99 protein-coding genes and 1 pseudogene (1 of these 100 running past the window's edge) are annotated in these 115,343 nt (G+C 62.3%); 61 read left to right on the top strand and 39 right to left on the bottom strand.

Features of this window, described 5'->3' with window-relative positions:
- Positions 1–799, top strand: partial view of a DMT family transporter gene (locus Q1W70_RS03395; RefSeq protein ID WP_185818693.1) — the 3' portion only. Its footprint begins 65 nt before the window's first position; 799 of the gene's 864 nt are visible here — the last part of the coding sequence; the start codon falls outside the window, past its left edge; its stop codon occupies positions 797–799.
- A gap of 24 nt (positions 800–823) precedes the next feature.
- Here the strand turns inward: Q1W70_RS03395 and Q1W70_RS03390 are convergent, their stop codons facing one another.
- Entirely contained in the window at positions 824–1,720 is an 897-nt protein-coding gene (locus Q1W70_RS03390; RefSeq protein WP_166592120.1) for a DMT family transporter, read from the bottom strand.
- A gap of 130 nt (positions 1,721–1,850) precedes the next feature.
- Here Q1W70_RS03390 and aceK point away from each other — a divergent pair, with 130 nt between their 5' ends.
- The 5 genes from aceK to Q1W70_RS03365 all read left to right on the top strand — a co-directional run bounded on the left by aceK (position 1,851) and on the right by Q1W70_RS03365 (position 11,901).
- Positions 1,851–3,572 carry a bifunctional isocitrate dehydrogenase kinase/phosphatase gene (gene aceK, locus Q1W70_RS03385; protein WP_166592119.1) on the top strand — a complete coding sequence of 574 codons (1,722 nt, stop codon included), beginning with the start codon at positions 1,851–1,853 and terminating at the stop codon, positions 3,570–3,572.
- Between the two features lie 143 nt (positions 3,573–3,715).
- Positions 3,716–7,627, top strand: coding sequence for an ATP-dependent RNA helicase HrpA (gene hrpA / locus Q1W70_RS03380; protein ID WP_166592118.1), 3,912 nt, complete (start codon positions 3,716–3,718; stop codon positions 7,625–7,627).
- Between the two features lie 265 nt (positions 7,628–7,892).
- Positions 7,893–9,014 carry a beta-ketoacyl-ACP synthase III gene (locus tag Q1W70_RS03375; RefSeq protein ID WP_166592117.1) on the top strand — a complete coding sequence of 374 codons (1,122 nt, stop codon included), beginning with the start codon at positions 7,893–7,895 and terminating at the stop codon, positions 9,012–9,014.
- A gap of 272 nt (positions 9,015–9,286) precedes the next feature.
- On the top strand, positions 9,287–10,630 hold the full coding sequence (locus Q1W70_RS03370; RefSeq protein ID WP_166592116.1) for an OprO/OprP family phosphate-selective porin: 1,344 nt from the start codon (positions 9,287–9,289) through the stop codon (positions 10,628–10,630).
- Between the two features lie 146 nt (positions 10,631–10,776).
- Positions 10,777–11,901: a GNAT family N-acetyltransferase gene (locus Q1W70_RS03365; RefSeq protein ID WP_166592115.1), complete on the top strand. Its 1,125-nt coding sequence runs from the start codon at positions 10,777–10,779 to the stop codon at positions 11,899–11,901.
- 19 nt (positions 11,902–11,920) lie between these two features.
- On the opposite strand, the gene aqpZ is transcribed toward Q1W70_RS03365, so the two are convergent.
- From aqpZ to Q1W70_RS03340, 5 genes are all read right to left on the bottom strand, one after another.
- The gene (gene aqpZ, locus Q1W70_RS03360) at positions 11,921–12,619 is read right to left on the bottom strand and encodes an aquaporin Z (RefSeq protein ID WP_265537300.1); all 699 of its coding nucleotides are present in this window, start codon (positions 12,617–12,619) and stop codon (positions 11,921–11,923) included.
- 279 nt (positions 12,620–12,898) lie between these two features.
- Complete coding sequence (locus Q1W70_RS03355) at positions 12,899–14,731, bottom strand: ABC transporter ATP-binding protein (protein WP_302098633.1); 1,833 nt, start codon at positions 14,729–14,731, stop codon at positions 12,899–12,901.
- Positions 14,732–14,818: 87 nt separating this feature from the next.
- Positions 14,819–15,382, bottom strand: a complete 564-nt coding sequence (locus Q1W70_RS03350; RefSeq protein WP_166592113.1) for a peptidylprolyl isomerase — start codon at positions 15,380–15,382, stop codon at positions 14,819–14,821.
- Positions 15,383–15,385: 3 nt separating this feature from the next.
- Positions 15,386–16,189: an alpha/beta fold hydrolase gene (locus Q1W70_RS03345; RefSeq protein ID WP_182343828.1), complete on the bottom strand. Its 804-nt coding sequence runs from the start codon at positions 16,187–16,189 to the stop codon at positions 15,386–15,388.
- A 14-nt stretch (positions 16,190–16,203) separates the two neighbouring features.
- Positions 16,204–17,127, bottom strand: coding sequence for a PA3225 family LysR-type transcriptional regulator (locus tag Q1W70_RS03340; protein ID WP_166592111.1), 924 nt, complete (start codon positions 17,125–17,127; stop codon positions 16,204–16,206).
- 49 nt (positions 17,128–17,176) lie between these two features.
- Between Q1W70_RS03340 and Q1W70_RS03335 the strand changes: the two genes are divergently transcribed.
- The 3 genes from Q1W70_RS03335 (at position 17,177) to Q1W70_RS03325 (ending at position 19,388) form a co-directional block, all read left to right on the top strand.
- Entirely contained in the window at positions 17,177–17,491 is a 315-nt protein-coding gene (locus Q1W70_RS03335) for a 3-phosphoglycerate kinase (protein WP_166592110.1), read from the top strand.
- Positions 17,492–17,641: 150 nt separating this feature from the next.
- The gene (locus tag Q1W70_RS03330; protein ID WP_166592109.1) at positions 17,642–18,241 is read left to right on the top strand and encodes an FMN-dependent NADH-azoreductase; all 600 of its coding nucleotides are present in this window, start codon (positions 17,642–17,644) and stop codon (positions 18,239–18,241) included.
- 280 nt (positions 18,242–18,521) lie between these two features.
- Positions 18,522–19,388 carry a carboxylate/amino acid/amine transporter gene (locus tag Q1W70_RS03325; protein ID WP_302098632.1) on the top strand — a complete coding sequence of 289 codons (867 nt, stop codon included), beginning with the start codon at positions 18,522–18,524 and terminating at the stop codon, positions 19,386–19,388.
- Between the two features lie 9 nt (positions 19,389–19,397).
- Here Q1W70_RS03325 and Q1W70_RS03320 read toward each other — a convergent pair whose 3' ends face one another.
- The gene (locus tag Q1W70_RS03320) at positions 19,398–20,696 is read right to left on the bottom strand and encodes a mechanosensitive ion channel family protein (protein WP_166590555.1); all 1,299 of its coding nucleotides are present in this window, start codon (positions 20,694–20,696) and stop codon (positions 19,398–19,400) included.
- A gap of 194 nt (positions 20,697–20,890) precedes the next feature.
- On the opposite strand from Q1W70_RS03320, the gene Q1W70_RS03315 reads away from it, so the two are divergent.
- The gene (locus Q1W70_RS03315) at positions 20,891–22,237 is read left to right on the top strand and encodes a DEAD/DEAH box helicase (protein WP_095080400.1); all 1,347 of its coding nucleotides are present in this window, start codon (positions 20,891–20,893) and stop codon (positions 22,235–22,237) included.
- Between the two features lie 71 nt (positions 22,238–22,308).
- Here the strand turns inward: Q1W70_RS03315 and Q1W70_RS03310 are convergent, their stop codons facing one another.
- The gene (locus Q1W70_RS03310) at positions 22,309–22,584 is read right to left on the bottom strand and encodes a hypothetical protein (protein WP_185818696.1); all 276 of its coding nucleotides are present in this window, start codon (positions 22,582–22,584) and stop codon (positions 22,309–22,311) included.
- Positions 22,585–22,657: 73 nt separating this feature from the next.
- A complete protein-coding gene (locus Q1W70_RS03305; RefSeq protein ID WP_265537302.1) occupies positions 22,658–23,389 on the bottom strand; it encodes a DUF899 domain-containing protein in 732 nt (243 codons plus the stop codon).
- A gap of 201 nt (positions 23,390–23,590) precedes the next feature.
- Between Q1W70_RS03305 and Q1W70_RS03300 the strand changes: the two genes are divergently transcribed.
- The gene (locus tag Q1W70_RS03300) at positions 23,591–23,983 is read left to right on the top strand and encodes a transcriptional regulator (protein ID WP_166590552.1); all 393 of its coding nucleotides are present in this window, start codon (positions 23,591–23,593) and stop codon (positions 23,981–23,983) included.
- Positions 23,984–24,012: 29 nt separating this feature from the next.
- On the opposite strand, the gene Q1W70_RS03295 is transcribed toward Q1W70_RS03300, so the two are convergent.
- The 3 genes from Q1W70_RS03295 to Q1W70_RS03285 all read right to left on the bottom strand — a co-directional run bounded on the left by Q1W70_RS03295 (position 24,013) and on the right by Q1W70_RS03285 (position 25,932).
- A complete protein-coding gene (locus Q1W70_RS03295) occupies positions 24,013–24,870 on the bottom strand; it encodes a DUF6279 family lipoprotein (RefSeq protein ID WP_166590551.1) in 858 nt (285 codons plus the stop codon).
- A 66-nt stretch (positions 24,871–24,936) separates the two neighbouring features.
- Positions 24,937–25,653 (bottom strand): TorF family putative porin, encoded by a 717-nt coding sequence (locus Q1W70_RS03290; protein ID WP_302098631.1) that lies wholly within the window; start codon positions 25,651–25,653, stop codon positions 24,937–24,939.
- Between the two features lie 90 nt (positions 25,654–25,743).
- Positions 25,744–25,932 (bottom strand): PFL_1563 family small protein, encoded by a 189-nt coding sequence (locus Q1W70_RS03285; protein WP_030131898.1) that lies wholly within the window; start codon positions 25,930–25,932, stop codon positions 25,744–25,746.
- A gap of 351 nt (positions 25,933–26,283) precedes the next feature.
- Here Q1W70_RS03285 and Q1W70_RS03280 point away from each other — a divergent pair, with 351 nt between their 5' ends.
- From Q1W70_RS03280 to Q1W70_RS03270, 3 genes are all read left to right on the top strand, one after another.
- Complete coding sequence (locus tag Q1W70_RS03280) at positions 26,284–27,120, top strand: CvfB family protein (RefSeq protein ID WP_095170932.1); 837 nt, start codon at positions 26,284–26,286, stop codon at positions 27,118–27,120.
- 193 nt (positions 27,121–27,313) lie between these two features.
- Positions 27,314–28,246, top strand: a complete 933-nt coding sequence (locus Q1W70_RS03275) for a DMT family transporter (protein WP_166590549.1) — start codon at positions 27,314–27,316, stop codon at positions 28,244–28,246.
- A 203-nt stretch (positions 28,247–28,449) separates the two neighbouring features.
- The gene (locus Q1W70_RS03270) at positions 28,450–28,578 is read left to right on the top strand and encodes a PA1414 family protein (protein WP_256562504.1); all 129 of its coding nucleotides are present in this window, start codon (positions 28,450–28,452) and stop codon (positions 28,576–28,578) included.
- Between the two features lie 238 nt (positions 28,579–28,816).
- On the opposite strand, the gene Q1W70_RS03265 is transcribed toward Q1W70_RS03270, so the two are convergent.
- Together Q1W70_RS03265 and speB are read right to left on the bottom strand one after the other, a co-directional pair.
- Positions 28,817–30,196, bottom strand: a complete 1,380-nt coding sequence (locus Q1W70_RS03265; RefSeq protein ID WP_166590548.1) for a sodium:solute symporter family protein — start codon at positions 30,194–30,196, stop codon at positions 28,817–28,819.
- 297 nt (positions 30,197–30,493) lie between these two features.
- Positions 30,494–31,444, bottom strand: coding sequence for an agmatinase (gene speB, locus Q1W70_RS03260; RefSeq protein WP_166590547.1), 951 nt, complete (start codon positions 31,442–31,444; stop codon positions 30,494–30,496).
- 357 nt (positions 31,445–31,801) lie between these two features.
- Between speB and Q1W70_RS03255 the strand changes: the two genes are divergently transcribed.
- Together Q1W70_RS03255 and Q1W70_RS03250 are read left to right on the top strand one after the other, a co-directional pair.
- Entirely contained in the window at positions 31,802–32,695 is an 894-nt protein-coding gene (locus tag Q1W70_RS03255) for a LysR family transcriptional regulator (protein WP_166590546.1), read from the top strand.
- Between the two features lie 13 nt (positions 32,696–32,708).
- Positions 32,709–33,305: a tRNA-uridine aminocarboxypropyltransferase gene (locus tag Q1W70_RS03250; RefSeq protein ID WP_166590545.1), complete on the top strand. Its 597-nt coding sequence runs from the start codon at positions 32,709–32,711 to the stop codon at positions 33,303–33,305.
- A gap of 81 nt (positions 33,306–33,386) precedes the next feature.
- On the opposite strand, the gene Q1W70_RS03245 is transcribed toward Q1W70_RS03250, so the two are convergent.
- The 3 genes from Q1W70_RS03245 to Q1W70_RS03235 are packed head-to-tail and all read right to left on the bottom strand — an operon-like array spanning position 33,387 to position 38,288.
- Entirely contained in the window at positions 33,387–34,742 is a 1,356-nt protein-coding gene (locus Q1W70_RS03245) for an HlyD family type I secretion periplasmic adaptor subunit (RefSeq protein WP_166590544.1), read from the bottom strand.
- 9 nt (positions 34,743–34,751) lie between these two features.
- Positions 34,752–36,911: a type I secretion system permease/ATPase gene (locus Q1W70_RS03240; RefSeq protein WP_166590543.1), complete on the bottom strand. Its 2,160-nt coding sequence runs from the start codon at positions 36,909–36,911 to the stop codon at positions 34,752–34,754.
- An 18-nt stretch (positions 36,912–36,929) separates the two neighbouring features.
- Positions 36,930–38,288, bottom strand: a complete 1,359-nt coding sequence (locus tag Q1W70_RS03235; protein ID WP_166590542.1) for a TolC family outer membrane protein — start codon at positions 38,286–38,288, stop codon at positions 36,930–36,932.
- A gap of 580 nt (positions 38,289–38,868) precedes the next feature.
- Between Q1W70_RS03235 and Q1W70_RS03230 the strand changes: the two genes are divergently transcribed.
- Positions 38,869–47,439 carry a retention module-containing protein gene (locus Q1W70_RS03230; RefSeq protein WP_302098630.1) on the top strand — a complete coding sequence of 2,857 codons (8,571 nt, stop codon included), beginning with the start codon at positions 38,869–38,871 and terminating at the stop codon, positions 47,437–47,439.
- Between the two features lie 48 nt (positions 47,440–47,487).
- On the opposite strand, the gene lapD is transcribed toward Q1W70_RS03230, so the two are convergent.
- The 4 genes from lapD to Q1W70_RS03210 are packed head-to-tail and all read right to left on the bottom strand — an operon-like array spanning position 47,488 to position 51,214.
- Positions 47,488–49,428, bottom strand: coding sequence for a cyclic di-GMP receptor LapD (gene lapD, locus Q1W70_RS03225; RefSeq protein ID WP_302098629.1), 1,941 nt, complete (start codon positions 49,426–49,428; stop codon positions 47,488–47,490).
- Positions 49,429–49,454: 26 nt separating this feature from the next.
- A complete protein-coding gene (gene lapG / locus Q1W70_RS03220) occupies positions 49,455–50,162 on the bottom strand; it encodes a cysteine protease LapG (protein WP_166590539.1) in 708 nt (235 codons plus the stop codon).
- Between the two features lie 58 nt (positions 50,163–50,220).
- Entirely contained in the window at positions 50,221–50,586 is a 366-nt protein-coding gene (locus tag Q1W70_RS03215; protein WP_166590559.1) for a YbaN family protein, read from the bottom strand.
- Positions 50,587–50,626: 40 nt separating this feature from the next.
- Entirely contained in the window at positions 50,627–51,214 is a 588-nt protein-coding gene (locus Q1W70_RS03210) for a UPF0149 family protein (RefSeq protein WP_166590538.1), read from the bottom strand.
- A gap of 301 nt (positions 51,215–51,515) precedes the next feature.
- Here Q1W70_RS03210 and recQ point away from each other — a divergent pair.
- Positions 51,516–53,643: pseudogene (recQ, locus tag Q1W70_RS03205) on the top strand (DNA helicase RecQ).
- A 118-nt stretch (positions 53,644–53,761) separates the two neighbouring features.
- Positions 53,762–54,196, top strand: coding sequence for a MarR family transcriptional regulator (locus tag Q1W70_RS03200; protein WP_166590536.1), 435 nt, complete (start codon positions 53,762–53,764; stop codon positions 54,194–54,196).
- A 22-nt stretch (positions 54,197–54,218) separates the two neighbouring features.
- Here Q1W70_RS03200 and Q1W70_RS03195 read toward each other — a convergent pair whose 3' ends face one another.
- Positions 54,219–56,408 carry a patatin-like phospholipase family protein gene (locus Q1W70_RS03195; RefSeq protein ID WP_166590535.1) on the bottom strand — a complete coding sequence of 730 codons (2,190 nt, stop codon included), beginning with the start codon at positions 56,406–56,408 and terminating at the stop codon, positions 54,219–54,221.
- Between the two features lie 70 nt (positions 56,409–56,478).
- On the opposite strand from Q1W70_RS03195, the gene Q1W70_RS03190 reads away from it, so the two are divergent.
- Positions 56,479–56,763, top strand: coding sequence for an Rdx family protein (locus Q1W70_RS03190; protein ID WP_166590534.1), 285 nt, complete (start codon positions 56,479–56,481; stop codon positions 56,761–56,763).
- A 9-nt stretch (positions 56,764–56,772) separates the two neighbouring features.
- On the opposite strand, the gene Q1W70_RS03185 is transcribed toward Q1W70_RS03190, so the two are convergent.
- Positions 56,773–57,666: a DMT family transporter gene (locus Q1W70_RS03185; RefSeq protein WP_302098628.1), complete on the bottom strand. Its 894-nt coding sequence runs from the start codon at positions 57,664–57,666 to the stop codon at positions 56,773–56,775.
- A gap of 92 nt (positions 57,667–57,758) precedes the next feature.
- Complete coding sequence (locus Q1W70_RS03180; protein ID WP_166590532.1) at positions 57,759–58,517, bottom strand: helix-turn-helix transcriptional regulator; 759 nt, start codon at positions 58,515–58,517, stop codon at positions 57,759–57,761.
- A 134-nt stretch (positions 58,518–58,651) separates the two neighbouring features.
- Here Q1W70_RS03180 and Q1W70_RS03175 point away from each other — a divergent pair, with 134 nt between their 5' ends.
- A complete protein-coding gene (locus Q1W70_RS03175) occupies positions 58,652–59,467 on the top strand; it encodes a UDP-2,3-diacylglucosamine diphosphatase (protein WP_166590531.1) in 816 nt (271 codons plus the stop codon).
- Between the two features lie 131 nt (positions 59,468–59,598).
- Here the strand turns inward: Q1W70_RS03175 and Q1W70_RS03170 are convergent, their stop codons facing one another.
- Both Q1W70_RS03170 and Q1W70_RS03165 read right to left on the bottom strand, forming a co-directional pair.
- Positions 59,599–60,174 (bottom strand): HD domain-containing protein, encoded by a 576-nt coding sequence (locus Q1W70_RS03170; RefSeq protein ID WP_166590530.1) that lies wholly within the window; start codon positions 60,172–60,174, stop codon positions 59,599–59,601.
- Between the two features lie 98 nt (positions 60,175–60,272).
- Positions 60,273–60,584 (bottom strand): Mpo1-like protein, encoded by a 312-nt coding sequence (locus Q1W70_RS03165; protein ID WP_166590529.1) that lies wholly within the window; start codon positions 60,582–60,584, stop codon positions 60,273–60,275.
- Between the two features lie 161 nt (positions 60,585–60,745).
- Here Q1W70_RS03165 and Q1W70_RS03160 point away from each other — a divergent pair, with 161 nt between their 5' ends.
- On the top strand, positions 60,746–61,807 hold the full coding sequence (locus Q1W70_RS03160; RefSeq protein ID WP_166590528.1) for an AraC family transcriptional regulator: 1,062 nt from the start codon (positions 60,746–60,748) through the stop codon (positions 61,805–61,807).
- Here the strand turns inward: Q1W70_RS03160 and Q1W70_RS03155 are convergent.
- Positions 61,764–63,218 carry a TrkH family potassium uptake protein gene (locus tag Q1W70_RS03155; RefSeq protein ID WP_182343848.1) on the bottom strand — a complete coding sequence of 485 codons (1,455 nt, stop codon included), beginning with the start codon at positions 63,216–63,218 and terminating at the stop codon, positions 61,764–61,766. The genes Q1W70_RS03160 and Q1W70_RS03155 overlap by 44 nt on opposite strands.
- Before the next feature lie 119 nt (positions 63,219–63,337).
- Between Q1W70_RS03155 and Q1W70_RS03150 the strand changes: the two genes are divergently transcribed.
- Positions 63,338–63,904 (top strand): NAD(P)H nitroreductase, encoded by a 567-nt coding sequence (locus tag Q1W70_RS03150; RefSeq protein ID WP_185819218.1) that lies wholly within the window; start codon positions 63,338–63,340, stop codon positions 63,902–63,904.
- 683 nt (positions 63,905–64,587) lie between these two features.
- Here the strand turns inward: Q1W70_RS03150 and Q1W70_RS03145 are convergent.
- The 6 genes from Q1W70_RS03145 to Q1W70_RS03120 all read right to left on the bottom strand — a co-directional run bounded on the left by Q1W70_RS03145 (position 64,588) and on the right by Q1W70_RS03120 (position 69,891).
- Complete coding sequence (locus tag Q1W70_RS03145; RefSeq protein WP_302098627.1) at positions 64,588–65,763, bottom strand: integrase core domain-containing protein; 1,176 nt, start codon at positions 65,761–65,763, stop codon at positions 64,588–64,590.
- Positions 65,764–66,103: 340 nt separating this feature from the next.
- Complete coding sequence (locus Q1W70_RS03140) at positions 66,104–67,441, bottom strand: sensor histidine kinase (protein ID WP_166590525.1); 1,338 nt, start codon at positions 67,439–67,441, stop codon at positions 66,104–66,106.
- Positions 67,442–67,508: 67 nt separating this feature from the next.
- Positions 67,509–67,952 (bottom strand): LTXXQ domain protein, encoded by a 444-nt coding sequence (locus Q1W70_RS03135; RefSeq protein ID WP_166590524.1) that lies wholly within the window; start codon positions 67,950–67,952, stop codon positions 67,509–67,511.
- A 141-nt stretch (positions 67,953–68,093) separates the two neighbouring features.
- Positions 68,094–68,771: a response regulator transcription factor gene (locus tag Q1W70_RS03130; RefSeq protein ID WP_166590523.1), complete on the bottom strand. Its 678-nt coding sequence runs from the start codon at positions 68,769–68,771 to the stop codon at positions 68,094–68,096.
- A 222-nt stretch (positions 68,772–68,993) separates the two neighbouring features.
- Positions 68,994–69,293, bottom strand: coding sequence for a YciI family protein (locus Q1W70_RS03125; RefSeq protein WP_159994346.1), 300 nt, complete (start codon positions 69,291–69,293; stop codon positions 68,994–68,996).
- Between the two features lies 1 nt (position 69,294).
- The gene (locus Q1W70_RS03120; protein ID WP_095170019.1) at positions 69,295–69,891 is read right to left on the bottom strand and encodes a septation protein A; all 597 of its coding nucleotides are present in this window, start codon (positions 69,889–69,891) and stop codon (positions 69,295–69,297) included.
- An 86-nt stretch (positions 69,892–69,977) separates the two neighbouring features.
- Here Q1W70_RS03120 and Q1W70_RS03115 point away from each other — a divergent pair, with 86 nt between their 5' ends.
- From Q1W70_RS03115 to arfB, 7 genes are all read left to right on the top strand, one after another.
- Complete coding sequence (locus Q1W70_RS03115) at positions 69,978–70,841, top strand: PHP domain-containing protein (protein WP_166590522.1); 864 nt, start codon at positions 69,978–69,980, stop codon at positions 70,839–70,841.
- Positions 70,842–70,854: 13 nt separating this feature from the next.
- Positions 70,855–71,484: an L-threonylcarbamoyladenylate synthase gene (locus Q1W70_RS03110; protein WP_166590521.1), complete on the top strand. Its 630-nt coding sequence runs from the start codon at positions 70,855–70,857 to the stop codon at positions 71,482–71,484.
- Positions 71,485–72,303: a segregation and condensation protein A gene (locus Q1W70_RS03105; protein WP_095170017.1), complete on the top strand. Its 819-nt coding sequence runs from the start codon at positions 71,485–71,487 to the stop codon at positions 72,301–72,303. It abuts the gene before it with no gap.
- Positions 72,304–72,315: 12 nt separating this feature from the next.
- The gene (gene scpB, locus Q1W70_RS03100) at positions 72,316–73,275 is read left to right on the top strand and encodes an SMC-Scp complex subunit ScpB (protein WP_166590520.1); all 960 of its coding nucleotides are present in this window, start codon (positions 72,316–72,318) and stop codon (positions 73,273–73,275) included.
- Between the two features lie 168 nt (positions 73,276–73,443).
- Positions 73,444–74,679: a 23S rRNA pseudouridine(2605) synthase RluB gene (gene rluB, locus Q1W70_RS03095; RefSeq protein WP_182343854.1), complete on the top strand. Its 1,236-nt coding sequence runs from the start codon at positions 73,444–73,446 to the stop codon at positions 74,677–74,679.
- Positions 74,680–75,444: 765 nt separating this feature from the next.
- Positions 75,445–76,863 carry an amino acid permease gene (locus Q1W70_RS03090; protein WP_166590518.1) on the top strand — a complete coding sequence of 473 codons (1,419 nt, stop codon included), beginning with the start codon at positions 75,445–75,447 and terminating at the stop codon, positions 76,861–76,863.
- 203 nt (positions 76,864–77,066) lie between these two features.
- A complete protein-coding gene (gene arfB / locus Q1W70_RS03085; RefSeq protein ID WP_095170013.1) occupies positions 77,067–77,480 on the top strand; it encodes an alternative ribosome rescue aminoacyl-tRNA hydrolase ArfB in 414 nt (137 codons plus the stop codon).
- Here arfB and Q1W70_RS03080 read toward each other — a convergent pair.
- The 6 genes from Q1W70_RS03080 to phhA form a co-directional block, all read right to left on the bottom strand.
- Positions 77,477–78,667, bottom strand: coding sequence for an MFS transporter (locus tag Q1W70_RS03080; RefSeq protein WP_302098626.1), 1,191 nt, complete (start codon positions 78,665–78,667; stop codon positions 77,477–77,479). The two genes, arfB and Q1W70_RS03080, sit on opposite strands and share 4 nt — an antisense overlap.
- Positions 78,668–78,768: 101 nt before the next feature.
- A complete protein-coding gene (locus Q1W70_RS03075; protein ID WP_095170011.1) occupies positions 78,769–78,951 on the bottom strand; it encodes a hypothetical protein in 183 nt (60 codons plus the stop codon).
- A 74-nt stretch (positions 78,952–79,025) separates the two neighbouring features.
- Positions 79,026–79,157 carry a hypothetical protein gene (locus Q1W70_RS03070; RefSeq protein ID WP_256585517.1) on the bottom strand — a complete coding sequence of 44 codons (132 nt, stop codon included), beginning with the start codon at positions 79,155–79,157 and terminating at the stop codon, positions 79,026–79,028.
- A 191-nt stretch (positions 79,158–79,348) separates the two neighbouring features.
- Positions 79,349–80,545: an amino acid aminotransferase gene (locus Q1W70_RS03065; RefSeq protein WP_166590516.1), complete on the bottom strand. Its 1,197-nt coding sequence runs from the start codon at positions 80,543–80,545 to the stop codon at positions 79,349–79,351.
- Positions 80,545–80,901, bottom strand: a complete 357-nt coding sequence (locus tag Q1W70_RS03060) for a 4a-hydroxytetrahydrobiopterin dehydratase (protein ID WP_095080175.1) — start codon at positions 80,899–80,901, stop codon at positions 80,545–80,547. Before Q1W70_RS03060 ends, Q1W70_RS03065 begins: the two co-directional genes overlap by 1 nt.
- A 69-nt stretch (positions 80,902–80,970) precedes the next feature.
- Positions 80,971–81,762 (bottom strand): phenylalanine 4-monooxygenase, encoded by a 792-nt coding sequence (gene phhA, locus Q1W70_RS03055; protein ID WP_166590515.1) that lies wholly within the window; start codon positions 81,760–81,762, stop codon positions 80,971–80,973.
- A 279-nt stretch (positions 81,763–82,041) separates the two neighbouring features.
- Between phhA and Q1W70_RS03050 the strand changes: the two genes are divergently transcribed.
- From Q1W70_RS03050 to Q1W70_RS02900, 31 genes are all read left to right on the top strand, one after another.
- Entirely contained in the window at positions 82,042–83,601 is a 1,560-nt protein-coding gene (locus Q1W70_RS03050; RefSeq protein WP_182343860.1) for a sigma-54-dependent transcriptional regulator, read from the top strand.
- A gap of 168 nt (positions 83,602–83,769) precedes the next feature.
- Complete coding sequence (locus Q1W70_RS03045) at positions 83,770–83,937, top strand: periplasmic nitrate reductase, NapE protein (protein ID WP_166590513.1); 168 nt, start codon at positions 83,770–83,772, stop codon at positions 83,935–83,937.
- Positions 83,938–83,977: 40 nt separating this feature from the next.
- Positions 83,978–84,244 carry a chaperone NapD gene (locus Q1W70_RS03040; RefSeq protein WP_166590512.1) on the top strand — a complete coding sequence of 89 codons (267 nt, stop codon included), beginning with the start codon at positions 83,978–83,980 and terminating at the stop codon, positions 84,242–84,244.
- Positions 84,235–86,739: a nitrate reductase catalytic subunit NapA gene (napA, locus tag Q1W70_RS03035; protein WP_302098625.1), complete on the top strand. Its 2,505-nt coding sequence runs from the start codon at positions 84,235–84,237 to the stop codon at positions 86,737–86,739. Before Q1W70_RS03040 ends, napA begins: the two co-directional genes overlap by 10 nt.
- 11 nt (positions 86,740–86,750) lie before the next feature.
- Positions 86,751–87,242 carry a nitrate reductase cytochrome c-type subunit gene (locus Q1W70_RS03030; RefSeq protein WP_166590510.1) on the top strand — a complete coding sequence of 164 codons (492 nt, stop codon included), beginning with the start codon at positions 86,751–86,753 and terminating at the stop codon, positions 87,240–87,242.
- 9 nt (positions 87,243–87,251) lie between these two features.
- Positions 87,252–87,848 carry a cytochrome c3 family protein gene (locus Q1W70_RS03025; protein WP_166590509.1) on the top strand — a complete coding sequence of 199 codons (597 nt, stop codon included), beginning with the start codon at positions 87,252–87,254 and terminating at the stop codon, positions 87,846–87,848.
- 203 nt (positions 87,849–88,051) lie between these two features.
- Positions 88,052–88,792, top strand: coding sequence for a flagellar basal body rod protein FlgF (locus Q1W70_RS03020; RefSeq protein ID WP_166590508.1), 741 nt, complete (start codon positions 88,052–88,054; stop codon positions 88,790–88,792).
- 45 nt (positions 88,793–88,837) lie between these two features.
- Complete coding sequence (gene flgG / locus Q1W70_RS03015) at positions 88,838–89,623, top strand: flagellar basal-body rod protein FlgG (RefSeq protein WP_027620992.1); 786 nt, start codon at positions 88,838–88,840, stop codon at positions 89,621–89,623.
- 52 nt (positions 89,624–89,675) lie between these two features.
- Complete coding sequence (gene flgH, locus Q1W70_RS03010) at positions 89,676–90,371, top strand: flagellar basal body L-ring protein FlgH (protein ID WP_166590507.1); 696 nt, start codon at positions 89,676–89,678, stop codon at positions 90,369–90,371.
- Between the two features lie 15 nt (positions 90,372–90,386).
- Positions 90,387–91,496 carry a flagellar basal body P-ring protein FlgI gene (locus Q1W70_RS03005; protein WP_302098624.1) on the top strand — a complete coding sequence of 370 codons (1,110 nt, stop codon included), beginning with the start codon at positions 90,387–90,389 and terminating at the stop codon, positions 91,494–91,496.
- Positions 91,497–91,506: 10 nt separating this feature from the next.
- On the top strand, positions 91,507–92,790 hold the full coding sequence (gene flgJ / locus Q1W70_RS03000; RefSeq protein ID WP_166590505.1) for a flagellar assembly peptidoglycan hydrolase FlgJ: 1,284 nt from the start codon (positions 91,507–91,509) through the stop codon (positions 92,788–92,790).
- Between the two features lie 10 nt (positions 92,791–92,800).
- A complete protein-coding gene (gene flgK / locus Q1W70_RS02995; protein WP_302098623.1) occupies positions 92,801–94,843 on the top strand; it encodes a flagellar hook-associated protein FlgK in 2,043 nt (680 codons plus the stop codon).
- 14 nt (positions 94,844–94,857) lie between these two features.
- Positions 94,858–96,435, top strand: coding sequence for a flagellar hook-associated protein 3 (locus Q1W70_RS02990; RefSeq protein WP_265537316.1), 1,578 nt, complete (start codon positions 94,858–94,860; stop codon positions 96,433–96,435).
- Between the two features lie 365 nt (positions 96,436–96,800).
- The gene (locus Q1W70_RS02985; protein ID WP_095169996.1) at positions 96,801–97,727 is read left to right on the top strand and encodes a ketoacyl-ACP synthase III; all 927 of its coding nucleotides are present in this window, start codon (positions 96,801–96,803) and stop codon (positions 97,725–97,727) included.
- Between the two features lie 285 nt (positions 97,728–98,012).
- On the top strand, positions 98,013–99,740 hold the full coding sequence (locus Q1W70_RS02980) for a flagellin N-terminal helical domain-containing protein (protein WP_302098622.1): 1,728 nt from the start codon (positions 98,013–98,015) through the stop codon (positions 99,738–99,740).
- 73 nt (positions 99,741–99,813) lie between these two features.
- Positions 99,814–100,158 (top strand): flagellar protein FlaG, encoded by a 345-nt coding sequence (locus Q1W70_RS02975; protein ID WP_302098621.1) that lies wholly within the window; start codon positions 99,814–99,816, stop codon positions 100,156–100,158.
- An 82-nt stretch (positions 100,159–100,240) separates the two neighbouring features.
- Positions 100,241–101,605 carry a flagellar filament capping protein FliD gene (gene fliD / locus Q1W70_RS02970; protein ID WP_302098620.1) on the top strand — a complete coding sequence of 455 codons (1,365 nt, stop codon included), beginning with the start codon at positions 100,241–100,243 and terminating at the stop codon, positions 101,603–101,605.
- A gap of 118 nt (positions 101,606–101,723) precedes the next feature.
- A complete protein-coding gene (fliS, locus tag Q1W70_RS02965) occupies positions 101,724–102,125 on the top strand; it encodes a flagellar export chaperone FliS (RefSeq protein ID WP_302098619.1) in 402 nt (133 codons plus the stop codon).
- A 24-nt stretch (positions 102,126–102,149) separates the two neighbouring features.
- Entirely contained in the window at positions 102,150–102,446 is a 297-nt protein-coding gene (fliT, locus tag Q1W70_RS02960; protein ID WP_166590498.1) for a flagellar protein FliT, read from the top strand.
- A gap of 178 nt (positions 102,447–102,624) precedes the next feature.
- A complete protein-coding gene (locus Q1W70_RS02955; RefSeq protein WP_166590497.1) occupies positions 102,625–104,100 on the top strand; it encodes a sigma-54 dependent transcriptional regulator in 1,476 nt (491 codons plus the stop codon).
- Positions 104,101–104,210: 110 nt separating this feature from the next.
- A complete protein-coding gene (locus Q1W70_RS02950) occupies positions 104,211–105,410 on the top strand; it encodes a sensor histidine kinase (protein WP_371927846.1) in 1,200 nt (399 codons plus the stop codon).
- Positions 105,411–105,415: 5 nt separating this feature from the next.
- Entirely contained in the window at positions 105,416–106,816 is a 1,401-nt protein-coding gene (locus Q1W70_RS02945) for a sigma-54-dependent transcriptional regulator (protein ID WP_166590496.1), read from the top strand.
- Between the two features lie 215 nt (positions 106,817–107,031).
- On the top strand, positions 107,032–107,358 hold the full coding sequence (gene fliE, locus Q1W70_RS02940; RefSeq protein WP_166590495.1) for a flagellar hook-basal body complex protein FliE: 327 nt from the start codon (positions 107,032–107,034) through the stop codon (positions 107,356–107,358).
- A gap of 14 nt (positions 107,359–107,372) precedes the next feature.
- A complete protein-coding gene (gene fliF / locus Q1W70_RS02935; protein ID WP_166590494.1) occupies positions 107,373–109,160 on the top strand; it encodes a flagellar basal-body MS-ring/collar protein FliF in 1,788 nt (595 codons plus the stop codon).
- Positions 109,153–110,172, top strand: coding sequence for a flagellar motor switch protein FliG (fliG, locus tag Q1W70_RS02930; RefSeq protein WP_095169985.1), 1,020 nt, complete (start codon positions 109,153–109,155; stop codon positions 110,170–110,172). Before fliF ends, fliG begins: the two co-directional genes overlap by 8 nt.
- A 4-nt stretch (positions 110,173–110,176) precedes the next feature.
- Positions 110,177–110,959, top strand: a complete 783-nt coding sequence (gene fliH / locus Q1W70_RS02925; RefSeq protein ID WP_166590493.1) for a flagellar assembly protein FliH — start codon at positions 110,177–110,179, stop codon at positions 110,957–110,959.
- Positions 110,949–112,307: a flagellar protein export ATPase FliI gene (gene fliI / locus Q1W70_RS02920; RefSeq protein ID WP_095169983.1), complete on the top strand. Its 1,359-nt coding sequence runs from the start codon at positions 110,949–110,951 to the stop codon at positions 112,305–112,307. Before fliH ends, fliI begins: the two co-directional genes overlap by 11 nt.
- A 6-nt stretch (positions 112,308–112,313) precedes the next feature.
- Entirely contained in the window at positions 112,314–112,766 is a 453-nt protein-coding gene (fliJ, locus tag Q1W70_RS02915; RefSeq protein WP_166590492.1) for a flagellar export protein FliJ, read from the top strand.
- 87 nt (positions 112,767–112,853) lie between these two features.
- On the top strand, positions 112,854–113,162 hold the full coding sequence (locus Q1W70_RS02910) for an STAS domain-containing protein (RefSeq protein ID WP_166590491.1): 309 nt from the start codon (positions 112,854–112,856) through the stop codon (positions 113,160–113,162).
- A 5-nt stretch (positions 113,163–113,167) separates the two neighbouring features.
- Complete coding sequence (locus tag Q1W70_RS02905) at positions 113,168–114,874, top strand: ATP-binding SpoIIE family protein phosphatase (protein WP_166590557.1); 1,707 nt, start codon at positions 113,168–113,170, stop codon at positions 114,872–114,874.
- A 31-nt stretch (positions 114,875–114,905) separates the two neighbouring features.
- Positions 114,906–115,274, top strand: coding sequence for an Hpt domain-containing protein (locus tag Q1W70_RS02900; RefSeq protein ID WP_166590490.1), 369 nt, complete (start codon positions 114,906–114,908; stop codon positions 115,272–115,274).
- The last annotated feature ends 69 nt before the right edge of the window (positions 115,275–115,343 follow it).

Raw genomic sequence — 115,343 nt, 5'->3', positions numbered from 1 at the left:
GAGTAGCGGGGCGATTTTCTCCAAGTGGGGGTTGGCCCATGCCTCGCCCTTTGCGTTTCTCCTGATCCGCTTTGCCATTGCCTTGTGCGGGCTGGTGCTGTTGGTGCCGCTGCTCAAGCTCAAGCTGCCCCGAGGGCGCAAGGCGACCTGGTATGCCGCGGCCACCGGGCTGGTGCTGTTGGGGGCCTATCAGATTTTTTATCTGCTGGCCCTGGACCTGAAGGTCACCCCAGGGGTGATGGCAACGATCATGGGGGTGCAGCCGATCCTCACCGTGGTCCTGATGGAACGCCAGCGTAGTAGGCGCCGGATGTTCGGCCTGGCGCTGGGCCTGGCGGGGCTGATCATGGTGGTGTACCAGGGGATTGGCCTGGCCGGGATGTCACTGACCGGGATGTTTTTTGGCCTGCTGGCGCTGGTGAGCATGACGGTCGGCTCCATCATGCAAAAGCACATCACCCAGGACCCGCTCGGCACGCTGCCGGTGCAGTACCTGGCGGGACTGTTGTTGTGTGCGCTGTTCGTGCCCTTCCAACCGTTCCACTTCGAGCACAGCAGCGGGTTCTTTGTGCCGGTGCTGTGGATGGGGCTGGTGGTGTCGGTACTGGCGACCCTGTTGCTGTACCGCCTGATTGCCCGGGGCAACCTGGTCAACGTCACCAGCCTGTTTTACCTGGTACCGGCGGTGACGGCGGTGATGGATTACCTGATTTTTGGTAATCGACTGGCGATGCTGAGCCTGCTGGGCATGGCGTTGATCATCGTGGGCCTGGTGTTTGTGTTTCGCCAGTCGAGGTAATGCCTGAGTGCCAGGTGCGGCGATTCACGGACGAATCGCCCGCCTGGCCGGGCGCAGCACCATCCACAACGCCGCCGTGATCAGCAAGCCGCCATACAGGTGCGCCATCGACAGCGGTTCGTCGAGAAACAGCGCGCCCCAGAGCACGCCGAACGGCGGGATCATGAAGGTCACGGTCATTGATTTGACCGGGCCAATGGACGTCAGCAGGCGGAAGTACAGGATGTAGGCGAAGGCCGTGCAACCCAGGCCCAGGCCCAGCAACGACAACCAGACACTCCAGCCGCCCCAGCTCACGGGCGGCTGACTGATTACGCTGTAGCCAAACAACGGCAGCAGGAACAGGGTGGCGCCGAGCATGCTGCCCAGGGCCGAGAGACGGCTGTCGAGGCCGCCTTGCTGGTCGAGCCAGCGCCGTGCGAGGAACCCGGCAAAGCCATAACAGGTGGTCGCCACCAGGCAGGCGAGGGCGCCCATCAGCAGTTCCAGGTCAAAGGCCACGGGGCCGGCACGGGTCAGGATCGCCACGCCAAACAAGCCCAGGGCCACCCCGGCCATCTTCGACAGGCTCAGGCGTTCGCTGAAAAACAGGCCGCCGATCAGCACCCCCATCAACGGCGTGGTGGCGTTGAAAATCGCCGAGTAGCCGGCAGGCAGCACTTGGGCGGCCACCGAATACATGGTCGCCGGGATGCCTGAGTTGATCACCCCCAGCAGTAATACGGTCTTGAACTTGCCGCGAAAATCCCAGTGGGTGCGCATCAGCGCCAGGATCAGCAGCAAGCCGGCGGCGGCAATCGACACCCGGAAAAAGGCCGTGGGCACAGTGCCGATGACCGGGGCGATGATGCGCATGAACAGAAAGCTCGCACCCCAAATGGCAGCCAGGGCCAACAAACGCAGAATATCGACGGGGTTCACAGCTCGTTCCTTCATTAATCAGCGCGCCAGTGTCGCTGCGCGCCGGGGGCAAGGCAATGGTTGCGTTGCCTGACAATTGGCCTCTAAGCTCAGGCTCCAACGATAAGCACCATCTCGCAGAGGTCTTCACATGCCGCAGCCATGGCCCGCCGCCGATATCGCCCAGATGATCCTCGACGGCTTTGACGATTACCGCGAGCATTTTCGCCAGATCACCGATGGCGCCCGGGCGCGTTTCGAGCAGGCGGCATGGCAGGAGGCGCAGGTCGCTTCGGCGGCACGGATCAACCTCTACGAAGAAAAGGTCAATGAAGTGGTGGGGCGCCTGCACGCGACCTTTGCCGCTGATACCTTGCTCGAAGTCAGTTGCTGGCCGCTGGTCAAGAGCGCCTACATCAGCCTGATCGACTTGCGGTTCGACGATGAACTGTCCGAGACCTGGTACAACTCGACCTTCTGCGGGCTGTTCAGCCACGACCTGATCAGCGACGGCAGCATGTTTATCCACACCACCCGCCCAAGCCTGCGTCGGGCCCGGGCGGCGCAAACCCGCACCTACAAGCCCCAGGGGCAGTTGTCGGGAATGCTGGCGAGCATCTTCAGCGACTACCGCTTCAGCGAAGACTACGCCGACCTCGACGGTGACCTGCGTCGGCTCGAAGCACAGTTGCGCGAGAACCTGCCCGACTGGGTGTGCAAGGACCCCAACCTTGCGGTCGAGCTGTTTTCCTCGGTGCTGTACCGCAACAAGGGGGCCTACCTGGTGGGGCGCATCTACACCGCCGATGAGCAATGGCCGCTGGTGATCCCGTTGCTGCATCGCGAGGGCCGGGGGATCCAGATCGATGCCTTGATCACCGACGAAGCCGACGTGTCGATCATCTTCTCCTTTACCCGCTCCTACTTCATGGTCGACGTGCCGGTGCCGGCGGAGTTCATCGGCTTTCTCAAGCGCATCCTGCCGGGCAAGCACATCGCCGAGCTGTACACCTCGATCGGCTTCTACAAACACGGCAAGTCCGAGTTCTACCGGGCGCTGATCAACCACCTGGCCAACACCGATGACCAGTTCATCATGGCTCCCGGGGTGCGCGGGATGGTGATGAGCGTATTCACCCTGCCCGGGTTCAACACCGTGTTCAAGATCATCAAGGACCGCTTCTCGCCGTCAAAAAACGTCGACCGGGCCACGGTGATCGAAAAGTACCGGCTGGTGAAAAGTGTCGACCGGGTCGGGCGCATGGCCGATACCCAGGAATTCGCCGACTTCCGTTTTCCGTTGAGCAAGTTTGATCCGGCGTGCCTGGAAGAGTTGCTCGAGGTCGCGGCCTCGACCGTGGCCGTGGAAGGCGACACGGTACTGATCCGCCACTGCTGGACCGAGCGGCGCATGACGCCATTGAACCTGTACCTGGAAAACGCCAACCCCGCCCAGGTGCGCGAAGCGCTGGAAGACTACGGGCTGGCGATCAAGCAACTGGCGGCGGCGAACATCTTCCCCGGGGACATGCTGCTGAAGAACTTCGGCGTCACCCGCCACGGCCGTGTGGTGTTCTATGACTACGACGAAATCTGCTTCCTGACCGAAGCCAACTTCCGCCATATCCCGCAGCCGCGCACCCCGGAAGACGAAATGGCCTCCGAGCCCTGGTACTCCATCGGCCCGCTGGACGTGTTCCCCGAAGAATTCCCGCCGTTCCTGTTCGCTGACGCGGGGCAACGCAAGCTGTTCGACCAACTGCACGGCGAGTTGTACAACGCCGATTACTGGAAAAGCCTGCAAGAGGCGATTCGCGCGGGCAAGGTGATCGATGTGTTTCCGTATCGGCGCAAGGGGTTGGATAACGAGTAGCGCCTACCGACGCCTTCGCGGGCGGCGCTCCGCTTGCCCGCGAAAAGGCCGCACAGGGTGGGGTCATGCACCGCACCATCATTTATCCCGCCAAATCTGCGACAATCGCCCCCCTGCGCCACTAGACGACTTTTGCGTACCTGATGACTGACGAATCGCCTTCCATCGACAAACTGTTGAACAACCTCGATCACGCCATGCTCGCCGACCGCCACCGGCTGCGGCGCCAATTGCTCGAGCTGCGCAAGAAACCCGACGAGGCCAAGTTGGCCCAGTGGGTCACGCGCCTGCAAGCGTCCTGCGACCAGGTGCTGGCGCGGCGTGCCAGCCTGCCGGTGATTCGTTACGACGACAGTTTGCCGATTGCCGCCAAGCGCGACGAAATCAAGGAAGCGCTGCTAAAGCACCAGGTGTTGATCATCGCCGGGGAAACCGGCTCGGGTAAAACCACCCAGTTGCCGAAGATCTGCCTGGAAATCGGCCGCGGCCAGCACGGGCTGATCGGGCACACCCAGCCACGGCGGATTGCCGCGCGCAGCGTCGCCAGCCGGGTCGCCGAGGAACTGGCCACGCCGCTGGGGGCGCTGGTCGGCTATCAGGTGCGGTTCGAGGATCAGAGCGACTCCAATACCCTGATCAAGCTGATGACCGACGGCATCCTGCTGGCGGAAACCCAGAACGACCGCTACCTCGAGCGCTACGACACGATCATCGTCGACGAAGCCCACGAACGCAGCCTGAACATCGATTTCCTGCTCGGTTACCTGAAAACCCTGCTGCCGCGCCGTCCCGACCTCAAAGTCATCATCACCTCGGCGACCATCGACCTGGAGCGCTTCTCCAAGCACTTCGACGACGCGCCGATTGTCGAAGTCTCGGGGCGTACCTTCCCGGTGGACACCTGGTACCGGCCGCTGACGCTTGAGCAGGACGAGGAAGGCAACCGGGTCGAAGACGACCTGACGGTGGACCAGGCGATCCTCGCCACCCTCGATGAAATCGCCGCCCATGAACGCAGCGAGCGCCGCAGCCCAGGTGACGTGCTGGTGTTCCTGCCGGGCGAGCGGGAGATTCGCGACGCCGCCGACATGTTGCGCAAGGCCCAGCTCAAGCACACCGAAATCCTGCCGCTGTATGCTCGCCTGTCACCGGCCGAGCAGCAGCGGATCTTCCAGTCGCACCCGGGGCGGCGCGTGGTCCTGGCGACCAACGTCGCGGAAACCTCGTTGACGGTGCCGGGGATTCGCTACGTGATTGACAGCGGCACCGCGCGCATCAGTCGCTACAGCTACCGGGCCAAGGTCCAGCGCCTGCCGATCGAGGCCATCTCCCAGGCCAGCGCCAACCAGCGTAAAGGGCGCTGCGGCCGGGTCGAGCCGGGCATCTGCATTCGTCTGTACAGTGAAGAAGACTTTATCGGCCGGCCGGAATTTACCGACCCGGAAATCCTGCGCACCAACCTGGCGGCGGTGATCCTGCAGATGCTCCATCTGCGCCTGGGCGAGATCACCGACTTCCCGTTTATCGAACCGCCGGATGGCAAGGCCATCAGCGATGGCTTCAACCTGCTGCAGGAACTCTCGGCAGTAGACCGCAACAGTCAGCTGACGCCGCTGGGCCGGCAACTGGCGCGCCTGCCGGTAGACCCGCGCATGGGCCGCATGCTGCTGGAGGCGGCCCGGTTGGGCAGCCTCCAGGAAGTGTTGATCGTCGCCAGTGCCATGTCGATCCAGGACCCGCGCGAGCGGCCGCCGGAGCGTCAGCAGGCCGCCGATCAGGCCCACGCGCAATGGAAGGACGTCGACTCGGACTTCGCCGGGCTGGTCAATCTGTGGCGCGGCTTTGAAGAGCAGCGCCAGGCGCTGACTGCCAGCCCCTTGCGCAACTGGTGTCGCAAGAATTTCCTGAACTACCTGCGCCTGCGCGAATGGCGTGACTCTCATCGCCAGTTGAGCCTGATCTGCCGCGACATGCAGCTGTCGCTCAACAAGGAACCGGCGGATTACCCCAGGTTGCACAAAGCGGTGTTGTCCGGCTTGCTCAGCCAGATTGGCCAGAAAACCGAGGACGGCGACTACCTCGGTGCCCGCCAGCGGCGGTTCTGGATTCACCCCTCATCGGGCCTGGGCAAGAAGCGCCCGCAATGGCTGATGACCGCCGAGCTGGTGGAGACCACCAAGCTCTACGCGCGCATGGTGGCCAAGATCGATGCCGACTGGATCGAACCGCTGGCCGGGCACCTGATCAAGAAGAACCACTTCGAACCCCATTGGGAGAAGAAGCGTGGGCAGGTGGTGGCGTACGAGCAGATCACCTTGTTCGGGCTGATTATCGTCGGTCGCCGTCCGGTGCATTACGGGCCGATCGATCCACTGGTATCGCGCGAGCTGTTCATCCGCGAAGCCCTGGTGCGTGGCGAGATCCAGTCCAAGGCCAAGTGCCTCACCGCTAACGCGCAACTGCTCGAACAGCTCGATGAGCTGGAAGCCAAGGCACGCCGGCGCGACATCCTGGCGGACGAAGAAACCCTGTTCGCCTTCTACGACGCGCGCTTGCCGGCAGAGATTCACCAGACCGCGACCTTCGACAGCTGGTACCGGGTCAACAGCCAGAAAGACCCGCAGCTGTTGATCATGCGCGAGGAAGATGTGCTGGCGCGCGAGGCCAACGAAATCACCGCGGCGCATTACCCGGACACCCTGCGCCTGGGCGACCTGACCCTGCCGTTGAGTTATCACTTCGAACCCAACCATCCGCGTGATGGCGTGACCCTGCGCGTACCGGCCCCGCTGTTGCCGATGTTGCCCCCGGAGCGCCTGGAGTGGCTGGTGCCGGGGGTGATCGAGGCCAAGTGCATTGCCCTGGTGCGCAACCTGCCCAAGGCCTTGCGCAAGAACTTTGTACCGGTGCCGGACTTCGTCAAGGCAGCCTTGCAACGCATCACCTTTGGCGACGGCTCGTTGCCCCAGGCCCTGGGTCGGGAGTTGTTGCGCATGACCGGTGCCCGGGTCAGCGACGAGGCCTGGGCCGAAGCCGCGCAGCAGGTGGAAAGCCACTTGCGGATGAACCTGGAAATTGTCGACGGCCAGGGCAAGTTCCTCGGCGAAGGCCGCGACCTGGCCGAACTGACGGCCCGGTTTGCCGAAGCCAGCCAGGCGGCCCTGGCGGTGCCACAGACTGCGAAAAGCCAACAGCCGGTGGAGGCCAAGGTTTTCGCCGCCGTGGCCCAGCAGACCCAACAGAAGATCGCCGGGCTGTCGATGACGGTCTACCCGGCCTTGGTGGAAGAGGCGGGCACGGTCAAGGAGGGGCGTTTCTCGACCCCGGCCGAGGCCGAGTTCCAGCACCGCCGTGCCTTGCAGCGCTTGCTGATGCAGCAACTGGCGGAGCCGGCGAAGTTCCTGAGGGGCAAATTGCCGGGGCTCACCGAACTGGGCTTGATGTACCGCGAACTGGGGCGGATCGACGCGCTGGTGGAAGACATCCTGCTGGCGAGCCTGGACAGCTGCATTCTCGACGGTGAACCGAGCCTGCCCCGCGACGGTGCCGGGCTGGCGGCGCTGGCCGAACGCAAGCGCGGCGGCTGGACCGAGCATGCCGAACGCCTGGCGAAGCTGACGCTGGAGATTCTCAAGCTCTGGCACGGCCTGCAAAAACGCTTCAAGGGCAAGATCGACCTGGCACAAGCGGTGGCCTTGAATGACATCAAGCAACAGTTGAGTCACCTGGTGTACCCAGGGTTTGTCCGCGAAACCCCGATGGTGTGGCTCAAGGAGCTGCCGCGCTACCTCAAGGCCGTCGAACAGCGCTTCGAGAAACTCGGCGCACAGGTTCAGAAGGACCGGGTCTGGAGCGGCGAATTGTCGGCGCTCTGGGCGCAATACCAGGCCCGCGCCAGCAAACATGCCCAGGAAGGCAAGCGCGATCCGCAACTGGAGCTGTACCGCTGGTGGCTGGAAGAGTACCGGGTGTCGTTGTTTGCCCAGCAACTGGGGACCAAGGTGCCGATCTCCGACAAGCGCCTGAACAAGCAGTGGACCCAGGTCGAACCGTAGACCCCAGGCTTGTGCAAAAAACTGTGGGAGCGAGGTTGCTGTGGTGCCTGTTGTAGGGGCGTTATCCAGCAAAAATGGGCCAAAACCCTGGGTTTATGGCAAACTTCGCCGCTATAAACATCGGCCCCGCGGTTTTGAGCCTTCGCGCTGCGGGCAGGTCGAATAAAGCGATGCCAGGTTTGCGTCCCCCGGATGGGAATAGACCCTTTATGTATTGGTACGTCGGTGCCAATGCTTTCTGCCTGAACAGATTAGAGAAACGAGCATGCATAACGTCGTCATCAGCGGCACCGGCCTGTACACCCCGGCCAACAGCATCTCCAACGAAGAGCTGGTGCAGTCTTTCAATACTTACGTCGCCCAGTTCAATGCCGACAACGCCCAGGCCATCGAGCGTGGCGAAGTCGAGGCGCTGACCGAGTCCAGCGCTGCCTTTATCGAAAAAGCTTCCGGGATCAAGAGCCGCTTTGTCATGGACAAGGAAGGCATTCTCGACCCCGCGCGCATGGCACCACGCCTGCCTGAGCGCTCCAACGACGAATGGTCGGTGCTCTGCCAGATGGCCATCGGCGCTGCCGAACAAGCCCTGCAGCGTGCCGGCAAGACCGCCGCGGACATCGACGGGGTGATCGTCGCCTGCTCCAACCTGCAGCGCGCCTACCCGGCCATCGCCATCGAAGTCCAGGAAGCCCTCGGCATCCAGGGGTTCGGTTTTGACATGAACGTGGCCTGCTCCTCGGCCACCTTTGGCATCCAGGCTGCCGCCAACAGTGTGCAACTGGGCCAGGCCCGGGCCATCCTGATGGTCAACCCGGAAGTCTGCACCGGTCACCTGAACTTCCGTGACCGCGACAGCCACTTCATCTTCGGCGATGCCGCGACGGCGGTGATCATCGAGCGTGCTGACCTGGCGACCTCCCCGTACCAGTTCGACGTGGTCAGCACCAAGCTGTTGACCAAGTTCTCCAACAACATCCGCAACAATTTCGGTTTTCTCAACCGCGCCGCGGAAGAGGGCATCGGTGCCCGCGACAAGCTGTTCGTCCAGGAAGGCCGCAAGGTGTTCCGTGACGTGTGCCCGATGGTCGCGGAACTGGTGGGCACTCACCTGCAGGAGAACAGCCTGAACGTCAGCGACGTCAAGCGTTTCTGGCTGCACCAGGCCAACCTCAGCATGAACCACCTGATCGTCAAGAAACTGCTGGGCCGTGAAGCCACGGAAGAAGAGGCACCGGTGATCCTCGACACCTATGCCAACACCAGTTCGGCCGGTTCGGTGATTGCTTTTCACAAGCATCAGGATGATCTGCCTGCCGGCTCCCTGGCGGTGCTCAGCTCCTTCGGCGCCGGTTACTCGATTGGCAGCGTGATCCTGCGCAAACGCTGATCCTGCGTTAGCAAAACACCCCTCACAGCCTGCGGTTGCGCCGCAGGCTGTCGCTTTTCCTCCCTCGTAATCCCTCTATCTCGCGGCTTTCAGCCCGCTCGACGATGCGTAGCAGATTTATTTCGATTCGAAGTAAAAAAGTTCCGTTGTCATCAAATCTTTATCTAATGGCAACTTGCCTGCAATACGCCCTCGCCAAGATTCCCTCCCAACACAAGCGGGCCTGAACCGCGTGTTTCCAGCTTTAGACCACCAATTAGGGGAACTCTTCGATGATCCGTAAGCACTTCGCCGGTTTTGCTGCCAGCGCACTGGCCATGGCAGTGACCGCCCAGGCTTTCGCTGGCACCGTCACCTCTGACGGCGCTGATATCGTAGTCAAGACCAAGGGCGGCCTCGAGGTCGCAACCACCGATAAAGAATTCAGCTTCAAACTGGGTGGCCGCCTGCAAGCGGACTACAGCCAGTTCGACGGCATCTACACCAAAAATGGTGACACGGCGGATGCGGCCTACTTCCGTCGCGCCTTCCTGGAGCTGTCCGGTGTGCTCTACACCGATTGGGCCTACACCATCAGCTACGACTTCTCCCATAACGCCGGCGACTCCGACAACGGTTACTTCGACGAAGCGTCCCTGGCCTACAACGGCTTCAAGCCGGTGTCGATCAAGGTCGGCCGCTTTGACCCGGACTTCGGCCTGGAAAAAGCCACCAGCTCCAAGTGGGTTACCGCGCCAGAGCGCAACATGGCCTATGACATGGTCGACTGGGCCAACGGTCACCAGAATGGCCTGGGCCTGCAAGCCTCCAGCACCTTTGCCGAGTCGTTCTACGCCTCCGCCGGCGTGTTCAGCAAGGACACCGACGACACCGATGGCAACAGCGTCAAGCAGGTCAACGGGCGCTTCGTCTTCGCCCCAATGCACGAAGCCGGCAATGTCCTGCACTTCGGTCTGAACCTGGCATCCCGCGATGTCTCGGATACAGCCTTCGACTCCCGTTATCGCACCCGGATGGGCATGCGTGGCGTGGAAACCCTGGGCGGCAACGATGCGGGCAGCAACGGCAACCGTCCGGTGCTGGGTGGCAGTTCCTCTTCGCCAGCCGGTTCCTTCGACCGTGACGACGCATTGGGCCTGGAAGCCGCGTTCGCCATGGGCCCAGCCTCGATCCAGGGTGAATACATCACCCGCAAGACCAAGGCTGACAGCAGCGCTTATGAAGACATCAAGGGCCACGGCTTCTACGTACAGGGCGCCTACACCCTGACGGGCGAGTCCCGCGGCTATAAAGTCGGCAAGTTCGACGCGATCAAGCCGGCCAACAAGTCGGTGGGTGCCTGGGAAGTGTTCTATCGCTACGACAGCCTGACCGTCGAAGACGACAACATCACCACCGCCACCCTGACCCGTGACGTCGGCGATGCCGAAGCCAAGGTGCACACCCTGGGCGTCAACTGGTACGCCAACGAAGCGGTGAAAATCTCCGCGGCCTACCTCAACGCCAAGACCGAGAAGGTCACCAACGCCACTGCAGCCAGCGGTTCGACCCCGGCACAACGCACTGGCGATGACAGCGGCGACGGTTTTGTAGTCCGCGCGCAATACGTGTTCTAAATCGCAATACCCGCAGCATGAGCTCTACTTCATCCGTTAAAGCTCCTTTCGTTTCACCCCGCCTCGGCGGGGTTTTTTTTATTCCGGCAAGCCTCGGGGATGGGCGATACTCGGCAGGTCTTGAGGTCGTGCCTGTGGGGAACAGAATGCCGTTACATGTTTTGGACAGTCTGTCCGCCATTGCGCCGCCAGAGTGGGACGCGCTAGTGCCTGACACTCAGCCGTTCCTGCGCCATGCTTTTCTCAGCAGCCTGGAAGACAGTGGCAGCCTCGGCCCGCACTCGGGCTGGCAGCCGGAACACCTGTTGCACATCGAAGACGGTCGCCTGCTGGCGGCGTTGCCCAGTTACCGCAAATGGCATTCCTATGGCGAGTACGTGTTCGACCATGCCTGGGCCGATGCCTGTGAGCGTGCGGGAATCACCTATTACCCCAAACTGTTGAGCGCCGTGCCGTTCAGTCCGGTCAGCGGTCCGCGTTTGCTCGTGGCCGATGGGCAGGACGGTGTTGAGTTGCTCAAGAGCTTGCCGGGCTATCTGGAGATCGAAGAACTCTCCAGCGCCCATATCAATTTCACCGATGCCTTTACCGACGCCGCCCTGGCCCAGCAGCCGGGCTGGTTGCAGCGCGTTGGCTGTCAGTATCACTGGCAGAACCGCGGTTACCGGGACTTCCAGGATTTTCTCGATGTGCTCAGTTCGCGCAAGCGCAAGCAGATGCGCAAGGAGCGCGAGCAGGTGGCGGGGCAGGGCATCGAGTTTGAATGGCTGGAGGGTCAGCAACTGGACCAGGCACAGTGGGATTTTGTCTATGCCTGCTACGCCAATACCTACGCGGTGCGCCGGCAGTCACCCTACCTGACCCGGGCGTTTTTCAGCCTGCTGGCCGAGCGTATGCCGCAAGCGATTCGTGTGGTGTTGGCCAAGCAAGGTTCGCGGCCGGTGGCCATGGCGTTCAGCCTGGTGGGCGGCGATCGTTTTTATGGCCGCTATTGGGGCTGCCTGGCGGAGTTCGACCGTTTGCACTTCGAGACCTGCTTCTATCAGGGCATGGACTATGCGATTGCCAACGGTTTCCAGCGCTTTGATGCCGGTGCCCAGGGCGAACACAAGCTGATTCGTGGTTTTGAACCGGTGATCACCCACTCCTGGCATTACTTGCGTCACCCTGGGCTCAAGTCCGCGGTGCAGGACTTCCTGGCGCGCGAGCGCGTCGGGGTCCTGGGGTATGCCGAGGAAGCGAAGAGCGCCTTGCCTTATCGACAAGGCTGATCTTCGCGCCGCACGCCGCTCAGTTGTCTTCTTTGCCCAGCCAGCGATAGACCACGCCGCCAATCACCGCGCCCAGCAGCGGCGCCAGCCAGAACAGCCACAGTTGCTGGATCGCCCAGCCGCCGACAATCAGCGCTGGTCCGGTGCTGCGTGCCGGGTTGACTGAGGTGTTGGTGACCGGGATCGAGATCAGGTGAATCAGGGTCAGTGCCAGGCCGATGGCGATCGGGGCAAAGCCTGCGGGGGCACGTTTGTCGGTGGCACCGAGGATGATCAGGATGAACATCGCGGTCATCACCAGTTCCGTGACAAACCCTGCGGCCATCGAGTAGCCGCCGGGGGAGTGCTCACCGTAACCGTTGGAAGCCAGGCCGCTGGCCAGCTCGAAGCCGGGTTTGCCACTGGCGATGAAGTAGAGCAGGGCCGCGGCGATGATGCCGCCGAGCACCTGGGCGATGACGTAGGCCGGCAGTTCCTTGGCCGGGAAGCGCCCGCCGACCACCAGCCCGAGGGATACCGCCGGGTTGAGGTGGCAACCGGAGATGTGGCCGATGGCGAAGGCCATGGTCAGCACCGTCAGGCCAAACGCCAGGGCCACCCCCAGCAGGCCGATGCCCACCTCGGGAAAACCCGCCGCCAGCACCGCACTGCCGCAACCGCCCAACACCAGCCAGAACGTACCTACCAACTCTGTAGCCGATCTTTTTAACAGAGACATGAGAGTGTGCCCTTTCGAGTTAACGCTGCCGTGTGCCTCTGCAGATGGACTACAGAACCATCTCCAGAACCTTTGCTGAGTGAAGCAGGATTTTTCTGGAATGCCAGTTCGGGGAGCGTCAGAGGCCCTGAGCGAGGGGCTCTGGGGGCTCGTGGGGGCATATCGAGCAGCCTTTGTGGGAGCGAGCCTGCTCGCGAAAAGCCAGAGAGCACGACGGGGTGTCAGGCCACGGGCGTCATCATTGATGACCATCGCGAGCAGACTCCGCTCGCTACGATTTCAATCGATGCCGACAAACCCTCCGGTCTGGTGCTGCCAAAGCCGTGCATACAAGCCGCCGTGGGCGAGCAGTTCGGCGTGGCTGCCGCTTTCGGCGATCTGGCCGTTTTCCAGGACCACCAGGCGGTCCATGCGGGCGATGGTGGAGAGGCGGTGGGCGATGGCGATCACGGTCTTGCCCTGCATCAGGGTTTCCAGGCTTTCCTGGATCGCGGCTTCGACTTCCGAGTCCAGGGCTGAGGTCGCTTCGTCCATGATCAGGATCGGGGCGTCCTTGAGCAGCACCCGGGCGATGGCGATCCGCTGGCGCTGGCCGCCGGACAGTTTCACCCCGCGTTCACCGACGTGGGCATCGAAGCCGGTGCGCCCTTCGGCGTCGGACAGCAGCGGGATGAATTCATCGGCCCGGGCCTTGTGCGCCGCTTCCCAGAGTTCGGCGTCGGTGGCGTCGGGTTTGCCGTAGAGCAGGTTGTCGCGGATCGAGCGGTGCAGCAGCGAGGTGTCCTGGGTGATCATGCCAATGCGCTCGCGCAGGCTTTCCTGGGCGACGTGGGCGATGTTCTGGCCGTCGATCAGGATCTGTCCGCCCTGCACGTCGTACAGGCGCAGCAGCAGGTTGACCAGGGTCGATTTACCCGCGCCCGAAGGGCCGATCAGGCCGATCTTCTCACCGGGCTTGATGACCAGGTTGAGGTCGCTGATGATTCCGCTTTTTTTGCCGTAGTGGAACGCCACATGCTCGAAGCGCACTTCGCCACGCGTCACTTCCAGGCGGGGCGCCGGTTCGCGGTCGGTCACGCTGATTGGCTGGGCGATGGTCTGCAGGCCGTCCTGGACCATGCCGATGTTTTCGAAAATGCCGTTGACCACCCACATGATCCAGCCCGACATGTTGACGATGCGGATCACCAGGCCGGTGGCCAGGGCAATCGCTCCCACCGAGATCAGCGACTGGGTCCACAGCCACAACGCCAGGCCGGTGGTGCCGACGATCAACAGGCCGTTCATGGTGGTGATGACGACGTCCATGCTGGTGACCACACGGCCGGCCAACTGGGATTTTTCGGTCTGTTCCGCGATGGCCTCGCGGGCGTACTGCTGTTCGAAGTTGGTGTGGGCAAACAGCTTGAGGGTGGTGATGTTGGTGTAGCCGTCGACGATCCGCCCCATGAGTTTGGAGCGGGCATCGGACGACACCACCGAGCGCTCCTTGACCCTGGGGACGAAGTAACAGAGCGCGGCGATGTAGGCGGCGATCCAGGTCAGCAACGGGATCATCAGGCGCCAGTCGGCCTCGGCGAACAGCACCAGCGAGCTGATGGCATAGATCAGCACATGCCACAGCGCATCCACGGCCTGCACTGCAGAGTCGCGCAATGAGTTGCCGGTTTGCATGATGCGCTGGGCGATGCGTCCGGCGAAGTCGTTCTGGAAAAAATTCAGGCTCTGCTTGAGCACGTAGCTGTGGTTCTGCCAGCGGATCATGCTGGTCATGCCGGGGCTCAGGGTCTGGTGCACCAGCAGGTCGTGCAGGCCGACAAACACCGGCCGCAGAATCAGGGCCACCACGGCCATCCAGGCCAGCTCGGCACCGTGCACCTTGAAAAAGTCGGCATTCGGCGTGCCCTGGGCGAGGTCGATGATCCGGCTCAGGTAGCTGAACAGCGCCACCTCGACCAACGCGGCAAACAGGCCCACCACCAGCAACGCGACGAAGCTGGGCCAGACTTGGCGCAGGTAATAGGTATAGAAGGGCAGCACCCGGTCGGGCGGGGCCGCTGTCGGGGCTTCACGGAAGATGTCGATGAGTTTTTCGAAGCGGCGATAGAGCATCAGTCAAACGCCCGCGTGCGGGCTCTCCTGTTTTGATGCGAGCGGCGCGATCAACCATCCGCTGCCGCTCGGGACGCCCTGTACAGCTTAGTCGATGCGCTTGGCCGACTTGATCAGCACCGGGTCGATCGGCACGTTCTGCATGCCTTGTTTGGTGGTGGTTTGCGAGTTGACGATGATGTCGACGACGTCCATGCCCTTGACCACTTTGGCGAAGACCGCGTAGCCGGCATCGCGGCCCGGGTTGAGGAAGTCGTTGTCGGCAACGTTGATGAAAAACTGGCTGGTGGCCGAGTTCGGATTGGACGTGCGGGCCATCGACAGGGTGCCACGTACGTTGTGCAGGCCGTTGCTGGCTTCGTTCTTGATCGGTGCCTTGGTGTCTTTCTGCGCCATCTGTTGGGTGAAACCACCGCCCTGGACCATGAAGCCCGGGATCACCCGGTGGAAAATGGTGTTGTTGTAGAAGCCGCTGTCGACGTACTCAAGGAAGTTCTTGGTACTGATCGGTGCCTTGACCGGGTCCAGTTCGATTTCGATCTGGCCGTTGGTGGTCTCCAGCAGTACGTGGGGAGCCTTGGTCGCTTCGGCGGCCATCAGGTTGGCGGCGAACAGTACGGTGCCGGCCACGAGGGCGATTTTTTTCAGCATGGGTCAGTGATCCTGGATAGTGGTGTCGACTGTGGTTAAAAACTCAAGCAGGGTTTGGTTGAAGCGGTGTGGCTGGTCCAGCGGGGTGGCGTGGCGGGAATCGTCGATCACCACCAGGCGCGCATCGGGCAGCAGTTTGACATAGGCCGCCTTGAGTGCCACCGGGGTGTAGTCGCGGTCGGCGCTGATGACCAGGGTTGGACAGGTCACTCGGGACAGTCGTTCCTCGACCCCCCAGCCAACAATGGCATTGAAGCTGGCGAGATAAGCACGTTTGTCGTTTTTTGCCCAGCGCTCGGCCATCTTTTGCCGCAGCCCGGCCTGGTCCGGCTTGGGGAACAGCTTGGCACCCAGGGCTTTGCCAATGGTGCCCAGGCTCAGCACGTGCATCAGGCTCCAGCGCTTGAACCATTGCCAATAATCATCGGCGCTGCGTAGCTTGACCTGGGGGGCGCTGTTGACGATGCACAGGCTCTTGAGCAGCGCCGGTTGATCCACTGCCAGCTGAAAGCCGATCATCCCGCCCATGGACAACCCCACCAGGTGGGCCGGGCCAAGGTTGAGGTGCTCGATCAAGGCCACCAGGTCGGCGCTGAAGCCGGCAATGCTGTAGCGCTCGCGGGGCTTGTCGGAACGGCCATGGCCGCGCACGTCGGGGACGATCACTCGGTAATGTGCCGCGAGCTGGGGAATCTGCTGCTCCCAGTCCAGGGTGCTCGAGCCCAGTCCGTGCACCAGCAGCAACGGTGTGCCGTGGCCATACTCCTCGTAGTGCAGGGTGCAACCTTCATGCTCGAAATAGGCCATGGCGCAACTCCTTGTCAGGCTTGTTCTGGGGCGGCGAACGGGGCATCCAGCGGCGCGGTGTCGAAGGTGCGCAGCAGTTCGATGAGGATCTGCGTGGCCGGGCCCAAGGGTTTGTCCTTGTTCGAATAGAGATAGAAGCTAGGGTTGCGGCTGCCACCCTGGTCCAACGGTAGCAGCTTGAGCACGCCTTCCTTGAGTTCACGCTCGATCAGGTGCCGGGGCAGCCAGGCAAAACCCAGGCCGCTGCTGACGAAGGTCGCGGCGGTGGCCAGGCTGCCGACGGTCCAGCGCTGCTCGGCACCCAACCAGCCGACGTCGCGCGGTTGCTGCCGGCCGGAGTCGCGGATCACCACTTGCAACTGGCTTTCCAGGTCCTGGAAGTTCAACTCGCGGTTGAGCCGGTGCAAGGAGTGCTCGGGGTGGGCCACGGCGACAAATTCGACATCACTGAGCTCCGCCCCAAGGTAGCCGGGAATGCTGAACCCACAGATGGCCAGGTCGGCCACGCCTTCGAGCAGCACCTCCTCGACCCCGGACAGTACTTCTTCGCGCAGGCGCACGCGGCAACCCCGGCTTTGCGGCATGAACGCGGTGAGCGCGCGGACCAGCCGGGCACTGGGGTAGGCGGCGTCGACCACCAACCGCACCTCAGCCTCCCAGCCTTGCTCCATGTGGTGGGCCAGGTCTTCCAGTTGGCTGGCCTGTTTGACCAGTTGCCGCGAGCGCCGCAGCAGCACGCCACCGGCCTCGGTCAGCACGGCCTTGCGCCCGTCGATGCGCAGCAGCGGCACGCCGAGCTGGTCCTGCATGCGCGCCACGGTATAGCTGACGGACGATTGCGAGCGGTGCAGCACTTCGGCCGCCTGGGCGAATCCGCCGTGGTCGACCACGGCCTGCAGCGTGCGCCATTGATCAAGGGTCACGCGGGGCGCTTTCATGATGGGCTCCTCTTGTCCTAAGCTGGCGCCTTCCATTGGAGGCTGCCGAATGAAAAAAATCTGTTGTGTGCTGCTGGCGATGTTGCCGTTGAGTGCGTTTGCCTATCCCATCGATGTCGAGAAACAACTCAATGGCCTGAAGATTGACTACACCACCTACGCCACTGACTACGACATGGGCTCCATCACCCTGAACAACTACGGCGATAAAGCCGCCGACTGCAAGGTGATCTTTCGCAACGGTCCGGAGTCTCCGCGCACCCGCCGGGTCAGTATCGAGCCGGGGCGCAGCGCCGAGCTGTCGGCCAAGTTCAGCCGCAAGATCATCAAGCTCTACCTCACGGTAACTTGCACCCCGAAATGATCGGCTGCGGGACGAGGCGGTTGGGCATGCTTCGCTTATAAACGAATTTATTGATGGGTTGTAGCAGTTATTTGCGCTTTTTCATCGATATGACTCTGTTTACTCTCCACTCCATCGACTTACAGCATTCACCGATGGAGGCTACATCCCATGTCCCGCGTTCTGATCATCGAAAGCAGTGCCCGCCAGCAAGACTCGGTATCCCGTCAACTGACCCAGACCTTTATCGAGCAGTGGCAGGCCGCACATCCGGCCGACTCGATCAGCGTCCGCGACCTGGCGAGCCAGCCGGTCCCGCACCTGGATGGCAATCTGCTGGGTGGCTGGATGAAGCCCGCCGAGCAGCGCACTGACATCGAACAGGCTTCGCTGGAACGTTCCAACCTGCTGACCGACGAACTGCTGGCCGCCGATGTCCTGGTGCTGGCCGCGCCGATGTACAACTTCACGATCCCCAGCACCCTCAAGGCCTGGCTCGATCACGTGCTGCGCGCCGGGGTCACCTTCAAGTACACCGCAACCGGCCCGCAAGGCTTGCTCAGCGGCAAGCGCGCCTATGTGCTGACCGCTCGCGGCGGGATCTACGCCGGCAGCAGCAGCGATCACCAGGAACCCTACCTGCGCCAGGTCATGGCGTTCATCGGTATTCACGATGTCACCTTCATCCATGCCGAAGGCATGAACCTGGGTGGCGACTTCCAGGCCAAGGGCCTGGACCAGGCCAACGCCAAACTGGCTAAGGTCGCTTGATATGTTAATCGCCAGATAATCGCTGGGTGGTCTAGTGAGCTGGCGTACCCCTTCAAGGTTGCATGCGTATCGAACCTCCCTTTGCACTTGTTGCTCCTGAGTGCTCCCGCCCGATTGCACGCTTTAGCGAGATCGGGCTTTTTTTTGCCCGCCATTTGCCCGCTGGCCAGTGTGTAGCGGTTGTGGGGGGCTGCTGGTTCCACAAAATTTGTGTTGGTTGGGTGTTCGCGATCAGCCCTAAAAACCGCTATCGTCGCCGCCATTGAAAAATGAGGCGAGCATGGGCTATCTACTTTTTGTCACGCTGATCCAGGCGTTTTCCTTCAGCCTGATCGGCGAATACCTGGCCGGTCATGTCGACAGCTACTTTGCGGTGCTGGTGCGGGTGGTCCTGGCCGGGCTGGTGTTCATTCCGCTGACCCGCTGGCGCTCGGTAGAACCGGCGTTCATGCGCGGGATGCTGGTGATCGGCGCCTTGCAGTTCGGCGTGACCTACGTCTGCCTGTACCTGAGCTTTCGTGTGCTGACGGTGCCGGAAGTGCTGCTGTTCACCGTCCTCACCCCCCTGCACGTGACCTTGATCGAAGACGCGCTGAATCGCCGCTTCAACCCCTGGGCACTGGTGGCAGCGCTGGTGGCGGTGCTGGGTGCCGCCGTGATCCGCTACGACCGCATCAGCCCGGACTTCCTCATGGGCTTCTTGCTGCTGCAACTGGCCAACTTCACCTTCGCCGCGGGGCAGGTGATGTACAAGCACCTGGTGGCGAGGTACCCCAGCGACCTGCCGCACTACCGACGGTTTGGCTACTTCTACCTGGGGGCCTTGCTGGTGGTGTTGCCGGCGTTCCTGTTGTTCGGCAAAAGCAACTTCCTGCCCGAAGCCCCGCTGCAATGGGCGGTGCTGCTGTTTCTTGGCCTGGTGTCCACGGCGCTGGGCCTGTACTGGTGGAACAAGGGCGCCTGCCTGGTCAACGGCGGGACCCTGGCGGTCATGAACAACCTGCACGTGCCGGTGGGCTTGCTGCTCAACCTGCTGATCTGGAACCAGCATGAAGAACTGGGGCGGCTGCTGTTGGGCGGCCTGGTGATCGTGGCGGCGGTGTGGATCAGCCGGTTGGGCATTCGCCCACCGGCCACCACCACCTGAGGTTGGGCATTACCCCCGCTGTTGTTCCAGCGGCGCGATGTGACTGGCCCCCAGCACCGCCGGCAGGATCCCGGCCCGCAGGTCGTTGCCGCTGGGTTGCTGGTACAGGCTCAGGCCAAAATCCGGCAGCACTGCCAGCAGGTAGTCGAAGATGTCGCCCTGGATGCGCTCGTAATCGGCCCAGGCGGTGGTGCTGGTAAAGCAATAGATTTCCAGCGGCACGCCTTGGGCAGTGGTCTGCATCTGGCGGACCATGCAGGTCATGTTCGGCTGGATATGCGCATGGCTCTTCAGGTAGGCCAGCGCGTAGGCGCGGAAGGTGCCGATGTTGGTCATCCGCCGGCGGTTGGCTGACATCACCGCGACGTTGCCCTGGGCCTCGTTCCAGGCCTTGAGTTCGGCCTGCTTGCGCGTCATGTAGTCGGTGAGCAGGTGGATATTGCTCAAGCGCTGCTCTTCGTCATCGGTGATGAAACGCACGCCGCTGGCATCGATGAACAGGCTGCGCTTGATCCTACGCCCGCCGGCGGCCTGCATGCCGCGCCAGTTCTTGAATGACTCGGACATCAGGCGCCAGGTCGGGATCGAGACGATGGTCTTGTCGAAGTTCTGCACCTTGACCGTGTGCAGGGTGATGTCCACCACATCGCCATCGGCCCCCACCTGAGGCATTTCAATCCAGTCGCCGACCCGCAGCATGTCGTTGCTGGTCAGTTGCACGCTGGCGACGAACGACAGCAGGGTGTCCTTGTAGACCAACAAAATCACCGCCGACATGGCGCCCAGGCCCGACAGCAGCAGCAATGGCGAGCGGTCGATCAGGGTCGCGACGATGATGATCGCGCCGAAGATGAACAGCACCATTTTCGCCAGTTGCACATAGCCTTTGATCGAGCGGGTCCGGGCGTGTTCGGTGCGCGCGTAGATGTCCAGCAGGGCATTGAGCAGGGCGCTGATGGCCAGCACCAGGAACAGGATGGTGAACGCCAGGGCCACGTTGTCGAGAAAATTGCGGGTGATCTTGTTCAGTTCAGGAATCAGGTTGAGGCCGAACTGAACCACCAGTGACGGCGTCATCTGGGCCAGGCGGTGGAACACCTTGTTGTTGAGCAAGTCATTGAGCCAATGCATGGCCGGTTGCCGACCGAGCAATTTGACGGCGTGCAGGATCAGGTAGCGCGCCACTCGTCCGACGACCAGCGCTACCGCCAGCAATATCAGCAACGCCAGGGCGGAGTACACGCGCGGGTGTTGCTCCAGCGCGGTCCAGAGTTCTTGGGTATTGAGCCAGAGCTGTGTGAGATCCATAAGCTAAAACGATTCTTCTGTAGGACAGGACGGGGCCGATTAGAGCATTTAAGCGGTGTCGGGTTTGGTTTTGCGACAAAACAGCTAACAAAATACCCACTGTTTGCGACCGTTTGCATAAAGAAACTCGGCCTGAGCGCTCGAAACCGGTACCCTATGCAGCTGTTTTTTTGCATTTCTTCGAGGTAGCACCCGTGTTTTCCCAATTCGCCCTGCACGAACGCCTGCTCAAAGCCGTGGCCGAGCTTAAATTTGTCGAGCCAACGCCTGTGCAGGCAGCGGCTATCCCGCTCGCGCTGCAAGGGCGTGACCTGCGGGTGACGGCGCAAACCGGTAGCGGCAAGACCGCTGCATTTGTCCTGCCGATCCTCAACCGCTTGATCGGCCCGGCGAAAGTCCGTGTCAGCATCAAGACCCTGATCCTGCTGCCGACCCGTGAGCTGGCCCAGCAGACCCTCAAAGAAGTGGAACGCTTTTCGCAGTTCACCTTCATCAAGTCTGGCCTGATCACCGGCGGTGAGGACTTCAAGGTCCAGGCCGCCATGTTGCGCAAGGTGCCGGACATCCTGATCGGTACGCCAGGGCGGATGATCGAGCAACTGAACGCCGGCAACCTCGACTTGAAAGAAGTTGAAGTGCTGGTGCTCGACGAAGCCGACCGCATGCTCGACATGGGCTTTTCCGAAGACGTCCAGCGCCTGGTCGACGAGTGCACCAACCGTCAGCAGACCATGCTGTTCTCGGCCACCACCGGCGGTTCGGGCCTGCGCGAGATGATCGCCAAGGTGCTGAACAACCCTGAGCACCTGCAGCTCAATGCGGTCAGCCAGTTGAACGCCACCACCCGTCAGCAGATCATCACCGCTGACCACAACCAGCACAAAGAGCAGATCGTCAACTGGCTGCTGGCTAACGAGACCTATCAGAAGGCCATCGTCTTCACCAACACCCGGGCCATGGCCGACCGTATTTACGGCCGCCTGGTGGCGCAGGAGTACAAGGCGTTTGTCTTGCACGGTGAGAAAGACCAGAAGGACCGCAAGCTGGCGATCGACCGTCTGAAGCAGGGCGGGGTGAAGATCCTGGTGGCCACCGACGTAGCCGCTCGCGGCCTGGACGTGGATGGCCTGGACCTGGTGATCAACTTCGACATGCCACGCAGCGGCGACGAGTACGTGCACCGTATCGGCCGTACCGGGCGTGCCGGTAACGATGGCCTGGCGATCTCGCTGATCTGCCACGGCGACTGGAACCTGATGTCGAGCATCGAGCGCTACCTCAAGCAGAGCTTCGAGCGCCGCACCATCAAGGAAGTCAAAGGCACCTACGGCGGACCGAAAAAGGTCAAGGCTTCGGGCAAGGCCGTTGGCGTGAAGAAGAAAAAGACCGACGCCAAGGGTGACAAGAAGAAGTCAGCCGCCAAGGCGCCGACCAAGCGCAAGATCGCCAACCGGCCGAAGACCGACGCCCTGTCGCTGGTCAGCAAGGACGGCATGGCCCCGCTCAAGCGCCGCAAGCCGGAAGCGCCAGCGGCGGAATAACGCGCTGCGCTGATCGCCAAAACCCGGACCTGGTCCGGGTTTTTTTTGCACTGTCGCAACGGCTTGCGGGATCAACCGTCGACCTTTTTCTCTGCCGTATCCAGCTCCTTGAGCCGCTGGTCAATCAACTGGCACTTGTCCGGCAGGTCCGCGGCGGCGGTGCCCAGGTCCATTTTCTGTAACTCGTCGTTGATCTCCTTGGCCTTGGTCGGGTTCTGCTCGGTGAGCGTGGCCACTCGCTGGGCCAGTTGCTCTCGTTTGGCCGTGGCTTCTTCAGGCGTGCAGGCCCAGGCGGGCAGGGCGCTGCACAGTGTGGCGATCAAGGTCATTTTCAGCAGGCGGTTCATGGCAGTGGCCTCTGGTTGCCGTTATACGGTTACCCGGTTGAGGGCCTGCGCCAGGGAAAAGTTCAGCCTGTTGTCATGAGTGGCAACAGCTGGTGCCAGCTTTCTCCTCATAGCGATCGTGATGGCGCACCCAATCCATGATCGGGTCCTCATTGCGTCCCTTGGGCGTCAGGTCCAGGTAGTTGTAGGCGCCTACCAATAAGTCCAGGCCACGGGCGTAGGTGGAGTAGGTGTGGAAAATCTCACCGGCTTGATTGCGATAAAACACGCTTAGGCCGGGGAGTTCTTCTTCGGCGCTGTCGGACTTTTCGTAGTTGTAGGTTGCGGTGCCGGTCGCTAGTTCCTCCGCGCGGGCCGAGACGCCGAAGTCGTAGTTAAAATCGCAACCTTCTGATGACAGCCAGTCGAACTTCCAGCCCATGCGCCGCTTGAAGGCTTGGAACTGTGCCAGCGGCGCGTGGGACACCGCCACCAGGGCCACGTCATGGTGGGCCAGGTGTTGGTTGGCGCCGCCGATGTGGTCCGCAAGGAAGGAGCAGCCCGGGCAACCTTCGTCCCAGCCGTCGCCGAACATGAAGTGGTAGATGACCAGTTGGCTGCGACCGCCAAACAGGTCGGCCAGGCTCAGTTCGCCGGTTGCGCCCTGGAAGCGATAACCCTTGTCGATTTTCACCCAGGGCAGGGCGCGTCGCTCGGCGCTGAGCTTGTCCCGTTCGCGGGTGAAGGCCTTTTCGTGGGCCAGGTGCTGGCGGCGGGCGGCCAGCCATTGCTCCCGGTTCACCACCGGGTGATCGTGAATGTGCATGCTGTGTTCTCCTGCCTGCTGGGGCGAAAGTCGATCCGCGCTGCGCGGTTGCACCGTCCTGCATCATCTAGTCGTCTGGTCGCGGGCGATTCGACATACCGTCGGTCGGGAGTGGCAAAAAACTCGGCTGAACGGCTACCGATCGCACCGGTCACAACCTATGCAGACCCTCTCACTGGTAGTTTTGGAGGTTGAATCAGGATGACGACTTACAACTGGGACTTGATCGAACGGCTGTTGCACGAAGCGCAGAACAGCGCTGGCCACAGCTTTACCCCGCGCCCCTACGCCGAACAGCACGCCGTGGCCAAGGCCGCCGAAGGTGAGTCGACCGGCAATCTGGACGAGTTGAAGGTCACGGCCACCGAGTATGAAAAGCTGCTGCTGGACCGTGGCTTCATCGAATCGCGCCCCGAGGATCAGGGGGGCAATGGTGAGAACTTCATCCTGACGCCCCGCGGTTCGAGCTTGCTGAGCCTGCTCGACAGCAGCATCCCGGGCAACGATCACCCTCGACAGGTGTTGGATGAGCAGGCCGATGCACTGGATCCGGCGACCTTTGATGAGGTGGCCGGTAAAGCGCAGATCGCCTGACGAGCCGTTGGCGCAGGGGCAACCCTACCTCAGGTCCTTAGACACTTCAGGGCCTGGAGGTTGCTGCGCAGCTTGTCGATCTTCTGCACCAGACGCTGACGCTGATTGGCGCTGCTCTGGTCCATCAGGTCGACAAGCAGGCTGCGGGCCTGGGCTTCGGTGTCGCTGAAGGCCTGGCGGTAAGCGGGGGTCCACAGGCTTTCGCGGTCCACCAGCAGGGCTTCGATCCGCGGGGCAAAATCTGTGCTCTGGCGTTGCGCCATGGCAGCGCTGAATTGCGCCTGCCAATGGGCGCGGTTGGCGATCCATTGCTGGTTCTGCTCGCCGAGCGCGGTGGACCAGGCCGTCACGCGTTCTTTCTGTGCTGGATTGAGGGGCCCCAGCCAGTCGCTCAGGCGCTTGTCCATGCGTTCGCCGCGTTGGCGGATCTGCTGGGCCAGTGGTGGTTTGAGGTATTTGTCCCGGTGTTCGCGCAAGTCTTTGGCGAAGACCTGGTTCATCCCCTTGACCTGTTGATCACTCATGCCCTGCAACAGCTCAACGGCCGAGGGGGTGATTTGCCGGGCGGTCTGGGCGATGGCCTGCCTGGCCTCCAGGGTGCGACGTTGCAAGGCATCTTCGCTGACCTCATTACTGGCGATCATCTGCTGCAGCCCACTCAACCAATCGAGGTAACCCGGCAATTGGGTCGAGCAGTGCCAGCTCAGGTGTTGCTTGAGGCGTTCGTCGAGCCAGTCCTTCTGCTGGCTGTTCATGTCCAGGTAGTCGTCGAGCGTCCAGGGAATCAGCATGTCGAGGTTGCGATAGGCCAGGTCTACGCGGTTGCAGGCCGTCAGTGCCAGGCACAGGCTCAGGAGCAGACTCAGGTGGTGCAACCAGCGCGTCATGGGCCAATCCTTGCGAAGGTGTTGTCCTGGTATCTGAACGCACAAACCGGGCGGCAGTTCAGCTCATCAATAGAACGAGCGTTCGGCCTTGAAGGTCAGCAGGCCGTCGCATTGGCTGTTGTGCCCGGAATAGGCGCTGCACGCGCTGCCATTGAGGTTTGAATCACTGTAGATCAGGTTCAGGTCGATGCCCAACCACGGCCGCGACAGCTTGACCGACCAGTCGTTGAAGGTGGAGATGTAAGCGCCATCGGCGATCGACACCGGGCTGTTGAGCCGGTGGCTGGTGTACTTGAGGCTGAGCCCGATGCCGAAGGGTTCGTTACCGCTGAGGTTGGCAAACAGTGTGCTGTTGCGCCGGTCGGGGTCGTTGCTGAAGGCCGCGCCGAAGCGGCTGCCGAGCAGGGTCAGGCCACCGAAAAACTCCTGGCTGTCGAGGGTGTCCAGTTGCGGGTAGCTGTAGTGGATCATGCCCACTTCATAACCCAGGGTCTGGTCGAAGGGTTGCTTGAAGCCCAGGTAGGAGTCGACTTCCAGGTTGCTGCTCGGCGACAGGCCCATGCTCGGTGTCCATTGGCCGACATACCAGCCACTGTCGTGGCTCAGGTCCAGGCCGCCATGGAAGGACCCGCTGCTGGACGGCTTGACCAGGCCCTGGGCCATGCTGCGGCTCGGGCTGGTACCCAGCTTGAGGTCGTAGTCTCCGAGTTCGCGCTGGAATATCTGCGCGTCGGCGCGCATGCAAGCCAGCAGGCTGATCAGGAAAATCGTCGGTTTGAACATAGGGGGGAGGTTACGGGTACTGCGGGGAGTGTTCCAGTCCTAGCGCTTCGATATCCAAAGCGCTTAGGGACCAGGGTGACGCGCGGGGTATTATTTTTTGCCCAGGGTGATCTGCTTGGACGGGCCGAACGTCTGGCCGCTGACGCCTTTGGCAATTTGCTGGATCTCGCCACCGGACTTGAGGAAGGCAGCAATCTGGTCGTTGATCGATTCGCTGGTTTCAACGGCTGGAGCTGGCTTTGCTTTGCTGTTGGATGCTTTTACGCGCATGGCGGCCATTAACCTGTAGAAAATTAACTTGGCCAGGCATCGTACAGGAAATACTTGACAATTGCTTGGTAAATATCCTCTGGAATAACCAGGGCGCACGCTCGGTGAATACAAAGTTGCAGTTGTGAATATTCCCCTAAGTCACTGTTTTAAATAACAACCTGAGTGATCAAGAGCGCCCGCCTGACCGTTTGTCGACCGTGACGGAGGCCTAACCGGCCTGACGAGCGGGGCCGAACGGTCCGCTCAACCCCAGGAAAATCGCACCTTGCAGCGGAAATTTCACAGCCGGTCCTGCGGCCACCCAACGGCGACGGCAAAAACGGGTAGAATGCCGCCCACGCAATGAGGGTATTGGAAATGGCTTTAGTCGGGCGCTACAACAGTTTGCAAGTGGTTAAACACACTAACTTCGGTTTATATCTGGACGGCGGCGCGGATGGCGAAATCCTGTTGCCCAATCGTTATATTCCAAAAGATATTCCCAGCGAAGATGAAGACTGGCTCAACGTATTTGTTTATCTGGACAGCGATGACAAACTCATTGCCACCACAGAAAAACCGAAAGTTCAGGTCGGTGAATTTGCCAGTCTGAAAGTGGTTGAGGTCAACAGCATCGGCGTGTTTCTCGACTGGGGCCTGCCCAAGGACCTGTTGCTGCCGTATTCCGAAGAAAAACGCCAGATGACCGCCGGTGAGTACTGCGTGGTGCATGTCTACCTCGACAAGCACACCCGTCGTATCACCGCGACCGCGCGCCTGGATCGCTACCTGGACAAAACCCCGGCCAACTACACGCCCGGCCAGGAAGTTGATCTGTTGGTGGCCGAGGCGACCGACATGGGCTTCAAGGCGATCATCAACAACAAGCACTGGGGCCTGATCCACAAGAACGAAATCTTCAAGTTCATGCGCGCCGGCAAGGAAGAGAAGGGTTTCATCAAGGAAGTGCGGGCCGATGGCAAGATCAGCCTGAGCCTGCAGCCGGTCGGTGAAGAGGCTGCCACCAGCCTGAACTCGAAGATCCTCGCCAAGTTGCGTGACAACAACGGCACCTTGCCGGTCAGCGACAAGAGCGACCCGGCACTGATCAGCAGCCTGTTCGGTGTCAGCAAGGGCAACTTCAAGAAGGCGATCGGCGCGCTCTACAAGAACGGCCAGATTGTCATTCACCCGGACCGTATTGAACTGAGCTGACCCTCAAACCGGGTGATGGCTTGATGATCTAGGAGCGAGCTTGCTCGCGATGAACTCAAATATTGCGCGTAGTTTCAGGAAGTATTGCGTATTCGTTGACGATCATCGCGAGCAGGCTCGCTCCCACATGTGTCCATCAATTCATTGGATATCGAGTAACCGTCATGTCCTCGACCCTGTGTGAGATTGCCTGATGATTGCCACTCGGCGCAGCGTCGATGGCTTTGCCCTGCAAGTGATGTTTGGCCTGTGCCTGGTGTGGGGCATCCAGCAGGTGATGATCAAGTGGGCGGCCGCGGATATCGCGCCAGTGATGCAGGCGGCCGGTCGCTCGGGGATCTCGGCGCTGCTGGTGGGGTTGCTGATCTGCTGGAAAGGCGGCTGGGATCAGGTCAGTGCGACCTGGCGCGGCGGCTTGCTGGCCGGCAGCCTGTTCGGCCTGGAGTTCCTGTTCATCTCCGAAGGCCTGCAACTGACCACCGCCGCCCACATGTCGGTGTTCCTCTACACCGCGCCGATCTTTACCGCGCTGGGCGTGCACTGGCTGTTGCCCAGCGAGCGCCTGCGGGCGGTGCAATGGCTGGGGATCCTGCTGGCCTTCATCGGGATCGGCGTGGCGTTTGCCGGGGGCGTGTCCTGGGACAACCTGGACCGGCGCATGCTGCTGGGCGATGCGCTCGGTGTATTGGCCGGCGCCGCCTGGGGCGCGACCACGGTGGTGGTGCGGGCTTCTCGCCTGTCGGAAGCGCCGGTGACCCTGACCCTGTTCTATCAATTGATCGTCGGTTTCTTCGGCCTGCTGCTGATCGCCGTGCTCAGTGGCCAGGTGACCCACGTCAGCCTGACGGGTGTGGCAATCACCAGCGTGCTGTTCCAGGGGCTGGTGGTGTCTTTCTGCAGTTACCTGATCTGGTTCTGGTTGTTGCGCCGCTACCTGGCGGCCAATCTGGCGGTGTTTTCGTTCATGACGCCGTTGTTCGGCGTCACGTTCGGCGTGCTGTTGCTCGGCGAACAACTGACCCTCAACTTTGTCATCGGCGCGGTGCTGGTGTTGCTGGGCATCACCTTTGTCAGCGCCGAACAATGGGTTCGTAGGCGTTTGCGCAAAGCCCTTGGGCAAGACTGAGCCGGCGTCCCCCGCAGCGCGACTGCCTGGCTGGCAGATGCAGTGGGGGCTAAGGTGCAAAGGCGGGCGATGGGGTTGATTTGGATCAATTCGGTAACAGATCTTTGCGAACTGAGACGAGCATTGCGTAGGAGTTCGGACTACTATCTGTATGAAGCGTCTACAGAACCCGGTCGCTCGGCATTACCCTGAAGGGGGGCACCATGAAAGAGAAATTGCAAAACTGGCTCCATGACCTCGGTGTCGCGCTAGGTTTGATCGAACCACCTCTGCAACCCGTGCCTATTCGCACTGACGACGAACAACGCCGTCGCCAACCGCGCCGCCGGTAAAGCGCATGTTGTAGCAGCTGCCGCAGGCTGCATTCGCCTGCGTCGCTGGTGCAAGCTGTCCGCCGCAGATCCCGCGTCTGCGGCCCCATCCCCTGCACGCACGCCGGCAGCTGATTACAAACTCCTCTCCCGATACCCGCTACCTCTCTCGACAACACTTTCCTCCAGACGAAAAAAAACGGATGCAGCGACCGACGCTGCACCCGCCGAAGAAAGGTGTACGGCGTCTGACCTGAGGTCAGATCGCGTTGGCCAGGGTGGCCGGGCGACGGGACGCCAGGCTGACCACCACGAAGCTCACCAGGCCGACCGCCAGGCTGTAGTAGATCGGCGTGTTGGCATCCAGGCCATCCTTGAACATGAACACCAGGGCAGTGACGAAGCCCAAGCCCATGCTGGCGATGGCGCCGGCGGTGGTAGCGCGTTTCCAGAAAATCGCCCCGATCAGCGGGACCAGCATGCCGCCCACCAGCAGGTTGTAGGCCAGGGTCAGGGCGCTGATCACGTCATTCACCACCAGGGCGATGCCCAGGACGGCAATCCCGGTCAGCGCCGTGAACAGGCGGTTCATCTTCAGGCTCGACTGTTTGCCACCACGCAATTTCGGCAGCAGGTCCTCGGTCAGGGTCGTGGCGGCGGCAAGCAGGCCGGCGCTGGCGGTGGACATCATGGCGGCCAGGGCTGCGGCAATCACCAGGCCACGGATACCGTCAGGCAGCGACAGTTTGACGATGGCGGCGAAGGCGTTGTTGACGTTGTCCAGGTCCGGAATCAGTACGTGTGCCGCCATGCCGATCAGGGCGCAGGCCAGGCCGTAGAGGATGCAGTAGAACCCGGCCAGGGTCCCGGCGTATTGGGCGACTTTGGCGGTGCGCACGGTGAACACGCGCTGCCAGATGTCCTGACCGATCAGGATGCCGAAGAAGTAGATCATGAAGTAGGTGATGATCGTGTCCCAGCCGATGGTCGTGAAGCTGAAGTTCGACGCCGGCAGTTTCATCACCAGCTCGTCCCAGCCGCCGACGCGGTACAGGCAGATCGGCAACAGGATGAACATCAGGCCCACGGTCTTGATGATGAACTGGACGATGTCGGTCAGGGTCAGCGACCACATGCCGCCGATGGCCGAGTAGACCACCACCACACCACCGCCGAGCAGCACCGAAACCCAGAACGGCAGGTCGAACAGCACTTGCAGCACGGTGCCGATCGCCAGGATCGAGGTCACGCCGATCATCAGTGCGTACGCCAGCATGATCACCGCGCTCGCGGTGCGGGCCATCGGGTTGTAGCGTTTTTCCAGGACCTGGGTAACGGTATAGATCTTCAGCTTGAGCAGCGGCTTGGCGAGGAACAGGTTCAGCGCCACGATCCCGCAGCCCAGTGCCGCGCACAGCCAGAAGCCGGAGATGCCGTGCACATAACCCAGGCGCACGGTGCCCACGGTGGACGCGCCGCCCAGGACGGTGGCAGCCATGGTGCCCATGTACAGGCTCGGACCGAGGTTGCGGCCGGCGACCAGGAAGTCCTCGTTGGTCTTGGCTTTGCGCATGCCGTAGTAGCCCAGTATCAGCATCGCGGCGGCGTAGATGAGTACGACGAATAAATCTAAAGCCATGATGGCGTGTCTCCGATTGTCTTTTTTATGGTGAGGCAAAAATCAATGTGTTGGCGCAAGGCTGTGCGTGAGTCAGGCGATTTGCTGCATGACCGGTGTACCCCGCATCGCCATGCCCTTGCGGCATGGCGGATAAATCTTCATGGCAGGCCAGCCAATGGCCTTCTGGTTAACGCGTCGCTCCCGGCGCCCCTGTCCCACCGCAGCTGATAGGCCGCGCGAGCGGTTCAGGCAAAGGCTGCCACCGGGTCGGCGGCAGCCTTGAAAGCCTGATCCCGTGGGGGCTTGGTCCGATCCTCAGCGATGGGCCACGCCCGGCAGTACGCAGAGCATTTCGTACAGCAGGTTGGCGCCCAGCAGCGAGGTATTGCCGGTGGTGTCGTACGGCGGCGAGACTTCTACCAGATCGCAGCCGATCAGGTCGAGGCCCTGGCAGCCGCGGACGATTTCAATCGCCTGGATGGTGGTCAGGCCACCGATTTCCGGGGTGCCGGTACCAGGGGCCCAGGCCGGATCGATGCCGTCGATGTCGAAGCTCAGGTACACCGGACCACCGCCAACCTTTTCCCGGACTTCGGCCATCAGCGGCGCCAGGGACTGGTGCCAGCACTCTTCGGCCTGGACCACACGGAACCCCTGTTTGCGGCTCCAGTTGAAGTCTTCCGCGGTATAGCCCTGGGCGCGCAGGCCGATCTGCACCACACGGTCGCAGTCCAGCAGGCCTTCTTCGACGGCGCGACGGAAGGTGGTGCCGTGGGCGATCTTCTCGCCGAACATGTGATCGTTGACATCGGCGTGGGCGTCGATGTGCACCAGGCCGACCTTGCCGTGCTTCTTGTGGATGGCCCGCAGGATCGGCAGGGTGATGGTGTGGTCGCCACCGAGGGTCAGCGGGATCACGTCGTGTTCGAGGATCTCGTCGTAGGACTCTTCGATGATGCGCACGGCATCCAGCAGGTTGAAGGTGTTGATTGCCACGTCGCCGATGTCGGCGACCGACAGCGAGTCGAACGGTGCGGCACCGGTGGCCATGTTGTACGGGCGGATCATCACCGATTCGGCGCGGATTTCCCGTGGCCCGAAGCGGGTGCCGGCGCGCAGCGAGGTGCCGATGTCCAGCGGGATGCCAATGAAGGCAGCGTCCAGGCCGGCAGCGGATTGCAAGTGGGGGAGTCGCATCATGGTGGCGATGCCGCCGAAGCGCGGCATTTCGTTGCCGCCCAGTGGTTGGTGAAGAATTTTGTCCACGGGTATGGCCTCATCGTCTTTGTTTTATTTATGGGGTTACCCAGCGCATCGGGAATGCACGGGCACCTGTTGGGCGGATTCTGCGAAATGGAGTGGCGCAGAAGAATCGCTACCGGCAAATACTTAGTTCAGATTTTTCTAAACTAATGCTGACGGGGGCGATAGACTTCGCGCCTAACGCAAACTGAAATATCTCGTAGCAGCTGCCGAGCCCTCGAGGCTGCGTTCGGCTGCGAAGCAGTCGAGCATGGGATATTTCATTCTTCAGGATAAAACGGTCGCCTGGATGGCGGCCGCTTCGCAGCCGAACGCAGGCTGCTACAGGGACTGTGTCGCGACGTCACTCGGAGCTCCCCCATGGCCAACGCTTTACCCGACCTGAAACTACTGCGCATCTTCGTCAGCGTGGTCCGTCACCAGGGGTTCGCCAATGCCCAGCACGAGCTCAACCTGTCGACCTCGGCCATCAGCACTTACATGAGCCAGCTCGAAGCCGGGTTGGGCCTGGTGCTCTGCCATCGCGGCCGGGGCGGGTTCAGCCTGACCAGCAAGGGCGAACTGTTTCACCAGGAGACCCTGCGCCTGCTCGGCGAGCTCGAAGGCTTCGAGCAATACGCCGCCGCGCTCAAGGGCGAGTTGCGCGGTACGCTCAACCTGGGGGTGATCGACTCCACGGTCAGCGACAAGGCCTTGCCGTTCGCCGAAGCCATCGGTGCCTACACGCTGGAGCACCCGGCGGTGCATCTGCACCTGTCGGTAATGAGCCCCTACGAACTGCAACTGGGGGTGCAGGACAACCGCCTGGACCTGGCCATCGGGGCGTTCTCGACGCGCATGAGCGGCCTGGTCTACATGCCGCTCTATCGTGAGCAGCACTGGCTGTATTGCAGCAATCGCCACCCGTTGTTCACCGAGCGGCGTATCCCCGAGCAGTTGATTACCCAGCAACGCATGGTCGGACGTGGCTACTGGAGCCAGGCCGAACTGGCCCGCCACGGCTTCAAGCACAGCGCCGCGACCGTGGACAGTATGGAGGCGCAGTTGATTCTGGTGCTGTCCGGCGCCTACATCGGCTACCTGCCGGAGCACTACGCCCAGGCCTGGGCCGACAAGGGCGATCTGCGGGTGCTGCTGCCGGCCACCTTCGGCTACCAGGCGCCGTTCTCGATGATCGTGCGCCGTGGCCGCAGCCGCGAGCCCTTGATCCAGACCTTCCGTGACTTGCTCAAAGCCCAACTCAACCAGGCCTGATCGGGAGACGTTCATGTCCAGAAGCCAATGCCCGCGCTGCCTGCGTCCGGCCACCCACTGCTTGTGCCCGCTGATCCCCAGCCTCGACAGCCGCACCCGGGTGCTGCTGTTGCAGCATCCCAGCGAGGTCAACCACGCCTTGAATACCGCGCGGTTGGCGGCGTTGGGCTTGAACAACGCGCAGTTGGTGGTCGGCGAAGTGTTCGAGGATTTACCCGAGTTGCTTAATCAGCCGGGCTATTGTGCGCGCCTGTTGTTTCCGGCGGACGACGCGCAGCCGCTGCAGGCCTATGCGCCTTTGCAGCAGCCAATGTTGCTGGTGGTGCCGGATGGCACCTGGCGCAAGGCGCGCAAAATGCTCCACCTCAATCCGCTGCTGGCGGCCTTGCCGCGCGTGACCCTGGCCGAGGGTGGGGTGTCCCGTTATCGCCTGCGCAAAGCCCCGGGGCCGGGGGCCTTGTCGACAGTGGAGGCGATTGTCCAGGCGTTGCAGGTGCTGGAGGCCCCGACTTCGTTCGAGCCGCTGCTAAAACCCTTCGACGCGTTGATCGAGGGGCAGATTGCGGCGATGGGGCAGGCCGTTTACCAGAGGAATCATGGTTCGAGGTAGAGGGCGTTTTAAGGGTCGCTTAGGGCTACCGACATCGCGAGCAGGCTCGCTTCCACAAAGGATTGGCGACCAGCGGCGCATTCAGCGTTCGCGCATCGCCTCGGTGCGGGCTTTGAGCACCGGTTTGAGCAGGTAGTCCAGCACGCTCTTCTCGCCGGTAATGATGTCCACGGTTGCCACCATCCCCGGGATGATCAGCAGCGGCTTGACGTCGCCCCCCAGGTGGTTTTTGTCGGTGCGTACCTGGATCAGGTAGAAGCTGTTGCCCTTGTCGTCGGTGATGGTGTCGGCGCCGATCAGTTCGAGCTTGGCGCTCAGGCCGCCGTAGATGGTGTAGTCATAGGCGCTGAACTTGACCATGGCTTTCTGTCCCGGATGCAGGAAGGCCACGTCTTGCGGACGGACCTTGGCCTCGATCAGCAGGTTGTCTTCCAGGGGCACGATTTCCAGCATGTCGCTGCCGGGCTGGACCACGCCGCCGATGGTGTTGACCTTGAGCACCTTGATGATCCCGTGCACCGGCGAGACCACGGTGGTGCGCGTGACCCGATCGTCGATGGCGATGCTGGTGGCGGTGATTTTCGACAGCTCGGTGCGCTTCTCGTTGAGCTCCTTGGCCGCGTCCGACCGAAAGCTCTGCACCGATTCGTCGAGCTTGCTCTTGATCTCGTCGATGGCTGACTCGGCGCGGGGAATGGCCAGGGTGGTGGCATTCAGCGAGCCACGAACTTCCACTGCGCTGCGTTTGAGCCGCAGGATCTCCACCGGCGACACCGCGCCGGTGCCCACCAGCGGCGCGGACATATTCATTTCCTGGTTGAGCAGTGCCAGGCTTGAGCTGTATTGCCCCTGTTTCGAGCGAAACTCCGCCAGTTCCTGGGTCTTTTGCCGAAGTTGTTCGCTGAGGGTCCGTTGTTCGCTGGCCAGACGACGTTGCCGTTGTTCGAACAGCGAGCGCTCGTCTTCGGCGACTTGGGGAGCCTTGGCGATCACCTCGTCGGAAAGTTTGAACGGCCGTCCCTCGGCTTCGGCGGACAGGCGCTCGACCTGGGCGGTCAAGGCATACCGATCGGCTTCGCTTTCGCCCTTGTTCGACAGGAATCGCGTGTCATCGAGGCGCAGCAAGGTGTCGCCCTTGTTCACCATCTGGCCTTCGCGCACAAAGATTTCGGTGACGATCCCGCCTTCGAGGTTCTGGATCACCTGCACTTTGCTTGAGGGAATCGCCTTGCCTTCGCCCATGGTGACTTCCTGCAACACGGCGAACTTGGCCCAGACCACGGCACTGATGATCAGCGCGGCGGCGAGCCACACGGTGACCCGCGACCAGCGCGGCGAATCCTGCAGCGAGGCGCTGGCGGTTTCCGGCATGAACTCGTTTTCGGCGCTTTTACCGAAGCTGCCAAAGTAGCCGCGATTACCTGTAGGCCCGGACATGTGCCTCTCCTAGACGGCCGCAGAGCCGACACGGCCCTTGCGCAGTGCATCGATAACCGCTTCTTTCGGACCGTCGGCGACGATGCGCCCGTTGTCCAGCACCAGCAGCCGGTCCACCAGGCTGAGCATCGAGGTGCGATGGGTGACCAGCAGCAAGGTTTTGCCCAGGACCTGGGCCTGCAGTTTCTGGCGCAGGACGTCTTCGCTGCTGTTGTCCATGGCACTGGTGGGTTCGTCGAGCACCAGGATCGGCGGGTCGAGCAGCAGGGCCCGGGCCAGCAGCACCGCCTGGCGTTGGCCGCCGGACAGCAGTTGGCCGCGTTCACCCACGGGGCGGTCAAAACCCTGGGGGTGCTGGCGGGCCAGCTCGGTGACGCCGGTCAGTTCGGCGACCTCGAGCATGCGCGCATCGCTGATGTAGCGTGCGCCGAGGGTCAGGTTGTCGCGCAGGCTGCCGGCCAGCAGCGGCAGGTCGTGTGCGACATAGCCGATCTGCTGGCGCAGGTCGGCGACATCCAGTTGCCGCAGGTCCAGGCCATCGAGCAGCAACTGGCCTTCGTCCGGGGCATAAAAGCCCATCACCAGGCGCGCCAGGGTGCTTTTGCCCGATCCGCTGCGGCCGATGATGCCGATTCGCTCGCCAGGCTTGAGGCTGAAACTGACCGTGGCCAGCGCCGGGGCGCTTTGTCCCTGGTAGTGGAAGGTCACGCCGCTGACGTCCAGCGCCCCTTGCAGTTGCGTACGCTCCAGGGGCCGCTGCCCGGCGTCGCGTTCCTGGGGCAGGGACATCAGGGCATCGGTGCTTTTCATCGTCAGTTGAGCTTGCTGGTAGCGGGTGATCAACCCGGCAATCTGTCCCAGCGGCGCCAGCACTCGGCTGCCGAGCATGTAGGTCGCCACCAGTGCGCCGACGCTGAGGTTGCCGGCGATGATGCTGTAGACCCCGGCGACGATGGTCGCCATGCCGGCGAATTGCTGGATGAACAGGGTGCCGTTGGTGGCCAGCGCCGCGAGGTTGCGCGCGTGGCTGTCGAGGCGGGTCAGGGCGCCGTGGGTGCTTTCCCAGCGGTGCTGGCGCTCGCTCTCGGCGCTACAGGCCTTGAGGGTTTCCAGGCCGCCGAGGGTTTCGATCAGCAGCGCCTGGCGTTCGGCGCCCAGGGCCAGGCTCTTGTGCACGGTGTCGCGCAGGCGGGACTGGATCAGCAGGGCGAAGAGGATGGTGATGGGGAAGGCGAGCATGGGGATCACTACCAGCCAGCCACCGAGCAGGCCGATCACCACCAGCATCAGTACGGCGAACGGCAGGTCGATCAGGCTGGTGAGGGTCACCGCCGTGAGAAATTCACGCAGGCCCTGGAAGTCGTGGATGCTCTGGGCAAAGCCGCCGATGGTCGCCGGCCGGGCTTTCATCGCCATGCCGGTGATGCGCTCGAACAGGGTCGCGGACAGGATCACGTCGGTCTTGCGCCCTGCGGTATCGAGCAGGTGCGCGCGCACCAGCCGCAGCACCAGTTCGAAACCGGTGCCGATCAGCAGGCCGATGGCCAACACCCACAGGGTCGAGGTGGCCTGGTTCGGCACCACCCGGTCGTAGGTCTGCATGACGAACAACGGCACCATCAAGCCCAGCAGGTTGATCAGGAAGCTCGCCAGGATCGCATCGCTGTACAGCCAGCGGGACAGCTTGAGGGTGTCGCGAAACCAGGCGTCGACCCGTGGCACCAGGGGTGAACGCAGCTCTTCGAGTTCATGCCGGGGGCGCGCGAACAGCGCCTGGCCACTGTAGGCTTCGGCCAGTTCTTCGCGGCTGACCCATTGCTCGCCACCTTCGGCCTCGCTGGGCAGGATCAGTGCCTGGCCATCCTCGCCCCAGCGGCGCAGGACCGCGCAGCGGCGGTCCTTGAGAATCAGCAGCACTGGCAGGTTGAGCGCCGACAACGACCCCAGTTCACGGCGCAGCAGGCGCGCTTGCAGGCTGGCCCGGGCGGCGGCGCGAGGCAGCAGGTCGAGGCTCAGGCGTTGCTTGTCCAGCGGCAATCCGGCGCTCAGGCTGGCCCTGCTGACATTGCAGCCGTGCAGCTTGCAGAGGATCAGCAAGCCATCGAGCAGCGGATCATCAAAGCTCAGGCGTGGGTCGGCGCCGGTGTTGCCGGGTTGCATGCTGGTCAATTCGGGTACCCCGGTTCGCTAGCGCATCTCTGGCAGACGGGCCTGGCTTTTCACTTCGCTTTGCGCAATCGCTTCGGCCGGCACCACCACCTTGGCTTTGCTCAACAGTTCGCCCATGTTCGCCAGGATCCGGTACATGGAGAACTCCTCGGTGTAGCGCACTTCGGTGTAGCGGCGATTGGCGTTGTACAACTCGTTTTCGCTGTCCAGCAGGTCGAGCAGGGTGCGCTGGCCGAGGCCGAACTGATCCTGGTAGGCGGCGCGCACGCGCAGGGTGGTGTCGGCGTATTCGCGGGCGGTGGGGGTTTGTTTCTTGGCGTTGACCATGGCGTTCCAGGCCAGGGTGATGTTCTCGTTGAGCATGCGCAGGGCGTTGTTGCGGATGTCCATGGCCTGGTTGATCTTGTGCGCATCCGATTGCAGGCGGGCCTTGTCGCTGCCGCCGCGGAACAGGTTGTAATTCATGATCACGCCCACGCGCCACTCGTTGTCGTGGCCCTGGTCACCCTGGATATTGTTGTTGGCACCCACCGCCGCCTCTGCGTCGAAGCGCGGGTAGAACGGCGACTTGGCGACTTCGTACTGGCTCTCGGCGGAGTTCACGTCGGCCTGGGCGGATTTGAGGTAGGGGTTGTTTTCCATCATTGCCTGACGGGCATCCGGCAGGCTCTGCGGGACCTCGCCACGAATCGAGGGCAGGCTTTCCAGCTCGTCGGGCATGCGGCCCACGGCGCTGAAGAAGTTGGCTTCGGCATCGGCGAGATCGACCTGGGCGGTGTCCAGGTTGTTTTCCGCCAGGGCGCGACGCGCCTTGGATTGATCGAGGTCGGCATTGCTACCGACGCCGCGCTCGGTGCGCAGGCCGATCTGGTCGTTGACCCGCAAGTGCGCCTGCAGGTTATTGGTGGCCAGGGTCACCAGTTCCCGACGCTTGAGCACTTCCAGGTACACCTCGATGGTGCGCAGGGCCAGGCTCTCGGCGGTGCCGCGGGTGTAGTAGGCCCGGGAGTTGACGATGGCCTGGGTGCGTCCGACTTCGTTGGCGGTGTTGAACCCGTCAAACAACATTTGCCGCAGGCGCAGCTCCGACTGGGTGTACCAATCGGTCTCTGTGTTGTGATTGCCCTGGGCGCGGGTGTTGGTGTTGTCGCTGTAGCCCCGGCCATAACCGGCGTTCAGGTCGAGGGAAGGATAAAAACCGCCCTTGGCGACTTTTACGTCCTCATCCGCAGACAGGCGATTGTTCTCACTGGCGTGCAGCTCCGGGTGGTTGTCCAGGGTGCTTTGAATCGCCTCGGTCAGCGACATGGCCTGGGCCTGTTGTGCGCAGGCCATGGCGATGAGAATCGCACTGCAGATCGGGGTAAATACGCGCATGGGGTGCCTCTCCCTGTGACTGATGGTGCTTGGCTGTCGCCAATAATTTGGCGTTTTTTTCGCTGAAAACCGTATCAGGCTTGTAACAACAGAGCTAAGAACATCCTAGGCAGAAGCTAAGAAGGATTTCTCATAACGCCTATGCCGAAAAAAACTTATGCGCCTCCAAAAAACCGGCACATTGTTCCCTGCACAGGCCTTGTATTTATGAGCTCTAGGGAGCTTGGCGAGGCTGGGAAAGGTTCCAACACTTTTGCAACATAGGGTGGAGAAGCGCTGGAGGGGATGGAGGCTGAACGGTTTTCGGGCGACAAAATATTGTCACATTACCTGGAGTTCATCGTCAGCCACCCTCGTAGAACGGCTAGGCGGCGCTGAGTGAATGATTTCATTCAGTTTTGTTCCGCAATCACCAGCCCGCCTGCGTAGGCACGCGAGGCGAGATCAACGTCAGGCAAGGGCTTGCACCTTGAAGTGCAAGTGCTGCCGGGCAGAAGGTCCGTCCGTACCCCGGCAAGGCCCTGCATGCTTTCTCTGCACAACCCAGATGCCGATGGACGTCGGCTGCGGAGGAAGTCTCATGGCAACGCTCATCGCAATCGTCAGCAAGGTCGTAGGTCAGGTGTTCGCTGTGGCGGGTGATGGAACCCGACGCGCCCTGGTCGAAGGGGATCGGCTGTTTGCCGGTGAACAACTGGTCACCGGGGCCGAGGGCGCGGTGGCGGCGCACCTGCAGAACGGTCAGGAGCTGACACTGGGACGCGGCAGCAGCTTGCACCTGAGCGCGCAACTGCTGGCCAACCAACCGGCGCATGTCGACTCCACCGAAGCGCTGACGCCCAGCCAGGCGCAATTGAGCGATGTCGAGCAAGTGCAGCAGGCCATTGCTGCCGGTGCCGACCCGACCCAGGTCGCTGAAGCCACCGCCGCCGGGCCGGGCAGCACAGGGGCCCCCGGGACTGCCGGCGGCGGTCACTCGTTTGTCCTGCTCGAAGAAGTGGCGGGGCGGGTCGACCCGGTCATCGGTTTCCCGACAGCCGGTTTCAACGGCATTCCCGAATTTGTCCCGGAACGCCTGGCGGGTTCGCCTGAGGACGGTGGCGATGACACGGGCACGGGTCCGTCGGTCAACCCGCTGGCCCCCGTCACGCCCATCAATCCCGAATTGCCGGTGACCCCGGAACTGCCGGTGAACCACCCGGTCACCTTGTCCGGCCTGTCGGTGGCGGGCGGTGAGTTGACCCTGTATGAGGCCAACCTGGCCAAGGGCTCGGCCAGCAACCCGGGGGCCTTGACCCAGAACGGGACCTTCAGCATTTCCGCGCCGGATGGCTTGCAAAGCCTGAGCATTGGTGGCGTCAGCATCATCAGTGGCGGCGTGGCGGTGAGTTTCCCACAGACGATCACCTCGGCCCTGGGCAATACCCTGACCATCATCGGCTATGACCCGGCAACCGGCGTGGTCAGCTACAGCTACACCCTGGTGGGGAATGAAACCCACTCGGCCGGGGATGGCAGCAACAACCTCAGTGAGCATTTCACCGTGGTCGCCAGCGACGTCAATGGTGATACGGCCAGCAATACCCTGGACATCAACATCACCGACGATGTGCCCCACGCGTTCGACGACGGCAATGGCGTTGCCGCATCCGAAACGCATTCGATCCTGTCCGGCAATGTGCTGGACAACGACGTGCAGGGTGCCGACCGGGTCGTTACCGGGCCGATCACTCCCGGGACCTTCACCGGTACTTACGGCACTCTGGTGCTGGCCGCCGACGGCAGCTACACCTACACCCTGCACAGCAGCGATCCGGCGTTTCTCGCGCTCAAGGACGACGTCACCGAGACCTTCACCTACACCCTGACCGACGCTGACGGCGACAGCAGCAGCGCCAACCTGGTGCTCAACGTCCACAACAACGACGATCCAGTGCTGATCGACGGCCTCAAGGTCCAGGGCGGGGAATTGACCGTTTACGAACGAGCCCTCAGCGACGGCTCGACCCCAGGCACCCCGGCACTGACCCAAAGCGGCACCTTCACCGTCACCGCACTGGATGGCGTGCAGACCCTGACCGTGGGCGGGATCAATGTGGTGACTGCTGGCGTCACCGCCGGCTTCCCGCAAACCTTCACCACCGCGCTGGGCAACACCCTGACCATCACCGGCTACGATGCGGCGAGCGGCGTGGTGAGCTACAGCTACACCCTCAACGACAACGAGGCTCATCCCACCGCCAACGGCATCAACAGCCTCAGCGAGTCGTTCAGCGTCACGGTCACCGACAGCAATGGCACCACCGCCAGCGACTCGCTGGACGTCAACATCGTTGACGACGTGCCGCAGGCCAAGGACGACGGCAACGCCGTGACCGCCACTGAGTTGCACACCGTCCTCACCGGCAATGTGCTCGACAACGACGTGCAGGGTGCCGACCGGGTGATCAGCGGGCCGGTGACGGCCGGGACACTGGCGGGTGCTTATGGCCAACTGGTGCTGGCGGCGGACGGTTCCTATACCTACACCGTCGACCCGACCAACCCCGCCTTCCTGGCACTCAAGGCCGATGCCCACGAAACCTTCACCTACACCCTCACCGACGCCGATGGCGATACCAGCACCGCGACCTTGACCCTGACCGTGCACAACAACGACGATCCAGTGCTGATCGACGGCCTCAAGGTCCAAGGCGGTGAACTGACCGTTTACGAACGAGCCCTCAGCGACGGCTCGACCCCGGGCACCCCGGCATTGACCCAAAGCGGCACTTTCACCGTCACCGCGCTGGATGGGGTGCAGACCCTGACCGTGGGCGGGATCAACGTGGTGACCGCTGGCGTCACCGCCGGCTTCCCGCAAACTTTTACCACTGCGCTGGGCAACACCCTGACCATCACCGGCTACGACGCGGCGAGTGGCGTGGTGAGCTACAGCTACACCCTCAACGACAACGAGGCTCATCCCACCGCCAACGGCATCAACAGCCTCAGCGAGTCGTTCAGCGTCACGGTCACCGACAGCAACGGCACCACCGCCAGCGACTCGCTGGACGTCAACATCGTCGACGACGTGCCGCAGGCCAAGGACGACGGCAACGCCGTGACCGCCACTGAGTTGCACACCGTCCTCACCGGCAATGTGCTGGACAACGACGTGCAAGGCGCCGACCGGGTGATCAGCGGGCCGGTGACGGCCGGCACACTGGCGGGTGCTTATGGCCAACTGGTGCTGGCGGCGGACGGTTCCTATACCTACACCGTCGACCCGACCAACCCCGCCTTCCTGGCACTCAAGGCCGATGCCCAAGAAACCTTCACCTACACCCTGACCGATGCGGATGGCGACACCAGCACCGCAACCCTGACCCTGACCGTGCACAACAACGACGATCCAGTGCTGATCGACGGCCTCAAGGTCCAAGGCGGTGAACTGACGGTCTACGAACGAGCCCTCAGCGACGGCTCGACCCCAGGCACCCCGGCACTGACCCAAAGCGGCACCTTCACCGTCACCGCACTGGATGGGGTGCAGACCCTGACGGTGGGCGGAATCAACGTGGTGACCGCGGGCGTCACCGCCGGCTTCCCACAAACCTTCACCACTGCGCTGGGCAACACCCTGACCATCACCGGCTACGATGCGGCGAGCGGCGTGGTGAGCTACAGCTACACCCTCAACGACAACGAAGCCCATCCCACCGCCAACGGCATCAACAGCCTCAGCGAGTCGTTCAGCGTCACGGTCACCGACAGCAACGGCACCACCGCCAGCGACTCGCTGGACGTCAACATCGTCGACGACGTGCCGCAAGCCAAGGACGACGGCAACGCCGTGACCGCCACTGAACTGCACACCGTCCTCACCGGCAATGTGCTCGACAACGACGTGCAGGGTGCCGACCGGGTGATCAGCGGGCCGGTGACGGCCGGGACACTGGCGGGTGCTTATGGCCAACTGGTGCTGGCGGCGGACGGTTCCTATACCTACACCGTCGACCCGACCAACCCGGCTTTCCTGGCACTCAAGGCCGATGCCCACGAAACCTTCACCTACACCCTCACCGATGCGGATGGCGACACCAGCACCGCGACCCTGACCCTGACCGTGCACAACAACGACGATCCAGTACTGATCGACGGCCTAAACGTCTGCGGCGGTGAGCTCACGGTCTATGAACGAGCCCTCAGCGACGGCTCGACCCCAGGCACCCCGGCACTGACCCAAAGCGGCACCTTCACCGTCACCGCACTGGATGGGGTGCAGACCCTGACGGTGGGCGGAATCAACGTGGTGACCGCGGGCGTCACCGCCGGCTTCCCACAAACCTTCACCACTGCGCTGGGCAACACCCTGACCATCACCGGCTACGATGCGGCGACTGGGGTGGTGAGTTACAGCTACACCCTCAACGACAACGAAGCCCATCCCACCGCCAACGGCATCAACAGCCTCAGCGAGTCGTTCAGCGTCACGGTCACCGACAGCAACGGCACCACCGCCAGCGACTCGCTGGACGTCAACATCGTCGACGACGTGCCGCAGGCCAAGGACGACGGCAACGCCGTGACCGCCACTGAACTGCACACCGTCCTCACCGGCAATGTGCTCGACAACGACGTGCAGGGTGCCGACCGAGTGATCAGCGGGCCGGTGACGGCCGGGACACTGGCGGGTGCTTATGGCCAACTGGTTCTGGCGGCGGACGGTTCCTATACCTACACCGTCGACCCGACCAACCCCGCCTTCCTGGCGCTCAAGGCCGATGCCAACGAAACCTTCACCTACACCCTGACCGATGCGGATGGCGACACCAGCACCGCAACCCTGACCCTGACCGTGCACAACAACGACGATCCAGTACTGATCGACGGCCTAAACGTCTGCGGCGGTGAGCTCACGGTCTATGAACGAGCCCTCAGCGACGGCTCGACCCCAGGCACCCCGGCACTGACCCAAAGCGGCACCTTCACCGTCACCGCACTGGATGGGGTGCAGACCCTGACGGTGGGCGGAATCAACGTGGTGACCGCGGGCGTCACCGCCGGCTTCCCACAAACCTTCACCACTGCGCTGGGCAACACCCTGACCATCACCGGCTACGATGCGGCGACTGGGGTGGTGAGTTACAGCTACACCCTCAACGACAACGAAGCCCATCCCACCGCCAACGGCATCAACAGCCTCAGCGAGTCGTTCAGCGTCACGGTCACCGACAGCAACGGCACCACCGCCAGCGACTCGCTGGACGTCAACATCGTCGACGACGTGCCGCAGGCCAAGGACGACGGCAACGCCGTGACCGCCACTGAACTGCACACCGTCCTCACCGGCAATGTGCTGGACAACGACGTGCAGGGTGCCGACCGGGTGATCAGCGGGCCGGTGACGGCCGGGACACTGGCGGGTGCTTATGGCCAACTGGTGCTGGCGGCGGACGGTTCCTATACCTACACCGTCGACCCGACCAACCCCGCCTTCCTGGCGCTCAAGGCCGATGCCAACGAAACCTTCACCTACACCCTGACCGATGCGGATGGCGACACCAGCACCGCAACCCTGACCCTGACCGTGCACAACAACGACGATCCAGTACTGATCGACGGCCTAAACGTCTGCGGCGGTGAGCTCACGGTCTATGAACGAGCCCTCAGCGACGGCTCGACCCCAGGCACCCCGGCACTGACCCAAAGCGGCACCTTCACCGTCACCGCACTGGATGGGGTGCAGACCCTGACAGTAGGCGGGATCAACGTGGTGACCGCGGGCGTCACCGCCGGCTTCCCGCAAACCTTCACCACCGCACTGGGCAACACCCTGACCATCACCGGCTACGACGCGGCGAGCGGGGTGGTGAGTTACAGCTACACCCTCAACGACAACGAGGACCACCCGACGGCCAACGGTGCCAACAGCCTCAGCGAACACTTCACGGTGACCGTGACCGACAGCAATGGCACCACCGCCAGCGATACGCTGGATGTGAACATCGTCGATGACCTGCCAACCGCCAGCCCCGATAGCGCCACGGTGGGCGAGGGCGCGACAGTGAATATTTCGGTGCTCGGCAACGACGTCAATGGCGCCGACGGGGCGGCCACGGGCGGCGCAGTGGTCGGCGTGCGGGCAGGGGGCAATACGGCGACCTCGGCCCTCGGCGGCCTGGGCGATCAGATCCAGGGCACCTACGGCTACCTGACGCTGGATGCCGCCGGCAATGCGGTCTACCACAGCACCGCCAACGGGGTCAGCCCACCCGGGGCAACGGACGTGTTTACCTACACCATCCGCGATGGCGATGGCGACGAAAGCACCACCACCATCACCATCAATGTCACCGACAGCGGGCTGATCGCTTGCGTCGACGCCTGCCTGACGGTCTACGAAAAAGCCCTGGACCTCAGCCAGGATGGCCAGGACCTGGCCCCCGGCCTGGTCATCGGCAGCGACCCGACGTCCACCGGCGAAACCGCCCACGGTTCATTGGTCGGTTCGGTCAGCGGCGGTAGCGGGGCGCTCACTTACACTTTGGTGGGCAGCGCCACCGGCACCTACGGGCAAATCCTGCTCAACCCCGATGGCACCTACACGTACACCCTGACCTCGGCACCGAAAACCGCAGGGGGCAACGACGGGCCGAACATCCTCACCGAGAGCTTCACCTACAAGGTCACCGACGCCCTGGGCAATACCGCCACCAGCAGCGTGGTGGTCAACATCGTCGATGACGTACCCCGGGCCCAGCATTCCGAGCGTTCAGTCACCGCGGTGGGGATCGACTCCAACCTGCTGCTGGTGATCGATGTGTCCGGCAGCATGGCCGACCACTCCGGTGTTTCGGGGCTGTCGCGCATGGACCTGGCCAAGCAGGCCATCAGCGCCTTGCTCGACAAGTACGATGCCATGGGTGACGTGAAAGTGCAGATCGTCACCTTCAGCAGCAGTGCTACCGAGCAGACTTCGATCTGGGTCGACGTGACCACCGCCAAGTGGATCATTTCCACCCTGTATGCCGACGGCGGGACCAACTACGACGACGCCCTGGCTGCGGCCAAGCAGGCGTTCATGACCGAAGGCAAACTGGCGGGGGCACAAAACGTCGGCTACTTCTTCTCCGACGGTAAACCCAATGATGGCTGGGAAACCGGCCCGTCGGACGAGGCGGCCTGGAAGGCGTTCCTCGAGGCCAACGGGATCAAGAACTATGCGATCGGCCTGGGCGACGGCGTCAGCAGTGGCAACCTCAACCCGCTGGCGTATGACGGCAGCAATCATGTCAACACCAATGCGCAAGTGGTCACTGACCTCAACCAGCTCAACGCGGTGCTGTCCGGCACCGTGGGGGGCGCGCCGATCAGCGGGTTGCTGATGGGCGAGGGCGGTAGTTTTGGTGCCGATGGCGGCTTTATCAAAACCATTATCATCGAGGGCACCACCTACAGCTTCGATCCCAACGGCGACAACCACAAGGGCGCGCTGACGGTGCTCGAAGGCTTCAACCGCGGCACCTTCAACACCCTGGACAACAGCCTGACCATTGCCACCACCAAGGGCGGCACCCTGGTGATCAACCTCGACACGGGCGAGTTCACCTACACCTCGCAGACCACCACCTCGGTGGTGCTCACCGAGCAGATCGCCTTTACCGCCAGTGACTACGAAGGTGACCTGGCCAGCCGCACCCTGACCATCAACATCCTGCCGAACGCAGCGCCGGTGGCGGTGGACGACCAGGTGATCACCAACGTTCTGTCGAAACACATTGCGGTCCCGGCCGAAGGCTTGCTGGCCAATGACACGGACGCCAATGGCGACCACCTGAGCGCCACGCCCACCACGTTCAATACGGGCTGGATTGCCAAGGGCGAGGACTTTATCGGCAGTGGCGCGATCAACTTCTCCGGCACCCAGAACAACTTCGGCAACCGTAACCTGGCGGATGTGCGCAGTGCCTTTGCGGCGGACACCGCCGCCATGACCGCGCTGCTGGTGATCAGCGGTTACCTGGGCCGGGTCACCAACGCCAATGCCAACGATGAGGACTTCATCACCGTCACCCTGAAAAAAGGCGAGACCCTCAACCTGGACCACAACCTTGCCGCCGGCCACATCAGCCTCGAGTACTCACTCAACGGTGGCGGGTTCCTGGGCATCGACAATCACAGCACCCTCAGCGCCGCCGAGGATGGCACCTACCGCATTCACGTGAGCAACCTCAGCAATAGCAGCGGCAGCCAAGTCAATGCCGCGGAAAACTACCAGTTGAACCTGACGGTCAACTACGCCGGCGCCCATGAAAGTTCGCCGGACTTTGTCGGCAGCTACACCGCCAGCGACAACCACGGTGGCAGTGACTCGGCCGCCGTCAGCATCACCTACCAGGCAGGGCATACCCTGACCGGGACCGCGGGCGACGACGTGCTGTTGGCCGGTGGCGGTGACAACCTGCTCAATGCCGGCGACGGCAACGATGTGCTCACCGCCGGCAACGGCAATAACCAGTTGCATGGCGGGGCCGGCAACGACCTGTTGTTCAGTGGCCTGGGCAGCGACCTGCTGGATGGCGGTGATGGCATCGACACCGCCAGCTACGCCCATGCCAACGCCGGGGTGGTGGTCAACCTCGGTTTGCTCGGGGCGCAGAACACGGGGGGCGCGGGCATGGATACCCTGACGGGGATCGAGAACCTGATTGGCTCGACGTTCGACGACACCCTGATCGGCAACAACAACGCCAATACCCTGACTGGCGGCCTGGGCAACAACACCCTGACCGGCGGCGGTGGGGCCGACACCTTCCAGTGGCTACACGGCAACAGTGGGCACGACCTGGTCACCGACTTCACCCCCGGCACCGACAAGCTCGACCTGTCGCAACTGCTGCAGGGTGAAGCTGCCACCGCGTCTTCGCTGGATGACTACCTGCACTTCAGCGTCACCGGCAGCGGTGCGTCACTGCTCACCAGCATCGACGTCAAGGCCACGATCGGTGCGCCTTCGACCCAGACCATCGACCTGGCCGGGGTCAACCTGGCCGAGCATTACGGCGTCACGCCGGGGGCCGGTGGGGTGATTGCCAGTGGGCATGATACGGCGACCATCATCAACGGCATGCTCAACGATCATTCGTTGAAGGTCGATACGGTCTGAGCGCAAGCGAGGGTCCGGGAGTGAGCGCTCCTGGACCCCAGGTCTGCTTCACAACGGCTGTGGGTGCCCGATCAATCGGCCCATCGCGCCGAACAGCCCAAGCTCGTTGAGCACGTGCAGTTCGCCTTGGGTCTCGACTCGTTCGGCGATCAGCGGCAGGTCGATGCTGTGGGTGGCGCGGTAGATGGCTTCGATGAACAGGCGCTTGTCGTTTTGCTCATCGATGGCGCGGATGTAGCTGCCGTCGATCTTCAGGTAGGCCAGGCCCAGTTGAGTCAGGTTGCCGATCTGGCTGAAGCTGCCTCCGAAGTGTTGCAGGCCGATGCGATAGCCCGTGTCGCGCAGGCTCAGGCACAACTGGCGCAGGGCGTCGGGCGGTGGCAGTTGGTGTTCGTCGATTTCCAGGGTCAGCAACGGCGCCAGTTCTGGCAAGGCATTGAGGGTGTCCTGGATGATGCGCAGCTGAGCGGGATCGCGCAGGGTGCTGCCGGACAGGCTCAGGGCCAGCGGCTGGCGATGTTCGGCGAGGTGCTCGAGGGTGTGTTCGAGCATAGCCAGGTCAAAGCGCGCCGCCCAGCCCAGGCGTTCGATCCAGGGCAGGAAGTGCCCGGCGGCAATGGCTTCGCCTTGCGGGTCGAGCAGGCGTGCGAGGACTTTGTGGTGCAACACCTGGCGGGTGTCGGCGCATTGCACCACCGGTTGAAAGTACAGCTGCAGCTTGCCATGGCTCAGGGCGTCGTCGATCCAGCTGCGCCAATCATGCTGGGTCTGGTTCTGCGGGGCCGTGGACTGGGCCAGGTACACCCAGGGCCGCTCCGGTTGCAGTTGGGCCTGGGTCAGCGCCTGATCAAGGCGCATCAGCACGCTGCTGGAAGGCTCGCCGGGGACAAAGGGCACCACGCCCAGGTGCGCGACGGGCATGCAGTCGCTGGCACCCGTAAGGCGCAGGTTTTCCAGGGTGGCACTGATTTCCCCGGCCAGGCGTGTTGCTTCCTGGCTGTCCAGGCCTGGGGTCAGCAGGCTGAATTCGCCGCCACGGTTGCGCGCGGCCAGCCAGGTCCGGCGTTCGGGTGACTGGGTCAGGCGTTTGAGCAGTTGACCGATGGCTGTGATCAGCGCATCGGTGTGCTGGCCGCCCAGGCGTTGGTTGAGACCGGCCAGGTCATTGATCCGGAACATCAGCAGGTGACCGGCGGTGTTTTGCTCGGTGACCAGCAGGCGCTCGGCCAGTTGTTCGTCGAGCAAGCGTCGGTTGGCCAGCCCTGTGAGGTTGTCCTGATAGGACTCGGCGCGCAGTTTTTCACTGCGCGCGGCTTCTTCGGCAAACAGGCCCTTGAGTTTCTCGACCATCTGGTTCATCGCCAGCATGACGCGCTTGAGCTCCGGGGTCCTGGGCAGTCTGGACGTGCTGAGGAATTCCCGGTTGCTGATGGCCTGTGCCTGGGTCACCAGGGTGTCGAGCGGACGCAGTTGGCGGCGCAGCATCCAACCGCCGAACACGGCACTGAGCAAGCCGCACAACAGCAACCAGAGCAGGCTGCCGAGGCTGCTGTCCCAGAGTTTGGCCAGGGCAAACTGCGGGTTGCTCTGCACTTCGACCCGGGCCACCTGTTCCCAGCCGCGCATGATCAGCGCGTCACCGCCCTGGGGGCGCAGGTCGACCAGCCTGACGAACCAGTGGGGCACCCCTTGCGCTGTGGCCGCCGTGGTGCGCTCGACAAGCAGCTGTTCGTCCTCGATGTTGACGACCCGGATGCTGGCGAAGTAGCCGCTGTCAAAAATCGAGCTGACCATCAGTTCGATCATCGCCGGGTCGTCCACCTGGCTGGTCAGCGATAGCCCGAGCGCCGTGGCGGCGTCCTGGGCGTGGGAGCGCAATTGACCGAGCATCTGCTCGCGCGAGCTCTCCAGGCTGACAAAAAAACTGCCGCTGAAGGCCACCAGCAAGAATAGGCAGATGGCCAGGAACAACTGTTTGAGTAGCGACATAGGGCGCTCCTTGTTGATCGGCGGTGTCAGCCGTCGCCCACGGCAAAACCTTCGGCCTGCATCTTCTGCAGCACATCCTGCCAGCGTGACAGGCGCTTGGCGTCGCCTTTGCGTTTACCGCCGTCCGCCCCCGGCATGTACAGGCCTTCGGCATTGAAGGCGTACACCGGCAGCAGGTCCTTGCGGTTCGAGGCGGGGCGGATGTCGCTGATCAGGTTGTCCAGCACCAGCGGATCGGCGCTGGGGGTGGCGTAGTAGGTCAGCACCATGTGCGCCTGATTGCGGGTCAGGGCCTTGACGTAGGTAATGCGCAGTTTTTCACTGGGCACACCGAGGTTGCGCAGGCTGAAATACTTGGCCAGGGCGTAGTCTTCGCAGTCGCCGGCACCCTTGACCAGGGATTCGACGGGGGTTGCCCAATAGTCGGTCTGGCGCCAGATGCGAGTGTCGTCGCGAAAGCTCAATTGCTGGTTGAAGAAGCGATTGACGGCGGTCAGTTGCTCGCGTTCGGGTTGTCTGGTTTCGCCTTGCAGCATCTGGTTCCATGCCTCGATCCGCCCCTGGGCGCTGCCCAGGGGGCCGTAGCGTTGCTCGGCCGTTTGCAGGATCTGGGCGAAATTCCAGTTCGCCCGGACGTTGCCTGGCCCCACCAGCCAAAAAACGCTCAACAGCAGCCATCCGCCGAGCCAAAGTCGGAGCGTTGACCATCCTGGGCGACGCCGACTGCAGGACATGTCTGGCTGCTCAAATGCAGATGGGTGAAGTCTAGGCGAAATTTTCCGAGGGGCCGGCTCAGGTTTTGTGCAGGGTTTTCTGGCGCAGGATGTACACCGTCACCACCACCGCGCTGGTCAGCATGAAGCCGCGGGCCCAGGGCAGGGGGACCAGGTAGCACGAGAGGCCGATGCTCAGCCACATCAGGCCAATGGCGTAGACCTTGCCCTTGAGGGGAATGCCGTTGCCGTCCAGATAGTCGCGAATCCAGGGGCCGAGGCGTGGGTGCTGCACCAGCCATTGGTAGAAGCGTGGCGAGCTGCGGGCAAAACAGGCGGCCGCCAGGAGCAGGAACGGGGTGGTGGGCAGGACGGGCAGGAAGATGCCGATCACTCCCAACGCTACGCTCAACCAGCCGATGGCCAGGAGTACGTAGCGCAGCATCAGGGAGCGGTTGCCTATGGGATCAGCCACAGGCAGGGACTCAGTGGTGACGAGGCTTGAGGATCGCCGGTTTTTCGTCGGGGGCGTTGCACAGCAGGTACAGCGCGGTCAGGGCTTCCGGGATCTGTACGATCATGTCGTCCATCAGGTTGGCGTCGGCGGCGATGTCGGAGAACTCCGGCTGCTCGTCGAACAGACCCGAACCGACCATGATCGGCAGGAGCATTTCGCTGACTTCGTCTTCGGCGGTTTCGAACCAGGCTTCTTCGCGCAGGAACACCCCTTCCATGAAACCGATGCACCAGCCGCGCAGGTCGGAGTCGTCCGGCTCTTCGCCGAGGTCGAGGTCGCACGGCAGCTCGAATTCCTCATCGGAGGCCAGTTGGCGAGCGATGTGGGCCTTGAGGGCCAGCAGGGTTGCTTCGATTTCTTCGCGCTGGGCGTCGCTGCTGTAGTGCGGTTCTTCCGCAAACAGGGCGTCGATCCACTCGCGGTCCGGCACGGTTTCCGAACAGATCGACAGGGCGGTCAGATAGCCATGGGCGGCCACGTAGTCCAGCGCCTCGTCATGCAGCTCGTCGGCGTCGAGGAAGGCTTGCAGGCGGGTTAGTTGCTCAGCGAAGGACATTGGGGGGGCTACCTTGGGAATATACGATGAACAATTCTAGGCGTTCTTGAGCGCTCAGGCCAGCCGCGCAGCGGATTTGCCCACAATCGGCAGCTGCTGCATATGGATACGGGGCGATCGAAGGCGGCTATTCGTCAGTGGTGTCCATTGCCGGGCAGGGCTCGGGTATACTCGCGCGTTTTGCATGCCCTGCAGCTGCCCGCGCACTGCGGACAAATCCGCTAACGGATCTGTCCGTGAACTACTCGGTGTTTTGATCCAGCCTGCATCCAGGGATATTCAGCACCCATCGGAGTTTTCCATGCTCGAACAGGCTCAACGCGTCCTCAAGGACATCTTCGGCTACGACAGTTTCCGTGGCCGTCAGGGTGCCATTATTGAGCGCGTGGCCAGCGGCGGCGACGCCCTGGTCCTGATGCCTACGGGGGGCGGCAAGTCCTTGTGTTTCCAGGTTCCCGCCCTGTTGCGCGAAGGGCTGGCGGTGGTGGTTTCGCCGTTGATCGCCCTGATGGACGATCAGGTCGCTACCCTGGAAGAGCTGGGGGTGGCCGCAGCGTCACTCAATTCCACCTTGAGTGCCGAGCAGCAGCGTGATCTGGCGGCGCGAATCAAGCGTGGTGAAGTGAAAATGCTGTACCTGGCGCCAGAACGCCTGGTCCAGCCGCGCATGTTGGCCTTCCTGCAGAGCCTGGAAATTGCCCTGTTTGCCATCGACGAAGCCCACTGTGTGTCGCAATGGGGTCACGACTTCCGCCGCGAATACCTGCAACTGGGCCAGTTGGCGGAGCTGTTCCCCAACGTCCCGCGTATCGCCCTGACGGCCACCGCCGACAAGCGGACCCGCGAAGAAATCGTCGATCGCCTGCATTTGCAGGACGCCGAACGATTCCTGTCGAGCTTCGACCGGCCGAACATTTTCTACCGCATCGTCCCCAAGGAGCAGCCGCGCAAGCAGTTGCTGGCGTTCCTCGCCGAACGCCGCAGCGATGCCGGCATCGTCTACTGCCTGTCGCGCAAGAAAGTCGACGAAGTGGCGGTGTTCCTCAGCGAGCAGGGCTTCCCGGCACTGCCGTACCACGCCGGCCTGCCCAACGAAACCCGAGCCCATAACCAGAAACGCTTCCTCAACGAGGAAGGCCTGATCATGGTCGCGACCGTGGCGTTCGGCATGGGCATCGACAAGCCCAACGTGCGGTTCGTCGCGCACCTGGACTTGCCCAAGTCCCTCGAGGCGTACTACCAGGAAACCGGGCGTGGCGGCCGGGATGGCCTGCCGGCAGATGCCTGGATGGCCTACGGCCTGCAGGACGTGGTGATGCTCAAGCAGATGCTGCAGAACTCCGAGGGCGACGAGCGTCACAAGCGCCTGGAGCAGCACAAGCTCGATGCCATGCTGTCGCTGTGTGAAGAAACCCGCTGCCGCCGGCAGACCCTGCTGGCCTATTTCGACGAAGACATGCCGCAACCCTGCGGCCACTGCGACAACTGCGTCGACGGCGTGCAGACCTGGGACGCCACCGAACCGGCGCGCCAGGCGCTGTCGGCCATCTACCGCACCGGCCAGCGTTATGGCGTCGGCCATCTGGTGGAAGTGCTGCTGGGCAAGGACAACGAGAAGGTCCGCGCCGCCGGGCATCAGCACCTGTCGGTGTTTGGTGTCGGCAAGGGGCGGGCGGAAGGCGAATGGCGCTCATTGTTCCGCCAGTTGGTGGCCCGTGGCCTGGCCGACATTGACCTTGAAGGCTACGGCGGCCTGCGCCTGAGCGACAGTTGCCGACCGCTGCTCAAGGGCGAAGTGACCCTGGAACTGCGCCGCGACCTGAAACCCCAGACCACCGCCAAGAGCAGCACCAGCCAGGCCAGCCAACTGGTCCGCGGCGAAGAGCGCGAGCAATGGGAAGCCCTGCGTGCCCTGCGGCGCAAACTCGCCGAAGAGCATGGCGTGCCGCCCTATGTCATTTTCCCCGACTCGACCCTGCTGGAAATGCTTCGCAGCCAGCCCGGCACCCTGGCGGAAATGGCCCGGGTCAGCGGGGTCGGTGCCCGCAAGCTCGAGCGTTATGGCGAGGCGTTCCTCGAAGTGCTGGGCGGCCAGGCCGAGGCGCCGAAAGTGGTGGCCGACCTGCGCCACGAGTCTGATCACCCTGGCACGCGCGGGCATGACCCCGCTGCAGATTGCCGGCCAACTGCAGTGCTCGGAGAAAAACGTCTATACTCTGCTGGCAGAAGCCATTGGCAAACAGCAGTTGTCCCTGGAGCAGGCGCTGGATCTGCCCGAAGACCTGTTGGGCGAAGTCCAGGACGCGTTCCTCGACGGCGAGGGCGAATTGCCGCCAGTGGCAGAGATCGCACCATTGTTTGCCGGTCGTGTGCCCGAAGGCGTCCTGTACTGCGTCCGCGCGGCCTTGCAGTCAGAGTTCGAGATCTGAGCAGCACTCCGCAAGATGTAACGATTCAGTACATAGTCACCCTTGCTTCGTAACAAGGGTCATGCTTAGCTGACTAATAATTAGTTTCACTCTATTTCAGTCTAATCATGAGTTCTTTATGTCGTTAACCGAACAACACCGTTTTGGCATGCAGTTGGCGCAAATGTCTCGTGGCTGGCGCGCCGAACTGGATCGCCGCCTTGCCGGGCTTGGTCTGTCCCAGGCGCGCTGGTTGGTGCTGCTGCACCTGGCCCGTTTCGAGGAAGCTCCGACCCAGCGGGAACTGGCGCAAAGCGTGGGTGTTGAAGGTCCCACCCTGGCCCGGCTGCTCGACAGTCTGGAAAGCCAGGGGCTGGTGCAACGCCAGGCCGTGGTGGAAGACCGCCGGGCGAAAAAAATCGTCCTGTGTGACACGGCCCGCCCGCTGATCGAACAAATCGAAACCATCGCCAACGCACTGCGCCAGGAGCTGTTCGAAGGCGTGGACGAAGCCGATCTGGCGGTGTGCATGCGCGTCCACGGGCATATCCTGGCAAATCTGGAAAAACCCTGAGGCCCAGGGCATCCGCACCTGATTAGAACGTCTGCCCCAGGTTCATGTAGATCGCCTGTTCGTCATCGTCGTTGAACCCGTAGCTGAAGTTCAGCGGCCCCAGTGGCGTATCAAAACCCAGGAATATGCTGACGGCGTTGATGTAGCCGCTGTCGAACTCGTTGTCGTTGTTCCACGCCCGGCCGCGTTCCAGCGAGCCGCCGGCGTACAGCGGGAAGTCCAGTGGCAGGTAGGCGCGCGGGGTCAGGCGCCGGTAATAGACGGCTCGGGCCAGGCTGACGTTCTGGCCGGAGATCGAGTCCTCGCGAAAGCCCGAGAGTTGTCGTGCGCCACCCAGCAGGAAGCTGGAGGTCACCACATTGGCCTGGTCCAGGGTGCGTCCGTAGCGACCGCCGAGGATGTAGGTGTCCGGGCCGAAGCTCAAGGCCTTGTCCAGTTTGAACTCCCACTGGCGATAGCGCTGGTCCGACCCCAATTCCGGCTCGAACTCACGGAATGACAGGCCGATGTCTTCACCCGCGTGGGGGAAGTAGACGTTATCCAGTGAGTCGAACGAGTACTTGAGCTCATAGAACCCTTCATTGAAGCTTTCGCTGGGCAGGTTCTGGTCGCCGATGCGCACGTCCGCCTTGCCCCAGGCTTCGCCGACCCCCAGGCGGATTTCGCCACTGTTGCCGATCTGCCTTCCCACGTTCAGGCCAAAGCCGTAGCGCTCCAGGCGATACTCGGCGACCGGGTCGTTGTCGAGGATGGCATCGACGTTCTGCGACTCGATCGCCGCATAAGGCGCAATGAAGTAGCGCGAGCCGACGTCCAGGGGCTGGTAGAACTCGCTGTACAGTTCTTGCTGGTCGCCGATCTGCACCCGGGTCAGCCACTCGGCGCCGAGGCGGTTGATGCCGTTCATGCGGTAACTGGCGCCGATGTTGAAGGCGCTGTCGCCTTCCATGTCGTCGGACAGGTTCAGCCCCAGGCGCAGGTAGTCGGTGCCGGTGCGCTTGCCCCGCGCCCGGATCACCAGGGTGTTGTCCGCGCCCTTGTGGACCACCCGGTACTGCACCTGCTCGAAGTAGTCCAGGCCATACAGGGTGCCCATGTCGGTCTGCAGCCGACCCATGTCCAGCGGTTCGCCGATGTGCTGACGGATGTAATAGCGGATCACGTCGTCGCCAACTTTCGAATCGTTCTCGACCTTGATCGCGGTGATGATCGGAGTGCGCTGGCCGGGCGCGCGGGCGGCCGTCAGTTCGGCATCCACGGGCTCGGCGGGGCGCAGGCGGCCCAGGCGGGCATCGAGGATACGCGTGGCGCGGTACCCGGCGTCGATCATTTCCTGGGCCTTGCCGAAGTCGGTCACGCCGAAGCTGGCCAGGGCCGGCTGGACCAGCACGTCATCGGGGTGCAGGGTGGCCAGTTGTTCTTCGGAGTTGCTGCGGGTCATCAGGGTGATCGACTGGTTCAGCACATCGACCACGGTCGTCAGTTGTTTACGAGTGCGCAGGGGCGTGCCGATGTCGACCACGATGGCGATGTCCACGCCCATCTCGCGGGCCACGTCCAGCGGGATATTATCGGTCATGCCGCCGTCCACCAGCAGCCGGCCGTCCAGTTCGACCGGGGCGAACACCGCCGGGATCGACATGCTGGCGCGGATCACCTGAGGCAAGTGGCCCTTGCGAAACACCACCTTTTCACCACTGGCGATGTCGGTGGCCACGGCGCGGAACGGGATCGGCAGCTTGTCGAAGTCCCGGGTATCACTGGCGTGGGCCAGCAGGCTTTCCAGCAGCAGTGCCAGGTTCTGCCCCTGGATGACCCCCAGGGGCAGGCCGAGGCTGCCGTCGTCGCGAAAACTCAGTTTCTGCTTGACCAGGAAATCACGGTCGTCCTGTTTGCGTCGAAACGGCACGTCGGCCCGCGGCGGGGCGTCGGACAACGCCTGTTGCCAGTCGATCCCCAGGGCCAGTTTCTCCAGCTCGTCGACCTTGTACCCCGAGGCGTACAGCCCGCCGATCACCGCGCCCATGCTGGTGCCGGCGATGGCATCGATCTGAATGCCTTGTTCTTCCAGCGCCTTGAGCACACCAATGTGCGCCAACCCGCGGGCAGCGCCGCCGGACAGTACCAGGCCGATTTTCGGTCGTGGGCTTTCAGCCGCCACGACACACAAAGGCAGTAAACACAGGAGCAGGCAGGACAGCAGGCGGCGCATCGGGTATCTCGGGTGAGCGGTAAAGGCGGCTATTATAGCGACGCCATCGAACTCAGGAGTCTTGCACACCATGTCTGCCCGTAAACCGGAAGTGGTCATCACCTATTGCACGCAATGCCAATGGCTGCTGCGCGCCGCCTGGCTGGCCCAGGAACTGCTCAGCACCTTCAGTGACGAGCTGGGCAAAGTGTCGTTGGTGCCCGGCACCGGCGGGGTGTTTCAGATTACCTGTGACGACGTGCAGATCTGGGAGCGCAAGGCTGACGGCGGTTTCCCCGAAGCCAAGGTGCTCAAGCAGCGGCTGCGCGACCAGATCGATCCGCAGCGCGACCTGGGCCACAACGACCGCCCTTGATCGTGACCCTCACTGGGCACTCGCCGCCTGGCAGGGCTTGGGCTCGGTGCTGCGGCTGCCCAGGAGGCTGGAGGCGACGATGGCGACAATGATCAGCGCGCCTCCCAGCAGCATGCGCAGGCTGGGGTTTTCGTTGAACAGCAGCCAGGCCACGCTGATCCCGTAGACCGGTTCCAGGGCAAACACCACCGCCGCCGTGCGCGCCTTGATCACCGCCAGGCTGGCGACGAACAGGCTATGGGCCAGGCCCGTGCAGAACACCCCGAGCAGGCCGATCCACAGCCAGTCCAGGGCACGCACCTCACTCAGTCCCGGCGCGGCCTCCGGCAACAGGCACAACGCGACCACCACGTTCTGGCACAGGGCCGCCTGTACCGGCGGGACGCGTCCGGCGCTGGCGCGGTTGGTCAGCGACAGCAAGGAAAACAACAGGCCGGACGCCATGGACCAGAGCAGTCCGCTGGTGGCTTGGCTGGCCAGGTCGAAATCCGGGGTGACCAACACCAGGCCGATGCTCACCAGCAGCACCAGGAAAATTTCGTTGAGACGAATCCGCTCGCGGAAAATCAGCCCTTCGAGGATCACGGTGAACGCCGGGAAGCTGGCAAAACCCAAGGTGGCAATCGCCACGCCGGCAACTTTGACCGCAATGAAAAAGCTCACCCAGTGCCCGGCCAGCAACAGGCCGCTGAGTAGCAGGCGGCGCAGGTCCCGGGCCTGCAGCGGGCGCCAGCCGGTGCTGCTGGCGAAGCGGGCGAAAAATGCCAGGGCGAGCACGGCAAAGGTCGCGCGGCCGAAGACGATGATGGCGGGGGAGGCGGCGGCGAGTTTGCCGAGGACACCGGTCAGGCCAAACATCAGTGCACCGATGTGCAGGGCGCCAAGGGCGGAACGGGGAGTCATTTCAATCCTTAAACAGAAGAACGCAGTCGCACTATTGAAGCGTGCCAGGCGCGGGTCTGTCTGTCGCCAGACTCGCGTTTTCTAGCGCCAGCCTAGCGTTCGTTCACCGCGCGTCGCAGCGCGCCGGGGGAGGCGCCGAATTCGCGCAGCACCGCAGCGGCGAACGCGCTTTGCGAGGCATAGCCGACCCGGCAGGCCACCTCACCGATGGGCAGCGCGGTTTCGCGCAGCAACTTCACCGCGCTATGCAGGCGCCGGCTGCGGATATAGTCCATTGGGGTCTGCCCGCACTCGGCGACGAACCGGGCATGCAGGCGGGCGCTGGACAACCCCGCGACGCGGGCCAGATCAGCGACTTGCAGCGGGTAGGCGGCGTACTGGTCGATGTGCGCATTGAGGGCTGCGTAGGGCAAGCGTTTACCGGCAACCTGGCGTGGCGCGGCGCTGTTGAGACTGGCCAGCAGCAAGACCGCGCCCTGCTGGGCAATCAACGGATCCTGCACCGGACTGCTGGCCAGCCAGTTCACCAGTTGACTCTGCCCGGCGTTCAACGGCAGCCGACCTGGGGTGTCGAGCAGGCGCCGACTGGCCTCGGCGTGCTCGCCCAGCGATTGCGCCAGCCATTGCTCGCTCGGCACATCGAGCACCAGGCAGCGGCTGCCTTTCGGGCTGCCACAGGCATGATGGGCACCTTGGGGGATCACCACAAAACTCTGCTGCATCACTTGGCTGCCCTGGCCGCCGACTTCGAAATCCAGCGCTCCCGACAGGCCGAACACCAGTTGCGCGTGGTCGTGGCTGTGGACGATCAGGTCGTGGCTGTATTGGCGTAGCGTGAGGATCGGTCTCATCGCGGTCTCCTGGGCAGAGCCGCAGTCTACACCGGCTCGGCCTCGATCCGGGCTGTCATCGGATTGCCGTATTTGTGTCATGGGCCATTAATCGCTGCGGCGCAAGCTTGCGAAAACTCTCGCAGAGGTTGCCCATGACCCGTGCCGAACTCGCCAAGCCCAGCCGTAAACAACGCGTGCGCACCTTATGGATTTCCGATGTGCACCTGGGCACCCGGGATTGTCAGGCCGAGCATCTGTCGCAGTTTCTCAAGGGGTATCACGCCGACAAGGTGTATCTGGTCGGCGATATCATCGATGGCTGGAAGCTGCGCAGCGGCATGTACTGGCCCCAGGCGCACACCAACGTGATCCGCCGCCTGCTGACCATGAGCAAGCGCGGCACCGAGGTGATCTATGTCACCGGCAACCACGACGAATTCCTGCGGCGCTACTCTCGGTTGATCCTGGGCAATATCCAGTTGGTGGACGAGGCCATCCACGTCACGGCTGATGGGCGGCACCTGTTGGTGATCCATGGCGATCAGTTCGACGTGATCACCCGTTACCACCGTTGGCTGGCGTTCCTCGGAGACTGGGCCTACGAACTCACCCTGACCCTCAACCGCTGGCTCAACCACTGGCGCGCCCGGTATGGCTACGGGTACTGGTCGTTGTCGGCGTACCTCAAGCACAAGGTCAAGACGGCGGTCAGCTTCATCAGCGACTTTGAACAGGCGATCGCCCACGAATGCGTCAAGCGCGGGCTGCACGGGGTGGTGTGCGGGCATATCCACCATGCCGAAATCCGCAAGGTGGGCGAGGTGGATTACCTCAACTGCGGTGATTGGGTCGAGTCCTGCACCGCGCTGATCGAACACTGGGATGGCACCATCGAACTGTACCGCCTGGCCGACGCCCAGGCGCGCGAGGCACAACTCAATGCCGTCAAGGTTGCCGAACCGGCCTGAGCCCGCTCGTTGACTGTAAACAACCCAGCCACTGTGGCAACGGGCCTGACCGCGATGGGCTCGGCACATTCACCACCGAGGGGGCCTGACACACCGCTATCGTCGGAACGCCGCCCGGAGCAAGCCCGCGCCTACACCATCGCCGCGCTGTAGATGGAGTTTTTCGGCCGTGCGAACAGGCGCTCCAGCATCGGCTCGAAGAAGTTCAGGGGCAGGGTGTCATAGCCGGGGTCAAACGCCGCGGCGTCGTACTTGGCGCAGAACTCGATGGTCTGGCGGTACTGCGGGTGTTCGCTGAATTGCTCGCGCAGGTGCCGGTCCATGCCCAGGTGATGGAAGAAGTAATAGCCCTGGAAGATCCCGTGCTGTTCCACCATCCACAGGTTCTGGGCACTGACAAAGGGCTTGAGGATAGCGGCGGCAATGTCCGGGTGGTTGTAGCTGCCAAGGGTGTCGCCAATGTCGTGCAACAACGCGCACACCACGTACTCCTCGTCCCGCCCGTCACGCCAGGCCCGGCTGGCGGTTTGCAGGGAGTGGGTCAAGCGGTCCACGGGAAAGCCGCCAAAATCACCCTCGAGCAATTTCAGGTGCGCCACGATCCGGCCTGGCAACTGCTTGGCGTAGGCGCTGAAGTCGGCCGCGATGATGTTCCAGTCTTCCTGCGTACCGTCTTTCATGTGGGTGAAACGGGCGTGGGCATTCATCGGCTATCCTCTTGTGCTCTTGGCGCGATGAGTCTGAGTGTAAGGCCTGGCTGCGGGCGCACAGTGGCCGCGCAGGACGGCTTGATGGCCCGGTGAGCCTAGAACGGCACCTTGCCGACGATCATGTCGCGGTACATGACAAAATCGCCGAGCAGGCTGTAAAGCGGGTGCTGGAAGGTGGCCGGCCGGTTCTTCTCATAGAAGAAATGGCCCGCCCAGGCAAAGCTGTAGCCCGCCAGGGGCAGGGCCAGCAATAACAGGAAAGTGCCCTTGGCAATGGCCAGGGCAAAAATGAATATCACCAGCGTGGTCCCGATAAAGTGCAGTCGTCGGCAAGTGCTGTTGCTGTGCTCGTCGAGGTAATAGGGGTAAAACTCGGCGAAGCTATTGAATCGTCTGACGTTTTCCACGACTGCAATCTCTGTGAAGGACGGTTTGGCCAAGCGGATGTGCAACGGGCAGCTTATTTGAGTCTAGAGTGATCATTGGCAACGGCCAGTGACAATAGGCGCCACTTTACTATCCTTGGGAAATCGGCTGTGAAACGCGACTTATCAAGTAAGAAAACGCCATGAGCGAACGAACGACTTCTGCCAGCTGGGCGATGGGGATTGTCAAGGCACTGGAAATGGACGGTCTGGATTGTCGGGCCCTGTTCCAACAGTTGGGGCTGGACTTTGCAGCGCTGGACGATCCCGACGCGCGTTTTCCACAGGACTCCATGACCCGGCTCTGGCAGCTGGCGGTCGAGCTGTCGGGCAATCCGGCGATTGGCCTGAACATGGGCAAGGTGGTGCGCCCGGCGTCCTTTCATGTCGCCGGCTATGCATTGATGTCCAGCCAGACCCTGGCCGAGGGGTTTCAGCGCCTGGTGCGTTATCAGCGGATCATTGCCGAAAGCGCCGACCTGAGCTTTCGCCTGTTACCCGAAGGTTATGCGCTGATTCTGACGGTACATGGCGACCATCTGCCGCCGACCCGGCAAAGCGCCGAAGCCTCGCTGGCCTGTGCCCTGGGCCTGTGCGGCTGGCTGACCGGACGCACCCTGCAACCGCGCAAGGTGTTGTTCCAGGGTGCGCTGCCGCTCAATCTTGCGCCTTACAAGGAAGCCTTTCATGCCCCGCTGGAGTTTGATGCGCCCTACGATGCGTTGATCTTCGAACGGGCGGACATGGAGGCGCCGCTGCCCACCGCCAATGAGGCCATGGCGTTGCTGCATGACCGGTTTGCCGGTGAATACCTGGCGCGTTTTTCCGAAAGCCGGGTGACCCACAAGGCCCGCCAGGTGCTCTGTCGCCTGTTGCCCCAGGGCGAACCCAAGCGCGACACCGTGGCGCAAACCCTGCATCTGTCCCAGCGCACCTTGCAGCGACGCCTGCAGGAAGAGGGCACGAGCTTTCAAACGTTGCTCGACGACACCCGCCGCGAATTGGCCGAGCAGTACCTGGCGCAACCGAGCATGACCTTGCTGGAAATTGCCTACCTGCTGGGGTTTGCCGACCCGAGCAACTTCTTCCGTGCTTTCCGCCGCTGGTTCGACAGCACACCCGGTGAGTACCGGCTGCGCCTGGTCGACTCGCCCAACGCCCTCAGTGACGCCAGAACGCCGGAATACACAGCACAAACACGGTGATGATCTCCAGCCGCCCAAGCAGCATGCCCACCGAGAGAATCCACTTGGCGGCGTCGGGCAGGGTGGCGAAGTTGCCGGCCGGGCCAATGGTTTCGCCCAGGCCTGGGCCGACTCCGGAAACAGTGCTGGCGGCGCCGGTCAGGGCGGTCATCCAGTCGACGCCGAGCAGCGACAGCAGCAGGGCAATGACGCAGATGGTGATGGCGAAAAAGAACGAGAAGGTCAGGATCGAACGCACGATCTCTTCGTCGAGACGGTGACCGTTGTACTTCTGTTTGATCACCGCGCGCGGGTGAATCAATTGGTTAAGGTTGGCCTTGAGCAGGATATAGGCGACCTGGAAGCGAAAGATCTTGATCCCGCCGGCGGTTGAACCCGAGCAGCCGCCGACAAAACCCAGGTAGAAGAACAGCATCAGCGAGAAGTTGCCCCACAGGCTGTAGTCCCCCAGCGCAAAGCCGGTGGTAGTGACCACGGACGTGACGTTCAGCGCCACGTGACGCAAGGCGTCGAGCCAGTGCAGGTTGGTGGTCCACCAATACCAGGTCCCCAGTACCAGCCACGTGACCAGCAACATGCCCAGCAGCCCCTGGACCTGTTGGTCCTTGATCAGCGCCCGGCGATTGCCGCGCAAGGTCGCCACATACAGGGCAAACGGCAGGCTGCCGAGAATCATGACCACCACCGCGACCCAGTGCACCGCCGGTGCGGTCCATTTCGCCAGGGACTGGTCGGAGGTGGAGAAACCACCGGTGGAAATCGCCGACATCGCGTGGTTGATTGCATCGAACGGCGTCATGCCAGCCCACCAGAACGCCAGGCTACCGAGGATGGTGATGCCGACATAGGCCGCCACGATCAGTCGCGCCACCATGTGCGAGCGCGGCATGACCTTTTCCGAGCGGTCCGAGGACTCGGTCTGAAACAGCCGCATGCCACCAATGCGCAGCAGTGGCAGAATCGCCACCGCCATGCCGATAAAGCCGATCCCGCCGAGCCAGTGCAACAGCGAGCGCCACATCAGGATGCCCGGAGACATGGTGTCCAGGCCACTGAGCACGGTGGCGCCGGTGGCGGTGATGCCGGACATGCTTTCGAAAAACGAATCGGTGTAGCTGATGTGCTGGGTCAACAGGAACGGCAGCGCCGCAAAGATGCATACCACCACCCAGCTGGAGACGGTCAGCAAGTACATGTCGCGCGGGCGCAAGTGCACATGCTCGGGACGTCCGGGGATGACCAGGGCCAGGCCGGCAAGAAAGGTGATCATGCTCGACCACAGGAACGAGGGCAGGTCGCTGGTGCGTTCGTAAATCACCAGCGTCGCCATCGGCACAACCATGCTGATAGACAGAGTGATCAGGAAGATGCCGATGATGAAACCAATGATCCGTAAGGTCGGCAACGCCATGAAGTCCGCTCGGGCTGATGTGGGAGGGCGCCATTCTACCTGCGGGGCGGGGCATGTAAACCGGCATCCGGTGGGCAGTTACCGCTAGAATAGCCAAACTTTTTTTCAGGAGGTGGCCGATGCAGGCTCTCGACGCTTTGCTCAACCGTGTTTCCGTTCCGCGTTTGCTTGATCCGGCACCGACTGCCGAGCAACGCGAAGTGTTGTTTGGCGCCGCCATGCGCGCGCCGGATCACGGGCATCTGCAGCCGTGGCGTTTCTTGACGGTCGAAGGTGAGGCGCGCGAGCAATTGGGCGAGATCCTGGCCCAGGCCGCGCTGTTGCAGGACGCCGAGGCCCCGCAAGCGGTGGTGGACAAGGCCCGCAACGGACCCCTGCGCGCGCCGCTGGTGGTCGTGGTGGTCGCGCGCTTGCAGGATCACCTCAAGTATCCAAAATCCGAACAGTTGCTGGCAGCGGGCTGCGCGGCCCACGGGATTTTGCTGGCGGCCTATGCCCAGGGAATCGGCGCGGTATGGCGCACCGGCGAGCTGGCGTATTCGGCGCACGTGGCCAAGGGCCTGGGCCTGGGCGAGGGGGAACAGGTGATTGCCTTCCTGTACCTGGGCACCCCGCAGAAAGAACCCCGGGTTGCCGAGAAGGTCGACCTGACGCAGTTTGTCAGCGCCTGGTCGGCCCAGGGCTGAACAACGCCGCTAGCCAAGCCCCTGTGGGAGCGGGCAGTCGGGGTGTTGGATTAGGCCGAGTACATATCCATTTTTGCGGTAACGGCCTCCTATGGTTCCGCTTTTACAGCGGCTCACTTTTGGAGGAGCCCAAAAGTAAGCAAAAGGCTCTTGCCCCACCACTCGGCACCTCGCTTAGGCTCGGTGTGCCCTCACGCAGGCTTGAATCCGTGGGCCGCCGCCACGCGCCATCCATGGCGCGGGGCGGCTAACCCGGCGTCCTGCCGGGTTACCCACGGCTTCAAGCCTGCGTTCGGCCAGCGTGGTTAACGGGGCCCCAGGATCAAAAGCCAGAGCCAAAGCCAAAGCGAAAGCGAAAGCAAAAGCCAGATCAAAAGATTGCTGACTTCGTCAGCGTCTTAGGAAGTAGAAGCCACACCGCACATGCCCTAGCGATCAGGTCGGCTCTAAGGCCGCCTCGCTTTGTTTTTGATCCTGGGCGCCCCGTTAACCACGCTGGCCGGAGTCCGATATTGATTTGGGGGGTAAACCGGCAGGACGCCGGTTTAGCCGCACTGGGCCAGGGATGGCCCATTGCGGCGGCCCCCCAAATCAATGTCGGAGTACGGGCATGCCGAGCCTAAGCGAGGCACCGAGTGGTGGGGTATGTACGGGACAACCACATGGGTTACAAAAAAGTACCTTTACATAGGTAACACTTTTATCGACACGTACCCGTTCTTTGCCTCTCTAGCATAGACCCGGCCTAGGATTACCGGACCGAATATCACCTCCCACACATCATCACTGATCATCTCCATTCCAATGGTCTGATGCTTAAGCACATTGGCTATATAAATCCGCAGACCTGCTCGATTAATGATTCCATTACTATCAGCCAGGTAACACTCCACGTGGCTCGCATACCCCATTTCAGGCAACTTTTCCGGGTAAGTCCGAGTCGAGGGTGAATAGCAGGAAGCAGGCGTTTTCTGGTCAAGCGCCTCGTGCCCCCGCTCATAATTGTAGTGCTGCACAAAGCGGTCAAACTGTCTCTGCTGAGCCTCCCAAGGAATGGCAGGCGGTTGAGGCAAGGTACTTTTCAGCGTTCGGTGCATGCGTTCGTGACGCCCATTCTGGTCCGGACGGCCAGGCTCAATTCGCTCAGGAATAATCCCTAGTCGCAGCCACCATATCGACAGCTGCGACAGCCCGGTACGGCCGGTACTGGCAAATGGCACACCATTGTCAGTCCGAATACGCTCCGGCAACCCGTACTCGCGAAAAACTCGCTCAAAGGTCTGTTGGGTCTCCTTCAGATTGGTACTGGACATACTCTGGCAGGCCAGTAGAAAACGGCTGGCGTGATCCATGATCGTCAGTGGATAGCACCAAACTCCGGCGCCCGTCAGAAACTGGCCCTTGTAGTCCGCGCTAAAGAGCTGATTAGGTATTTCTGCCTTGCTCAAAGGTTTGGGATAGACCGCGACACGCCGTCGTACACACTGCGGCGTAATTAAGTCGGCTGCTTTAAGGATGTTGTAGATGGTCGTTTTTGACGGCGGATCCTGATCGGGAAAGCGCTTGAGCAAGTCATTTTGGATCTTCTTAGGCCCTGGAGTTGTTTCTCCGATAGACCGAAGCTCGATGATTGCCTGCCTAACAGCGACAGGCACCACGTAGCTCTGGTTGTGCCGGCAACGGCTGCGTTCCTCAAGCCCACTAGGCCCTTCAGCTTTGTATCGCTCGACCCATTTATAGCCAGTCTTTCGACTGATCTCGTAGTCACTGCACAGCTTGCTGAAGGTGTGTTTGTCCGCCAGATAAGCAGCGATGAACATCACTTTTCGATCCATAGGTTTCAGCTCTCTCCAGGGCATGGTCAGATCCTCACGAAATCGACCATGCCAGTTAATAACTGTTACCTATGTGCGTGAACTGATTTGTAACCCATGTGGGTGAGTCATACCGGGTAAGAGCGTTTTGCTTACTTTTGCGCTTCTCAAAAGTGAGCCGCCGTCAGGCGGAACCATAGGAGGCCGTTACCGAAGAAATGGATATGTACTCGGTCTAATCCAACACCCCAGAGGCCCAGAGGTCACGACCCAAGCAGGTTCTCTCTCCACAGGTGCAACGTCGCACCACAGTTGTGTAGATACCTATGACCATCGCTGGCGAGCCAAAAGCGGGCGTCAGCTCCCCAAAAAGGCGGAGCCGGGCTCAGGTGCTGGCTCCCGGCTCCAGTGGCAACTCCAGGCTGGCGATGAATCCACCTTCCGGGTGATTGGCCAGGGTCAGGCTGCCGCCGTGGCGTTCGGCGGCGCGGCGGGCGATGGCCAGGCCCAGGCCATGGCCGGGGGCGGTCTGGCCGGGGGCACGGTAAAAGGGTTCACCCAACTGCGCCAGATGCTCGGCGTCGACCCCGGGGCCGTGGTCGCGCACGCTGAGCACAATACGTTCACCCTGGTGCCGGGCCAGGACTTCGATCGGCCGTCCGCTCGGGTTGAAGCGCTGGGCGTTACGCAACAGGTTGTCCAGGGCACGCTCAATCATGGTCGGCCAGCCCTTGAGCTGCAGGTTCGGTTCGGCTTCGACCCTGATCTGCTGGTCCGGCGAGGCGAGTTGGGCATCGCGCTGCGCGCTGCCCAGCAGCAGGTTGAGGTCCACCGCCTCGGCACTGGCGTTATCGGCATCGACCCGCGCCAATACCAGGATTTCACTGATCAAGGCCTCCAGGCGGTCGCATTCGCGGGTCAGGCGGGGCCAGAGTTTTTCCCGTTCTTCGGGGCCTGCCCGCTCGGCCAGGGCCAGGGCGATGCGCAAGCGTGCCAGGGGTGAGCGCAGTTCGTGGGACACGTCACGCAGCAATTGCCGCTGGCTGCCGATCAGGCTCTGCAGCCGTGCGCCCATGCGGTTGAAGTCGTTGGCCAGCACCCCGAACTCGTCGCGTCGGTTGGCCAGGCGCGCCAGGCTGTTCTGTTGGTACGTGGTCTGGCCCAGGTCATGCACCGCGCCGCGCAAGCGGCTCAGGGGGCGGGTGATGGACAGCGTCACCAGCAGGCTGAACAGGGTCAGCACCACCAGCGCAATACCCAGCGCGCTCAGGGGCCAAAGCAGGCTTTCGCGGTGCCAGCTGTCGAGCTCCGGGTGGGGGATGCGGTAGATCAGCAGGTAGGTTTCACCGGTTTTTGGGCTGGTGTACTCGGCGGTCAGGCGCCGCCAGGGCAGGTGCCGGTCGTTACTGTCGTTCTGCCGGGCCTCGAACGCCGCCGCGCGACGCGGGAAGGTTCCGCGCACCACCGGGTCCCCGCTTTCGTTGAGCACCTGGACGTCGATGTGATAGCGCCGTTTACGTTTTTCCAGCAGCGTTTGCGCGGCGTCCTCGCCGTTTTCCTCGTACAGCTGGGTCCACTGCTGCGCCAGAGTATTGAGGCCCGGATGCCGACTGAGAATCCAGGCGTCCTGGTTCAGCATGTGCCCAAGCAGTATCGACAGCCCTGCAACCAGGGCGATGGCCAACCAGAAACTGGCGAGAATGCGCCAGAACAATGAACGCACGGGAAACCCTCAAACAAGGAAAGCCCAATGGCGGGGACCATTGGGCTGGGGGAGGAGCGCTAGAGCATTATTGCGCTTTTTGCGGTTGTTGCGCTTTCCATGCCTTGAACTCGGCCCATTCAGCCTTGCGTTCGGCCTGTTTTTTCTGGATGGCGTCGAACTTCTGCTGCTGGTCAGGCTTGAGCAGCGCACGGACCTCGGCTTCGGCTTTCTGGTGACGGGCGGCCATTTCGTCTTTCATGGCTTTCTGGTCGGCTGGCGACAGCTTTTCCAGGTACTTATCGACGAGCTGCTTACGCTCGTGCATCTGCTCGCCCATGATCTTGCGGATCTGCTCGCGTTGTTCGCGGCTCAGGTCCAGCTGGCTGTAAGGGCCCTTGCCGTGATCGTGCATCTGAGCGCCATGGCGTGGGCCGTCCATCGGGCCCATCGGCCCCTGGCCTTCTGGCATGGCCATGGCAACGGTGGGCAGGGCGGCAGCGAACAGCAGAGCGATAAGAGTCTTGCGCATGGTGTATCTCCTTGTCTCGTTCCCGGTGTGTTCCGGATGAGTGCAGATTACGCAGATCAAGGTCAGCGGCGGTCAGCGAAGCGTAAAGCTTGGGTAAAGACGGTCGCACGCGCTCCTGACATTGGCGCCGGCCGTGTGCACTCAGAGGCTGTAGTAGTAACCCCGGCTGCGCAGGGCCACGATGCGCGGGCGGCCATCAGGGTGGGGGCCGATCTTCTTGCGCAGGTTGCTGACGTGCATGTCCAGGCTGCGGTCGTAGAGGGTCAGCTTGCGGCCCAAGGCGATCTGCGCCAGTTCCTGCTTGTCCAGCGGCTCGCCAGGCTGCTTGAGCAGGGCTTCGAGCAGGCGGCTTTCGGAGACGGTCAAGGTGTATTCCTGCTGGTCAATGTTGACCACGCCCCGCGCGGGGCTGAAGCACAGGTCGCCGAGTTCCACCTGGCTGGACACGGCCGCCGGGTGACTGCGGCGCAGTACGGCGCGTAGGCGGGCGGTCAGTTCCCGGGGATCGCAGGGCTTGGCCAGGTAGTCGTCGGCCCCCAGCTCCAGGCCGAGGATCCGGTCCAGCGGTTCGCCGCGGGCCGACAGCATCAGCACCGGCAGTTCGGGATGGTCGCTGCGCAGTTGCTTGAGCAGCTCCAGGCCACTGCCGTCGGGCAGCATCACGTCCAGCACCACGGCCGCCGGCGCGGACTCGGCCAGGGCGCGGCGGGCGCTCAGGCCGTCGTGGCAGGCGCGCACTACAAAGCCTTCCTGGCTCAGCCAGCTACCGAGAAGCTCACACAGCTCCTGGTCATCATCAATCAGTAACAGCTCGCTCATGACTTACTCAATTTAGCCATTGTCGATGTGGGGGGTGTCCATCCCTGGCAACGATATCGCAATGCAGGGCCGGGCGCGCGACTGGCATGCCACGACGAACCCGTGCGGCTGAGTGGTCAGCGCGGCAGGGGCGGGTGAAAAACCTGAGACGGGTGGGTTGAAGCAACGATCGCGAGCACTATGGAGTGCGCGATGAACACAAGGTTCACCGCGCCGCCAGGCTTAAGGCAGGACTTGCTTGAACGGCTTGACCAGGACGTTGGCGTAGACACCGGCGTCGATGTACGGGTCGGCATCGGCCCAGGCCTGGGCAGCTTCGAGGGAGGCGAATTCGGCGACGATCAGGCTGCCGGTGAAACCTGCGGCGCCCGGGTCATTGCTGTCCACTGCCGGGTGCGGACCGGCCAGGACCACGCGGCCTTCGGCCTTGAGCTGTTGCAGGCGCTCAAGGTGCGCAGGGCGGGCGGCCAGGCGAGCTTCCAGGGAGTTGGCGACGTCTGTGGCAATAATTGCGTAAAGCATGTCAGTCCTCGGTTTTTGGCGTAGTGGGATCGGCGTCGTGCAGGTGGCGGGACAGGTAGATACCCTGGGCCACCAGGAACAGCAGGGTCATGCCCAGGCTGCCGAAGACCTTGAAGTCGACCCAGATGCTCTGGAAGGTAAACGCGACGAACAGGTTAGCGGCCCCGCAAAACAGGAAGAAGCCAATCCAGGCGATGTTCAGGCGGGTCCATACCGCATCCGGCAGGGTCAGCGCGTGACCCATGATGCGCTTGATCAGCAGTTGCTCGCCGATGAAGTGACTGCCGATAAACCCCAGGGCGAACAGCCAGTTGACCACCGGCGCCTTCCACTTGAGGAAGGTTTCGCTGTGGAAGGCCAGGGTCAGGCTACCGAACACCAGGCAGGCGACGAGGGTCAGCCATTGGCTTTTTTCCAGTTTGCGCTGGGTGATGAACAAGGTGCCATAGACCACCAGGGAGCTGACGATGAGCATCGCGGTGGCGCTATAAATACCGCCTACAGTCAATGGATAGCCGGCGATGTCGACGACCCGGGGGTCGATTTTGAAGACGATGAAAAACAGCAGGAGCGGGATGAAGTCGATGAATTGTTTCACAGTGGCAGCCAGAAGCAGGATGTGGCGGCATAATAACAAACATATTGGGTCGCGATAGCGCCAGCTGATTTGAGGTTACACATCCTGTGAATGTTGATTTGCACTGCCATAGCACGGCCTCCGATGGCGCCCTGGCGCCTGCGGTACTGGTGGCGCGGGCGTTTGAGAAAGGCGTGCGAGTCCTGGCCCTGACCGACCACGACACCCTCGAAGGTCTCGATGAGGCCCGCGTCGCCGCGCAGGCCCTGGGCATGCAGTTGGTCAACGGTGTCGAGTTGTCCTGCACCTGGGGGGGCGCCACCATTCACGTGCTGGGCTACGGCTTCGACGTCAACGCCCCGGCGCTGGTCGAGGCGATCGCCCGGTTGCATGACGGGCGCTGGCTGCGCTCGGAAGAAATCAGCCGCAAGCTGGAGCTCAAGGGCATGCCCGGGGCGCTGGAAGGCGCGCGGGCGATCCAGCAGGAACTCGGCGACAGCGGCAACGCCCCGGCCCGCCCGCACTTCGCCGACTATCTGGTGCGCGCCGGCTACGTCAAGGACCGCGCCGAAGCGTTCCGCAAATGGCTGGGCGCCGGCAAGCTGGGGGACGTCAAACAGCACTGGCCGACCCTCGAGGAAACCGTCGCCACCCTACGCGCCGCCGGTGCCTGGGTCAGCCTGGCCCATCCGTGGCACTACGATTTCACTCGCAGCAAACGCCGGCGCCTGATTGGCGACTATATTCAAGCAGGTGGTCACGCTATCGAAGTGGTCAACGGGCATCAACCGGCCGAGCAGGTCGGCAGCCTGGCCATTCTGGCGCGTGAGTTCGGTCTGCTGGTCAGTGCCGGCAGTGATTTCCATGGCCCCGGAGGTTGGTCCGAGATCGGCGAGTACCGCCCGCTTCCGGAGGATCTGCCACCGCTTTGGTGTCGATTCAAACATGACCCAATTATTGCCGCCGTCTGAACAGGTAGAAAATGTGAGTCAATTTTTCCAGATTCATCCGGAAAACCCACAAGCGCGCCTGATTAAACAGGCTGTCGAAATCATCCGCGCCGGCGGGGTGGTGATCTATCCCACCGACTCGTCCTACGCCATTGGTTGCCAGATCGGTGACAAGAATGCCGTAGAGCGCGTGCGACGCTTGCGGCAGTTGGACGAAAAGCACAACTTTGCGCTGATTTGCAGCGACCTGTCGCAATTGGGGGTGTTCGCCAAGATCGACACCGGCACCTTCCGCATCCTCAAGGCCCACCTGCCGGGCCCGTACACCTTCATTCTCAACGCCACCCGCGAGGTGCCGCGCCTGCTGCTGCACCCGAAAAAACGCACCATCGGCCTGCGGGTGCCGAGTCATCCGATCGCCCTGGCCCTGCTCGAACAACTGGGCGAGCCGCTGATGAGCGTGACCCTGATCATGCCCGGTGACACGGATCCCTTGAGCGATCCCTACGAAATGCGCCAGTTGCTCGAACATCAGGTCGACCTGATCATCGACGGCGGTTTTGGCGGCATCAAGGCCTCCACGGTGATCAACCTGGCCGACGGCGAGCCAGAAGTGATCCGCGTCGGCTGCGGCGACCCGGCCCCGTTCATGGCCGAGGCCTGAATGTCGGTGGTGGAAACCGTCGACAGCCAGGCGGGCGCGCAGCAGGAACTGCCGTTTGCCATGGTCTACGGCCAGGCGGTCATGGAAATGCCGCAGGACCTGTACATTCCCCCGGACGCCCTCGAGGTTTTTCTCGAGGCCTTCGAAGGTCCGCTCGACCTGTTGCTGTACCTGATCCGCAAACAGAACATCAACATCCTCGACATTCCGGTGGCGGAAATTACCCGGCAGTACATGGGGTACGTCGAGTTGATGCAGTCGGTGCGCCTGGAGTTGGCCGCCGAGTACCTGGTGATGGCGGCGATGCTGGCCGAGATCAAGTCGCGCATGCTGCTCCCGCGTTCGGCAGAGATCGAAGCGGAAGAAGACGATCCGCGCGCCGAACTGATCCGTCGCCTGCAGGAATACGAACGCTTCAAGGCCGCGGCCGAAGGCATCGATGGCCTGAGTCGGGTCGGCCGTGACGTGGTGGTGCCCAAGCTGGACGCCCCCGAGGCGCGGGCGCGCAAGCTGTTGCCGGAAGTCCGGCTCAGCGAGTTGCTGCTGTCCATGGCCGAGGTTTTGCGCCGTGGCGACATGTTTGAAAGCCATCAGGTCAGCCGCGAGGCATTGTCGACCCGCGAGCGCATGAGTGATGTGCTGGAGCGGCTCAAGGGTGGCGGTTTTGTGCCCTTTGTCGAGCTGTTCACCGCAGAAGAAGGACGCCTGGGTGTGGTCGTGACCTTTATGGCGATCCTCGAACTGGTCAAGGAATCCCTGGTCGAGCTGGTGCAGAATGAGCCCTTTGCGGCTATCCATGTGCGGGCGCGAGCCGAATAACGAGCAAAATCCATGAATCTGAGTGAACCCCGCGAGCTGGCGCCACTGCTTGAAGCCTTTCTGTTGGCCTCGGGAAAACCGCAATCGATGGAGCGCCTGTTCGAGCTCTTCGAGGAGGGCGAGCGTCCGGAGCCGCCGGTCTTCAAGAAAGCCCTGGCGATCCTGGAAAAATCCTGCGAGGGCCGGGCCTTTGAGTTGAAGGAAGTCGCCTCGGGCTACCGCCTGCAAATTCGCGAAAAGTTCTCGCCCTGGGTCGGACGCCTGTGGGAAGAACGCCCGCAGCGCTACTCGCGGGCCATGCTGGAGACCATGGCGCTGATTGCCTATCGCCAGCCGATCACCCGTGGCGAGATCGAGGACGTGCGGGGTGTGGCGGTCAACAGCAACATCGTCAAGACCCTGCTGGAGCGCGAGTGGATCAGGATCGTCGGCTACCGCGAAGTCCCGGGGCGACCGGCGATGTTCGCCACCACCAAGGCCTTCCTCGACCACTTCAACCTGCAGAACCTAGACGACCTGCCGCCGCTGGCCGAGCTGCGCGAGCTGGAGCCTGAGCCGATGCTCGAGTTCGACGACGCCCCGGTTCCGCCCAGCCTGCAAGCGCTGGCCGACGCCAGTGCCGAGCCGGAAGAGCCGAAGGACGAAACCAGCTTCCATAGCCTGTTGCTGGAGCTGGACTCGATGGAGGAGGGGATCAAGACCGACTTCGACGACCTGCTGCGCGATGGCGAGCCCGGCGAGCAACCGGAGACGGACGAGGCAGTGCCTGAAGTCGAGGTCGAGGCTCAAGCCGAGCCAGAACCAGAACCAGAACCAGAACCCGACATTTTGGGGGTCGCCCAGGCCCGGGAAAAACTCCTGGCCGCGGTCGCCGCCCTGGAGCCGCCGCCACCCCAGTTGAGCGACGAGGAAGCCGAAGCCCTGGCGCTGGCCCAGGCCATCGAAGCCGAACGCCGTCAGTTCGACGACTGACACCGATCGGCGGAAAAAACCGATAGTCGACCGTTTATCAGCTAGTCTCTGATGCGCGAGCCGCGCCATGAGCGTATGATTCGCGACCCTTTGGCGATCCCTTCGCCAAACGACCCGCTTTTACGACTTCAGGCCACGCCTGAACAGACCACACCGGGAGGTGCCCAGATGAGTATCAACGACCAGAAAGACGACCAGGAAATCGGCCCAGCAGGCGAAAAACTGCAGAAAGTCCTCGCCCGTATCGGCGTCGGCTCGCGCCGTGACGTAGAAGCCTGGATCAGCCACGGCCGAATCAAGGTCAATGGCAAAGACGCCACGCTCGGTCAGCGTGTCGACATGCACGACGCCATCACCATCGATGGCAAGGTGATCAAGCGTGAAGAAGCGGCCGAATCGGTCCGCCGCGTGATCATGTACAACAAGCCCGACGGCGAAATCTGCACCCGTGTCGATCCGGAAGGCCGCCCGACCGTGTTCGACAAGATGCCGCGTCCCAAAGAAGGACGCTGGATCAACATCGGCCGCCTGGACATCAACACCACTGGCCTGCTGATGTTCACCACCGACGGTGAACTGGCCAACCGCCTGATGCACCCTTCCTACGAAATGGACCGTGAGTACGCGGTACGTGTGCGTGGCGAAGTCGACGACGAGATGATCGAGCGCCTGAAGGCGGGCGTGGTCCTCGAAGACGGCCCGGCCAAGTTCACCGACATCAAGCAGGCGCCCGGTGGTGAAGGTTTCAACCATTGGTATCACTGCGTGGTGATGGAAGGTCGCAACCGCGAAGTGCGTCGCCTGTGGGAATCCCAGGGCCTGGTGGTCAGCCGTCTGAAGCGCGTGCGTTTCGGTCCGGTGTTCCTCAACTCCGACCTGCCGATGGGCCGCTGGCGCGAAATGAGCCAGTACGAAGTCGACATTCTGAGTGCCGAGGTTGGCCTGACGCCGGTCGCGATGCCGCAGATGAATGCCAAGAGCAAAGACAAGCTTGACCGCATGCAGCGTAAATCGTCGCGCCCAATGGGCAAGACCGAGCGTGTACGCACCTTGCGTCCAGCCGCCGGTGCCCCGGCTACCACGCCGCGTCCAGCACGTGAGCCGCATATCGAAGGCGAGCGTCCGAGCCGCAAGCCGGCAGCCCGTCAGGACGGCGAGCGCGGTCCGCGTTCGCCACGTCCGGCCAACGGTCGCACTGAGCGCGGCGAAGGCCGTGGCGCTCCGGCAGGTCGTGGTACGCCAGTGGCAGACCGTCCGGCCGACACCAACCGCCCGGCCAAGCCTGCGCCGAAAAAGCGTCCAGGCATCGTCCTGGTCGACCGTGACGCGCCATCGGGCAAGCGTCGCGGCGCACCGGCCGGTTCCGGTCAGCGTCCTGGCTTTGGCCGTCGCAAGCCGGAGTGAGTTTGAAGCAGCGCTGAGCTTCAAGCGCTAAGCCGCACGTGAAAACGCCAACCTTCGGGTTGGCGTTTTTTTTGCCCGCTTGAAACTGCTGTGCTGTGGGGGGAGGGTCCCGGCTGGAAAATCGGCGTTACGGCATGTAACGAAAACCTGACGAAAACCCCGGATTACCCTTGTGGAATCGTCCCACCCGCAATGCTGTAAGGAAAATGTTCCGAAAACGCTCGCCACAACTGTCTTCCAAGGCTCTGGCCCGCTTGTTTCGCGGGTCATTGCGCGGTGTCATGCGCCCCATGCCTGTCGTGCAGGTGCATAACAAGAAGGAGGCGCAATGTACGCCGTGAGTCATCTTCATCTCTCTTCGAGGGGCGATTTTTCCGTCACCCCCGCCACGGACCCGCAAAGGTCTGAACCTATTTTTGCAGCCGCCCGCGATCTTCGAGGCGGACACAGGCAATCCCGGCCAACGACACGCTGAACCAGCGAGGTCTGGCAGCAGGGGGTTAGCGGTGTACAATGCGCCGCGTTTTACCTGTGACCCTCTGCGTAACCACGCGATTCTCAAGGCTACCCGCCTTGTTCACTCCGCCGCGTCACGAGCGTGTCGGGTTCGATTTCGTCACAGATAAAAACAAACAGGTGACGCATGACCGTTGTAAATACGCTGAACTCCTGGTGCTTGCGCTGGGGTTTGATCGGCGCTGCCGGATCCTGATCCGGACGGCAACGTCTTAACGAACATCATCAAACCTTGCGTGAGACCCTTTCATGAGTGGACAAACCTCGCATTCAGGCGAGCTGAAACGCGGCCTGAAAAATCGCCATATTCAACTGATCGCCCTCGGTGGCGCGATTGGTACCGGATTGTTCCTGGGCTCTGCCGGCGTACTGAAGTCGGCCGGTCCGTCGATGATCCTCGGCTACGCCATCTGCGGCTTCATTGCCTTCATGATCATGCGCCAACTGGGCGAGATGATCGTCGAAGAGCCGGTAGCCGGTTCCTTCAGTCACTTCGCGCACAAATACTGGGGCGGGTTCGCTGGCTTCCTGTCGGGTTGGAACTGCTGGATCCTGTACATCCTGGTGGGCATGTCGGAACTGACCGCAGTCGGTAAATACGTGCACTACTGGTGGCCGGAGATCCCGACCTGGGCCTCGGCGGCGGTATTCTTCCTGATGATCAACGCGATCAACCTGGCCAACGTCAAAGTCTTTGGCGAGGCCGAGTTCTGGTTTGCGATCATCAAGGTGGTGGCGATTGTCGGCATGATTGCCCTGGGCAGCTACCTGCTGGTCAGCGGCAACGGCGGCCCGCAAGCCTCGGTGAGCAACCTGTGGGAACACGGTGGTTTCTTCCCCAACGGCGTCAGCGGCCTGGTGATGGCGATGGCGATCATCATGTTCTCCTTTGGCGGCCTGGAAATGCTCGGTTTCACCGCCGCAGAAGCCGACCAGCCAAAAACCGTGATCCCCAAGGCCATCAACCAGGTGATCTACCGGATCCTGATTTTCTACATCGGCGCCCTGGTGATCCTGTTGTCGTTGACCCCATGGGACAGTCTGCTGAGCACCCTGAACGCTTCGGGCGACTCCTACAGCGGTAGCCCGTTCGTCCAGGTGTTCTCGATGCTGGGCAGCAACACCGCCGCGCACATCCTCAACTTCGTGGTCCTGACCGCGGCCTTGTCGGTGTACAACAGCGGTACCTACTGCAACAGCCGCATGCTGCTGGGCATGGCCGAGCAGGGTGATGCGCCCAAAGGCCTGGCCAAGATCGACAAGCGCGGCGTGCCGGTACGCTCGATCCTCGCGTCGGCCGCAGTGACCCTGGTGGCGGTGCTGCTCAACTACCTGATCCCGCAACACGCGCTGGAACTGCTGATGTCGTTGGTGGTTGCCACGCTGGTGATCAACTGGGCGATGATCAGCTTCTCGCACTTCAAATTCCGCCAGCACATGAACCGCACCCGCCAGACGCCGCTGTTCAAGGCCTTGTGGTACCCCTACGGGAACTACGTTTGCCTGGCGTTCGTGGTGTTTATCCTTGGCATCATGTTGATGATCCCGGGCATTCAGATCTCGGTGTTTGCGATTCCAGTGTGGATCCTGTTCATGTGGGTCTGCTATGGCATCAAGAACAAGCGCAGTGCGCAACAGGCTTTGAATGGGGTGCCTGCTGTTAAGTGAGTAGGTCGTGCTGTTGCAGCGAACCCGGCCCTGTGCCGGGTTTGTTGTTTCTGGGGGGTAGATCCGTTGCTGCGGTTGAGGCTGGTATGGGGTCCGCCGTCAGGCCGCAATCGTCAGCGGCCGCTACCGCAGAAACGGATATGCCCCCAATCAAGCGCGCACAATCGCGTATCCTGACCCCCCCCGATTACGGACCGCTTTCCATGCTGGTGATTTCCAACAACGTGCATCTGCCGGATGCCGAGATCGAGTTGACGGCCATTCGCGCGCAAGGCGCCGGTGGGCAGAACGTCAACAAGGTCTCCAGTGCCGTGCACCTGCGTTTCGACATTCCGGCCTCGTCCTTGCCCGAGTTCTACAAGGAGCGCCTGCTCGCGCTGCGCGACAGCCGGATCACCAGCGATGGCGTGATCATCATCAAGGCCCAGCAATACCGCACCCAGGAACAGAATCGGGCGGATGCCCTGGAGCGATTGACCGAGTTGATCCTGGCCGCCACCAAGGTCGAAAAGAAGCGCCGCCCGACCAAGCCGACCCTGGGCTCGAAAAAGCGCCGGTTGGAGTCCAAGACCAAGCGGGGTTCGATCAAGGCCGGGCGTGGCAAGGTGGATTTCTAGCGGTTTTCCCGCAGCCTCGGCGCCTGGCGGTAGAGGTAGACGCTCAGTGCCAGGCCGCTGAGGGCCGCGAGGGCGGCGAACAGGAAGATCGAGGCGAAGCCGAAGCCTGCGGCGATTGCGCCGGCCAAGGGGCCGGTAATGCCCAGGGACAAGTCGATGAACAGCGAGTAGGCGCCGACGGCCGCGCCACGGCTGGAGGCGGGCACCAGGTTGACCGCTTCCACGCCCAGGGCGGGGAACACCAGCGAAAAACCGAACCCGCTCAACGCCGCCCCGGCCAATGCCCAGTTCGCGTCCGGAGCCAGCCACAACAGCAGCAGGCCAAGGGTTTCCACCGACAGGCAGGCAATCGCCACCCGAAAACCGCCCAGGCGGTTGATCAGGTTGCCGAACAGCAGGCGCGCGCCAATGAAGCTGGCGCCGAACAGGCTCAGGCACAGCACGGCGTTATCCCAGTGCTGCGTGGCGTAGTACAGGGTGATGAAGGTGGCGATGGTGCCAAACCCGATGGACCCCAGCGCCAGCCCGCAACCGTGTGGCAGCACCCGTCCCAGCACATGCAGGAAGGGCAGGCGTTCGCCGGCGACGATCGGCGCAGCGGTTTTTGGCCAGGCCAGCAGCAGGCCGACCAGCGCCAGTAAAATGATGCTGATGCCCATGCTCCATAGCCCGAACTGGCGCACCAGCAGGACGCCCAGCGGGGCACCCACCGCCAGCGCGCCGTAGCTGGCGATGCCGTTCCAGGAAATCACCTTGGCAGTGTTCGACGCGCCGACTCGACCGATGCCCCAGCCGATCGAGCCCGACCCCACCAGGCTTTCCGCGCTGCCCAGGACCAGGCGACCGATCAACAGGCTGATCAGGCTCACCATCGGCAGGCTCTGGGTCCACGCCGAGAGCAGCATGAACACACCGCTCAGGCCGCAGCCGGCCAGGCCGTACATCACCGCCAGCTTGCTGCCCTTGTTGTCGATGATGCGTCCGGCATAGGGGCGGCTGAGCAGGGTGGCGAGGTATTGCACGCTGATCACCAGGCCCGCGATCACCGCGCCAAACCCCAGGTCGCTGTGCACATAGCCGGGCAATACGGCCAGGGGGATGCCGATGTTCAGGTAGCCGATGAAGGTAAATAGGACGATGGAAACGACTTGCAGCGTGACCGCCATGGGGCGCTGGGGATCTGGCATGGGGAGAGTCCACGGGACAGCGGGATAGATAGGCTGCTTATGATACCGGTGGTTGGCGCTGTGGAGGGGGAGAATTTGCCGGGTTGGGCGGCGGTGCTCGATCAGGTTTTGCTGGGCGCGACCAATTGGGTGGTGACCAGGGCGGCGAGGGCGTTTTCCTGGCTGCCGAAACGGTCCAGGAGCAGGGCTTGCTTCTCGGGCGTCAGGCGGTTCCAGACGTCGATCATCTGTTGCGCGGCATCGATCAGCACGCTGGCCTGGGATTCGTCGAAGGTGTCGGTCATGGCGGGGGGCTCAGGTTTCAGGCTGTGTGGAAAGCGCATCAGTCAGCGCTTTCCACACGGTCTGGGTAGTGCGCTTAGTCTTCGCTGTCGGCCTTGCGGCTACCAGTGGCTTCTTTCGGCTCGGGCTGTTGGGCACCGGCTTGTTGCGGGGTTGTCTGCTCAGTTTCGTGCAGGCTTGGGAAGGGGAGATTCGGAATCTCGTGCATGTTGCTTGCTCCTCGCAAAGTCTGTTTGTAAATCGCTGTGTAGAACCACGCTTTCAAAAAGCCTTGGCAGGATACAGCAGGAGAAATGACAAATAGACTTTTATCTCGGATTTCTGCGACAGATGGCCGCACTGTAGCTGCACAACCCCATCGCAACTGCTACGGGCTTGTGCAGCTACACGAGGTAGCGTTTAGTCACGGCAGATGTCAGCGATCGCCTCGGCCAGCAGGTCGAGGCGCGTGGCGTCGATCCCGGCCACGTTGGCGCGTCCCGAGCTGACCATGTACACGCTGTGTTGCTCGCGCAGCTTTTTCACCTGCTCTGGCGTCAAGCCCGTGTAGGAAAACATCCCGCGCTGCACACCAATGTGGGCGAAACGCTCGCGCAGACCGTGGGGTTCCAGCGCTTCCACCAGGCCCGAACGCAGTTGGGCGATACGCTGGCGCATGGCTTCCACTTCGTCGGCCCAGCGCTGTTTCAGCTGCGGGTCGCCGAGGATGGTCGCCACCACGGCCGCACCGTGATCCGGTGGCGTCGACCACAGGTTACGGGCGATGTGGGCCAGTTGGCTGCGGACATCGGTCAGCTTCTCGGCATCCTTGGCGCAGACAATCAGCGCCCCGGTGCGATCGCGGTACAGGCCGAAGTTCTTCGAGCAGGAACTGGTGATCAACAGCTCAGGCAGCTCCTGGGCGAACAAGCGCACGGCCCAGGCGTCCTGCTCCAGGCCATCGCCAAAGCCCTGGTAGGCGAAGTCGATCAGCGGCAACAGTTCGCGGCTGCGCACCACGTCCAGCACCCGGCGCCAGTCATCCTGGGACAGGTCGAAACCGGTCGGGTTATGGCAGCAGGCGTGCAGCAACACCACGTCGCCCTTGGGGATCTGGTTCAGGGTGGCCAGCATGGCCTCGACGTCCAGGCGGTTGTCACTGCCCACGTAGGGGTAGTGGCTGACCTTGAGGCCGGCGGTGGCGTAGATGGTTTCGTGGATCGGCCAGGTCGGGTTGCTCAACCAGATGCCGCGCCCGGGCAGGCAATGTGCGATGAAATCGGCACTCAGGCGCAAGGCCCCGGTGCCACCCGGAGTCTGGGTAGCGCCGGCCCGCTGCTCGGCGATCAGCGCCGAATCGGCGCCCAGCACCAGCTCGTTGATCACCTTGCCGAACGCCGGGTCACCATGACCACCGATGTAGGTCTTGGTGCCCTGGCCGTCCACCAGGCGCTGTTCGGCGAGTTTCACCGACTGCGGGATGGGCGTCAGGCCCTGGGCGTCTTTATAGACACCCACGCCGAGGTCGAATTTGCGCGGATTGGGGTCCTGCGCATAGGCCTCCATCAGGCCGAGGATCGGGTCGCCGGGCACCCGGCCGATGGCGTCGAAAAACATTACTTGCGGCCCTCGGCGTCCTTGGCCACTTCGTCAGTGCGCGCGGCCATGATGAAGTCGTTGCGGTGCAGGCCCTTGATCGAGTGGCTCCACCAGGTCACGGTGACTTTGCCCCACTCGGTGAGCAGGCCTGGGTGGTGACCTTCGGCCTCGGAGATTTCACCCATGGTGTTGGTGAACGCCAGGGCGAACTTGAAGTTCTTGAACAGGAAAACTTTTTCCAGCTGCATGACGCCGTCGCGAACTTCGATGTTCCAGTCAGGGATCTGCTTGATCAATACCGGCAATTCTTCGTCGCTGACTTGTGGAGCATCGGCGCGGCAGGCTTCGCAATGGGCTTGGTTGAGAGCGGTCATGGGGGGTTCCTGATTTCGATTCTTGTTAGACGTTACTATTTTTTGTGAGGCGCCGCGACTGCGGCGTCCTCAGGCTGCCTTGGGTTTTGGCGGAAATTTCGGCGCGTGCAGACCCAGCTGCATGCCCTGGTGGACCATGCCCATGATGTCTTCGTGGGCCAGGTCGAACAGGCGCTTGAGGTTGGGCAGGACAAAGTACAGCGGTTGCAGGATATCGATGCGGTATGGCGTGCGCATTGCTTCCAGCGGATCGAAGGCCTGGTGCTCGGGCTCGCCGGACAGGCTGTACACGGTTTCCTTAGGCGAGGAGAGAATGCCGCCGCCGTAGATGCGCTGGCCTTCAGGGGTGTCGACCAGGCCGAACTCGATGGTCATCCAGTACAGGCGCGCCAGGTACACCCGTTCTTCCTTGGTTGCCTGCAGGCCGAGCTTGCCGTAGGTGTGGGTGAATTCGGCGAACCAGGGGTTGGTCAGCAGCGGGCAGTGGCCGAAGATCTCGTGGAAAATGTCCGGCTCTTGCAGGTAATCCAGTTCTTCGCGGGTACGAATAAAGGTCGCGACAGGAAACTGCTTGCTGGCCAGCAATTCGAAAAAGGTCTGGAACGGAATCAGTGCCGGAACCCGGGCAACTTGCCAGCCGGTGGTTTCGCCCAGGACTTTGTTGATTTCGTCGAGCTGGGGAATGCGGTCATGGGGCAGGCCGAGCTTGTCGATACCTTCCATGTACTCCGGGCACGCACGGCCCTCGAGCACTTTCAGCTGGCGAGTGATCAGCGTGTTCCACACCGCGTGTTCTTCAGCGGTGTAGTGGATAAACCCTTGCGCATCGGGCTCGCGGGCCACGTATTGCGTCTGCTTCATGCTGCTCTCCTGCAAAGGGATACGTTCTTGTTATGTCTTGCCTATGGACCTAGAAATACCCCGAAGCGTGCGCCCGTGCAGCAGGGTCCTGGACGAGCGGGTAGGAAAAATCGCTGCTTTTCGTAAAGTTTTCGTTACGCGAGACCGCCTATGGCGCGCCTATTGCGATTTCCCGGTTTGAAAAGCCCTGAAGCTGTCACATAATCTTGACGACTAACTTTGGGTGGCGGCAGAAAAATCCTCGCCACCCGCTGTCCATCTCCTTGTCCGGGCCTTTTTATGCGTATCAAAGTCCATTGCCAGAACCGCATCGGCATCCTGCGCGACATCCTCAACCTGCTGGTGGAGTACGGGATCAACGTCGCTCGCGGGGAGGTCGGCGGGGAGCACGGCAACGCGATCTACCTGCATTGCCCGAACCTGATCAATATCCAGTTCCAGGCGCTGCGGGCGAAGTTCGAGGCGATTGCCGGGGTATTCGGAGTCAAGCGGGTAGGGCTGATGCCCAGCGAACGTCGGCACATGGAGCTCAATGCCTTGCTGGGGGCACTGGAGTTCCCGGTGCTGTCGATCGACATGGGCGGCTCGATCGTCGCGGCCAACCGTGCGGCGGCGCAATTGCTCGGGGTGCGGGTCGACGAAGTGCCGGGGATCCCACTGTCACGCTACGCCGAGGATTTCGACCTGCCGGAACTGGTGCGCGCCAACAAGTCGCGGATCAACGGCCTGCGGGTCAAGGTCAAGGGCGACGTATTCCTGGCCGATATCGCCCCCCTGCAGTCGGAGCATGACGACAGCGAGGCCATGGCCGGCGCGGTGCTGACCCTGCACCGGGCGGACCGGGTCGGTGAGCGCATCTACAACGTGCGCAAGCAGGAGTTGCGCGGCTTCGACAGCATTTTCCAAAGCTCCAAAGTGATGGCCGCGGTGGTCCGGGAGGCGCGACGCATGGCGCCCCTGGATGCGCCGCTGTTGATCGAGGGCGAGACCGGCACCGGCAAGGAACTGCTGGCGCGCGCCTGCCACCTGGCCAGCCCGCGTGGTCAGTCGCCGTTGATGGCGCTGAACTGCGCCGGGCTGCCGGAGTCGATGGCCGAGACTGAGTTGTTCGGCTACGGCCCCGGCGCGTTCGAAGGCGCACGGGCCGAAGGCAAGCTCGGGCTGCTGGAGCTGACCGCAGGCGGTACGCTGTTTCTCGATGGCGTCGGCGAAATGAGCCCACGCTTGCAGGTGAAATTGCTGCGGTTCCTGCAAGACGGTTGCTTCCGCCGCGTGGGCAGCGATGAAGAGGTCTACCTGGATGTGCGGGTCATCTGTGCGACTCAGGTCGACCTCTCCGAACTGTGCGCCAGCGGTGAGTTCCGCCAGGACCTGTACCACCGTTTGAATGTCCTGTCGCTGCACATCCCACCGTTGCGCGAATGCCTCGACGGCCTGACACCGCTGGTGGAACACTTCCTCGACCAGGCCAGCCGGCAAATCGGTTGCCCTTTGCCGAAACTGGCGCCCGCTGCCATGGACCGGCTCAGTCACTACCACTGGCCGGGCAATGTCCGGCAATTGGAGAACGTGCTGTTCCAGGCGGTGTCGCTGTGCGAAGGCGGCACGGTCAAGGCCGAGCACATTCGCCTGCCGGACTACGGTGTGCGCCAGCCGCTGGGGGATTTTTCCCTGGATGGCGGACTGGATGACATTGTCGGGCGTTTTGAAAAAGCCGTGCTGGAGCGTTTGTATTCCGAACATTCCAGCAGTCGATTGCTCGGTAAACGCCTGGGGGTTTCCCACACCACTATTGCCAACAAGTTGCGCGAGTATGAAATCGGCAAACTTGAGCGCTAACTAAGTCGCCCTTGCATGCGCGGGCCTTAGTGGGCGAGGTGCCGCGCGATTAATGTTCATCATTGTTGAATGCGGGTTAATCCTGTTTGAACTTCCGCTGATCTGAATCATGGAAATTAGCAGGGCGGGCATCTAGTCTCAGTTCACTTTCTGGCAGGAGCCCTGGCCATGACGACGGTTGATGAGTCCGCTCTACGTGCGCGCAAGGAAAGGCGGCTGTTGCTGTTCCTGGTTGTGTTTCTTTTTCCCCTGCTGTCGGTGGTGATAGTGGGCGGCTACGGCTTTTTCGTCTGGTTCCTGCAAATGCTCCTCGGTCCTCCCGGGGCACCGCACTGATTGCTTGTCCACGTGCGTTTACAGGCAAGGAGTGTTGGCCATGGAACAAAAACTACACATCGCCAGTTTGATCGTGCAGGCCCGTGTCGAGATGTTCAGCGCGGTGAAGGCCAACTTGCGCCTGCTCCAGGGCGTTGAACTGCACCAGGAAAGCCCCGAGGGCAAAGTGGTGGTGGTCCTGGAAATGCACGGCGAGCCGCAGATTCTCCAGCGCATTGAACAGATTGGCCGCCTGCCCGGCGTGCTCAACGCCTCCCTGGTTTACCACGAGATCCTCGATCCGAGCGGAGAACACCCATGCCCATGACCCGTCGTGAATTCGTCAAGGCCCAGGCGGCCGGGATTGCCGCGGCGGCTGCCGGGCTGCCGGTGTTCACCTCGGCCAGCAACCTGATCACCGAGCAGGACATGGTCGCCCTGACCTGGAACAAGGCGCCGTGCCGGTTTTGCGGCACCGGTTGCAGCGTGATGGTGGCGACCAAGGACAACCGGGTGGTGGCGACCCACGGCGACGTCAAAGCCGAGGTCAACCGTGGCCTGAACTGCGTCAAGGGCTACTTCCTGTCCAAGATCATGTACGGCGTGGACCGCCTGACCCAGCCGCTGTTGCGCATGACCAACGGGCAATACGACAAGCAGGGTGAGTTCCAGCCGGTGTCCTGGGAACAGGCGTTTGATGTCATGGAGTTGAAGTTCAAGGAGGCGCTGAAAAACAAAGGCGCAGAGTCGATCGCCATGTTCGGCTCCGGACAATGGACCGTGTGGGAAGGCTACGCCGCCAACAAGTTGATGAAGGCCGGATTCCGCAGCAACAACCTCGACCCCAATGCCCGGCATTGCATGGCCTCGGCGGTCATGGGGTTCATGCGCACCTTCGGCATCGATGAGCCCATGGGCTGCTATGACGACATCGAGGTCACTGACGCGTTTGTGTTGTGGGGCTCGAACATGGCGGAGATGCACCCGATTCTCTGGAGTCGGGTCACGGACCGGCGCTTGAGCCAGCCCGAGGTCAAGGTGGTGGTGCTGTCGACCTTCGAGCACCGCAGCTTCGAGTTGGCCGATATTTCCATGGTGTTCAAGCCGCAGACGGACTTGTTGATCCTCAACTACATCGCCAACTACATCATTGAAAGCGGCTCGGTGAACAAGGAATTTGTCAGCCGGCACACCCGCTTCGCCAAGGGGGTCGATGACATCGGCTACGGCCTGCGCAGCGATCATCCGCTGGAACAACAGGCCAAAAATGCCGACAAGGCGAACACCTGGACCGACATCGACTTCGAGCAGTTTGCCGCCTTCGTCAAACCCTACACCCTGGAGCGCACCGCCAAGGAGACCGGGGTTCCGGCCGAGCGGCTCAAGGCGCTGGCGCAGTTGTATGCCGACCCGAAACGCAAGGTGGTGTCTTTCTGGACCATGGGCTTCAACCAGCACACACGCGGGGTGTGGGCCAACAACCTGATCTACAACATCCATTTGCTGACCGGCAAGATCAGCGAGCCGGGCAACAGCCCGTTCTCCCTGACCGGCCAGCCTTCGGCCTGTGGCACGGCGCGGGAAGTGGGGACCTTTTCCCACCGCCTGCCGGCAGACATGCTGGTCACCAACCCGGCACACCGCGCCACCGCCGAGAAAATCTGGAAACTGCCGGCCGGTACCATCAATCCCAAGGTGGGTTTCCACGCAGTGCAACAGAGCCGCATGCTCAAGGACAGCGTGGTCAACGTGTACTGGACCATGGCCAGCAACAACATGCAGGCCGGGCCCAACATCATGCAGGAAGTCTTGCCGGGCTGGCGTAACCCGCAGAACTTCGTGATCGTTTCCGACGTGTACCCCACGGTCTCCGCGCAGGCCGCCGACCTGATCCTGCCCACCGCCATGTGGGTGGAAAAGGAGGGGGCCTACGGCAATGCCGAGCGGCGTACCCAGTTCTGGCATCAACTGGTATCCGCCCCGGGGGAGGCCAAGTCCGATCTCTGGCAATTGGTGGAATTCTCCAAGCGCTTCACCACCGATGAGGTCTGGTCCGCGCAGTTGCTGGACAGTGCTCCAGAGTACAAAGGCAAGACCCTGTACGAGGTGCTGTTCAAGAACGGCAACGTCGACCAGTTCCCGATCGAGCAGATGGACTCGGCCTTTCAAAACGACGAAGCCAAGGATTTCGGGTTCTACCTGCAAAAAGGCCTGTTCGAAGAGTACGCCCAGTTCGGCCGGGGCCACGGTCATGACCTGGCGCCGTTCGATCGTTATCACACCGAACGCGGCCTGCGCTGGCCGGTGGTGGACGGCAAGGAAACCCGCTGGCGCTTCCGCGAGGGCCATGATCCCTACGTGGAGAAGGGCAGTGGCGTGCAGTTCTATGGCTACCCCGACAAGAAGGCGATCATCTTCGCGCTGCCCTACGAGCCGCCGGCGGAATCCCCTGACCAGGAGTTCCCGTTCTGGCTGAGCACCGGGCGGGTGCTCGAGCACTGGCACACCGGAACCATGACCCAGCGCGTCGAAGAACTCTACAAGGCGGTGCCCGATGCCCTGGTGTTCATGCACCCGGCCGATGCCAAGGCGCTCAATGCCAGGCGAGGCAGTGAGGTCAAGGTGATCAGCCGACGCGGGGAAATGCGTGCGCGCATCGAAACCCGTGGGCGCAACAAGCCACCCCAGGGACTGGTGTTCGTGCCGTTCTTCGACGCCAACCGTTTGATCAACAAGGTCACCCTCGATGCGACGGACCCGATCTCCAAGCAGACGGACTATAAAAAGTGCGCGGTCAGGATCGAGCTGATCAAGACTGCCTGAGGAGAGCTTTGATGACTGCTCGTACGCTGTCCTTGCTGGTTGCACTGCTGCTGGGCGTGTCCGCGGCCTACGCCACGGAGCCTGGGTATCCACTGGATGCGCCAGCCCCCGATGGCAGGCGTGCCGGCGGTACCCTGACCCAGGAGCTGCCGGCTCCGCCCATCGCCGAGGAGGAGAACAAGGACCTCAAGCGTGAGCGCAATTACCCCGAACAGCCGCCGACCATTCCCCACAGCATTCGCGGTTATCACATCGACAAGAACAGCAACAAATGCCTGTCCTGCCACAGTCGGGCCAACAGCGCGCTGACCCAGGCGCCGATGATCAGCATCACCCACTACATGGACCGCGACGGCCAGGCGCTGGCTGCCGTTTCGCCGCGGCGCTACTTCTGCAACCAGTGCCACGTGCCGCAGCAAGACGTGAAGCCGTTGATCAACAACAGCTTCAAGAACATTGACCAGGTGCTGCAAGACGAAATCAACCGCAAGCAGAAACCCTGAGGAGTGGTCATGAAGTCATTGTGGGTACTGTTCAAAGACTACTGGCAGATCCTGCGTCGCCCCAGCGTTCACTACAGCCTGGGGTTCCTGACACTCGGCGGGTTTATTGCCGGGGTGATTTTCTGGGGCGGATTCAACACCGCGCTGGAGGCGACCAATACCGAGAAGTTCTGCATCTCCTGCCATGAAATGCGCGACAACGTGTTTGTCGAGCTGCAGGAAACCATTCACTACACCAACCGCTCAGGGGTGCGCGCCACCTGTCCCGACTGCCACGTACCGCACGAGTGGACCCACAAGATCGCGCGCAAGATGCAGGCGTCAAAAGAGGTCTGGGGCAAGGTGTTCGGCACCATCAACACCCGCGAGAAGTTTCTCGGCATGCGCCGCGAACTGGCCGAGCACGAGTGGGCCCGCCTCAAGGCCAACGACTCTCGCGAGTGCCGCAATTGTCACAACTTCGAGTTCATGGATTTCACCCGCCAGGGCAAGCGCGCCGCCAACATGCACTCCACGTCCCTGGCCAGCGGCGAGGCGACCTGCATCGACTGCCACAAAGGCATCGCCCACAAGCTGCCCGACATGAGCGGCGTCAAGGGTTGGTAGCCCTCCTGTCCGGCGCATTGCCGTAAAGCGGCATAAGCGCGCCGGTTTTTCGTCTCTGCCGTCTGCCATCTTCTTCCTCTGGATCGACCCAAGTCCTGTGTTTAAAGGACCTGGGGCCTCTGCGCGCAAGTTGGTCTGCAAATTGCTAAAGCCTTGCCAGTACAGCAGTGGGCGGCAAACGTCCGGCATGCAGAGGAAAGACTGTGGACAAGTACCTTTATGTGGCCATGACCGGCGCCAGCCAGAACGCGCTGGCGCAAAAGGCCCATGCCAACAACCTGGCCAACATCTCCACCAACGGTTTCCAGAAAGACCTGGAGCAGGCGCGGTCGATGCCGGTGTTTGGCGACAGCTTTCCGGCGCGGGCCTTTGCCCTGTCCGAACGTCCGGCCACCGACTTCAGTCCGGGCTCGCTGGTGGAAACCGGGCGTGACCTCGACGTGGCGGTCAGCGGCAACGGCTGGATTGCCGTGCAGAACCCCGACGGCAACGAAAGTTATGTGCGCACCGGCAGCCTGAATGTCGATGCCCTGGGTGTGCTGCGTGCCGGCAACGGCATGCCGGTGATGGGCAATGGCGGGCCGATTGCCGTGCCGCCCGAGCAGAAGATCGAAGTCGGCCAGGACGGCACCATCAGTATCCGCGCCATGGGTGAAGGCCCGCGCGTGATGGCCGAAGTCGACCGCATCAAGCTGGTCAACCCGGACCTGAAGAACATGACCAAGGGCCTCGACGGTTCGATCCACACCAAGGACGGCCAGCCCGCGCCGGCCGATGCCAACGTGCAGCTGGTGTCGGGTTTCCTGGAGTCGAGCAACGTCAACGCGGTGGAAGAAATGACCTCGGTGCTGGCCCTGGCCAAGCAGTTTGAGCTGCACGTCAAAATGATGAACACCGCCAAAGAAGACGACCAGGCCATGGCTCGGGTCTTGCAGATCAGCTAATTATCAGAACGTCGCGCCGTAAAACAGGCGCACGAGGAGAATCGAATGCTTCCGGCTCTATGGGTTGCCAAAACAGGCCTGTCCGCCCAGGACACCAACCTGACGACCATTTCCAACAACCTGGCCAACGTCTCGACCACGGGCTTCAAGCGTGACCGTGCCGAGTTCCAGGACCTGCTGTACCAGATCAAGCGCCAGCCGGGTGCCCAGTCGACCCAGGACAGCGAACTGCCGTCGGGCCTGCAATTGGGTACCGGTGTGCGCATCGTCGGCACCCAGAAAAACTTCACCGCCGGCAGCCTGCAAACCACCGAGCAGCCGCTGGACATGGCCATCGACGGTCGTGGCTTTTTCCAGGTCCTGCAGCCGGACGGGACGACCTCCTACACCCGTGACGGGACCTTTCACCTGGACTCCAACGGCCAGATCGTGACCGCCAGCGGCTATGCCCTGGAGCCGGCCATTGTCATCCCCGCCGAAGCCCAGACCTTCACCGTGGGCCGCGACGGCACCGTGTCGATCACCATCGCCGGCAACCCGGCCGCCCAGGTGATCGGCAACCTGCAAACCGCCGACTTCATCAACCCGGCCGGCCTGCAGGCCACCGGCAACAACCTGTTCCTGGAAACTGCCGCCAGCGGTGCGCCACAGATCGGCACCCCAGGCCTGAACGGTTTTGGTACCACCCTGCAAAGCACCCTGGAAACCTCCAACGTCAGCACCGTGGAAGAGATGGTCAACATGATCACCACGCAACGTGCCTACGAGATGAACTCCAAAGTCATCTCCACCGCCGACCAGATGCTTTCGTTCGTCACGCAGAATCTGTAATCAAGTCTATGGGGCGGCCTGAGGCCGCCTGCAACACCGTGAGGTTAGGGTCATGAATCGCTTTGTATCTGTTCTCGCATTGAGTGGGATCGCCGTGCTCGCGGGCTGCGTCGGGCCGACGCCGAAACCCAATGACCCTTACTACGCCCCGGTGTTGCCGCGCACGCCTTTGCCGGCGGCGGCCAACAATGGCTCGATCTACCAGGCCGGCTTCGAGCAGAACCTGTACAGCGACCGCAAGGCGTTCCGGGTCGGTGACATCATCACCATCACCCTCAACGAGAAAACCCAGGCCAGCAAGAACGCCAACTCGCAAGTGGGCAAGACCAGCAAGGCCAACATCGGCCTGACCTCGTTGTTCGGCTCGGTGCCCAACACCAACAACCCGTTCGGCAGTGGCGACCTGAGCCTGGACGCCGGCTACAGCGGTGACCGCGCGACCAAGGGCGACAGCAAGGCCGGGCAGGGCAACAGCCTGACCGGTTCGATCACGGTGACCGTGGCCGACGTGTTGCCCAACGGCATCATTGCCGTGCGCGGCGAGAAGTGGATGACCCTCAACACCGGCGACGAGCTGGTGCGCATTGCCGGCCTGGTGCGCGCCGACGATATTTCCACCGATAACACCGTGTCCTCGACCCGGGTCGCCGACGCGCGCATCACCTACTCGGGCACCGGCTCGTTTGCCGATGCGAGTCAGCCAGGCTGGTTCGACCGTTTTTTCCTAAGCCCGCTGTTCCCTTTCTAGGTGATGACTCTCTCCATGCTGAACTTCAAGCACCTGCTGGCGGCCGCGTTGTTGCTGGGCACTTCCCTGGGCGTGCAGGCCGAGCGGTTGAAGGACATCGCCAGTATCTCCGGCGTGCGTTCCAACCAGTTGATCGGCTATGGCCTGGTCGTTGGCCTCAATGGCACGGGTGACCAGACCACCCAGACCCCGTTCACCCTGCAGACCTTCAACAACATGCTCTCGCAGTTCGGCATCAAGGTGCCGCCGGGTTCGGGCAACGTGCAGTTGAAGAACGTCGCCGCGGTGTCGATCAGTGCCGATTTGCCAGCGTTCGCCAAGCCTGGGCAGCAGGTCGACATCACCGTGTCCTCCATCGGCAACTCCAAGAGCCTGCGTGGCGGCACCTTGCTGCTGACCCCGCTCAAGGGGATCGACGGCAACGTCTATGCGGTGGCCCAGGGCAACCTGGTGGTGGGTGGTTTTGACGCCGAAGGTCGTGACGGTTCGAAGATCACCGTCAACGTGCCCTCGGCCGGTCGCATCCCTGGTGGCGCCTCGGTGGAGCGCGCGGTGCCGAGTGGGTTCAACCAGGGCAACAGCCTGACCCTCAACCTCAACCGTTCGGACTTCACCACGGCCAAGCGCATCGTCGACAAGATCAACGGCCTGCTCGGCCCGGGCGTTGCCCGGGCCATCGATGGCGGTTCGATTCGCGTCAGCGCGCCACTGGATCCGAGCCAGCGGGTCGACTACCTGTCGATCCTGGAAAACCTCGAAGTCGACCCCGGCCAGGCCGTGGCCAAGGTCATCATCAACTCGCGCACCGGCACCATCGTGATTGGCCAGAACGTCAAGGTGTCGCCGGCGGCCGTGACCCACGGCAGCCTGACCGTGACCATCACCGAAGACCCGATTGTCAGCCAGCCGGGGGCGTTCTCCAACGGCCAGACGGCGGTGGTGCCGCGCTCCAATGTCAACGCGCAGCAGGAAGCCAAGCCGATGTTCAAGTTCGGCCCGGGCACCACCCTCGACGAAATCGTGCGAGCGGTGAACCAGGTCGGCGCAGCACCGGGTGACTTGATGGCCATCCTCGAAGCCTTGAAACAGGCCGGCGCGCTGCAAGCCGACCTGATCGTGATCTAAGGTGACGAACATGGACATGCGCAAGAGCGGCCTGGTCAGCAGCAGCGATTCGGCGGCCTATTCCGATCTCAACCGGCTGAACCAGCTCAAGGTTGGCGACAAGAACAGCGACGGCAACATGCGCAAGGTGGCGCAGGAGTTCGAATCGCTGTTCCTCAACGAAATGCTCAAGTCCATGCGCTCGGCCACCGACGCGCTGGGCCAGGACAACCCACTGAACACTGCAGCGGCCAAGCAGTATCAGGAAATGTACGACCAGCAACTGGCGGTTTCCATGTCCCGCGAGGGCGGTGGCATTGGCCTGGCCGATGTGTTGATGCGCCAGATGTCGAAGAACAAGCCGCTGGCCCCCGGCGAGGCAGCCGCGTTGTCGGCGGCCAAGCAGGAAGCCGCCAAGGCGGCGGTGCAGACGCCGATTGCCGCCGGTACGGTGGCCACTGACGGGCCGCTGTCGCGCCTCAATGGCCAACGCCCGTTGTGGGCCTCGCGCGCGATCAATCCACCCCAAGCCGCAGAGCAGGGCGTGCACGGCAATGACATGGCGCTGATCAACCAGCGGCGCCTGGCCCTGCCGCCGAAGCTGGCGGATCGTCTGTTGGCGGGGTTGGTGCCGTCGGCCAGTGGGACGGCGGCCACGACCGCCACCACCACCTTGCCCAACCGTGCGACCCGTGACGGCAATGCGCTGGTCAAGGGTGACTGGCAGCCAGCGCAGAGCTATTCCGCCGAGCGCGGGCGCCTGCAGGTCTATGGTCGCGCGATGGCGCAGCCACCGCTGGCTCCGGCGCCCAAAGCCTTCAACTCGCCGGACCAGTTCATCACCACCATGTTGCCGATGGCGCAGCAGGCGGCCGACCGTATCGGCATCGATCCGCGTTACCTGGTGGCCCAGGCCGCCCTGGAAACCGGCTACGGCAAATCAGTGATGCGCACCGCCGACGGCACCAGCAGTCACAACCTGTTCGGGATCAAGACCGGCAGCACCTGGAAGGGGGCGCAGGCCCGGGCCATCACCAGCGAATTCCGCAATGGCGAGATGGTCAAGGAGACGGCCGAGTTCCGTTCCTACGCGTCCTACCAGGACAGTTTCCATGACCTGGTGACCCTGCTGCAGAGCAACAATCGTTATCAAGAAGTGCTGAAGTCGGCCGATAACCCCGAACAGTTTGTGCGTGAGCTGCAAAAGGCCGGGTACGCCACCGACCCGAACTACGCCAGCAAGATTTCGCAGATTGCCAAACAAATGAAGAGCTATGAGCACTACGCCTCGGCGGGCTCTTCCACGAATTTATAAGGTCTGAACCATGAGCTTGATCAATATCGGGATGTCGGGTCTGAATGCGAGCCAGGCGGCGTTGGCCACAGTCGGCAATAATATTGCCAACGCCAATGCTGCGGGCTACTCGCGTCAACAAATCGTCCAGGGTAGTGCAGGCTCGCAACAGGTCGGTGGCGTGTTCATCGGGACCGGCACGACCCTGGCGGATGTGCGCCGGGTGTACAACGCCTACATCGATGCGCAGTTGCAGACCACCACCTCGCTCAATGGTGATGCCCAGGCCTATCTCGATCAGATCGGCGCGGTCGACAAGTTGCTGTCGGATAAAAACACTGGGGTTTCTGCCGCCCTCGGCAGCTTCTTTGCCTCGCTGCAAACTGCAGCCGGCGCCCCCGGCGACATGTCGGCGCGGCAGTTGCTGCTGACCAACGCGCAGACCTTGAGCAACCGCTTCAATGCGATCTCCAGCCAGCTCACGCAACAGAATGACGGCATCAACAGCCAACTGACCACCCTGGCCTCGATGGTCAACCAGCACACCGCGACCATTGCCTCGCTCAACCAGCAGATTACCCAGGCCAGCACCTCCGGCAGCACTCCGAACAACCTGCTGGATGCGCGCAACGAAGCGGTTCGCTCGTTGAACGAGCTGGTGGGGGTCAAGGTGCAGGAGCACGACGGGGTCTACGACATCTCGCTGGGCACGGGCCAGACGCTGGTCACGGGCAATACCTCCAACACCTTGTCGGCGGTGCCGGGCAAGACCGACAAAAGCCAGTACAGCCTGCAGATCGACTACCCGCAATCGAGCCTCGAGGTGACCTCGGTCGTCACGGGCGGCAAGATGGGCGGTCTGATCCGCTACCGCAACGACGTGCTGACGTCGGCCATCAACGACCTGGGGCGCACCGCGCTGGTGGTCTCCGATGCGTTCAACAAGCAACTGGGCCAGGGCCTGGATGCCAATGGCGAGTTCGGCTCCTCGTTGTTCAACAACATCAACAGCCCGCAGGCGATCAGCCAGCGCAGCCTGGCCACCACCGGTAACAGCGCCGGCTCCGGCAACCTGGACGTGACCATCGGCGACAGCAGCGCGTTGACCGCCTATGACTACCAGGTGACGTTCACCAGCGACAAGAACTACAGCGTCAAGCGTTCCGACGGCACCACCCTGGGGCCCTTCGATGTCACCAAGACTCCGCCGGACATGATTGACGGCTTCACCCTCACGCTCAATGGCGGCGGCTTGAGTGCCGGCGACAGCTTCAAGGTCAGCCCGACCCGCACTGGCGCCAGCGACCTCAGCGTGCAGTTGAAAGACCCCAACAAACTGGCGTTCGCCGGGCCGTTGCTGGCGGACAAAGGCAGCTCCAACTCCGGCACGGGTGCCTTGAGCAGCCCGAACCTGTCGTCGATGCTGGATATCTACGGCGGCGCGGACCTGGGCCAGTTGCAGAGCCAGATCGAAGGGGCGATGCCGGTGCGGATCGCCTTCGACGAGGCGAAGGATGGCACCCAGACCTATCGCGTGCTGAACGAGGCGGGCACCGAAATCGGCAAGGGCAGCATTGTGCCCGGCCAGGACAACAAGCTGACGATCAATGTGCCGGTGCTCGATGCGGCCGGCAATCCGCTGAAGAACGCCGATGGCACGGCCAAGACCATTGGCTTCGATACCACGGTCAGCGGCTCGCCGGGCAAGGGCGACAGCTTTGACATCAAGTTCAACAAGGACGGCAAGGCGGACAACCGCAATGCCAACGAAATGCTCGCCCTGCAGACCAAGGCCACCGTTGGCGCCAGCGGCGGCAATGCCGGTGTCAGCATGGGGCAGGCCTACAGCCAGTTGGTGTCCACCGTCGGGGGCAAGGCCAGCCAGGCCAGTGTCGACGGCACGGCCAACAACGCCGCGCTGGCCTACGCCAAGTCCAGCCGCAGCTCGGTTTCGCAGGTCAACCTGGATGAAGAAGCCAGCGACCTGATCAAGTTCCAGCAGTACTACACCGCGTCGTCGCAGATCATCAAGGTCGCGCAGGACACGTTCTCGACACTGATCAACAGTCTTTAAGGGAGTCCTTGACGATGCGTATTTCTACCGCTCAGTTCTTTGAGACCAGCACGACCAAGTACCAGAACAACTTCTCCTCGGTGGTCAAGACCCAGGAGCAGATCGACTCCGGTGTGCGGATCCAGACCGCCGCGGATGATCCGGTGGGGGCTGGCCGCTTGCTGCAATTGCAGCAGCAGAAAGACATGCTGCTGCAGTACGCCGGCAACATGAACAGCATCAAGTCGTCGCTGACCAATCAGGAAAGCGTGCTCGACAGCATCAACACCGCCTTGCAGAAGGTCAGCGAGTTGGCCTTGCAGTCGGGTGGCGGGGTGATCAGCGATGCGGACCGCAAGTCGATCGCCGACGAGCTGGGCAACATCGAAGAACAAGTGTTCAGCCTGCTCAACAGCAAGGATGAGTCGGGCAACTACATGTTTTCCGGTTCCAAGACCGACGTCGCGCCTTATGTGCGCAACAACGACGGCACCTACACCTATCAGGGTGACGATACCCAGCTCAACCTGCAGGTCTCGGACACCCTGAGCCTGGCGGCCAGCAACACCGCCAAGAGCATCATGGAAGGTTCGGTGAATACCGGTCGCACCCAGGCGGTCCTGCAGCCACCGTCGGTCAACGACGGCAAGGTCGCGGTCTCCGATGGCCTGATCAGCTCCAACCAGACCTTCAACAAAAGCTTCGCCGAAGGCCAGCCGTACACGCTGGAGTTCACCAGCAGCACCCAGTACATCCTCAAGGACGCAACCGGCAAGGATGTGACCGCAGAAGTGCCGGGCAATGGCCAATTCGACTCGACGAAGGAGGGCGCCCACAGCGTCAACCTGCGCGGGGTGAAGTTCGACATCAACCTGAATCTGGCGGACGTGCCTGCGGCCGACCTGGATGCGGCAGTCAAGGGTCACGTATTCACCCTGGAAGCCAAGCCGGACAGCTTCAATGCCTCCCGCAGCCCCGGCAACCCGTCGACGGCCCAGGTCACCGGCGCCACCGTGACCGATGCCAAGGCCTACGGCGACAGCTTCCCGGGCAATGGCGCGGTGATCAAGTTCACCAGCGACACCGAGTATGAGGTCTATGCCCAGCCGCTGAGTGCCAACAGCAAGGCCATCGGCAAGGGCAGCCTGAGCGCTGCTGGCGACTCGCTGACGGCGGTGGGGGTCAAGTTCGATCTCAGTGGTGCGGTGAAGTCCGGCGATCAGTTCGTGGTCGGCGCCAACAACCATCAGACCCAGAGCGCGCTGGATACCATCAGTCAGTTGCGCCAGGCCCTGGCAACGCCGAGCGATGGTGACCTGGTTGCCCAGCAAAAGCAGAAGAATGCGATCAACTCGGCCATTGGCAACCTGCAGAACGCCAGTGCCGGGATCGACAACGCCCGCGGCTCCATCGGCGCGCGCCTGAAGGCGATCGACATCCAGGCCAGCGAAAACGTCAGCATGGGCCTGGCCAACGACTCGACCATGGCCGCTATTGGCAACACCGACATGGCCAGTGCCTCGATCGAGCTGAGCTTCCAGAAAGCCATGCTCGAAGCCTCCCAGCTGGCCTTTGTGAAAATCTCCCAGTTGAGCCTGTTCAACAAACTTTGATCCCTGCCTGAATGCCGGCCCACCCTGATCTCGGGAGTGGGCCGGTGCTGCTTCAAATCCGTGCTTTTCCCGCCTAATCCCCGCCTGTTTGCCGGCGTTCGCCTGGCTGACGCTCTGCGCGCGGCTGTTTGCGTGGCGGATTGTTTTGGCCCCTGCACACAAAATAGAGTGACCTATGAGTCATAAAGCGCATCTTCACTGTATCGTGTGAAAAGGGTGGGATGGGTGCCCGCTGTTCGCTGGGTTGATTTTCATGATTTTGGCACCCGTGTCTGGCGCAGTTTTGTGGGCCAACCCCCTTTGTTATCAGTGCCTCTCGATCCTGCGAGCGGTGATCTCCAGTTATTCTGTTTTGGGAAGCCACAATGATTGGCATTAAAAGCATCGCCAGTTACGTGCCAGTGAGCGGGCTTGATAACTACGCTCAGGGCGCGAAATTCGCCAAGGATGAAGAGTTCATTTTAGGCAAGATTGGCTCGGCCTTTCTGCCGCGCATGGATGCCGGCCAGGAAACCTCCGATCTGTGCGTGGAGGCTGCCAATGCGTTGTTCGCCAACAACCCGCAACTGGACCGTCAAGCCATCGACGTGCTGATTGTGGTCACGCAGAACGGCGACGAAGAAGGTTTGCCCCATACCTCGGCCATCGTCCAGGACAAACTGGGCCTGTCGACCCGGGTTGCCGCGTTCGACGTCTCCCTGGGCTGCTCCGGCTACGTCTACGGCCTGTATGCCATCAAGGGGTTCATGGAGGCGGCGGGCCTGAAGAACGGTTTGCTGATTACCGCTGATCCTTATTCGAAGATCGTCGACCCGGAAGACCGCAACACCACCATGCTGTTCGGTGATGCGGCCACCGCCACCTGGATGGGCGAAGACGCTGCCTGGCAACTGGGCAAGGCCAAGTTCGGCACCGACGGTTCCGGCGCGCCGCACCTGAAGGTCAGCGACGGCGTGTTCTACATGAACGGTCGCCAGGTGTTCAACTTCGCCTTGCTCAAGGTTCCGGCGCACTTGCACGAACTGCTGGATGACTCGGGCCTCAAGTCCGAAGACATCGACGCTTTCTGCATTCACCAGGGCAGCGCGGCGATCGTCGATGCCGTGGCGCGGCGTTTCGAAGGCGAGCCGGAGAAGTTCATCAAGGACATGGTCGAGACCGGCAACACCGTGTCTTCGAGCATCCCGCTGCTGCTGGAAAAACACATGCTCGACTCCACCTGGAAGCGTGTGGCAATCAGTGGTTTTGGCGTCGGCCTGTCCTGGGGCTCGGCGATCATCCACCGCCCGTGACCCGCTAAAATCCGCTAAAAAAACGCCCATGGCCGCGAGGTCATGGGCGTTTTTTATTGCCTGGGGTTTGCCGCTGTCGAGGCCCGGCTCAATCCCAGCTATGACTCGCGCCAGGCGGCCTAAGGCCTTGAAACATTGGGGGGTGGCACGTTGCTAGTAAAAAATTTGAAAAAAGCCCTCAAGCAACCTGCATTGACGACGATAACTATTACGAAGGTTCTCTAGGCCACACCCGGCGGTTGCCAGGGCCGGAAGCCGCAGCACCCAACCAACGAGGAATTCGTCATGGCTTTATCTGTAAACACCAACATCACCTCCCTGGGCGTTCAGAAAAACCTGAACAAGGCTTCCGACGCTTTGAGCAACTCGATGAACCGTCTGTCCTCGGGCCTGAAAATCAACAGCGCCAAGGACGACGCTGCTGGCATGCAGATCGCCAACCGTCTGAACAACCAGGTCAAAGGCCTGAACGTTGCCATCGCTAACGCCAACAACGGTGTTTCGATCGCCCAGACCGCTGAAGGCGCCATGCAGGAATCCACCAACACCCTGCAGCGTCTACGTGAACTCGCCCTGCAAGCGGCGAACGGTGATAAATCCGACGCTGACCGCGTTTCTCTGCAACAAGAATTCACCGCTAAAGTCGGCGAACTGAACCGTATCGCCAGCACCACCACCTTCGGTGGTCGTAACCTGCTGGACGGTTCGTTCAGCAACGTAGGCTTCCAGATCGGCGCCAACGCCAACGAAACAATTTCGTTCGGCATGACCGACATCAGCTCGACTGCGCTGAAAGGTAACTACAACGAAGCTTCGGTTGACAGTACTGCGATGAAAGGCCTGGCAGCTACTGCTACCGGTTCGGTACTTGGCGATAGAGCTACTGTATCGACTGCTGCTGCTGCCGGCGCTACTGCAGCTACCGATGAGCTTGTTATCAATGGCGTTACGGTTAAGCTGGCTGGTGGTGCCGCCGGTACTGCTGCTGCGAATGATGCTGTAACTCAGATCAACAAAGTGACAAGTCAGACCGGTGTTACTGCTCGCGCCGATGCTACTGGTAAACTGACTCTGACGTCGAAGGGCGACATTACTCTTGCGGCCACTGCCAATCCTGGGCCAGCCACTAACGGCTTGACCACGCTCGGTCTGACCGCTGCTACTACCTCAGCTGCACCGACCGCCACCACCAGCACCATGGACGCAGCCGGTAGCATCACTGTCAATGGCAATGCTGTGAGTTGGGCTGCCGCTGACACCTTGGCGACCGTTCTGACCGCCCTCGAAACCGCTGCGGGCGGCACTGTTAACGGTGCTAAGGCTGAGTTGACTGACGGTCGTGTAAAGCTGACCTCGGGTGACGGCGCAGATATCAAGCTGGCTAACACTTCCAGCGGTTCGCTCTCGCAACTGGGTCTTTCTGCTGGTACCACTCAAGCCAAACTGACCGCAGACACCTCGATTGATCTGAACGGCGTTGAAGTCAAGTTCAAGAAAGGTGACACCTCTGACGCGATCGTTGCTTCGATCAACAGCGCCAGCACCGGCGTAATGGCTAGCAAAAACGCTGACGGCACCCTCAACCTGTTCGCCGACAAAGACATCACTGTCAAAGACGGCAGCGCCGGTACTGGTCTGGCTGCGCTGGGTCTGAATACTGTTGCTACCAACGGCACCAAGAAAGCCACCACCATGGAAACCAGCGTTTCGGACCTGAACATCCTGAGTGCCGCCTCTTCGCAGCAGGCCATTCAGGCACTGGACGGCGCCCTTCAGCAGATCGACAGCCAGCGCTCCCAGCTGGGTGCGGTACAAAACCGTTTTGCCAGCACCGTAGCCAACCTGCAAAGCATTTCGCAGAACTCCACCGCCGCTAAAGGCCGTGTAGAAGACGCTGACTTCGCTTCCGAAGCCGCTGAGCTGACCAAGCAACAAACCCTGCAACAGGCTTCCACTGCGATCCTGTCCCAGGCCAACCAACTGCCATCCGCTGTACTGAAGCTGCTTCAGTAATCTCAGCTAGCGGTTAATCAACGGAAGGGCGCGTCTATGTGCCCTTCCGTTTTTTCAGTTTTGAGGTGATGACATGGACATGAGCATCAAGCTGAACACGTCTTATCCCAATGGCCTCGCCCAGGCCGGCAGTGTGCCTGCCCATCAGGTCGCACCTGCGCCAGCGGCTACCCCGGCAGCCAGCGAGGAGCCACAGCGCGTGGCCCTGGAAAAGGCCGTTACGGATATCCGCGAGTTTGTACAGGCAACCCAACGTAACCTGAATTTTTCCATCGACGACTCTACCGGCCAGGTAGTGGTCAAGGTGATCGCCACCGACAGTGGTGAAGTGATTCGACAGATTCCATCGGAAACCGCGCTGAAGCTGGCGCAGAATTTAAGCGATGCCGGCAGCCTGCTATTCCAGACCCAGGTGTGAGCTGGCACGAAATGTGTTTCTGACTGCTGCTTAGGGGTATCTGTGCCAATAAAGCGGCAGCCACAGGACAAGGAGAATAGCAATGGCGAGTTCAACGATTTCCGGCCCGGGTTCGGGCTACGACACCCAGGCCATCGTCAAGGCGTTGGTGGGGGCCGAGAAGGCGCCCAAGCAAGCCCAGATCACCGATCAGCAAAAAGACACGACCATCAAATTGTCGGCGGTCGGCACGGTGAAGAGCTCGCTGGAGTCCTATCGGTCGGCCATCTCCAAGTTGAACAACGTGGCCGCGTTCAACGGTATCGCTGCTACCTCGTCCGAAGACAAGAACATCAAGGTCACCCTCGGTGATGGCGCCTCCAGCGGCAAGTACGTGGTGGTGGTCAGCGAACTGGCAACCGCTTCGAAAGTCACCAGCAAGGTGTTCGAAGGTGGAGCAACGGGCAAGGCCAATGCCACTGATGAAACCCAGACCCTGACCATCAACCAGGGTGACAAAAGCTACGACGTATTGGTGCCGGGCGGCGCGACCCTGCAGCAGGTGCGTGAGTCGATCAACACCCAGCTCTCGGCCCAGGGCATCAGTGCCAACGTCTTGACCGACGTGAATGGCGGGCGTCTGGTGATCGGTTCGAATACCACCGGCATCGATACCGACATCACCCTCAGCGGCGACTCGGACCTGGTCCAGGGCTATGACAAGGGGCAGCCCGCGCAGAATGCCAAGTACAGCATCGACGGCATCGCGATGGAGTCCACCAGCAACAAGGTGACGTCCGCCATCAGCGGCGTGACCCTGGAGCTGCTGGCCAAGGACAAGGACAAGCCGGTCACCGTCAATGTGGCGAGCAACACCGACACCCTGAAGACCTCGGTGCAGTCCTTTGTCACCGCCTACAACGCGTTGATGACCAGCATCAATACCCAGACCAAGGTCACTGCCACTGGCGATTCGGCGACCACAACCGCAGGCGCACTGACCGGCGACGCCTCGATGCGGCAACTGGTCAACAATCTGCGTAACGAACTGGTCAACAGTTCCGGCTCGGGCTCGATGAGCAGCCTGGCGCAGATGGGCATCACCACTGACCAGAAAACCGGTTTGCTGAGTCTGGATGACAAGACCTGGGACAAGGCCGTGGTCAAGGGTGCGGGGGATATCGCCAAGATGTTTACCGGCGATACCGGCCTGGTGGCGCGCATGACCAAGGCCACCGAGTCCTACGTAGGCAGTACCGGGACGCTGGCGAGCCGGGTGACCGACCTCAACACCAAGTTGACCGACCTCACCACCCAGCAGGCGGACCTGGATCGGCGCATGGAGAGCTTGCAGAAAACCCTGAGTGCCAAGTACACGGCCATGGACACCATGATCGCCCAGATCAACGCCAGCAGCTCCAGCATCATGACCACCCTCAATTCGCTGAACAATCCGAAGTCGGACTGATAGCCTGTGGCGCGCAAGCGCCCCCGTGACGGTGGGCGCGATTAAAGTTTTCCTGGCGGCAGTCGAGAAACTGGTTAGATAAAACCTATTCGCCTGTGGCCTGTACCGAGGTAGCAACATGAACCCTATGAAAGCCCTGCGTGCGTACCAGAAGGTCAATTCCCACGCGCAGATCTCCGAAGCCAGCCCCCATCGCCTGATCCAGATGTTGTACGAGGGTGGCCTCGATCGCCTGGCCCAGGCCAAGGGCGCGCTGGCGCGTGGCGATATCCCGCAGAAGTGCCTGATGCTCACCAAGGCCATCGACATCATTACTGGTCTGCGCCAGGGCCTGGATGAAGAGAAGGCCGAGGACCCGGCATCAATCCAGCAACTGGCCAGTCTCTACGACTACATGAGTGCCCAGCTGTTGCAGGCCAACATTAGTAATGACCCGGAAGTCATCGACGAAGTCGCCCGCCTGCTGATCACCCTGAAAAGCGGCTGGGACGGGATCGCCTCACAAGAGATAGCGCAATAGGCCCGTGGGCCTGAGGATGATGTCATGAGCCAAGCCCTGCAACGCATTGAGCAAACCCGCGAGGCCCTGGTCGAGGCGCTGGCTGAGCGCGACTGGCAGGCCATCGGTGAGCTCGACGTCGCCTGTCGCAGTTGCGTTGACGACGTACTGAGCGAGGCGCCGGTGGATGAGCAGGCGCTGCGCGAGAACCTGCAGAGCCTGCTGGTGGTCTACAAGCGGCTGCTGGATGTGGCGATGGACGAGCGTCAGGCGATAGTCAACGAGATGTCTCAGATCAGACAAGCTAAGGGCGCGGCAAAGGTTTACCATCTGTTCGGTTAACGCTTTGGTTAATCAGCTTGTCCGGGCATATGCGCCATAAATTTGACTATGCACGGTTTTTTGACTTAACTAGTGGCTGTTTGCAGATTTCAGACGTCTACAAGGCTTAACGTGCCTGCAGGCGTCTAGCTTGCCTTCTTATTTCGGGCATTGAGTTGACTAGGGAAGTTGCTATTGCATGTGGCGTGAAACCAAAATTCTGCTGATTGATGACGATAGCGTCCGCCGCCGCGACCTGGCGGTGATTTTAAATTTTCTCGGTGAAGAAAACTTACCCTGCGCAAGCTATGACTGGCAGCAGGCTGTCGGCTCTTTGTCGTCTAGTCGTGAAGTCATCTGTGTCCTGATCGGGACGGTCAATGCACCTGGTTCGTTGTCGGCTCTGTTAAAGACACTCGCAACCTGGGATGAGTTCCTTCCTGTTTTGCTGATGGGCGATAATTGTGCCCAGGACTTGCCCGACGACCAGCGTCGTCGGGTGTTGTCGACCCTGGAAATGCCTCCCAGCTACAGCAAGTTGCTTGATTCGCTGCACCGCGCCCAGGTCTATCGCGAGATGTACGACCAGGCCCGCGAACGCGGTCGCCATCGTGAACCCAACCTGTTTCGCAGCCTCGTCGGCACCAGCCGGGCGATCCAGCACGTGCGTCAGATGATGCAGCAAGTGGCCGACACCGACGCCAGCGTGCTGATCCTCGGCGAGTCGGGCACCGGCAAGGAAGTGGTCGCGCGCAACCTGCACTATCACTCCAAGCGCCGTGACGCACCGTTCGTGCCGGTCAACTGTGGCGCGATCCCGGCCGAGTTGCTGGAAAGCGAATTGTTCGGCCACGAGAAGGGCGCCTTTACCGGGGCGATCACCAGCCGTGCCGGGCGTTTTGAGCTGGCCAACGGCGGTACCCTGTTCCTCGACGAGATCGGCGACATGCCGCTGCCGATGCAGGTCAAGCTGCTGCGGGTATTGCAGGAGCGCACCTTCGAACGCGTGGGCAGCAACAAGACCCAGAGCGTCGACGTGCGGATCATTGCCGCGACCCACAAGAACCTCGAAAGCATGATCGAGGTCGGCAGCTTCCGCGAAGACCTGTACTACCGCTTGAACGTCTTCCCGATCGAAATGGCCCCCCTGCGTGAGCGGGTCGAAGACATCCCGTTGCTGATGAACGAGTTGATCTCGCGCATGGAGCACGAAAAACGCGGCTCGATCCGCTTCAACTCGGCGGCGATCATGTCGCTGTGTCGCCACGGCTGGCCGGGCAACGTCCGCGAGCTGGCCAACCTGGTGGAGCGCATGGCGATCATGCACCCGTACGGGGTGATCGGCGTGGTCGAGTTGCCGAAGAAATTCCGCTACGTCGACGACGAAGACGAGCAGTTGGTCGACAGCCTGCGCAGTGACCTTGAAGAGCGGGTGGCCATCAACGGCCATGCCCCGGACTTCAACGCCAATGCCTTGCTGCCACCTGAAGGCCTGGACCTCAAGGACTACCTCGGTGGCCTGGAGCAGGGCTTGATCCAGCAGGCCCTGGACGATGCCAATGGCATCGTCGCCCGTGCGGCCGAACGCCTGCGCATCCGCCGCACCACCCTGGTGGAGAAGATGCGCAAGTACGGCATGAGTCGGCGGGAAGGGGACGAACAGGCGGACGATTGACGCCTGTTTTTCAAGTTCTTGAATAATGGGCGGTTTTTTTTAGGCACGGGTATTGCTACATCCCTCGCAACGTTCCGTTTCACTGACGGTCAGCCAAGCGAGAGTGCACGATGCCCCACGCCGCCCAGATGTCTCCAGCCCCCGATGCGCCCGGCGTAGAGCCGGCAAACCGGCCTGGTCTGGAACAGGCGTTCGCCCTGTTCAATCAGATGTCGAGCCAACTTACTGACTCCTACAGCCGACTCGAAGCCCGAGTGTCCGAACTCAAGGGTGAGCTGGAAGTAGTCAGTGCCCAGCGCCTGCAAGAACTGGCAGAAAAAGAACGCTTGGCCAATCGCCTGCAGAACCTGCTCGACCTGTTGCCAGGCGGCGTCATCGTCATCGACGCCCAGGGCATCGTCAGCGAAGCCAACCCGGCGGCGTGCGAGTTGCTGGGGCTGCCCCTGCAAGGTGAGCTGTGGCGCCAGGTCATTGGTCGCTGCTTTGCGCCCCGTGAAGACGACGGTCATGAAATCTCCCTGAAAGATGGTCGACGCCTGTCGATTGCCACCCGTTCGCTGGACGCCGAGCCGGGGCAGTTGGTGCTGCTCAACGATCTGACCGAAACCCGCCACCTGCAGGATCAACTGGCGCGCCACGAACGCTTGTCGTCCCTGGGGCGGATGGTCGCGTCCCTGGCCCATCAGATTCGCACCCCCTTGTCCGCAGCTCTGCTCTACGCCAGTCACCTGACTGAGCAGGCGTTGCCGGTGGCGACCCAGCAGCGGTTTGCCGGGCGCCTGAAGGAGCGCCTGCACGAACTTGAGCATCAGGTGCGCGACATGCTGGTGTTCGCCCGTGGCGAGTTGCCCCTGACCGATCGGGTCAGCCCCAGGCAGTTGCTGCAATCGTTGCAAGCGGCGGCGCAGACCCATGTCCAGGACGTGCCGATCCGCTGGCAGTGCGATGCCCATGCCGGTGAGTTGCTGTGCAACCGCGACACCCTGGTGGGCGCGCTGCTGAACCTGATTGAAAACGCGATCCAGGCCAGTGCTGGCGCGGTGCGCCTGAAGGTGCACCTGTATGCCCGGCAGAACACCTTGCGCCTGTGTGTCAGTGACAGCGGTGCCGGGATCGATCCCGCAGTGCTGGAGCGCCTGGGCGAACCCTTTTTCACCACCAAGACCAATGGGACTGGCCTGGGCCTGACCGTGGTCAAGGCGGTGGCACGGGCTCATCAGGGACACTTGCAACTGCGCTCGCGGCCGGGCCGTGGCACGTGCGCGGTGCTCGAGCTGCCATTGTTTGGCAGCGTGCAGGAAACGGAGTGAGGTCAATGCTAATCAAGGTTCTGCTGGTCGAAGACGACCGTGCCCTGCGCGAAGCGCTGGCCGATACGTTGCTGCTGGCCGGTCACGACTACCGTGCCGTCGGTAGTGCCGAAGAGGCGCTGGAGGCGGCGGCGCGCGAGCCGTTCAACCTGGTGGTCAGCGACGTCAATATGCCCGGCATGGACGGTCATCAGTTGTTGAGTCTGTTGCGGGTGCGTCATCCCCAGTTGCCGGTGTTGCTGATGACGGCCCACGGGGCGGTGGAGCGCGCCGTGGATGCGATGCGCCAGGGGGCGGCGGACTACCTGGTCAAGCCATTCGAGCCCAAGGCCCTGCTGGATCTGGTGGCACGCCACGCCCAGGGGTGCCTGGACGCCGGCGAAGGTGAGGGGCCGGTGGCGTTCGAGCCGGCCAGTGCCCAGTTGCTGGAGCTGGCGGCGCGGGTGGCGCGCAGTGATTCGACCGTGCTGATTTCCGGCGAATCGGGCACCGGCAAGGAAGTGCTGGCGCGCTACATCCATCAGCACTCGCGGCGTGCCAGCCAGCCGTTCATTGCGATCAATTGCGCGGCGATCCCGGACAACATGCTCGAGGCCACGCTGTTCGGTCATGAGAAGGGCGCCTTCACCGGGGCAATTGCCGCCCAGGCGGGCAAGTTCGAGCAAGCGGATGGCGGCACCATCCTGCTCGACGAGATTTCCGAAATGCCCCTGGGCCTGCAAGCCAAGCTGCTGCGGGTGCTGCAGGAGCGTGAAGTCGAGCGGGTCGGCGCGCGCAAGCCGATCGTGCTGGACATCCGGGTGGTGGCCACCACCAACCGCGACCTGGCCGCGGAAGTGGCGGCGGGGCGGTTTCGCGAAGACCTGTACTATCGCCTGTCGGTGTTTCCCCTGGCCTGGCGTCCGCTGCGCGAACGCACTGCCGATATTCTGCCGCTGGCCGAGCGCCTGCTGGCCAAGCACGTCAATAAAATGCACCACGCGGCGGCGCGGTTATCGCCCCAGGCCCAAGCCTGCCTGGTGGGGTATCCGTGGCCGGGCAACGTGCGCGAGCTGGACAACGCGATCCAGCGTGCGCTGATCCTGCAGCAGGGTGGGGTCATCGAGCCGCAGGACTTCTGCCTGTCGGGGCCGGTGGCCTGTGCGCCGCTGCCGAGCCTGGCGCCAAAGGCTGCGACTGTGCGCACGCTGGAGGCCGAGACCGCGCCCGGCGAATCGGCCGGCGCCCTGGGTGACGACCTGCGTCGCCGGGAATTCCAGATGATCATCGACACCCTGCGCGCCGAGCGCGGTCGCCGCAAGGAAGCCGCCGAACGCCTGGGCATCAGCCCGCGCACCCTGCGTTACAAGCTGGCGCAAATGCGCGATGCCGGGATGGACGTGGAAGGGCACCTGTTCGCCACCTGAGCAATGCCGATGATTCCCGTAACCCCGTGGCAGCTGTCGAGCCAGCGCTACCTGCGACAAATGGAATACCACCGCTTCGCGGCCGAACGCAGCCTCGGCAGCTGCTACAAGGGCTTTTATCAGTGGCCCCGGGCGGAGCTGGCACCCTTGTTGCTAACACCAGTCTATCCGCCGAGTGAGCGTCAAAAAATTGCGGGCCGTCAGAGAGAGCAGTCATGAGCCAAGGAATTGAATTTAACCGGTTGATGCTGGACATGCGCGCCATGCAAATGGACGCCATGGCCGCACCCAAGGCCGTTGCCGCGCCGCAAGAAGCCGGTAGCAGCTTTGCCGACATGCTGGGCCAGGCCGTGAACAAGGTCAACGACACCCAGCAGGCGTCGAGCCAGCTGTCCACCGCGTTCGAAATCGGCAAGAGCGGTGTCGACCTGACCGACGTGATGATCGCCAAGGAAAAAGCCGGCGTCTCCTTCCAGGCACTGACCCAGGTGCGCAACAAGCTGGTTCAGGCTTACCAAGACATCATGCAGATGCCGGTTTAAGGACACATTGAGTCATGGCAGAAGCAGTCGCCAATAACGTTCCGGCCAAGGCCGCCGCTGCAGATGGCAAACCGCCGCTGTTCGGCCTGTCCTTCCTGGAAAACCTCTCCGAGATGACCATGCTGCGGCAGGTGGGCCTGCTGGTTGGCCTGGCTGCGAGTGTGGCGATTGGTTTTGCCGTGGTCCTCTGGTCGCAGCAACCGGACTACCGGCCGTTGTACGGCAGCCTGGCCGGGATGGATGCCAAGCAGGTGATGGAGACCCTGGCCACCGCCGACATTCCCTACACCGTCGAACCCAATTCCGGCGCCTTGCTGGTCAAGGCCGATGACTTGCCGCGTGCGCGGCTCAAGCTGGCCGCCGCCGGGGTGACCCCGACCGACGGCAACATCGGTTTTGAAATCCTCGACAAGGACCAGGGCCTGGGCACCAGTCAGTTCATGGAAGCGACCCGTTACCGTCGCGGCCTGGAAGGCGAGCTGGCGCGCACCATTGCCAGCCTGAACAACGTCAAGGGTGCCCGCGTGCACCTGGCCATTCCGAAAAGCTCGGTGTTCGTGCGCGACGAGCGCAAGCCCAGCGCCTCGGTGCTGGTGGAGCTGTACTCCGGCCGTTCGCTGGAGCCGAGCCAGGTGGTGGCCATCGTCAATCTGGTGGCGACCAGTGTCCCGGAACTGAGCAAGTCGCAGATTACCGTGGTCGACCAGAAGGGCACCCTGCTGTCCGATCAGGCGGAGAACTCCGCACTGACCATGGCCGGCAAGCAGTTCGACTACAGCCGCCGCATGGAAAGCATGCTCACCCAGCGCGTGCACAACATCCTGCAGCCGGTGCTGGGCAATGACCGCTACAAGGCCGAAGTGTCCGCCGACGTCGACTTCAGTGCGGTCGAGTCCACTTCCGAGCAGTTCAACCCCGATCAACCGGCCCTGCGCAGCGAGCAATCGACCTCCGAACAGCGGACCGCCAGCAATGGCCCGCAAGGCGTACCGGGTGCCCTGAGCAACCAGCCGCCGGCACCGGCTTCCGCGCCGCAAGCCACCGGTGGCGCTGCCGCCGCAGGCGGCATGGTGCAGCCCGGCCAGCCGCTGCTCGATGCCAACGGCCAGCAGATCATGGACCCGGCCACCGGCCAGCCGATGCTCGCCCCGTACCCGGCGGACAAGCGTCAGCAATCGACCAAGAACTTCGAGCTCGACCGCTCCATCAGCCACACCAAGCAGCAACAAGGCCGCTTGAACCGGTTGTCGGTGGCGGTGGTGGTCGATGACCAGGTCAAGGTCAATCCCGCCAATGGCGAAACCTCCCGTGCACCGTGGACCGCCGATGAATTGGCGCGCTTCACCCGCCTGGTGCAGGACGCGGTCGGCTTCGACGCCAGCCGTGGCGACAGCGTCAGCGTGATCAACGTGCCGTTCTCGGCCGATCGCGGCGAAGTGATTGCCGAGATCCCGTTCTATTCCCAGCCCTGGTTCTGGGATGTGGTCAAACAAGTGGTCGGCGTGCTGTTCATCCTGGTGCTGGTCTTCGGCGTGCTGCGTCCGGTGCTCAACAACATCACCGGTGGCGGCAAGGGGCGGCAACTGGCAGGGATCGGCAGCGATGCCGAGCTCGGAGGCATGGGTGGGCTGGATGGCGAGCTGGGCAATGACCGGGTCAGCCTGGGCGGCCCGCAAAGCATCCTGCTGCCAAGCCCGAGCGAAGGCTATGACGCCCAGTTGAACGCAATCAAGAGCCTGGTGGCCGAAGACCCGGGCCGTGTGGCGCAGGTCGTGAAAGAGTGGATTAACGCAGATGAGTGATAACCGAGCCTCGATCGCCAAACTCAGCCGGGTCGACAAAGCCGCGATCCTGCTGCTGTCCCTGGGCGAAACCGACGCCGCGCAAGTGCTGCGTCACATGGGGCCCAAAGAGGTCCAGCGCGTCGGCGTGGCCATGGCGCAGATGGGCAACGTGCACCGCGAGCAGGTCGAACAGGTGATGAGCGAGTTCGTCGACATCGTCGGCGACCAGACCAGCCTGGGCGTAGGCTCCGATGGCTACATCCGCAAAATGCTGACCCAGGCCCTGGGTGAAGACAAGGCCAATGGCCTGATCGACCGGATCCTGCTGGGTGGCAACACCAGCGGCCTGGACAGCCTCAAGTGGATGGAGCCGCGCGCGGTGGCGGACGTGATCCGCTACGAGCACCCGCAGATCCAGGCCATTGTGGTGGCGTACCTGGACCCCGACCAGGCCGGTGAAGTGCTGGGCAACTTTGACCACAAGGTGCGCCTGGACATCATCTTGCGCGTGTCCTCGCTCAATACCGTGCAGCCGGCGGCGCTCAAGGAACTCAACCAGATTCTCGAGAAACAGTTCTCCGGCAATTCCAACGCCTCGCGCACCACCCTGGGCGGGATCAAGCGTGCCGCCGACATCATGAACTTCCTCGACAGTTCGATCGAAGGCCAGCTCATGGATTCGATCCGCGAAGTCGACGAAGACCTGTCCGGTCAGATCGAAGACCTGATGTTCGTGTTCAACAACCTGGCCGATGTCGACGACCGCGGGATCCAGGCGTTGCTGCGCGAAGTCTCCTCCGACGTACTGGTGCTGGCCCTCAAGGGCTCGGACGAAGGGGTCAAGGAGAAGATCTTCAAGAACATGTCCAAGCGCGCCGCCGAACTGCTGCGCGACGACCTCGAGGCCAAGGGCCCGGTGCGCGTCAGCGACGTCGAGACGGCACAAAAGGAAATCCTCACCATTGCCCGCCGTATGGCCGAAGCCGGAGAAATCGTTCTCGGCGGGAAGGGCGGCGAAGAAATGATCTGACCCTATGGCAGCCAAGAGTGATGAGTCGCCCAGCGACCTGATTCGTGCGCGTGATGTCAGCGGGCTCGACATCTGGGCGCTGCCCAGTTTTGACCCGTACGTCCCGGAACCCGAGCCTGAGCCCGAGCCAGAACCACCGCAGATGGAAGAAGTGCCGCTGGAGGAAGTCCAGCCACTGACCCTGGAAGAACTCGAGAGCATTCGCCAGGAAGCCTGGAACGAAGGGTTTGCCACCGGCGAGAAAGAAGGTTTTCACAGCACCACCCTCAAGGTTCGCCAGGAAGCCGAAGTGGCCCTCAATGGCAAGCTGGCCAGCCTGGAGCGGCTGATGGCCAATCTGTTCGAGCCCATCGCCGAGCAGGACACACAGATTGAAAAGGGCCTGGTGACGCTGGTTCAGCACGTTGCCCGGCAGGTGATCCAACGCGAGCTGGCCATCGACTCGAGCCAGCTGGAACACGTCATGCGCGAAGCCCTCAAGCTGCTGCCGCTGGGGGTTGCGAACGTGCGCCTGTACGTCAACCCGCAGGATTTTGCCCAGGTCAAAGCGCTGCGCGAACGCCATGAGGAAACCTGGCGCATCGTCGAGGACGAGGCGCTGTTGCCCGGTGGTTGCCGGGTCGAGACCGAGCACAGCCGGATCGATGCGACGGTGGAAACCCGCATCACCCAGGCCATGGCCCAGTTGCTTGACCAGTTGCACGAGCAGGCGCTGCACCCGGCGCCCGCGGATTTGCACCTGGACCTGTCTGCCGTAGCTCCGCCGGTCAGCCCAGATGCGCCTTGATCGCACCAGTTTTGCCAAGCGCCTGGGCAGCTACGCCGCCGCGGTTGAGTTGCCAGGCCAGCCGGTCCTTGAAGGGCGCCTGTTGCGCATGGTCGGCCTGACGCTCGAGGCTGAAGGTTTGCGCGCCGCCATGGGCAGCCGCTGCCGGGTGATCAACGACGACAGCTATCACCCGGTCGAAGTCGAAGCCGAGGTCATGGGGTTTTCCGGCAACAAAGTATTCCTGATGCCGGTGGGCAGCGTCGCCGGGATCGCCCCGGGCGCGCGGGTCGTGCCACTGGCTGACAATGGCCGCCTGCCGATGGGCATGAGCATGCTCGGGCGGGTGCTCGACGGTGCCGGTCGGGCGCTGGACGGCAAGGGCGGGATGAAGGCCGAGGACTGGGTGCCGATGGACGGCCCGACCATCAACCCGCTCAACCGCGACCCCATCAGCGTGCCGCTGGACGTCGGCATTCGGTCGATCAACGGCTTGCTCACGGTCGGTCGCGGCCAGCGCCTGGGCCTGTTCGCCGGTACCGGCGTGGGCAAGAGTGTGCTGCTGGGCATGATGACCCGCTTTACCGAAGCCGACATCATTGTGGTCGGGCTGATCGGTGAGCGGGGCCGGGAGGTCAAGGAGTTCATCGAGCACATCCTCGGCGAAGAAGGCCTCAAGCGTTCGGTGGTGGTGGCTTCGCCGGCCGACGATGCGCCGCTGATGCGGATGCGCGCGGCGATGTACTGCACGCGCATCGCCGAATATTTTCGCGACAAGGGCAAGAACGTCCTGTTGCTGATGGACTCGCTGACCCGTTTTGCCCAGGCCCAGCGGGAAATCGCCCTGGCCATCGGCGAGCCGCCAGCGACCAAGGGCTATCCGCCTTCGGTGTTCGCCAAGCTGCCGAAACTGGTGGAACGCGCGGGCAATGCCGAGGCGGGCGGTGGCTCGATCACGGCGTTCTATACCGTACTGTCGGAAGGCGACGACCAGCAGGACCCGATCGCCGACTCGGCGCGGGGTGTGCTCGACGGCCACATCGTGTTGTCCCGGCGCCTGGCCGAAGAGGGGCACTACCCGGCCATCGACATCGAAGCGTCCATCAGCCGGGTCATGCCCTCGGTGGTCTCGCCCGAGCACATGCGTCGCGCCCAATATTTCAAGCAGCTCTGGTCGCGTTATCAACAGAGCCGTGACCTGATCAGCGTCGGTGCCTATGTGGCCGGTGGCGATCGCGAGACCGACACCGCCATTGCCCTGCAGCCGACCATGGTCAGCTACCTGCGCCAGGGCCTCAACGACAACATCAGCCTGGGCGAAAGCCACGCTCACCTGGAAACCATCTTCGCTCCGGCAGCCGGAGGCTAATCGGCCATGGCCCAGAGCCGAGCAGCGCGCCTGGCGCCGGTGGTCGACATGGCGGAAAAAGCCGAGAAGACCGCCGCCCAGCGCCTGGGCTACTTCCAGGGCCAGGTGCGGCTGGCGGAAAACAAGCTGGCCGACCTCGACGGATTTCGCCTCGAATACCTGGAACGCTGGGTCGAGCGCGGCCGTGAAGGGGTGTCCGGGCAATGGCTGCTGGGTTACCAGGGCTTCCTCGCGCAACTGGGCACCGCCATCGACCAGCAGCGGCAAAGCCTGGCCTGGCACCAGAACAACCTCGACAAGGCGCGCGACGGCTGGCAACAGGCCTACGCCCGGGTCGAAGGCTTGCGCAAGCTGGTGCAGCGCTACATCGACGAGGCCCGGCAACTGGAAGACAAGCGCGAGCAGAAGCTGCTCGATGAACTGTCCCAGCGCCTGCCCCGGGAGAGTCCGTATCGTTGAGTGACGCGGGCCGATGGGCTGCCTTGCTCATGCCCTGTACAAGTGCTAAACCTTGTATACGATTGCCAAAGACAAGGAAGCTCTAGCATGTCAGTCAATACGAAAGTCTCCGAGGACGGGCAAAAGCTGACGATCTCGATCAAGGGTCGCTTCGATTTTGCCAAGCATCAGGAATTTCGCGACTCCTTCGGGCAGATCGACAATCAGCGGCCCAACGCGGTGGTGGTCGACCTCAAGGAAGCCACTTATCTCGACAGTTCGGCGTTGGGCATGCTGCTGTTGCTGCGCGATCATGCCGGCGGTGACGAATCCGATGTGCGGCTGATCAACAGCAGTTCCGACGTGCGAAAAATCCTCGCCATCTCCAATTTCGACAAGCTGTTCGACATCACTTGAGCGACCTGGCCCCGCCGTTCGAGCCCCTGACGGTGCTGATCGTCGAAGACAGCGCGGCTGATCGCCTGCTGCTGTCGGGTATCGTCCGGCGGCAGGGCCACGCGGTGCTGCTGGCGGCGAACGGCGCCGAAGCGGTGGATCTGTACCGCCAGGCGCGCCCGCACCTGGTGCTGATGGACGCACTGATGCCGGTGATGGACGGCTTTGACGCGGCGCGCCAGATCAAGCAATTGGCCGGGCAAACCCTGGTGCCGATCATCTTCCTCACGTCGCTTAGCGAGGACGAAGGCCTGGCCCGCTGCCTGGAGGCGGGCGGTGACGACTTTCTGGCCAAGCCCTATAACCAGGTGGTGCTGGCGGCCAAGATCAAAGCCATGGATCGCTTGCGGCGTTTGCAGGCCACGGTGCTGGAGCAGCGCGACCAGATCGTCCGCCACCATCAGTACTTGCTCAATGAACAGCGTGTGGCCAAGGCGGTGTTCGACAAAATCGCCCACTCGGGTTGCCTGAGCGCCCCGAACATCCGCTACCGGCAATCGCCTTATGCGCTGTTCAACGGTGATCTGCTGCTGGCGGCGTTCACCCCGGCTGGGGACATGCACGTGCTGCTCGGTGACTTCACCGGTCACGGGTTGCCGGCGGCCGTGGGCGCCATGCCCCTGGCCGAGGTGTTCTACGGGATGACGGCCAAGGGTTTCGGCTTGGCGCAGATCCTGCGAGAGATGAATGCCAAGCTCAAGCGCATCCTGCCGGTGGACATGTTTTGCTGCGCCACCCTGTTGTCCCTGAGTTTCCAGCGCCGTTCGGCCGAGGTCTGGAACGGTGGGATGCCCGACGGCTACCTGCATGACATCGCCAGTGGCGAGCGCCGGCCGCTGAAGTCACGGCATTTGCCGCTGGGCGTGTTGAGTGCCCAGGCGTTCGACGACCGCACGGAAGTGTTCCCGATGGCCCTGGGCGATCGCGTGTTGCTGTTGACGGATGGAGTGATCGATACCTGTGACAGCACCGAGCAGCTGTTTGGCGTCGAGCGTTTGATGCAGGTGTTTGCCGATAACCTTGAGCCCGGGCAGTTGTTCGAGGAAATCGAACAAGCGCTGCGCGATTTTGGCGGCCAGGCCCGGGATGACGTGAGCATGCTGGAAATCAGTCTGGTGGAGCCGGCCCAGCTTACGCCGCCAGCCCTGGTCTACTCCGACAGTGGCCAGTCCAGCCCGCTGGACTGGTCGTTGAGCTTCGAGTTTCGTGCCGAGTCCCTCAAGCGCTTCGACCCGTTGCCCTATCTGTTGCAGTTGCTGCTGGAGGTGCATGGCCTGCGGGTGCAAAGTGCGGCGCTGCACAGTGTGCTGGCCGAGCTGTACTCCAATGCCCTGGAGCATGGTGTGCTGGGCCTGGATTCAAGCCTCAAGCGCGATGTCCACGGGTTTGCGCGCTACTATCAGTTGCGCAACGCCCGCCTGGAGCAACTGGAAGAGGGCTACCTGCGGGTACACGTGCAGGTCGCGCCGCAAGGCACGGGCGGTTGCCTGGTGATTGAAGTGGAAGACAGTGGGCATGGCTTTGATGTGCAGCGCGTGATGGACCGGCCGCTGGACATCGGTCGTTTATCGGGTCGTGGCGTCAGCCTGATCCGCCAGTTGAGCCGCAATGCCAGTTGGTCCGACGACGGCCGGCGGGCGCGCGTGGAGTTTTCCTGGGGGGCTCAGGCATAATCCCCTCCATTCTTGATCAAGGAGCGAGCAAGTGACCGATACCCATCTGGACCGTGACGTACTCAGTGCGTTACAGGAAGTCATGGAAGAGGATTACCCGGTGTTGCTGGACACCTTCCTGGCGGACTCCGAAGAGCGTCTGCAAGTGCTGCGCGAGGCGCACGATGCGGCGCAGCTGGTCAGCGCGGCCCATAGTTTCAAAGGCAGCAGCAGCAACATGGGCGCGTTGCGCCTGGCCAGGCTGTGCCATGAGCTGGAACAGCGCGCCCAGGAAAAAGCCCCCGAGGGCCTGGCCAAGCTGGTGGGTGAAATCGATGGCGAGTTCGCCTTGGTGCGCCCTCTGTATGAAGCCGAACGGCAGCGCTCGCTGGCGTCTGATTCGTCCAATCGCTGCTGTTAGCATTTTTCCGGGCAATCTGGCTCGACCCTTGCAGTCTTCTTGCTCAACTGTATCTACGATTCCAGTGCA

This window comes from Pseudomonas kielensis (genome assembly GCF_030505375.1).
Taxonomy (GTDB): domain Bacteria; phylum Pseudomonadota; class Gammaproteobacteria; order Pseudomonadales; family Pseudomonadaceae; genus Aquipseudomonas; species Aquipseudomonas kielensis.
The sequence above is the reverse complement of the archived record's forward strand: the minus strand, read 5'-3'. Positions and strand labels throughout refer to the sequence as shown.

Coding starts and splice junctions, on each gene's coding strand:
- aceK (WP_166592119.1), top strand. CDS start 1,851: ATGCCGCAGCCATGGCCCGCCGCCGATATCGCCCAGATGATCCTCGAC.
- hrpA (WP_166592118.1), top strand. CDS start 3,716: ATGACTGACGAATCGCCTTCCATCGACAAACTGTTGAACAACCTCGAT.
- Q1W70_RS03375 (WP_166592117.1), top strand. CDS start 7,893: ATGCATAACGTCGTCATCAGCGGCACCGGCCTGTACACCCCGGCCAAC.
- Q1W70_RS03370 (WP_166592116.1), top strand. CDS start 9,287: ATGATCCGTAAGCACTTCGCCGGTTTTGCTGCCAGCGCACTGGCCATG.
- Q1W70_RS03365 (WP_166592115.1), top strand. CDS start 10,777: ATGCCGTTACATGTTTTGGACAGTCTGTCCGCCATTGCGCCGCCAGAG.
- aqpZ (WP_265537300.1), bottom strand. CDS start 12,619: ATGTCTCTGTTAAAAAGATCGGCTACAGAGTTGGTAGGTACGTTCTGG.
- Q1W70_RS03355 (WP_302098633.1), bottom strand. CDS start 14,731: ATGCTCTATCGCCGCTTCGAAAAACTCATCGACATCTTCCGTGAAGCC.
- Q1W70_RS03350 (WP_166592113.1), bottom strand. CDS start 15,382: ATGCTGAAAAAAATCGCCCTCGTGGCCGGCACCGTACTGTTCGCCGCC.
- Q1W70_RS03345 (WP_182343828.1), bottom strand. CDS start 16,189: ATGGCCTATTTCGAGCATGAAGGTTGCACCCTGCACTACGAGGAGTAT.
- Q1W70_RS03340 (WP_166592111.1), bottom strand. CDS start 17,127: ATGAAAGCGCCCCGCGTGACCCTTGATCAATGGCGCACGCTGCAGGCC.
- Q1W70_RS03335 (WP_166592110.1), top strand. CDS start 17,177: ATGAAAAAAATCTGTTGTGTGCTGCTGGCGATGTTGCCGTTGAGTGCG.
- Q1W70_RS03330 (WP_166592109.1), top strand. CDS start 17,642: ATGTCCCGCGTTCTGATCATCGAAAGCAGTGCCCGCCAGCAAGACTCG.
- Q1W70_RS03325 (WP_302098632.1), top strand. CDS start 18,522: ATGGGCTATCTACTTTTTGTCACGCTGATCCAGGCGTTTTCCTTCAGC.
- Q1W70_RS03320 (WP_166590555.1), bottom strand. CDS start 20,696: ATGGATCTCACACAGCTCTGGCTCAATACCCAAGAACTCTGGACCGCG.
- Q1W70_RS03310 (WP_185818696.1), bottom strand. CDS start 22,584: ATGAACCGCCTGCTGAAAATGACCTTGATCGCCACACTGTGCAGCGCC.
- Q1W70_RS03305 (WP_265537302.1), bottom strand. CDS start 23,389: ATGCACATTCACGATCACCCGGTGGTGAACCGGGAGCAATGGCTGGCC.
- Q1W70_RS03300 (WP_166590552.1), top strand. CDS start 23,591: ATGACGACTTACAACTGGGACTTGATCGAACGGCTGTTGCACGAAGCG.
- Q1W70_RS03295 (WP_166590551.1), bottom strand. CDS start 24,870: ATGACGCGCTGGTTGCACCACCTGAGTCTGCTCCTGAGCCTGTGCCTG.
- Q1W70_RS03290 (WP_302098631.1), bottom strand. CDS start 25,653: ATGTTCAAACCGACGATTTTCCTGATCAGCCTGCTGGCTTGCATGCGC.
- Q1W70_RS03285 (WP_030131898.1), bottom strand. CDS start 25,932: ATGGCCGCCATGCGCGTAAAAGCATCCAACAGCAAAGCAAAGCCAGCT.
- Q1W70_RS03280 (WP_095170932.1), top strand. CDS start 26,284: ATGGCTTTAGTCGGGCGCTACAACAGTTTGCAAGTGGTTAAACACACT.
- Q1W70_RS03275 (WP_166590549.1), top strand. CDS start 27,314: ATGATTGCCACTCGGCGCAGCGTCGATGGCTTTGCCCTGCAAGTGATG.
- Q1W70_RS03270 (WP_256562504.1), top strand. CDS start 28,450: ATGAAAGAGAAATTGCAAAACTGGCTCCATGACCTCGGTGTCGCGCTA.
- Q1W70_RS03265 (WP_166590548.1), bottom strand. CDS start 30,196: ATGGCTTTAGATTTATTCGTCGTACTCATCTACGCCGCCGCGATGCTG.
- Q1W70_RS03255 (WP_166590546.1), top strand. CDS start 31,802: ATGGCCAACGCTTTACCCGACCTGAAACTACTGCGCATCTTCGTCAGC.
- Q1W70_RS03250 (WP_166590545.1), top strand. CDS start 32,709: ATGTCCAGAAGCCAATGCCCGCGCTGCCTGCGTCCGGCCACCCACTGC.
- Q1W70_RS03245 (WP_166590544.1), bottom strand. CDS start 34,742: ATGTCCGGGCCTACAGGTAATCGCGGCTACTTTGGCAGCTTCGGTAAA.
- Q1W70_RS03235 (WP_166590542.1), bottom strand. CDS start 38,288: ATGCGCGTATTTACCCCGATCTGCAGTGCGATTCTCATCGCCATGGCC.
- Q1W70_RS03230 (WP_302098630.1), top strand. CDS start 38,869: ATGGCAACGCTCATCGCAATCGTCAGCAAGGTCGTAGGTCAGGTGTTC.
- lapD (WP_302098629.1), bottom strand. CDS start 49,428: ATGTCGCTACTCAAACAGTTGTTCCTGGCCATCTGCCTATTCTTGCTG.
- lapG (WP_166590539.1), bottom strand. CDS start 50,162: ATGTCCTGCAGTCGGCGTCGCCCAGGATGGTCAACGCTCCGACTTTGG.
- Q1W70_RS03215 (WP_166590559.1), bottom strand. CDS start 50,586: ATGCTGCGCTACGTACTCCTGGCCATCGGCTGGTTGAGCGTAGCGTTG.
- Q1W70_RS03210 (WP_166590538.1), bottom strand. CDS start 51,214: ATGTCCTTCGCTGAGCAACTAACCCGCCTGCAAGCCTTCCTCGACGCC.
- Q1W70_RS03200 (WP_166590536.1), top strand. CDS start 53,762: ATGTCGTTAACCGAACAACACCGTTTTGGCATGCAGTTGGCGCAAATG.
- Q1W70_RS03195 (WP_166590535.1), bottom strand. CDS start 56,408: ATGCGCCGCCTGCTGTCCTGCCTGCTCCTGTGTTTACTGCCTTTGTGT.
- Q1W70_RS03190 (WP_166590534.1), top strand. CDS start 56,479: ATGTCTGCCCGTAAACCGGAAGTGGTCATCACCTATTGCACGCAATGC.
- Q1W70_RS03185 (WP_302098628.1), bottom strand. CDS start 57,666: ATGACTCCCCGTTCCGCCCTTGGCGCCCTGCACATCGGTGCACTGATG.
- Q1W70_RS03180 (WP_166590532.1), bottom strand. CDS start 58,517: ATGAGACCGATCCTCACGCTACGCCAATACAGCCACGACCTGATCGTC.
- Q1W70_RS03175 (WP_166590531.1), top strand. CDS start 58,652: ATGACCCGTGCCGAACTCGCCAAGCCCAGCCGTAAACAACGCGTGCGC.
- Q1W70_RS03170 (WP_166590530.1), bottom strand. CDS start 60,174: ATGAATGCCCACGCCCGTTTCACCCACATGAAAGACGGTACGCAGGAA.
- Q1W70_RS03160 (WP_166590528.1), top strand. CDS start 60,746: ATGAGCGAACGAACGACTTCTGCCAGCTGGGCGATGGGGATTGTCAAG.
- Q1W70_RS03155 (WP_182343848.1), bottom strand. CDS start 63,218: ATGGCGTTGCCGACCTTACGGATCATTGGTTTCATCATCGGCATCTTC.
- Q1W70_RS03150 (WP_185819218.1), top strand. CDS start 63,338: ATGCAGGCTCTCGACGCTTTGCTCAACCGTGTTTCCGTTCCGCGTTTG.
- Q1W70_RS03145 (WP_302098627.1), bottom strand. CDS start 65,763: ATGCCCTGGAGAGAGCTGAAACCTATGGATCGAAAAGTGATGTTCATC.
- Q1W70_RS03135 (WP_166590524.1), bottom strand. CDS start 67,952: ATGCGCAAGACTCTTATCGCTCTGCTGTTCGCTGCCGCCCTGCCCACC.
- Q1W70_RS03130 (WP_166590523.1), bottom strand. CDS start 68,771: ATGAGCGAGCTGTTACTGATTGATGATGACCAGGAGCTGTGTGAGCTT.
- Q1W70_RS03125 (WP_159994346.1), bottom strand. CDS start 69,293: ATGCTTTACGCAATTATTGCCACAGACGTCGCCAACTCCCTGGAAGCT.
- Q1W70_RS03105 (WP_095170017.1), top strand. CDS start 71,485: ATGTCGGTGGTGGAAACCGTCGACAGCCAGGCGGGCGCGCAGCAGGAA.
- scpB (WP_166590520.1), top strand. CDS start 72,316: ATGAATCTGAGTGAACCCCGCGAGCTGGCGCCACTGCTTGAAGCCTTT.
- rluB (WP_182343854.1), top strand. CDS start 73,444: ATGAGTATCAACGACCAGAAAGACGACCAGGAAATCGGCCCAGCAGGC.
- Q1W70_RS03090 (WP_166590518.1), top strand. CDS start 75,445: ATGAGTGGACAAACCTCGCATTCAGGCGAGCTGAAACGCGGCCTGAAA.
- arfB (WP_095170013.1), top strand. CDS start 77,067: ATGCTGGTGATTTCCAACAACGTGCATCTGCCGGATGCCGAGATCGAG.
- Q1W70_RS03080 (WP_302098626.1), bottom strand. CDS start 78,667: ATGCCAGATCCCCAGCGCCCCATGGCGGTCACGCTGCAAGTCGTTTCC.
- Q1W70_RS03075 (WP_095170011.1), bottom strand. CDS start 78,951: ATGACCGACACCTTCGACGAATCCCAGGCCAGCGTGCTGATCGATGCC.
- Q1W70_RS03070 (WP_256585517.1), bottom strand. CDS start 79,157: ATGCACGAGATTCCGAATCTCCCCTTCCCAAGCCTGCACGAAACTGAG.
- Q1W70_RS03065 (WP_166590516.1), bottom strand. CDS start 80,545: ATGTTTTTCGACGCCATCGGCCGGGTGCCCGGCGACCCGATCCTCGGC.
- Q1W70_RS03060 (WP_095080175.1), bottom strand. CDS start 80,901: ATGACCGCTCTCAACCAAGCCCATTGCGAAGCCTGCCGCGCCGATGCT.
- phhA (WP_166590515.1), bottom strand. CDS start 81,762: ATGAAGCAGACGCAATACGTGGCCCGCGAGCCCGATGCGCAAGGGTTT.
- Q1W70_RS03050 (WP_182343860.1), top strand. CDS start 82,042: ATGCGTATCAAAGTCCATTGCCAGAACCGCATCGGCATCCTGCGCGAC.
- Q1W70_RS03045 (WP_166590513.1), top strand. CDS start 83,770: ATGACGACGGTTGATGAGTCCGCTCTACGTGCGCGCAAGGAAAGGCGG.
- Q1W70_RS03040 (WP_166590512.1), top strand. CDS start 83,978: ATGGAACAAAAACTACACATCGCCAGTTTGATCGTGCAGGCCCGTGTC.
- napA (WP_302098625.1), top strand. CDS start 84,235: ATGCCCATGACCCGTCGTGAATTCGTCAAGGCCCAGGCGGCCGGGATT.
- Q1W70_RS03030 (WP_166590510.1), top strand. CDS start 86,751: ATGACTGCTCGTACGCTGTCCTTGCTGGTTGCACTGCTGCTGGGCGTG.
- Q1W70_RS03025 (WP_166590509.1), top strand. CDS start 87,252: ATGAAGTCATTGTGGGTACTGTTCAAAGACTACTGGCAGATCCTGCGT.
- flgG (WP_027620992.1), top strand. CDS start 88,838: ATGCTTCCGGCTCTATGGGTTGCCAAAACAGGCCTGTCCGCCCAGGAC.
- flgH (WP_166590507.1), top strand. CDS start 89,676: ATGAATCGCTTTGTATCTGTTCTCGCATTGAGTGGGATCGCCGTGCTC.
- Q1W70_RS03005 (WP_302098624.1), top strand. CDS start 90,387: ATGCTGAACTTCAAGCACCTGCTGGCGGCCGCGTTGTTGCTGGGCACT.
- flgJ (WP_166590505.1), top strand. CDS start 91,507: ATGGACATGCGCAAGAGCGGCCTGGTCAGCAGCAGCGATTCGGCGGCC.
- flgK (WP_302098623.1), top strand. CDS start 92,801: ATGAGCTTGATCAATATCGGGATGTCGGGTCTGAATGCGAGCCAGGCG.
- Q1W70_RS02990 (WP_265537316.1), top strand. CDS start 94,858: ATGCGTATTTCTACCGCTCAGTTCTTTGAGACCAGCACGACCAAGTAC.
- Q1W70_RS02985 (WP_095169996.1), top strand. CDS start 96,801: ATGATTGGCATTAAAAGCATCGCCAGTTACGTGCCAGTGAGCGGGCTT.
- Q1W70_RS02980 (WP_302098622.1), top strand. CDS start 98,013: ATGGCTTTATCTGTAAACACCAACATCACCTCCCTGGGCGTTCAGAAA.
- Q1W70_RS02975 (WP_302098621.1), top strand. CDS start 99,814: ATGGACATGAGCATCAAGCTGAACACGTCTTATCCCAATGGCCTCGCC.
- fliD (WP_302098620.1), top strand. CDS start 100,241: ATGGCGAGTTCAACGATTTCCGGCCCGGGTTCGGGCTACGACACCCAG.
- fliS (WP_302098619.1), top strand. CDS start 101,724: ATGAACCCTATGAAAGCCCTGCGTGCGTACCAGAAGGTCAATTCCCAC.
- fliT (WP_166590498.1), top strand. CDS start 102,150: ATGAGCCAAGCCCTGCAACGCATTGAGCAAACCCGCGAGGCCCTGGTC.
- Q1W70_RS02955 (WP_166590497.1), top strand. CDS start 102,625: ATGTGGCGTGAAACCAAAATTCTGCTGATTGATGACGATAGCGTCCGC.
- Q1W70_RS02950 (WP_371927846.1), top strand. CDS start 104,211: ATGCCCCACGCCGCCCAGATGTCTCCAGCCCCCGATGCGCCCGGCGTA.
- Q1W70_RS02945 (WP_166590496.1), top strand. CDS start 105,416: ATGCTAATCAAGGTTCTGCTGGTCGAAGACGACCGTGCCCTGCGCGAA.
- fliE (WP_166590495.1), top strand. CDS start 107,032: ATGAGCCAAGGAATTGAATTTAACCGGTTGATGCTGGACATGCGCGCC.
- fliF (WP_166590494.1), top strand. CDS start 107,373: ATGGCAGAAGCAGTCGCCAATAACGTTCCGGCCAAGGCCGCCGCTGCA.
- fliG (WP_095169985.1), top strand. CDS start 109,153: ATGAGTGATAACCGAGCCTCGATCGCCAAACTCAGCCGGGTCGACAAA.
- fliH (WP_166590493.1), top strand. CDS start 110,177: ATGGCAGCCAAGAGTGATGAGTCGCCCAGCGACCTGATTCGTGCGCGT.
- fliI (WP_095169983.1), top strand. CDS start 110,949: ATGCGCCTTGATCGCACCAGTTTTGCCAAGCGCCTGGGCAGCTACGCC.
- fliJ (WP_166590492.1), top strand. CDS start 112,314: ATGGCCCAGAGCCGAGCAGCGCGCCTGGCGCCGGTGGTCGACATGGCG.
- Q1W70_RS02910 (WP_166590491.1), top strand. CDS start 112,854: ATGTCAGTCAATACGAAAGTCTCCGAGGACGGGCAAAAGCTGACGATC.